Genomic DNA, 113,115 nt, shown 5'->3' with positions numbered 1-113,115 from the left:
GCGCGCCGAGCAGGGTGTGGCTGCGGGCGTAGAGCACCTCGGTGCTCTCGGCCGTGCGCTCGCCGCCGACGTCGGCGATGTAGTCCTCGGCGCCGAAGTAGGCGGCGTCCGGCCCGGCGGCCAGCAGCGGACGCGAGTCGGCGACCCCGAGCGCGGTCTCCAGCCCGACGACGATCACCGCGCCCTCGGGCAGTCGCGCCCGAAGAAGCTCGAGCTGCCCGACCTGCTCGTACTTCGGCAGCACCACGCCGCCCACGCCGCCCTCGGAGAGCGACTGCGCGGCCGCGGCGAGGTCGGCCTCGAACCACTCGGTGTCCATGGCATTGAGGCGCACCACGACGACCCCGGCCGCCCCGGTGAGCTCGGCCACCGCCGCGAGGGCGGGGATGCGGGCCGCGTCCTTCTCCCCCGCCGCGACGGCGTCCTCGAGGTCGACGACCGAGATGTCGGCGCCGGCGCGGGGCAGCTTGGCGATCATGTCCGGGCGCGAGCCCGGCACGAACAGCAGGCTGCGCGGCGGCGCGGCGAGGCTCACGACCCCTCCGGCCGTCGGTGCATCAGGCCGGTGCGCCTGAGGCGGCAGACGAGCTCGTCGCGCTGGTTGAACGCGCGATGCTCGAACACGACCAGCCCGGCATCGGGGCGCGACTTCGACTCCCGCGCCTCGACGACCTCGGTCTCGACCCGGATCGTGTCGCCGGCGAACACCGGCGCCGGGAAGGTGACGTCGGTCAGGCCGAGCTGCGCCACCAGCGTGCCGAGGGTCAGCTCGTAGACCGAGAGCCCGACCACGAGCGCCGCGGTGAACATGCTGTTGACCAGCGGCTTGCCGAACTGCGTGCCGGCCGCGTACTCGGCGTCGAGGTGCAGCGGTGCCGGGTTCATCGTCATCGTCGTGAACAGCACGTTGTCGGTCTCGGTGACCGTCCGCCGCACGGCGTGCTCGACCGTGGTGCCGACCGGCAGCTCCTCGAACCACTTCCCGCCGGTCATGCGGAAATGGCCGCCGGGCCGAGGAGGGCCTTGAGGTCACCCATCAACGCGGCCGACGGCGTGACCCGGAAGCCGTCGCCGAGGCGCAGCACGTGCACCCGCTCGCCGTTGACCAGCGACAGGTGCACCTCGGTCGTGCCGGGGTGCGTGGACAGCACGTCCTTGAGCCGGTCGACCAGCGGCGGCGTGCACCGGGCCGGCGCCATCTTCACCTGCACCGGGCCGCGCTCGGTCTGCGTGGTGTCCAGCATCGACAGGTCGCTGGCGATCAGCTTCACCGTGTCCTCGCGGGAGTCGGTGCGGCCCTTGATCGACACCACGGCGTCCTCGGCGATGTTGAGGGCGACCTGGGCGTAGGTGGCCGGGAAGAACATCACCTCGATCGAGCCCTCGAGGTCCTCGAGCACGGCGTTGGCCCAGGGCGCCCCGGCCTTGGTGACCCGGCGGTTCACCGAGGAGAGGATGCCGGCCAGCGTGAGGCTCTGCGGCTCCCCCGAGCCCTCTGCCTGCACCGACGCGATGGTGGTGTCGGCGGCCGAGGCGAGGATGTGCTCGAGCCCGAACAGCGGGTGGTCGGAGACGTAGAGGCCGAGCATCTCGCGCTCGAACTGCAGCAGCACCTTCTTGTCCCACTCGCCCTCGGGCACCCGCACCGCGAAGACGTCGTCGACCGGATCGGCCGTCTCGTCGCCCATGGTGCCGAAGAGGTCGAACTGGCCGATGGCCTCGGCCCGCTTGGTGTCGAGCACCGCGTCGACGGCGGCCTCGTAGACGTTGATCAGTCCGCGCCGGGTGTGGCCCAGCGAGTCGAACGCGCCGCCCTTGATCAGACCCTCGATGGTGCGCTTGTTGCAGACCACGGCATCGACCTTGCGCAGAAAATCGCCGACGTCGGCGAACGCGCCCTTGACCTTGCGGGTGGCCACCACCGAGCCGACGACGTTGGCGCCGACGTTGCGGATGGCGGTGAGGCCGAAGCGGATGTCGGTGCCGGTCGGGGTGAAGTTCGCATCGGACTCGTTGACGCACGGGGGCAGCACCTTGATGCCCATCCGCCGGCACTCGGCCAGGTAGATGGCCATCTTGTCCTTGTCGTCCTTGACCGACGTCAGCAGCGCGGCCATGTACTCGGCCGGGTAGTTCGCCTTGAGGAACGCCGTCCAGTAGGAGATGACACCGTAGGCGGCCGAGTGCGCCTTGTTGAACGCGTAGTCGGAGAACGGCAGCAGGATGTCCCAGAGGGTCTTGACCGCCGACGCCGAGTAACCGCGCTCCTTCATGCCGGCCTCGAACTGGGCGAACTGGGCGTCCAGCTCGGCCTTCTTCTTCTTGCCCATCGCGCGGCGCAGCAGGTCGGCGGCGCCGAGGGAGTACCCGGCCACCTTCTGCGCGATCGCCATGACCTGTTCCTGGTAGACGATCAGCCCGTAGGTGTCGCCCAGCGTCTCCTCGAGCGCCTCGGCGAGCTCGGGGTGGATCGGCACCACCGGCTTGCGGCCGTTCTTGCGATCGGCGTACTCGTTGTGCGAGTTCGCGCCCATCGGGCCGGGCCGGTAGAGCGCGCCGACGGCCGAGATGTCCTCGAAGTTGTCGGGACGCATCGATCGCAGCAGGGCGCGCATCGGCCCGCCGTCGAGCTGGAACACGCCGAGGGTGTCGCCGCGGGCGAGCAGTTCGAAGGTGTTCTTGTCGGTGAGTTCGAGATCCTCCAGCACCACCGTCTCGCCCCGGTTGGCCTTGATGTTGGCCAGCGCGTCGTCGAGGACCGTCAGGTTGCGCAACCCGAGGAAGTCCATCTTGATCAGGCCGAGCTTCTCGCAGGTCGGGTAGTCGAACTGCGTGATGATCGCGCCGTCCTGTTCCCGCTTCATGATCGGGATGAGGTCGAGCAGCGGGTCGCTGGACATGATCACGCCGGCGGCGTGCACGCCCCACTGCCGCTTGAGGCCCTCGAGCCCCTTGGCCTGGTCGACGACCTTCTTGACCTCGACGTCGGCCTCGTAGAGCGCGCGGAACTCGCCGCCCTCGTTGTAGCGGTCGTGGCTGGTGTCGAAGATCTTGCCGAGCGGGACGTCCTTGCCCATCACCGGCGGCGGCATGACCTTGGTGATGCGGTCGCCCATGGCGAAGGGGTAGCCGAGGACGCGGCCGGCGTCCTTGACCGCCTGCTTGGCCTTGATCGTGCCGTAGGTGACGATCTGCGCGACGCGGTCGCTGCCGTACTTCTCGCTGACGTAACGGATGACCTCGCCGCGCCGGCGCTCGTCGAAGTCGACGTCGAAGTCGGGCATCGAGACGCGGTCGGGGTTGAGGAACCGCTCGAAGATCAGCCCGTGCTCGAGCGGGTTGAGGTCGGTGATGCGCATGGCGTAGGCGACCATCGAGCCGGCGCCCGAACCGCGGCCCGGGCCGACCCGGATGCCGTTGTCCTTGGCCCAGTTGATGAAGTCGGCGACGACGAGGAAGTAGCCCGGGAAGTTCATCTGCTCGATGACCTTCACCTCGAAGTCCGCCTGCTTCTGGACGTCGTCGGGGATGCCGTTCGGGAATCGGCGGGCCAGGCCGGCGGCGACCTCCTTGGCGAACCAGGTGCGCTCGGTCTCACCCTCGGGCACCGGGAACCGGGGCATGTACGTGCCGTTGCCCTCGGTGAAGTTCACCTCGCAGCGCTCGGCGATCAGCAGCGTGTTGTCGCAGGCCTCGCGGAGGTCGTACTTGTCGGCCCAGAGCGAACGCATCTCGGCCGGGCTCTTGAGGTAGAAGTCGCGGGCGTCGAACTTGAACCGGTTCGGGTCGGCCATGGTCTTGCCCGACTGCACGCAGAGCAGGATCTCGTGGGTATCGGCATCGGCGGCGTGCGTGTAGTGCAGGTCGTTGGTGGCGATCATCGGCAGCTCGAGATCGCGGGCGAGCTTCAGCAGGTCGTCCCGGACGCGGGTCTCGATGTCGAGGCCGTGGTCCATGAGCTCGAGGAAGTAGTTCTCCTTGCCGAAGATGTCGCGGAACTCGGCAGCGCTGGCCCGGGCCTTCTCGTAGTCGCCGATGCGCAGCCAGGTCTGGATCTCCCCCGACGGGCAGCCGGTGGTGGCGATCAGCCCTTCGGCGTACTGGGCGAGCAGCTCGCGGTCGGCCCGCGGCTTGTAGAAGAACCCCTCGATGGACGAGCGCGACGACAGCCGGAACAGGTTGTGCATGCCCGTGGTGTTCTCGGCGAGCAGGGTCATGTGGGTGAACGCGCCGGCGCCCGAGACGTCGTCGTCGCCGCCCTTGTTCCACCGCACCCGGGTGCGGTCGGAGCGGTGCGTGTTCGGGGTTACGTAGGCCTCCATGCCGATGATGGGTTTGACCCCGGCGGCGGTGGCCTTGCTGTAGAAGTCGTGCGCGCCGAAGACGTTGCCGTGGTCGGTCATGGCCAGCGCAGGCATGCCCATGCGAGCCGCTTCGGCGAACAGCTCGGTCAGCCGGGCCGCACCGTCGAGCATCGAGTACTCGGTGTGGTTGTGCAGATGCACGAAGCTGTCTGAAGCGCCTAATCCCACGGTGTTCGGTGCCGCCCTTCGCCTGGTGCCTGGCTGGTTCTCGCGGCGCCGGCCCGGGCGCCGGAACGATTCTCACACCCGCCACCGACAGCCGTCGGCGTGTCGTCCAGGCGTGTCCCTCGACCTCCGGTCGAGGGTGAGCCCGCCCACCCGCAACGGTGGCCGTCCGCCGCGAGGCAGGATGGAGGTCGTGGATGTCGCCGCGCTCGTCGCCTCGCTCGCCCCCGTTCTCGACGGGGCGGTGATCGCCACCGACTTCGACGGCACGCTGGCCCCACTCCAGCGCGACCCGCAGGACTCGCGACCGGTCGAGGGGTCGTTGGCGGCCCTGACCGCGCTCGCCGAGCGCGGGGCGCACATCGCGGTCATCACCGGGCGGGACGCCCACACCGTGCTGCGCCTGGGCGGGTTGGCGACCGTCCCGGGCCTCACCGTCGCCGGCCTCTACGGCGCGGAGACGTGGGCCGAGGGCGAGCTGTCCACCCCGGACACCCCGCCGGCGATGGAGTCGCTGCAGGACCAGTTGCCGTCGGTTCTGGCCGACGCCTACCCCGATCCGGACGTCTGGGTCGAGGACAAGCGGCTGTCCCTCGTGGTGCACGTGCGCCGCACCGCGGACCCCGACGGCGCGCTGGCCGCGCTGCACGACCCGGTACGCGGGCTGGCCGAGGACCTCGAGCTCGAGATGCACCCGGGCGCGCACGTGCTCGAGCTGCGGCTGCCGGGTATCGACAAGGCGGGCGCGCTGAGCCGGCTCGTCGACGAGCACGACCCCCGCGGCGTGCTCTACCTCGGCGACGACCTGGGCGACCTGCCGGCGTTCGCCGAGATAGCCCGGCTGCGCGACGCGGGTCGTACCGCGTGGTCGGTGGGCGTGCTGTCGTCGTCGGCCGACGCGGTGCGCGACGCGTGTGACGTCACCGTGCCCGATCCGCGCGCGGTGGTGACGCTGCTGCGCGCGCTGGCGCAGTGATCAGGCGAGCGCGTCGAGCTGGGCCTGGAACCACGCGACCGGCGGCAGGGCGACGGCAGCGGCCCGCATCCGCTTCGCCCGCTCGGCCCGCTCGTCGAGCGGCATCAGCAGGGCCTCGTGCAGGGCGGTCGCGGTGGCGGTCACGTCGAACGGGTTGACCGTCAACGCGTCGTCGCCGAGCACCTCGGCCGCGCCGAGCTCGCGCGAGAGCACGAGCGCGGGGTCGCGTTCGGACAGCACGAGCGCCTCGAGCACGACCAGGTTCATGCCGTCGCGCACCGGGTTGACCAGCACGACGTCGGTGCGTCGCAGCAGGGCGAGCGCGGCCGGGTAGTCGTCGCCGATCTCGAACAGCAGCGGGGTCCACTCGTCCGTGCTGAACTCGTCGTCGATCTCCGCGGCCAGGCGTTCGATCCGCGCGGTGTACTCGCGATAGGCGGGCAGGTCCTCGCGCGAGGGGTTGTTGTAGACGCCGTGGACGACCTTGCCGTGCCACTCGGGACGCGTGCGCAGCAGTTCGCGATACGCGAGCAGGCCGCGGTAGACGTTCTTCGACAGTTCGGTGCGGTCGAGGCGCCCGATGAGCAGGCGGTCGCCGACGACGTCCTGCAGCACCCGCAACGCGCTGTCGACGCTGCGGCGGCCGGCGAGGCGGTGCATCTCGTCGGCGTCGGTGCCGAGCGGGAAGACGCGCACACCCTTCGCCTCGACCCCGGCCACCGCCCGCGCGGTGGCGCTGAACAGGTCGGCCCAGCGCTGGGTGTGGAAGCCGATGACGTCGGCGCCGAGCATGCCGTCGACCAGCGCCAGCTGGACGTCGTCGGGCAGGATCGCGAAGTCGTCGGGCGCGACCCACGGGGTGTGGGCGAACAGGCCGATCCGCACGTCGGGACGCCGGTCGCGCAGCATCTTCGGCACGAGGAACAGGTGGTAGTCCTGCACCATGACCTCGGCGTTCGGGGCGGCGGCATCGGCCAGCGCGTCGGCGAAGGCCTGGTTGAACCGGACGTAGCTCGCCCACTGGCGCCGCCAGTTGGCGTCGAACGAGGGCTGCGTCGGCAGCTCGTAGAGCCGGTGCAGCACGAACCACAGCGTCGAGTTGGCGATGCCGTTGTACGCGTTGCGGAAGGTCTGCGCGTCGATCGGCAGCATGCGGACGTCGAAGTCGCCGTTGAGCGCCTCGGCCACCAGCGGCAGCTCCGAGACGTGCCCACCGGGTGCCTGCCGGGCGAGCGAGCGCTCCCGGTCGTTCATGGCGGCGCTGACCCAGACGGCGTCGGGTGTGGCCGACAGCGCGGCCTGCATCCCGGAGACGAGTCCCCCGCTGCCGCGCCTCACCTCGTCGTCTCCGTCGTCCACTGCGACGACGGTCAGGGGTCCGCGATTGCTGGCGACGAGAAGGGGGGCATGGCCGGTAGAAGTCACGACCTCGTTCCTACCCAGCGCGCCTGGGGCGTACCCGCTACTCGTCGGCGATGGCGTCCAGGGCGTGCTGGAGGTCGGCGGGGTAGGGCGACACGACCCGCAACTCCTCCCCCGTCGAGGGGTGCTCGAAGCCGAGTTCGCGGGCGTGCAGCCACTGCCGGCTCAGCCCCAACCGGGCCGCCAGGGTCGGGTCGGCGCCGTAGGTGAGATCGCCCACGCAGGGGTGTCGCACCGCCGACATGTGCACCCGGATCTGGTGGGTGCGCCCGGTCTCGAGGTGGATGTCGAGCAGCGTCGCCGCGCGGAACGCCTCGACCGTCTCGTAGTGCGTGATGCTCGCGCGGCCGCCGGCGACGACGGCGAACCTGTAGTCCGAGCTCGGGTGCCGGCCGATGGGCGCGTCGATGGTGCCTCGGGTGGGGTCGGGGTGGCCCTGGACGAGCGCGCTGTAGCGCTTGTCGACGGTGCGTTCCTTGAACGCCCGCTTCAGGTGCGTGTACGCCCGGTCGCTCTTGGCCACGACCATCACCCCGGTGGTGCCGGCGTCGAGGCGGTGCACGATGCCCTGCCGCTCGGCCGGGCCGTGGCTCGACAGCCGGTAGCCCATGGCCGCCAGGCCCTGCGTGACCGTCGGACCGGTCCAACCCGGGCTGGGGTGGGCCGCCACGCCGATCGGCTTGTCGACGACCACGACGTCGTCGTCGTCGTGGAGCACGACGAGGCCGTCGACCGCCTCCGGTGGCGCGGGCGGGCCGGTGTCGGGCGAGGGCAGCGTGACCTCGAGCCACGAGCCGGTGCACACCTTGGCGCTGCGCGCGGTCACGACGCCGTCGAGGCTGACGTGCCCCTCGTCGATGAGGTCGGCCGCCGCGGTGCGGGAGAACCCGAAGAGGCGTGAGATCGCGACGTCGAGGCGCAGCCCGTCCAATCCGTCCGGGACGGGCAGCAGGCGGGTGTCACTCATGCCGGGTGTGTTTCGCGCTGGCGCGGCGACCGTCGATTTCGACGCCGATGACGGCCAGCAGCCCGGCCAGGATCGCGCCGCAGACGATGCCGGAGTCGGCGATGTTGAAGATCGGCCACTTGTCGTCGTACTTGCCGAACACGCTGATCCAGTCGACGACGTGCCCGCGGAGGAATCCGGGCGAGCGGAAGATGCGGTCGACGAGGTTGCCGAGCGCCCCACCGAGGATGAGCCCGAGCGCGATCGCCCACCGGGTGCTGTGCATACGAGCCGCGGTGCGCACGATGACGACGACGACCGCGAGTGCGACCACGGTGAGGATGACCGTGAAGCCGGTGCCCAGCGAGAACGCGGCGCCGGAGTTGCGCATCTGGTTGAGATAGAGCGCGCCGCCGAGCAGGCGCACCGGGTCGTGCCCCAGGGGCAGGTTCGCCGCGACGAGGACCTTGGAGAGCAGGTCGAGCCCGAAAACGGCGACGGCCACGACGACGAAGAAGGCAACGCGGCGGGGCTCGGCCGGGGCGGCGGGCTGGTCGTCCGGCGTGGCGCCGACGGGGTCCGGACGGGCGTCGTCCTGGCGGGTCACTGGGGAATCACGAGTTCATTGTCCCGTACCCGGGGCGGGGCCGACGCCGCCCCGGAGCCGACCGGCGTTTCGTCAGCGGCGCTCCTCGCGCTGCTTGCACGCGACGTCGAGGGTGGCGGCCGGGAAAGCCTTGAGGCGCGCCTTGGGGATCGGCTTGCCGCAACGCTCGCAGAAGCCGTAGGTGCCGGAGTCGATGCGCTCGATGGCCCGCTCGATCTGGGTCATCAGGTCGAGGCGGTTGGCCGCGATCGACTGCTCCTGCTCGCGCTCGAAGGTCTTGCTCCCGGCGTCGGCCTGGTCGTCGCCGGCGCCGTCGGTGCTCGAACGCTGCAGGTCGTCGAGGTCGCGCATCGAGATGTCGTAGGCGCTGCGCATCTCGGTCAGCTCGTCGAGCAGCTCGGTCCGCACGGCGGCGAGCTCTTGCTTGGTCCACTCCGAGCCGGCCGGCACGGCCATGTCGTCGGCGGACTTCTTCACGGGTGCTGCCTTGGTCACAGGTGCTGCTTTCTTCGCAGGAGGGGCCGGATCGGCCGGTCCACTAGTGATGACCGGAGCGGCCGCCGGGCTAACAGCTGCGGCCTTCGGAGTGACCTTCTTCGCGGCCTTCTTGGCCGGAGCGGCCTTCTTCGCGGGTGCAGCCTTCTTCGCGGGTGCAGCCTTCTTCGCGGGGGCGGCCTTCTTGGCCGGGGCGGCCTTCTTCGCGGGGGCGGCCTTCTTCGCGGGGGCGGCCTTCTTCGCGGGTGCGGCCTTCTTCGCGGGTGCGGCCTTCTTCGCGGGTGCAGCCTTCTTCGCGGGTGCAGCCTTCTTCGCGGGTGCAGCCTTCTTCGCGGGTGCGGCCTTCTTCGCCGGGGCGGCCTTCTTCGCGGGTGCAGCCTTCTTGGCCGGAGCGACCTTCTTGGCCGGAGCGACCTTCTTGGCCGGAGCGACCTTCTTGGCCGGAGCGACCTTCTTGGCCGGAGCGGCCTTCTTCGCGGGTGCGACCTTCTTGGCCGGAGCCGCCTTCTTCGCCGCCGAGGTGGTGGCCCGCCGAATCGCGCGACCGATACGTCCGACGGCAGCCATGGGTACCTCTTTCGTCATCGGACGCGCATCGGACGGACTGCCCGGGGTCGCGACCCACAAGAGCGGCCAATATATGAGCCAGCCCACCCCGCCGCCACTGTCCACGCCGAATTCGGCGCCTCGAACGGTCCGGAAGTCGGGCCTGACAGCGTTTCAGGCCGGCCCGGTCGGGCGCCGAACGCTTACCCACGGGCGCTGATCCGCCCGGATCGCTACCATCGACCTCGCAGTGACGAGGACGAGTAGTCGCGGAGCCCAACCTCAGCGACCCGGGGACGGTGCGAGCCCGGGGGTACGGACCGCCGGCGAAATCACCTCCGAGCGCCGGAAGAACGGGCCCGAGCCCTACTAGACCCGGAACAGCACAACGAGTGGGCGCGGCGCCGATCCCGGAGCCGGGTCAACGAGGGTGGTACCGCGGTGCGCGAGTCGGTGCATCGTCCCTCGAGTCTTGGCCGTACCTCGGACTCGAAGGAGCACGACCGCATGACCACCGACCCGGCCGCCTACCAGCCGCTGCCCGCCCACGTCGACCTGCCCGAGATGGATCGCGCGGTCATCGAGACCTGGCGCGAGAGCAAGGTCTTCCAGCGGAGTGTCGACGCCACCGTCGGGGGTCCGGCCTGGACGTTCTACGAGGGCCCGCCCACCGCCAACGGGATGCCCGGCACGCACCACGTCGAGGCCCGCGTCTTCAAGGACGTCTTCCCCCGCTACCGCACGATGCGCGGCCAGCACGTCCAGCGGCGCGCCGGCTGGGACTGCCACGGTCTGCCGGTCGAGCTGGCGGTCGAGAAAGAGCTCGGCTTCACCGGCAAGGCCGACATCGAGGCGTACGGGATCGCCGAGTTCAACGCCAAGTGCCGCGAGAACGTCCAGCGCCACGTCGACGCCTTCGAGACCATGAGCGAGCGCATGGGCTACTGGGCCGACTACGAGCACGCGTACTGGACCATGACGCCCGACTACGTCGAGTCGGTGTGGTGGGCCCTGAAGACCATCTTCGACAAGGGCCTGCTCGTCGAGGACTACCGCGTCGCGCCGTACTGCCCGCGCTGCGGCACCACGCTGTCCGACCACGAGGTCGCGCAGGGCTACGAGGACGTCACCGATCCGTCGGTCTTCGTCCGTTTCCCGCTGACCTCGGGCCCGTGGGCCGGGAAGGCCGACCTGCTGGTGTGGACGACGACGCCGTGGACGCTCGTCTCCAACACCGCCGTCGCGGTCAATCCCGACGTCACCTACGTCGTCGCCCGCACCGGCGCTGCCACGCTGGTCGTCGCGGAACCCCTGCTGCAGAAGGCTCTGGGCGAGGATGTCGAGATCCTTGAGCGCATCGCCGCCCGCGACATGGAGCGCTGGACCTACCAGCGCCCGTTCGAGCTGGTCGAACTCGAGGGCGCCAACTTCGTCGTCCTCGCCGACTACGTCACCACCGACGACGGCTCCGGCCTGGTGCACCAGGCGCCGGCCTTCGGCGCCGACGACCTCGCGGTCTGCCGCGCCTACGGGCTGCCGGTGGTCAAGCCGATCACCGCCGACGGCCACTTCGAGGCCGACCTGCCGCTCGTCGGCGGCGCGTTCTTCAAGGACGCCGACGAGGCACTGGTCGCCGACCTGCGCGCCCGCGGCCTGCTGTTCCGGCACGTCCCCTACACGCACAGCTACCCGCACTGCTGGCGGTGCCACACGCCGCTCATGTACTTCGCGCTGCCGTCCTGGTACGTCCGCACGACCGCGATCAAGGACCGGCTGCTCGCCGAGAACGAGGCCACCAACTGGTACCCGGCCACCATCAAGCACGGCCGTTTCGGCGACTGGCTGAACAACAACATCGACTGGGCGCTCTCGCGCGACCGCTACTGGGGCACGCCCCTGCCGGTGTGGCGCAACGACGCCGATCCGTCGCGGATGGTGTGCGTCGGTTCGCTGGCCGAGCTGCGCGAACTGTCCGGCGTCGAGCTCGACGACCCGCACCGCCCGTTCGTCGACGACGTCACCTTCACCCTCGACGGCGAGGACGGAACATACCGTCGGGTACCCCAGGTCATCGACGCCTGGTTCGACTCCGGCTCGATGCCGTTCGCCCAGTTCGGGGCGCCGTACCGCAATGCCGACGAGGCCGCGACGGCCTACCCGGCCGACTTCATCTGCGAGGCGATCGACCAGACGCGCGGCTGGTTCTACTCGCTGATGGCCATCGGCACCCTGGTGTTCGACCAGTCGTCGTACCGCAACGTGGTCTGCCTCGGGCACATCATGGCCGAGGACGGCCGCAAGATGAGCAAGCACCTCGGCAACATCCTCGAGCCGATCCCGCTGATGGACCGCCACGGCGCCGACGCCGTGCGCTGGTTCATGGCCTGCAGCGGTTCGCCCTGGTCGCCGCGCCGCGTCGGGCACAAGGTGCTCGAGGAGATCGCGTCCAAGGTGATCCGCACGTACTGGTCGGTCGCGTCGTTCCAGTCGCTGTACGCCCGCGCGAACTCGTGGACCCCGTCGGCGGGCGCGGCCGGCGAGCGGACCGTGCTCGACCGCTGGGCGCTGTCCGAGGCGCAGCGGTGCGCCCTCGAGGTCGGTGACGCCCTCGAGAACTTCGACACCGCGCGGGCCGGCCGGGCGATCAGCACGTACATCGACGACCTGTCGAACTGGTACGTGCGCCGCTCGCGGCGTCGCTTCTGGGACGGCGACCCGGCCGCCCTCGGCACGCTGCACGAGTGCCTGCACGTCCTCACGCTGGTGATGGCGCCGCTCACGCCGTTCGTGACCGAGCGGGTGTGGTCGGCGCTGTTCGCCGGCCAGGAGGGTCAGCCCGATTCGGTACACCTGGCCGGGTGGCCCACGGTGGACGTCGCCGGTGTCGACGCCGAGCTGGGCGAGCAGGTCGCGCTCGTCCGCCGGCTGGTCGAGCTCGGCCGGGCGGCTCGCGCCGGGTCGAAGGTGAAGACCCGGCAGCCGCTGTCCCGCGCGCTCATCTCGGCGCCGGGTTGGGCCGCGCTGCCGGCCGACCTGCAGGACCAGGTGCGGGACGAGCTGAACGTCGTCGACCTGGCTCGGCTGGGCGACGCCGACGAACTGGTCGAGCTGAGCGTGAAGGCCAACTTCCGCGAGCTCGGCCGCCGCTTCGGCAAGCGCACGCAGACGGTCGCCAACGCGATCGCGGCCACCGATCCGGTCGAGCTGGTGGCGGCCTACCGAGCCGGCACGGCGTCGGTCGTGGTCGACGGCGAGACCCTCCCGATCGGCGGCGACGAGATCGTCGTCAGCGAGACACCGCGCTCCGGCTGGGCCGTGGCCTCCGACGGCGCCGACACCGTCGCGCTCGACCTCGAGCTGACCCACGAGCTGCGGCTGGCCGGACTCGCCCGCGAGATCGTCCGGCTGGTGCAGGACGCCCGCAAGAACGCCGGCTTCGAGGTCACCGACCGCATCGAGCTGTGGTGGCGGGTGGGCGGCTCCCCCGAGCCGGCCGAGGCGATCCGCACGCACGCCGAGCAGCTGACCGGCGAGGTGCTGGCGACCGCGCTGCACGAGGGCGCACCCGACGGCGACGCGTTCAGCGCCGCCGACGAGGAGCTGGGTCTCACCATCTGGCTGCGCCGCCTAACCTGATCACCATGAAGGTGCACGAGCTGTCGCCCCGGGACGCGCGACGCATCGCGGTCCGGGCCCAGCTGCTCGACGCCCAGCGGCCGGGTGACCTGATCGCGACGGCTCGCCACCTGACGCTGTTGCAGCACGACCAGACCGCCGCCGTCGCGCCGAACGCCGAGCTCGTGATGTGGAGCCGGCTCGGCTCGACGTGCCCGCGCGGCGCGGTGAACGACGCCTTCGAGCAACTGGCGCTCATCGACCTGTTCGGCCTGCTGCGCCCGGCCGAGGACCTCGCGCTGTATCGCGCGGAGATGGCCGAGTGGCCCGGCGCCGACGGCGTGCCGTACTGGCTCGAGAGCTCGGCCGAGTGGGTGCGGGCCAACGACGGCTTCCGCCTCGACCTCCTCGACGAGCTGCTGCGCGAGGGGCCGCTGACCTCGCGCGAGCTGCCCGACACGTGCACGGTGCCGTGGCGCTCGTCGGGCTGGAACAACAACCGCAACGTGCCGAAGATGCTGGATCTCCTCACCCAGCGCGGCGAGGTGGCCGTTGCCGGTCGCCGCGGCCGTGACCGCCTGTGGGATCTCGCCGACCGCATCTATCCCGACGACGAGCCGGTTCCGACGGCCGAGGCCCTGCGCGTCCGCAACGAGCGCCGCCTGCGCTCGCTCGGCATCGCACGGGCCAAGGGGCCGGTCAGTCCGAACGAGCCCAACGGCGTCGAGGAGGCGGGCGAGCCCGCGGTCATCGAGGGCGTGAAGGGGCAGTGGCGGGTCGACCCGTCGTATATGGGCGGGACGTTCCGGGGCCGGGCTGCGGTCCTGTCCCCGCTCGACCGGTTGATCTTCGACCGCAAGCGCATGGAGGAGATCTTCGACTTCGACTACCAGCTCGAGATGTACAAGCCCGCCTCCGCCCGCCGCTTCGGCTACTGGGCCATGCCGATCCTGTACGGCGACGAGCTGGTCGGAAAGGTCGATGCCACTACCGACGCGCGGCAGGGCGTGCTCCGCGTCGACGCCGTGCACCAGGACGTCGCGTTCACGAAGGCAATGACCCGCGCGGTCACTGCCGAGCTCACCGACCTGGCCGCCTGGCTCGACGTCGAGCCGCTACTCCCTGGCATATAAGGGCATTCACGCCAATTCGGCGGAGCGATCAGGGGCGAAGGTCCCGATATTCCGAGGCCGCGCGAAGCTGTACTCGGATCGGCTCCCGCCCACCCGATGATGTCACTGACGGGGCACGCCGGCCCCCGCGTCGGCGCCATCGCGCCGCTCGGAACGAGGACACACTTGCCACGGACCAAGCGAGCATCCTCGCAGCATGACCACGACGACGCCGAGCATCGCGCGACGGCGCAGGCCTGGGCCGACGACCTCGTCCGGGCGCTGGACAAGTGCGATCGACTCGACGCCACGATGGTCGGGCTCGTGTATGTCGGCGGCCTGACGCACAGCCTGGTGGCCCAGCGCCTGGCGCTTCCGTTGGATCAGGTGAATACCGGCATTGCTCGCGCTATGCAGTGCATCGGGCAGAGCCTCACGGGCGGGGGGACCGCCCTCGCGCTCCGACCGACGACAGGAACGGTCCTCGAATGACGGTGCTGGTTGCCGTGCTCGCGGCGGCGATCGGCGCCACGCTCGGTGTGTCCCTCGACCGACGGGCCCGAAGGGTCGGCCAGGTCATGCTTGTGACCGAGGTGATGGCCGCTCTCGGTGCGTTGCGTCGCGATATCAACGCACTACCCGACCTCATCGCGGCTCAGTCGTCCAGGCCGATACCGGTACCGACCGGCGCCACGACGCGCCCGGCGTCCCAAGCGCTGACGAACGCGGCCGCGATGCGCCGGTAGCCGCTGTCGCTCGGATGGAAGAAGTCGCCGGCCAGCTCGGTGAGGATCCGGGTACCGGTCGTGTGGAATTCGACCCGGGCGAGGAAAAGGGCGGGGAACTCCGCGACCACGTCGCGCACGATCTGCGAGAGCTGGGCAGCGGCGGCGATGCGCGCACACCACTGGAACTCCGGCACGTCCCCGACGATCGAGCCGGGCGGCAGTTGCCCGCACACCTGCCGCAGGTCGGCCCGGAACGCGTCGGGCTCGGTGCGGCCGGAGTCGTTGGCCCCGATGCAGACCGTGACGATGTCGGCGTCGACCGGCACGGGCAGTTGGGCCGCGATCAGGTCGGCGATCCGCGCTCCGTACACCGCCCGGTTGTCGATACGCACACTGCGTCCGCCTGCGGACGCGACGTGGCTCGCGAACCGGCCGAGCCACGACATGGACGGCCGCGACAAACCGATGCCCTGGGTGAGCGAGTCGCCCAACGCGACGAGGTTCAGCTCGCCGCGTTGCGCGCGTCGATGCCAGTACCGCCGCCGCGGGCCGACCGAGATCCTCACCCGTAGAGCGCGGACGAGCACGAGCAGGGGGAGCCAGGCCAGCCGACGCTTGCGCATACCCACCCGTTCGCTCGCCCGGGCGAGCGCGGATCCGTCGACTCGGTCACGCTCCGGCGCGATCAGCTCCGAACTAGCGACGCTGGCACAGCGAGCACGGCCGGAATCCGTCGGCCTCGGCCTCGTCGCGCGACACCGCCTGGGCCGCCTGCCCCTTGATGATCAGGCAGTCCTGGGCGTGGAAGCGCGGGCGACCGTCCACGACCCAGACCCGATTGCTCGCTGCCGGCGCCTTGGCCGGTGCGGCCGGCGCCGGAACAGGCTCGGGCTCGAGCTCGGCTTCCGGCTCGGGTTCGGCTTCCGGCTCGGGCTCGGGCTCGGGCTCGGCAACAGGCTCAGGCGCAGCAGCCGGCTCGGGCTCGACAACAGGCTCGGCTTCGGGCGCGGGCTCAAGCTCGGCCTCCGGCCCGACAACAGGCTCGGGCTCGGGTGCTGGCTCGGGCTCGGGTTCGGGCTCGGGCTCGGGCTCGGGCTCGGGCTCGGGCTCGGGCTCGGGCTCGGGCTCGGGCTCGGCAACAGGCTCCGGCTCCGGTTCCGGCAACGCGGGCACCGCCTCGGCGGTGTCGGGCCGGCACACGGCGCAGGGCGTGAAGCCGTCCTCGATCGCCTGCTCGAAGGGAACGGTCTCCTCGTCCAGATCGGCGAGGGTCGAGCAGCCGGACCGATGGAAGTCCGGGTAACCGTCGACCACCACGACCTCGCGGCCCGTAGGCGCCTCCGCCACGGTCGCGGCCTCCGGAACCGCAGCGAGCACCGGCTCGGCCGGCCCACCCTCCGGACGGCAGACCGGGCACGCCGTGAAGCCGTCCTCGATCGCCTGGTCGTGCGGCACCGTCATCGTCTCGGTGAAGTCGACGAGGGCGCGGCAGTCCTCGAGGTGGTAGTCGGGGAAGCCGTCGACCACCCACACCTGGCGGCCGGTCGGCTCGTCCGGGCTGCCCGCCACCGCAGCCGCCGCCGGCAACTCGCGCTGCGGCGTCGGTGCGGTCTCGGACTCGGGCGTGCAGACCCGGCACTCGGTGAAGCCGTCCTCGACCGCCTGGTCGTGCGGCACCGCCTCCGAGTCCAGCCCGATCAGCTCGACGCAGTCGGCCCGGTGGTAGTCCGGGAAGCCGTCCACGACCGACACCTCCGGGCCCGCCGCAGCCGCCGCAACCTCGGGCTCGGGTGCCACCGCGTCGGCGGGAGCATCGGCCGCCTCCGGCGTGCACACACCGCACTCGGTGAAGCCGTCCTCGACCGCCTGGTCGTGCGGCACCGCCTCGGAGTCCAGCCCGACGAGGGTCCGGCACTCCTCGCGGTGGTAGTCGGGGAAGCCGTCGGCCACCCAGACGAGCCGGGACGTGTCGACCGGCTCGAGATCGGCGGCACCGGCCGGACCGGCGAGCGCCATGCCCGCGGCGGCGGGCCGCGTGTCTCCTCCGGTCTCGGATCCGGCGGCCTCGGGGCGGCAGACGGCGCACGGGTCGAAACCGTCCTCGACCGCCTGCTTGCGGGGCACCGGCTCACCCAGGCGCCCCTCCAGCTCGGTGCACCCCGCCAGGTGGTACTCGGGCGCCCCGTCGACGACCCAGACGTCGTCCGGTCCACCGGCCGGCGCCACCGCGCCCGCACGGGCGCGGACGGCGTCCGGATTGCACACGACACACGGCTGGAAGCCGTCGTCGACCGCCTGCTCGTAGGCCACCGGCTCGGGTTCCAGCCCGGCGAGCTCGTCGCAGCCCGACACGTGGTACTCGGGGAACCCGTCGGCGACCCACACGACCTCGGCGCCGGACGCGTCCCGCTCGATCGACGGCGGCTTCTGCATCGACACCGCGGCTGCGGCCGGGGCGGTCGGAACCGACGCGGCCGGTACGACAGCGGCCGAGGTGGGAGTGCACACGGTGCAGGCGGTGAAGCCGTCCTCGAGGGCCTGGGCCAGCGGGATCGGCTCGGCGGCGAGCTCGGCCAGGCGGGGGCAATCCTGCCGGTGGAACTGGGGGTGGCCGTCGGCGACCCAGACGTCGTCGCCGCCGGCCTGCGCCACGACGGCCGGCAGGACCGTCGTCTCGGCGGCGGACGGTTCGACCGGAGAGGGGGTGCAGTCGGGGCAGGGGGTGAAGCCGTCCTCGAGGGCCTGGGCCAGCGGGATGGACTCGGCCTCGCCCAGACCGGCGAGCCGCCCGCACGCGGCGGAGTGGTACTCGGGCCGGCCGTCGACCACGACGACCTCCTCGGCAGCGGCCGGTGTCGCAGCAGCAGCCGCCGGCGCCACCGCGGTCGTCGCCGTCGACGACGTGCCCGCGGCCGAGGTACGCGCTGAGGCTGTGCCCGCGGACGCCGCCGCCGCCTCGCCCTTCACCGCCGCCCGGCCCGGACGCGACTTGAGGTACGTCCAGAGCATCAGCCCGGCGGTGAGCACGCTCGCGACGATGGACGCGACGAGCCACGCGACATTGCCCTGCACCACCCCGAGCACCACGAAAATCGCGGCAACCAGCAGCAGCCCGATCAGAACCATCCCGTGACCCTTCACGAACCAGCCGGGACGTGGCAGCGCGGGATCACCCGACGAATCCGGGATGCGCCGTGCGCGCATCCCGACGCAGCCCCGTCAGTGATGTGAGATTCTGCCCTGGACCTAGCCTTGTTGCGCGTCGGCGTAGTCGCTGTTCGGGTTGGCCGGCTCGGCCTTGCCGCTGGCGTCGAGGTCGCGCAGCTGCGACTCGAGGTAGCTCTTGAGCCGCGTGCGGTACTCGCGCTCGAACGTGCGCAGCTCCTCGACGCGCCGCTCGAGTGCCGCCTTGCGCTGCTCGAACTGCGCGGTGATGGTCGCGGCCCGCTGCTCGGCGTCCTGCACCGTCTGCGCGGCGCGCGCCGTGCTCTCCTCGTCGAGCTGCTTGGCCTTCTGCTCGGCCTCGGCGATCTGGCGGGTCGTCTTCTGGTCGACCTCGTTCTGCTTCGCCTCGGCGTTGGCCTGGGCCTCGTTGACGAGTCGCTCGGCCTCGGCCTTGGACTGCGCGAGGTGCTGGTCGGCAGTCTGCTGCGCCAGCGCCAGCATCTGCACGGCCTGCAGGTGGTGGTCGGACGCCGCGGGCGTGGCCGGCTCCTTGGCCAGGTTGGCCGCGGCCGGCGCCTCGGCCTGCGCCTCACGCGCCTGCTGGGCCTCGGTGAGCTGGTGCTGAGCCTGCTCGAGCTGGGCGCGGTTCTGATCCAGCTGCTGCTCGGTCTGGGCGAGACGCTGCTGCAGCTCGACGAGCTGCTGCTGGGCGCCGTCCTTGCCCTGGCTGAGCGTGCGCTCGAGCTCGCCGATGCGCTGCTTGAGGTGGTTGTTCTCGTCGCGCGCCGCAGTGAGCTCGGCCGGGTCCGCCCCCGAGGGCGCGGCCGCGGCGGCCGGAGCCGGCTGGCCCGAGCCCATGCGCGCCCGCAGGTCGTTGTTCTCCTCGATCAGGCGGGAGAGCTCGACCTCGACGATGTCGAGGAACGCGTCGACCTCTTCCTCGTCGTATCCGCGCTTGCCGATGGGCGGCTTCTTGAAAGCGACGTTATGGACTTCTGCTGGGGTCAGCGGCATTCGGTCACCTCGAGGACACTTCGATTAGGGAACTGCGGACGACGGGTCGATCTTAGGGACTGCTAGGCGAACGACAGAGCAACCACGCGCAGGGCGATCAGCACGATCAGCACGATGATGACGCTCAGGTCGAGGCTCACAGTACCCAGCTGAAGCGGAGGGACCAATCGCCGTAGCAGTCGGATGGGCGGATCGGTGGCCGTGTATACGACCTCCATGCCCACCGCGGCCGCGCCGATCGGTCGCCAGCTGCGGGCGAACTGCCGGGTCCAGTCGATGACCACCCGCGCCAGCACCAACAGGATGTAGATCCAGAGGGCGTAACCGACGACGCCCCACAACAGCGTCATCGTCACTCCTCCTGGTTCTCGGTCCGGTCGGGCGGGGCACCGGCTACATCACGACAACGGCCCGGCACCGGTAATGGTGCCAGGCCGCCCCCGGGCCACGCCTAGCTCTGGTTGAAGAAGCCGTTCTCGATCTTCGCCCGCTCCTGCGCGGTGACGCTGACGTTGTGCGGGCTGAGCAGGAACACCTTCGCAGTGACCCGCTCGATGCGGCCGTGCAGACCGAAGGTCAGGCCGGCCGCGAAGTCGACGAGCCGCTTGGCGTCGGCGTCGTCCATCTCGGAGAGGTTCATGATCACCGGCGTGCTCTTGCGGAAGTGCTCGCCGATCGTGCGCGCCTCGTTGTAGGTGCGCGGGTGCAAGGCGGTGATCTGGTAGGTCGGCGGCGCCAACTCGTCGGCGTAGCCGACCGGATTGGCGTCGTCGGGATAGTCCCGGCTGTAGTTGGTCATCTCGCTCCGCGCACTCTCCCGCGGGTAGCGGGCCTCGGCGTAGTCGTCACGACGCGCGGGTGCGCGTTCGGTGGTCGTCTGCCCGTAGCCTTCCGCGTCGGCATAGTCGTCGTCCTCGACGAGACCGAGATAGACGCCCATGCGGTGCATCGCTCCGGGCATTGGCTTCCTCCATGAATTCAAGTGACGGCCGCGTACGACCTGGCTTGGACGCTAGCTGACGATGGGCGGTCTGCGTCCGAGCAACGCCGATCCGACACGCACGTGTGTCGATCCGTGCCGGACGGCCGCCTCGAGGTCGTCGCTCATGCCGGCCGACAGCGCATCGGCCGCGGGATGGTCGTCGCGCACGCCCCGGGCCAGTTCGGCGAGGCGCGTGAACTGCTCGTCGGCGTCGCTGCCGACGGGCGGGACGGCCATCAGGCCCCGCAGTCGCAACTCGGGGCGCTCGGCGACGAGGTCGGCCAGCGCCGGCAGCTCGGCCGGAACGACTCCCCCGCGTTCGGGGTCGCCGTCGAGGCTCACCTGGACGAACACGTCGAGCGGGTGGTCGCGATGCTCCGCCGCGGCGTCGGCCAGGGCCCGGGCCAGCTTGGGCCGGTCGACGGAGTGCACGGCGTGCGCGTAGCCGACGACGCTGCGGGCCTTGTTCGTCTGCAGCCGCCCGATGAGGTGCCATCGCAGGGATACCTGCGGGTACGGCGCCTCGGCCAGCTCGGCGAGCTTGGCGCGGGCCTCCTGGTCGCGGGCCTCGCCGATGTCGAGCACGCCGAGGCGGGCGAGGGTCGCGATGTCGGTCGCCGGGCAGGTCTTCGTCACCGCGACGAGCGTGACCTCCTGCGGGTCACGCCCGACCGCCACGCAGGCGTCGGCGATCCGGGCCCGCACCGCTCCGAGAGCGGTGACGAGCTCGGCCTGCCGACGGTCGTCGCCGACCGGCTCCGTCACGGTGCGTACTCCGGGCGCATCGGACGGCGGCGGGTCACGACTTCAGGAAGTCGGGGACGTCCAGCTCGTCGTCGAGGTTGAGCGGCGAACGCGACCCGTTGGTGACCGGCGCCGAGTACTGCGAGGAGGCGGGCTCGGGCTGGCGCGACTGCGGCTGGGCCGTCGTCTCGCGGGCCGGGGCCCCCGCGGTCGCACCGGCCGGCGAGTACGACGAGGCCGGCGTGGAGGTGGTGTAGCCCGAGCGGTTCTGCGCGGCCGGCTCGCGGCGGATGTCGACCTTCTTGTACGGCAGCTGGCCGCTGTCGAAACCGGCCGCGATGACGGTGACCTTGACCTCATCGCCCAGGGTGTCGTCGATGACGGCACCGAAGATGATGTTGGCCTCGGGGTGGGCCGACTCGGCCACCAGCGTGGCCGCCTCGTTGATCTCGAACAGACCGAGATCGGAGCCGCCGTAGATGGAGAGCAGCACGCCGTGCGCGCCCTCCATGCTCGCCTCGAGGAGCGGGCTCGCGATCGCGATCTCGGCCGCCTGCCGCGCGCGGTTGTCGCCGCGGGCCGAACCGATGCCCATCAGCGCCGAGCCGGCGCCGCTCATGACGCTCTTCACGTCGGCGAAGTCGAGGTTGATCAGACCCGGTGTGGTGATCAGGTCGGTGATGCCCTGGACACCGGAGAGCAGCACCTGGTCGGCGCTGCGGAAGGCGTCCATGACCGACACGTTCCGCTCGGAGATCTGCAGCAGCCGGTCGTTCGGGATGACGATGAGGGTGTCGCACTCCGAGCGCAGCTGCTCGATGCCCTCCTCGGCCTGGGTGGCGCGCTTCTTGCCCTCGAAGCTGAACGGGCGGGTCACGACACCGATCGTCAGCGCACCGAGCTTGCGGGCGATGCTCGCGATGACCGGCGCACCACCGGTGCCGGTGCCACCGCCCTCGCCGGCGGTGACGAAGACCATGTCGGCGCCCTTGAGCACCTCCTCGATCTCGTCGCGGTGGTCCTCGGCGGCCTTGCGGCCGACCTCGGGCTGCGCGCCGGCGCCGAGGCCGCGGGTGAGCTCGCGGCCGACGTCGAGCTTGACGTCGGCGTCGCTCATGAGCAATGCCTGGGCGTCGGTGTTGACGGCGATGAACTCGACGCCCTTGAGGCCGACCTCGATCATCCGGTTCACGGCATTGACGCCGCCGCCGCCGACGCCGACGACCTTGATGACCGCGAGGTAGTTGTGCGGTGCTGTCATGGGTGGGCTCCTACTGTCCGGCTGGTGCCGTGGTCGTTGTGATCGGTACTGGGGCTGGATTGCGGGTCTCCGTTAACCCTCATCCTCAAGTAAACGGTTAATGTTATGTCAACCTGGGATGTTGAGGTCGAAGTTAGAACGCGAAGGAGATGAACCCGCGCAGGCGCGCCGTGCGACACGCCGGTTGCCGAGAACGATCAGCGGGTGAAGGGCTGATCCGGGTCGCTGACGTCGTACTGGGACGCCGTCTGCCGCAGCAGCACCGGCAGCAGCCGCGCCTTGTCGGCGCTGCGGTCGGCACTCCCCCACCGCACCACGCCACCGTCGCGCAGCACGAGCGTGATCGCCGTCGGGTCGAGGGCCTCGATGGACGCGATCCGGGTCCGCAGGGCCGCCGACAACGCGCCGGCGACCGTGGCCACGGCACCGCCGGTCGTGCGGGAGTCCGTACCGGCGGGCACCACGAAGCGGGGCAGCTCGGGCGGCGCGCCCGGCACGGTGCGGTACTGGTCACCGGTGCGGTCGACCAGCATGTCCTTGCCGGCGAGGCGTACGAAGCCGACCGGGGTCCGCTCGTGCACCGTGATCACGACGGTGGTGGGGTACGAGGTGTCGACCTCGGCGCTCGCGACGTCGGCCAGCTTCTCTACCCGTCCGGCCACCGCCGCGGTGTCGAGGCGGGCGAGCGGCGTGCCGGACTCGATCGCAGCCGCGCGTTCGACCTGCGCGCTGGTGAGGGTGCGCACCCCGACGACCCGCACCGAGTGGACCCCGAGCAGCGAGCTGAACGCGACCACCCAGGTGAGCGCCAGCGCCGCGCCCACCACGGCCACGAGCACCAGCGTCACGAGGCGTCGACGGCTCGCCGACGGCGACTCCGGACCGTCGCCGTCGCGGTAGCCGTCGTCGGGTGGTGAGTACGCCGCAGGCCTCGTCATGAACGCTCCTGAGCCGCCCGGGCGCACTCGTCGCGGATGACGTCACAGAGCAGGTAGACGTTGCCGATGCCCATCGTGACCACGAGGTCACCGGGCCGGGCCAGCGCGGCCACGCGCTCGGGAACCGCCTCGTAGCGCGGCTCGTAGACGACCACGCCCGCGGGCAGCTCGATGAGGTCGCTGATGGTCGCGCCGGTGACCCCCGGGATGGGTTCCTCGCGGGCCGGGAAGACATCCATGACGATCGCGATATCGGCGATCTGCATGGCCGTGGCGAACTCCTGGGCGAAGGTCTGCGTACGGCTGTAGGTGCCGGGCTGGAACACCGCGATGAGGCGTCCGGTTCCGGCGAGCGCCTGCTTGGCCGCGGTCAGCGAGGCGACGATCTCGGTCGGGTGGTGCGCGTAGTCGTCGAAGACCCGCACGCCGCCGCCCTCGCCGTGAGACTCGAAGCGCCGGTGCACGCCGGTGAAGCCGGCCCACGACCCGGCGGCGACGTCGGCGTCGAGGCCGAGGTCGGCGGCGAGGACGAGCGCCGCGGTGGCGTTGAGGGCCATGTGGCGGCCGATGAGCGCGCCGACCCGCACACGTCGTTCGCCGAGGCCCTCACCCGCCACGGTGAACTCGACGGCGTCGGAGCGGGTGACGATGTCGTCGACGCGGATGTCGGCGTCCGGCGCCTCGCCGTAGGTGCGTACCCGCCGGCCTTGGGCCCGCGCGTAGTCGGCGATGCGCCGCGCGCCCGGGTCGTCGGCACAGGTGAGCAGCAGGCCTTCGGGGTCGACCCGGTCCACGAACATCTCGAAGGCCCGGAAGATGCCCTCGAGGTCGCCGTGGTTCTCGAGGTGGTCGGCCTCGATGTTGGTGATCACGGCCGCGGCCGGGCGGGTCAGGAGGAACGAGCCGTCGCTCTCGTCGGCCTCGACGACCGCGAACGGCCCGGTGCCGAGGTGGGCGTTCTTGCCGGTCTCGTAGAGGTTGCCGCCGATGGCGAAGGACGGGTCGGCGCCGCACGCCTGTGCGGCCACGACGAGCAGCGATGTCGTCGAGGTCTTGCCGTGCGTTCCGGCGATGGCGATGCAGCGACGGTCCTCGAGCGCCGCGGCGAGAGCGGCGGCGCGGCGCAGCACGTGCTTGTCGCTCGCCCGGGCGGCGGCGAACTCCTCGTGCTTCGGATTGATCGCCGTCGTGTAGACGAACGTGTCGGCGTCGTCGAGGTGCGCCGGCGAGTGACCGATGTGGACGGTCGCGCCGAGGGCGCGCAGCCCGGCCACGGTGAGCGAGTCCCGTGCCTCGCAGCCGCTGACCTCGAGGCCGCGCTCGAGCAGGATGCGGGCGAGCGCGCTCATGCCCGACCCGGCGATGCCCATGATGTGTACCCGGCCGAGGTCGGCCAGCGGCGGGATGACGTCGGTGGCCGCGCTGCGCACCAGTGCCGCGCCCGGTGCGGCCCAGTCCTCCGGCCGGTCGCCCTCGTGGTCACGCGTCGGTCGCGTACTCATCTTTTCCTTCCGGGGAAGCGGCGGTATTCGGCCGCGACGTCGAGTACCCGACGGGCCAGCACGACGTCGGCGTCGCGCGAGCCGGAGAGCTCGGCCGCCCGCGACATGATCGTGAGCGCCGCCGGATCGGTAAGGCGCGGGACGACCTCGCGGAGCACCCAGTCCGGCGTGAGGTCCTGGTCGTCGACCAGCATCCCACCCCCAGCGGCGACGATCGGCATCGCATTGAAGCGTTGCTCGCCGTTGCCCACCGGGTACGGCACGTAGACCGCCGGCAACCCGACGGCGGCGAGCTCGGCGCAGGTCATCGCCCCGCACCGGCACAGCGCCAGGTCGGCCGCGGCGTAGGCGTACTGCATCTCCTCGACGTACGGCACGACGACGTAGGGCGCCGACTCGTCGGAATCGACGACCAGTTCGTTCTTCGGACCGATGACGTGCAGCACCTGCACACCGGAATCACGCAGACCGCCAGCAGCACCGGAGGCAGCGTGGTTGATCGAACGCGCCCCCTGCGAACCACCGAACACCAGCAGCGTCGGGCGGTCCGGTCGCAGCCCGAAACGGGCCCTCGCCTCGTCGCGCAGCGCGGCGCGGTCGAGCTGCGAGATGGCCGGCCGCAGCGGGATGCCGATGACGGTGGCGTGCGGCAGGCGTCCGTCCTGGGTGGCGGTGAAGACGTGCTGGGTCATGCGGGCCGCGCCGCGGTTGGCCAACCCGGGCTTGGCGTTGGCCTCGTGCACGACGATCGGGATGCTGAGCCGCCTCGCCGCGAGATAGGCCGGCACGGCGACGTAGCCGCCGAAGCCGACGACGACCTCGGCCTGCACACGTTCGAGGATCGCCGACGCGGCGACGACCGCCTCGCGCACGCGGCCCGGCGTCGCGAAGAGTGCCCGGTTGATCTTGCGCGGCAGCGGCACCGGCGGCACCAGCTCCAGCGGGTAGCCGCGGGCCGGGATCAGCGTGGTGTCGAGCCCCTTCACCGAACCGAGAGCAGTGATCTCGGCCGTCGGGTCGAGCCGGCGGACGGCGTCGGCGAGGTTCATGGCCGGCTCGATGTGTCCGGCCGTGCCACCGCCCGCGACAACGACGCGAGGTCCCTCGCTCATCGGCCTGCCCGCGGGGCGACCCGGGCACGCCGCTTCGGGGCGACGTAGCCGCTCGGCACCGGGATGCGGGCCCACCGCTCGAGGCGGGTGCGGCGGCCGAGCCTGTCGGCGCGGCGTGAGGCTGTCACCGCCGCGGCCTCGTGGCGCGCGAACGAGGTGAGCAGGCCGAGCACGAAGAAGGTCACGAGCAGGGAGGTGCCGCCGGCCGAGATCAGCGGCAGCGGGATGCCGGTGACCGGCAGCAGCCCGCTGACGTACCCGATGTTGATCACGGCCTGCCCGCAGAGCCAGATGGTGGCGCCGCCGGCGACGAGGCGCACGAACGGGTCGGCGTTGCGTTTGACGATGCGCAACCCGGTGTAGGCCAGCAGCGCGAACAGGGCGAGCACGGCGAGGCAGCCGATCAGGCCGAGCTCCTCGCCGATGATCGCGAAGACGAAGTCGGAGTTCGCATTGGGCACCCAGCCGTACTTCGAGGTGCCCTGGCCCAGACCGACCCCGAAGAAGCCGCCCGAGGCGAGCGCGTATAGCCCCTCGACGGTGTGATAGCCCGCGCCCTTCGCGTCCTTGAACGGATCGGTGAAGCTGGTGAGCCGGGCCAGGCGGTACGGCGCGGTGATCGCCAGCGCGGTGACCGCCGCCGCGACCATCGCCAGCACCAGGCCGAAGTAGCGCAGCGGCATGCCGATCATCCACAGCAGGCCGAGCAGGATCAGCATGAAGCAGCATGTCGTGCCGAGGTCGGGCTCGGCCATCACCAGCAGGCTGACGATCGCGAACCCGGGCAGCAGCGGCACGAACAGGTGCCGGGCCCGCTTCAGGGTGCCGAGCTGCTGCTTGCGGGCGAGCAGGTCCGCGCCCCACAGGAGCATCGCCACCTTGGCGAGCTCCGAGGGCTGCAGCTGCAGCGGCCCGACATCGATCCAGCGGCGAGCGCCGTACACGCCGACGCCGATGCCGGGGATGAGCACCGCGACGAGCGACACGAGGGCGAGACCGAGGGTCGGGTAGGCGAGCAGGCGCAGCCGGCGGGGTGACAGGCGCATCGACGCCCAGAAGATGACGAGACCGAGGCCGATGAACTCGATCTCGCGGATGCCCTGCCCCCAGATCGAGCCGGTGCCGCCGTTGTCGTGGGCGGCGGCGATCGTCGTCGACACGGCCATCAGCACGCCGAAGACGAGCAGCCCGGCGGTGGCGAGCAGCAGCAGCTGCACCGAGGCGTACGGGCGGTCCAGGAACTTGGGCCCGGCGTCCGTCGCGCCGTCGTGCGGGTCACGCTGGATGCCGGGCAGGCGGTCCCGCAGGCCGTAGAGCGCGCCGACCCGCTGCGTGCTCGTCACGACCGTGCCCCGTCGAGCGCGCGGGCGGCGGCGGCGAACGCGTCGCCGCGGGCGCCGTAGCCGCTGAACATGTCGTAGGACGCGGCTGCGGGGGCCAACAGCACCGTGTCCCCGGGACGCGCGAAGTCGGCCGCGGCGTGCACCACCTCGGTCATGACTCCATGGTCGGTGCTGTCCACGACGATGACGGGGACATCGGGCGCGTGTCGTGCAAGTGAAGCGGCGATGATCGCGCGGTCCTGCCCGAGGAGCACGGCGGCCACGAGACGCGGCGCGGTGGCGGCGACGAGATCGTCGATCGCCACCCCCTTGAGCTGGCCGCCGGCGATCCACACGATGCGCCGGTAGGCCCCGAGCGACGCCGCGGCCGCGTGCGGGTTGGTCGCCTTGCTGTCGTCGACCCACTCGATGCCGTCCCGCACGAGCACCGACTGGTTACGGTGCGGGTCGGGGACGAAGTCGTGCAGCCCGGCCGCGACGGCCTCGGCGCCGACGCCGATCGAGCGGGCCAGCGCGGCCGCCGCGAGCGCGTTGGCGACGTTGTGCCGCCCGGCCGGGCGCACGCCGGTCGCGCCGGCCAGGGCCAGCCCGTCGTCGCCGAACGCTCGGGAGACCAGCTGCCCGTCGCGCACGCCGAGCTGCCCGTCGGCCGGCTCGTCGAGCGTGAAGCCGATCGCGCCGGCCGGCATCCGGGCCGCCACGATCGGGTCGTCGGCGTTGCCGATCGCGACCTCGCCGTTCCAGACCTGCAGCTTGGCCTCGACGTAGGCGTCCATCGAGCCGTGCCAGGTCAGGTGGTCGGGCGCCAGGTTGAGCAGCGCACCCGCCGCGGGCGCGAGTGACGGCGCGAAGTGCAGCTGCTGGCTCGAGAGCTCGACGGCCAGCGCGTCGTACGGCGGGTCGGCCAGCACGGCGTCGATCAACGGTTCGCCCACGTTGCCCACGGCCAGGGCCCGGAACCCGCCCGCGCGCAGGATCGACTCGAGCATGCGCACCGTCGTCGTCTTGCCGTTGGTGCCGGTGATCGCCAGCCACGGCGCCGCGCCCGGCCCGCGCAGCTGCCAGGCCAGCTCGACCTCACCCCACACCGGAACCGCGCGCGCGGCCGCGTCGGCGAGCAGCGGATGGGTCGGCGGGTAGCCGGGCGACGCGACCACGAGGTCGACGCCGTCGGGGACGGCCGTCAGCGCGCCGAGCCGGTCGAGTCCGGCGGGCACGTCGACCGGCTCGGTGTCGGTGGTCAGCGCCACTGACGCCCCGCGGTCGAGCAGGGCCCGCGCCGCCGACCGTCCCGCCACGCCGAAGCCGCAGACCAGCACGCGGCGTCCGGCGAGCGAGGCGTCAACCATTGCCGATGAAGTCCGCGTAGAACAGGCCCATGCCGAAGGCGACGGCGAGCCCGGCCATGATCCAGAAGCGCACGATGATCGTGATCTGCTCCCAGCCGGCCAGCTCGAAGTGATGGTGCAGCGGGGCCATCCGGAACACCCGCCTACCGGTGCCGGTGCGGATGCGGGTGATCTTGAACCAGCCGGTCTGGATGATCGAGGAGACCGTGATCGCGGCGTAGAGGCCGCCGAGCGCGACGAGCAGCAACTCCGTGCGGGTCAGGATCGCGAAACCGGCCATCAGGCCGCCGAGCGCGAGCGAGCCGGTGTCGCCCATGAAGATCTGCGCCGGCGACGCGTTCCACCAGAGGAAGCCGAAGCACGCGGCCATGGCCGATGCGGCGACGATGGCGAGGTCGAGCGGGTCGCGCACCGAGTAGCACCCGGCGGCCGGATGGCCCAGGCACTGGTTGCGCGACTGCAGGAACGAGATCAGCGTGAAGGCGCCGAACACCATCGCGGCGGCGCCCGCGGCCAGCCCGTCGAGGCCGTCGGTCAGGTTCACCGCGTTCGACGTCGCCGAGATGATCAGGTAGGCGATGATGACGAACCCGATGACGCCCAGCCCGATCTCGGGGATGTCGCGCACGTAGGAGAGGTGCGTCGAGGCGGGCGTCAGGTCGTAGTGGTTGCGGAAGCGCAGCGCGAGGCCGGCGAACACGACCCCGACGACGAGCTGGCCGAGGAACTTCGCCCGGGCCCGCAGGCCGAGGCTGCGCTGGCGCCGGATCTTGATGTAGTCGTCGAGAAAGCCCACGATGCCGAGCCCGACCATGAGGCCGAGGGCGAGCAGGCCGGACGCCGTGGGGCCGCCCTGGCCGCCGACCGCTCGGATGATGTGTGCGACGACGTAGCCGGCGACGGTCGAGCCGATGATGGCGACGCCGCCCATGGTCGGCGTGCCGCGCTTCACGAGGTGGGTCTGCGGTCCGTCCGTGCGGATCTCCTGCCCGAAGCCGCGGCGGCGGAAGTAGACCACGACGAGCGGCGTGCACAGGATGGACACGAGCAGGGAGAAGATGGCGGCGACCAGGATCGTCTTCACGCGCTGCTGCCTCCGTCCTCGGCGGTCGAGCTGTCGCCGTCGGTCACCGTATCCCCCGCGAGCGCGAGCGCGACCCGTTCCAGGGCCGCCGCGCGAGACGCCTTGACCAGCACGACATCCGGCGCCCGCAGTTCGGCCCGCAGCAGCGCGAGCGCCGCATCGGCGTCGGGCACCCAACCGGCCGTCCCGCTCCAGGACCCTTCCAGAGCGGTGCCGCGCCCGATCGCGCGGGCCACCTCACCGACCGCGACCACCCGGCTGATATCGAGCGCCGCGGCCCGCTGCCCGAGCGCGACGTGCTCGGCGTCGGTCGCGTCCCCCAGCTCGGCCATCGAACCGAGCACCGCGAAGGTCCGGCCGCCGGCCCCGCTGCGCGCGCGACCGACGGCGGCGAGCGCGTCGAGCGCCGCCCGCATCGACTCGGGGTTCGCGTTGTAGGCGTCGTTGATGACGAGCACGCCGTCGGCCCGCTCGGTGATCTCCATGCGCCAGCGGCTCGTCGGGGTGGCGTCGCCCAGCGCGGCCGCGACGTCGCCGAGCGCCATCCCGCACTCGAGGGCGACGGCAGCGGCGGCGAGCGCGTTGCTCACGTGATGCGCGCCGACGAGGCGCAGCGCGACCCCGGCCCGCTCGCCGCGGGCGACGAGCGTGAAGCGGCCGCGCATCAGCTCGTCGAAGGTGACGCCCTCGGCCCGCACGTCCGCGGTGGGATCGACGCCGTAGGTCACCACGCGGGCGGCAGTACGCGGCGCCATGCCGGCCACGAGCGGGTCGTCGGCGTTGAGGATCGCGACCCCCTCGGCGGGCAGCGCCTCGACGAGTTCGCCCTTGGCCTGCGCGATCGCCTCGCGGCTGCCGAACTCGCCGAGGTGCGCGCTGCCGACGTTGAGGACGACGCCGATGCGCGGCTGCGCGATGCCGGTCAGGTACCGGATGTGGCCGATGCCGCGGGCGCTGGTCTCGAGTACGAGGAAGCGGGTGTCGGGCGTGGCGCGGAGCACCGTGTAGGGGTGGCCGAGCTCGTTGTTGAACGACCCGGGAGGGGCGACGGTCCGGCCGGCGCGGGCCAGCACCTGGGCCAGCAGGTCCTTCGTCGACGTCTTGCCCGACGACCCGGTGATCCCGATGACGACCGTGTCGGGCAGGCGGCGCGCGACCGCGCCGGCGAGGGCGGCGAGGGCGGCGAAGCCGTCGGCCACCTCGATCGACGGCGCGTCGACCGGGCGGGTGACCAGGCTGGCCACCGCGCCGGCGGCGGTCACCGCGGCGACGTAGTCGTGCCCGTCGACCCGCTCGCCGGGCAGGGCGAGGAACAGGCCGCCCGGCGTCACCTGGCGCGAGTCGAACTCGACGGTGCCGGTGACGACGGTGTGCGGATCGGCGTGGCGCAGCGTGCCACCGACGATGTCGGCGACCTCGCCCAGGGTCAGCCTGATCATCGGCTCTCCAGCGCGGCCCGCAGCACGTCGCGGTCGTCGAAGGGATGGACGATGCCGGCGATCTCCTGACCGGTCTCGTGCCCCTTGCCGGCGACGAGCACGGTGTCCCCCGGCCGGGCGTCGGCCACGGCCCGGGCGATCGCCTCGGTGCGGTCGCCGATCTCGATCACCTCGCCCCGTTCGGCGGCCGGCACGGCGAGGGCGCCGTCGAGCATGGCCTGCCGGATGGCGGCCGGGTCTTCCGAGCGCGGGTTGTCGTCGGTGACGATCAAGCTGTCGGCGCCGCGGGCGGCGATGTCGCCCATGTGCGGCCGCTTGCCGCGGTCGCGGTCGCCGCCGCAGCCGAGCACGATCACGAGCCGCCCCGGGGTCAGCGGCCGCAGCGCCCGCAACGCGCCGTCGACCGCGGCCGGCTTGTGGCTGTAGTCGACGACGGCGAGGAAGCCCTGACCGAGGTCGAGGCGCTCCATGCGTCCGGGCACCGAGGCGGCGGAGACGGCCGGCGCGGAGACCGGGGCCGGGATGCCGGCCTCGTGCAGGACCGCCAGCGCCAGCAGCACGTTGGCCACGTTGTAGCGGCCGGGGATCGCGCACCCCGCCGTCAGGTCGAGCCCGTCCGGCCCGTGCACCCGGAACGAGGTCGTGCCGTCGGGCCGCTCGCTGATGTCCGAGGCCTTCCAGGTCGCCGGGGCGCCGCCGGTCGACACGGTGATGCGCGCCGGATCGCCGGCCGCGGCGCGCCGCCCCCACTCGTCGTCGACGACGACGACGCCGCGCGCGCTCAGCTCGTCGAGCAGGCGCAGCTTGGCCGCGAAGTAGTCCTCCATGTCGGTGTGGAAGTCGAGGTGGTCCTCGGAGAGGTTGGTGAAGCCGCCGACGTCGTAGCGCACCCCGCCGACCCGGCCCATCGCGAGCGCGTGGCTGGAGACCTCCATCGCGACGTCGGTGACCCCCCGCTCGCGCATGACCGCGAGCAGCGCCTGCAGGTCTGGGGCCTCGGGCGTGGTGAAGCCGGTCTTGATCTCGTCGTCGCCGATCATCGTGGCCACGGTGCCGATGAGCCCGGGTACCCGCCCGGCCGCACGCAGCCCGGCCCGCATCAGGAAAGTCGTCGTGGTCTTGCCGCTCGTGCCGGTGACGCCGAGCATCGCCAGCCCGGTCGACGGCCGCCCGTACACGTCGGCGGCGACCTCGCCCAGCACGCTGCGGACATCGGGCACGACGAGCACCGGAACACCGGCCGGCACGTGCGCGCACCCGGCCTCGTCGGTCAGCACGGCCACCGCGCCGAGCGCGATCGCCGCCGGGGCGAACGTCGCCCCGTGCGCGGTGCGGCCCGGGATGGCCGCGAACAGGTCGCCGCCGTGCACGCGATCGCTCGACGCCGTGATGCCACTGACCCCGACGTCGGGGCCGTGCACCTCGCCCCGGCCGGAGGCCAGCGCGCTGATCCGGACCGGGACCCCTCCCGTCGGGCGCGGGATCCCGCCGGGTGGCGTCACTGCAGTCGGCACGTCAGCAAACGTTAGCGGGCAGGAAGCGACGGTCCTGACCGGCGCAGTCCTGGAGTGGCACATGCCTCGACAGCGAACCCGTCGGCGGGATGGCCGCGTGCTGCAGCTCGTAGCTCGCGATCTGGTTGAACAGCGGAGCGGCGACGTCGCCGCCCTCGACCCCGTGCGCCGGGTTGTCGACCATGATCGCCACGACGAACTGCGGGTCGTCGGCCGGCACCATCCCGGCGAACGTGTCCCAGTTCATGTAGCTCGAGTACGCGCCGCCGTGGGCCGGGTCGGGCTGCTGCGCCGTGCCGGTCTTGCCGGCGACGCGGTACCCCGGGATGGCCGCCTTCTTCCCGGTACCACCGGGCAGTGTCACCGACTCGAGCATCGTGCGCACGGTCCTGGCCGTCGCCGCGTCGATCACGCGCACGCCGGCGGGCTGCTGCGTCGCCGACACCGAACCGTCGGCCTTGGTGACCGAGGAGACGATGCGCGGCGGGACGCGCACGCCGTTGTTGGCGAAGGTCTGGTAGATCGACGCGAGCTGCAGGACGGTCATGCTCTCGCCCTGGCCGAACGGCAGGTTCGCGAAGGTCGACGCCGACCACTGCGACAGCGGCGGGAGGTAGCCGCCACTCTCCCCCGGCAGTTCGATGCCGGTCTTCGTCCCGACCCCGAAGCGCTTCTCGTAGCCGAACCACGTGGTCGGCCCGAGCAGGTTCGCGATCTTCAGCGTGCCGACGTTGGACGACTCGGCGAGCACCCCGGTGGCGGTGAACCGCTCGGTCTTGTGCGCCCACGCGTCGCGGACGGTGACGCCGCCCGTGTCGATCGAGTCGGGCACGCTCAGCGTCGTCTGCGGCGTGATCTTCTTCTCCTGCACGGCGGCGGCGAAGGTGATCGCCTTCTGCACCGAACCCGGCTCGAAGGCCGACATCACCGGCGGGTTCATCGAGGTGTTGGAGTCGATCACGGGATCGGAGGAGTCGTAGGTGCCGGACGACGCGAGGGCGAGCACCTGGCCGGTGTGCGCGTCGAGCACGGCCATCTCGGCCCCGCGCGCCCCCGACTCGGGCACGGCGACGTCGAGTGCCCGCTGCGCGGTGTACTGCAGGCTCTGGTCGATCGTGAGCCGCACGTCGGCGCCGTTGCGCGCCGGCTTCGTGCTCGTGCGGCTGCTCGGGTTCACGTTGCCGAGGTTGTCGACCCAGTAGGTCTGGCTGCCGTCCTGACCGGCGAGCACGTCGTTGTAGGTCTGCTCGATGCCGGCCGCGCCGGTGCCGTTGCCGTGCACGAAGCCGACGACGTTCGCGCCGGTCGTGCGGGCCGGGTACTGCCGCTGGGTGGTGGCCTGGGTGTAGATGCCGGCCAGCTTCAGATCGGTGACCTTCTGAGCCGCGGCCGGAGACAGTCCCTGGCCCAGCATCGCGTACTGGCTCTTGCCCGACAGCAGCGTGACGAGCTGGGCGGCCGGGACTCCGAGCAGCGGCGACAACTTGTTCGCGTAGTCCAGGCGCTCGTCGAATCTCACCTGCTGCGGGTCCGCGGTGATGTCCTGGGCGTCGGAGGTGTACGCGAGCGGCACGCCGTTGCGGTCGAGGATCTGGCCCCGCAGCGCGTGCAGCGCGAGCGTGTCGACCCGCTGGGCCATCGCGGCACCGGCGTAGCCGCCGTGGTCGAGACCCTGCAGCTGGACGAGACGCCCGCCGATCACGAGCAGCAGCGTGCAGACCGCGGCGAAGCCGTAACGCAGCCGGCCGTCGAGCGCGCCGAGACGCAGGCTGCGGCGCCGACGACGCTGCACCGGACGGCGGGTCGGACGCTGCTGCACCGGCGGACGGGACGGCGCGACCCGACCCGGGCGGGTGGGGCGGCCCTGAACCGGGCGGCCCGACTGAACCGGACGGCCCGGCTGAGCCGGACGGCCCGGGTGAGCCGGACGGCCCTGCGTCGCGCGGGGCGCGTGCGTGGGCGGCGGCCCGAAGCGCCGAGCGGCCGGCGGGGCCTGCCTCGGCGCGCCCGCGCGCGGGGCCTGCCTCGGCGCGCCCGCGCGCGGTGGAACGGCGGAACGGGGTGGCGGTTGCCGGCGGTCGGTCATCGGGCTCCTCCCGGCAGCGTGACGACAGGGGTGGGGGTCGGCGTCGGCGGGGCGGGCAGAGCCGCGGCCGAGCGCTTCGCGGTCGTCCGCGATGCCCTCGAATTCGGCGCGGCCGACTTCGAGGCGGCCGGCTTCGTGGGCGACGCACCCGGCGTGGACGTGGAGGTCGGGCTCGGCGCGGCCGCCTTCTTCGGCTTCTTCGGATGGTGCGGCGCGGGCGGGATCGGCACCGGCGCGGCCGAGACCGCCTTCGGCCGGCCCATCAGGCGCACCGTGCCGTCGGCCCCGATCACCAGGAAGGCCGGGTGACCGGCCGGCACCATGCCGAGCTGGGTGGCCACCGCGGCCAGGTTGCCCGGCGCGGCGCTGGCCGCGACGTCGATCTGCAGCTGCTGCACCTGCGCCGACACCGCGGCGTCCTGGGTGGCGAGGTCGTGGCGGCGCAGCTCGTTGGCGGCCGAGGCGGTGTTGAGCGCCAGCAGCAGCGCGAGTCCCCCGACGACGAGACCGGTGACGAGCAGCGCGAACGGCACGCGGGGCGCCCGCTTCGGCGCCGCGCTCCGCCCGGTCATACGGCGGCCCGGATGCGCTCGGCGGCCCGCAGCTTCACCGAGGCGGCCCGCGCGTTCGCGTCGATCTCGGCCGCGCTGGCCGGTTCGGCCCCGCGGTTGAGCAGCTTCAGCTGCGGCCCGCTGCCCGGCAGCGTCACCGGGAGGCCGGGGGGCGTGGTGTCGGTGGCGAGGGCGGCGAAGGCGTGCTTGACGATGCGGTCCTCCAGGGAGTGATAGGCGAGCGAGACGATGCGTCCGCCGACGGTGAGCGCGTCGAGGGCGGCGGGTACGGCGCCCCGCACGGCGTCCAGCTCGCCGTTGACCTCGATGCGGAGGGCCTGGAAGGTGCGCTTGGCCGGGTGGCCGCCGCGGCGCCGGGTCGCGGCCGGGATGGCCTCGCGCACCAGTTCGGCGAGCTGCGCGGTCGAGCGCAACGGGGCCCGGCGGCGCTCGCGCTCGATGGCCTGGGCGATGCGCAGCGCGAACCGCTCCTCGCCGTACTCGCGCAGGATTCGGGCGAGCTGCGGCACGGGGTACTCGTTCACGACGTCCTCGGCGGTGATGCCCGACGACTGGTCCATCCGCATGTCCAGCGGGGCGTCCTGCGCGTAGGCGAACCCGCGGGCGGCGACGTCCAGTTGCATCGACGACACCCCGAGGTCGAACAGCACACCGTCGACACCGCCGATGCCGAGTTCGTCCAGCACCTCCGGCATCCGGTCGTAGACGGCGTGGACGAGGTGGATGCGGCCCGCGTACGGCGCGAGGCGGTCGCGCGAGCGGGCAAGGGCGGCCTGGTCACGATCGAGGCCGACGAGGGTGAGCTGCGGGTGCGCCGCGAGCAGCGCCTCGGCGTGCCCGCCCAGCCCCAGCGTCGCGTCGACGGCGACGGCCGGCCGATCCGCGAGCGCCGGGGCGAGCAGCGCGAGGACGCGGTCGAGCAGGACCGGGACGTGCTCGGCCGACGCGGTGTCGGCCGCGGCGGGGGCGTCGTCCGGGTGGTCCATCAGCACTGCTCTCTCGCGTGGGGGGTGGTCGGGTGGTGCGTCCGCTGGTGGGGAGCGGTGGGGGGAATCCGGTGGGTGGACGTTGCTTCGGGTCCCCGCCCGTCCCGCCTGGCGCCGGGGAAGTGACGTCAGGAGGCGGACGGGAGGAGGCCGGACGCAACGTTCGGCACGACGAAGGGACACAGCGATCGGGCTAGAGGACGCCGGGCAGGACCTCCTCGGCGATGTCGGCGAAGGCGGGCTCCGCGGTATCCAGGTACTCCTGCCAGGCGGCGGCGTCCCAGACCTCGATGCGGGTGTTCGCGCCGATGACGACGCAGTCCTTGGCGAGCCCGGCGTACTGGCGCAGCGTGGGCGGGACGGTGATCCGGCCCTGGCCGTCGGGGGTCTCGTTCGAGGCGCTGGCGAACAGCACCCGGCTGTAGTCGCGCACCTTCCGGTCGGTGACCGGGGCGGTGCGGAGGGCGTCGGTGACGCGGCCGAACTCGGTGACCGGGAAGACGTAGAGGCAGCGGTCCTGGCCCTTGCAGATCACGAGCCCTCCCTCCAGCTCCGGTCGGAACCGCGCCGGCAACGCCAGGCGGCCCTTGTCGTCGAGGCGCGGCGTGTGGGTGCCGAGGAACACCGGCACTCACCTCCGCGCCACTCGTTGGGTCCGATCGGCGCCGATTGGCACCTACTCTCCCCACCGGTCCCCACTCTAACCCACATGGCGCCCCGGTCAATGCACATTTCACGCGCGCCACACCGGATGTCGTGATCATTTTGTTCCTACGCGCGGTCGGACGTCCGTGATCTGATCTGGATGCCGTCGCCGCTTCGGGTCGGCATACTCGATGTGTTGCGCAACACCCTGCGCGCCGAACTGCGAAGGACGCATACGTGGATGACCTCCATGACGACCTCCACCCCGTGGCCCGTCACGCCGGCGCCGACCAGCCGCCCCGGGTAGCGGAGTTGTCCGCCGTCCGCGAGGCCGGCGCCCGCATCGCGGCGAACATCGAGCAGGTGATCGAGGGCAAGCACACCGCTGTCCTGCTCGGCCTGGCCGTCCTGCTCGCCGAGGGGCACCTGCTCATCGAGGACGTCCCGGGCGTCGGCAAGACGAAGTACGCGAAGGCGCTCGCCCGCTCGATCGACTGCTCGGTGCGCCGCGTGCAGTTCACGCCCGACCTGCTGCCCAGCGACATCACCGGCGTCAGCGTCTACAACTCCGAGGAGCGCGACTTCGAGTTCAAGCCCGGTCCGGTGTTCGCGAACATCGTGGTCGGCGACGAGATCAACCGGGCCTCGCCCAAGACCCAGGCCGCCCTGCTCGAGTGCATGGAGGAGCGCCAGGTCACCGTCGACGGCGTCACCTACACCCTCGAGGCGCCCTTCATGGTGCTGGCCACGCAGAACCCGATCGACATGGAGGGCACCTACCCGCTGCCCGAGGCCCAGCGCGACCGCTTCACCGCGCGCATCTCGATGGGCTACCCCGACCGCGGCGCCGAGATCGCGATGCTCAGCGAGCACGCCGCCCTCGACCCGCTCGAGGGCCTGCGCCCGGTCTCCGACGCCACCGAGATCCGGTCCCTGATCGGCGCGGTCCGGCAGGTGTTCGTGTCCGACGCGATCAAGGCCTACGCCGTCGATCTCGCCGAAGCGACCCGGCGGGCCAGCGAGGTCCGCCTCGGTGCGTCGCCGCGCGCGACCCTCCAGCTGCTGCGCGCGGCCAAGGCCTGGGCCGCCCTCACCGGCCGCGAGTACGTGATCCCGGACGACCTGCAGTACCTGCTCTCCCCCGTCCTCGGCCACCGGCTGCTGCTCACCGCCGAGGCGCACGTGTCCGGTCGCACCACGGCCGACCTGCTCGGCCGCATCGCCCACGCGACGCCGATCCCGTCGGCTGCCGGTCACGGAAGCCGCTGAGCCGTGGCGAAGCGGCGGATCGGGTTCACCACTCGCGCCAGCTGCCTGCTCGCGGCCGGCGTCACCGCCGTGCTGTGCGGGGTGCTGCTCGGCGAGACCGATCTCGTGCGGGCCGGCGTACTGGCGGCGGCGATCCCGCTCGCCGCCGCCGTCGTCGTTCATCGCTCGCGGGTACGGGTGGCGAACCGCCGCAGCGTCGAGCCGGTGCAGGCCGTGGCGGGCCAGTCGGTCACGGTCCACCTCACGATCACCAACCGGTCGGTGCTGCCGACCGGCGCGCTCATGCTCGAGGACCAGCTCCCCGAACGGCTCTCCGGTCGGGCCCGTTTCGTCCTCGACTCGCTGAGCAGTCACGAGGTCCGCACCGTGTCCTACCGGCTGCCCACGCTGGGACGCGGCCGTTACCGGGCCGGGCCGCTGCGCATCCGGCTGAGCGATCCGTTCCGCATGATCGACCTCACCCGGTCCTTCACCGCCACCAGCGAGTTCGTGGTGGCGCCGGTGGTCGACCTGCTGCCGCCGGTCGACCCGCCCCGCTCCGACGATCTCGGCGACAGCGGCGGCAGCCACTCCATCGGCACGCACGGCGCCGACGACGCCTCCACCCGCGAGTACCGCACCGGCGACGACCTGCGCAAGATCCACTGGCGGTCCTCGGCCCGCACCGGCGCGCTCATGGTGCGCCAGGAGGAACGTCCCTGGCGGGCGCAGACCACCGTGCTGCTCGACCTGCGGGCGATCGCGCACACGGCGGCCGCGGACCCGGAGCGGAACGGCCCCGACCCGCGCCAGTCCAGCAGCCTGGAATGGGCGGTGAGTGCCGCCGCCAGCATCGGGGTGCGCGCGATCCGCAGCGGGCGCGACGTCGGTCTCATCGCCGACCCGTCCCGTGCGGAGCGGATGCGGTTCGGCGACCCGACCCACCTGGCCGCTCACCTCGCGACGGTCCGCGAGGGCGCGAACAACGACCTGACCCCGCTCGCGCCGGTGATCCGCTCGGCGGCGCGCGACTCCGCGCTGTTCGCGGTGCTCGGCAAGCTGCACGCGCCGGCGCTGCGCCTGCTGGCCGACTCCCACCCCCGGGGCCGGTCGTCGCCGGCGTTCGCCCTGCTGCTCGACACGCCGACCTGGGCCGGCGGCCACGACCGGAACGGCACCGGACGCGACGAATCGACGGCCGAGGCGTCGGCGGCCGTCCTGCGCAACGCCGGCTGGCGGGTGGCTGTCGTGCACCAGGGCATGTCCACCGCCGATGCCTGGCAGCTGCTGCTCGCCGGCTTTGCCCCCACCACCGTCCTGGGGGCGGTGCGCCGATGACCGCCACCGCAGCTCGCCCGGTCCCGCACCTCGACTCGCGCCGCACGGTCCTGGCCCTCACCGCCGGGGCCATCGGCATGGTGCCGTTGAAGGCGCTGTTCCGCGACAACGGCTGGCTGCTCGATGCCTGGGTCAGCATGGCCATCGTCATCGGGCCCGCCCTGCTGCTGCGCCTGCGCCGCTCCCCCACGGCGCTCGACGTGTGGCCCGGCATCGTGCTGCTCGTCCCGTGGCTGACCGTCCGCTTCGTGCCGACGCACGCCTGGTTCGGGATGGTCCCGAACCGCGCCACCTGGCACGACGTCACGCTGCTGCTGACCGATCTGCACCACACCACCCGCAGCGAGATCGCCCCCATCCACACCACCGTGGCCGTGCGCCTGGTCGTGTGCGCCCTGCTCGGCCTGCTCGCCGCACTCATCGACCTCGTCGCGGTCGTCGGCCGGCGCGGCGCGCTGGCCGGCGTCCCGCTGCTCGTCGTCTACACGGTGGCCGGCGCGGTGCCGCGCAAGCCGGTCCACTGGGTCTGGTTCGCCTTCGCGGCCGCGGGCTACCTGATCCTGCTATCCCTCGACGCCGCCGGCGACCTCGAGCGCTGGGGCCGCCGGCTGCGGGCCCCGGGCGGCCCGCGCGCGGGTCGCGCCATCGTGGTCTCGACCCAGCGCATCGGCGCGGTCGCGATCGTGGCCGCGATCGTGCTGCCCCTGCTCGTGCCGGGGCAGCCACGCAACTTCATCGCGAACGCGTTCCACGGCGGCGGCGGGGGCATCGGGGGCTTCGGCGGCAGTGGCGGCGGCTCGATCAGCCCGTTCGCCGCGCTGAAGGGCCAGCTCGACCGCAGCCAGAGGATCAACCTGGTCGACGTCCATGTCGACCGGCCCGCCGGTTCGACCCAGCCGTTCTACCTGCGCGTGAACGTGCTGTCGAAGTACGACTCGTCGGGCTGGTCGGCCGAGTCCCACGGCGCCACCGAGCCCGTCGACCAGACCGCGTTCGAAACCGAGCCGGCCGACGAGGGCACCGATTCGGTGCGCATGCTGGCGCGGATCACGATCCGTGGCATGACCGGCAACGCGCCGGTCTTCGCAGTGCCGCGAGCGCTCAACAACGTCAGCGAGGGCACGACCTGGAACCCGAAGGACCAGCTGCTGCTCGGCACCACCGTGTCGCGGGGCCAGCAGATCTCCGAGCAGTTCGACCAGCCGGCCCCGAGCCTCGACGCCCTGCAGGCTGCGCCCGACATCGTCGACCGCACGATCAGCGACCAGCTCGCCGTGCCCTCCAACTTCCCGGCCGGCGCGCGGCAACTCGTGCAGAGCATCGTGAAGGGCATCGACAGCCCCTACGGCCGGGCCCGGGCGATCAGCGACTTCTTCGCCGACCCCAGCAACAACTTCACCTACGATCTGACGACCAAGGCCGGCGACTCGGGCAGCGACCTCGTCGACTTCCTGCAGAACCGGCGAGGGTACTGCCAGCAGTACGCCGCCGCCATGGCCATCATGCTGCGGGCGGCCGGCGTGCCGGCGCGGGTCGTGCTCGGCTACATGCACCCCGTGCCCGACTCCAACGGCAACTTCACCATCACCACCGCCGACGCGCACTCCTGGGTCGAGGCGCACTTCTCCGGCATCGGCTGGATCCCCTTCGACCCCACCCCGATCGTCGGCATCACCGGTGGTCTGCGGAACGACCTGCCGCAGGCGCCGCACGTGTCACCCTCGGCCTCCGCCGCCGTGCCGAGTACGCGCTCGTCGAGCGGGGGCGCTGTCCCGAGCCGAAACATCCAGACCCGCGAGACCGACAACGCCACGGGGGCACCGAAGGCCCTGACCTCGCCCGATCAGGGCCTGAACGCCGGTTGGATCGTCGTGCCCCTGCTGGTGCTCGTCCTGCTCGCCGCGATGCCGGCGTCGATCCGCTGGCGGCGTCGACAGCACCGCTATGCCCTCGCCCGGCGCGACGGCGACACGGACGCGCTGTGGGCCGAGCTCTCCGACACGGCCACCGACCTCGGCTACGTGTGGTCGCCCGCCCGCTCGCCCCGGCAGGTGGCATCCTGGCTGGCCCGTGACCTGCCCGAATCCGCCGGACGGCTCCGGGAGCTCGCATCCGCGGTCGAGCACGCCCGCTTCGCCCCGGCCGGCACGACGACGACGACGGCTGATCTCACCGTGGGCCTGCGCGGGGTCACCGGCGAGCTCCGGGCGATGCGGAGCGGGCGCGATCGACTTCGGGCGATGCTCTGGCCGGCCTCGCTGGGCTGGACCCGCTCGCGGATCCGTGGGGTCGGCCGGCGCCGCCGCTGAGCCGAGGTACGGGCGCGAGGTCAGGCGCCGCAACGAAGAAAGGGCCGGACGATGTCTCGTCCGGCCCTCACGGCAGTGTTGCTGGTCAGTTCTCGTCGAAGCGACGGCGGAGGCGATCCTCCATGCGGGTGCGCAACCCAGCCGGACGCGGGTGGCGGGCAGCGCTGGCGGCCGCCGGCGTGACGTCGGTGCGATCGCGACCGCGCAGAACCTGGGCGGCGTAGCCGCAGGCCCCGACGACGAGCACGAAGCCGACCACGCTGAGCGCGATCACCTGGGCAACCAGGCCGACGAGGACGAGTGCGAGACCGACGATGACACCGAGCGCGCAGACGGTGACCGACCGGCGCGTGCGCGAGCGGGTACGCGCCGAGCGCACCGACGCGGCGAACTTGGGATCCTCCGCGTACAGAGCCTGCTCGATCTCGTCGAGGAGTTTCTGCTCGTGTTCGGAGAGCGGCACCGGGCCCTCCTTCGTCGCGACGACCGATCGGTCGTCTGCGTCATCGTGTGGTTGCTGACAGCGTAACCAACCAACCTGTCGGCTACACCGTCGAGCATACGAGCCGTTTCGCCGGATCGAAAGTTACGAGCCCGGTCAATCCCGGGGGTGGGTGAGAAATTTGGGGCCAATCCGTCAACGCTCGCGCTGGGCCGGGCCCGGGGCCGGCCGATCGGCTCGCGGGGCCGGTGACCGCAGCAGCGAACCGGGCGTCACGGCGGCTGCGCCGAAGCGGGCCCGCGCGGCATCGATGGCTTGATCCGCGGCCGGTCGTGGCGGCGACGACGGCGGCCGCTCGACCGATTCGCGCCGGCCGGGCCGGTCGGCGCTCCCTCGCGATTCATCGCTGTTGCTCAGATCGAGGGCGAGCTGTTCGGCGACCTCGCCGGCCTCGCGCAGGCCCTCGCACTTGACCCCGACGAGGCGGATCCGCGGCTGGTCGAGATCAAGGCTGCGATAGAGCTCGACCGCGGTCTCGAAGATCTCCGGCGTGGAGTCGGTCCAGTGCGGCAGCGTGCGCACCCGGGTGACCGTCCGGAAGTCGGCGTAGCGGATCTTGATGCCGATGGTGCGGGCGGCGAAGCGGCGACTGCGGACCCGCGACCCCACGTCCTCGGCCGCCCGCAGCAACTCGCGCCGCACGTCGGTCTCGTGGGTGAGATCGGTGTCGAGAGTGCGGTCGGAGCTGATGGACTTCTCGACCTCGTGCGGCTGCACCCGACGCGGATCCAGACCGTTCGCCAGCGCCGACAGGTGCTCGGCGCCGGCGGAGCCCACCGCCCGCCGCAGGGTGTCGATGGGCGTGGCGGCGAGATCGCCGACGCTGCGCACGCCGAGCCGGTGCAGCGGCTCGGCGGTGCGGGCGCCGACGCCCCACAGCGCGGTGACCGGCAGCGGGTGCAGGAACTCGAGCACCCGGGCCGCCGGCACGACCAGCATGCCGTCGGGCTTGCAGCGCGCGGAGGCGAGCTTGGCGACGAACTTGGTCGGGGCGACGCCGACCGAGCAGGTGAGCTGCAACCGCTCGCTGACCGTCGCCCGGATCGTCGCGGCGATCGCACCGGGCCGGCCGTGCAGGCGCACCGCGCCGGCGACATCGAGGAATGCCTCGTCGAGGGACAGCGGTTCGACCAGCGGCGTGACATCGCGCAGGATCGCCATCACCTGGGCCGAGGCCTCCTGGTAGGCGGCGCGGTCGGGCGGCAGCACGATCGCGCGCGGGCAGAGCCGCAGCGCGTGACTCATCGACATCGCGCTGCGCACGCCGTAGCGGCGGGCCTCGTACGAGGCCGCGGCCACCACGCCCCGGTGCCCGCCGCCGACGACGACGGGGCGGCCCCGCAGGTCGGGATACTTCTTCGTCTCGACGCTGGCGAAGAACGCGTCCATGTCGACGTGCAGCATCGTGCAGCCGGTGTCGTCGCCGTCCCACCGGCCCGCAGTCCGCGGCAGATCGGCGCTACGCCCCACGGTGGCCCTCGGGGGTCAGCTCGCTGGCCGGCGCACGAGCAGGTGGATGCGGCCGGCGAGGTCGGCGAAGGGGGGACGGTCGGCGGCCTCGGTGTCGAGCCGGGCGAGCGCCTCGCGGGCACCGGGGGCGTCGAGGGACGCGCCCGGCACGAGGTCGGAGAAGACGCCGATGCCGTGCCGCGACTCGACGGTGAGCCCGGCTGCGCGGCACAGCCGGTCGACGGTGTCCGGGCCGATGCCGGGGCCGACCCCGGCGTCGAGATCGCGCAGTTCCTGCAGGGCGAGGGCCGGTTCGCCGGCCAGCGCCCGAGCCATGACGGAGGCGAACGGGTTGGCGACCAGGACGCTGATCAGCCCGCCGGGTCGCACCGCACCGGCCATGGCGGCGAACGTCTCCTCGACGGCGTCGACGGCATCGAGGATGCCGTGCGCCAGGACGAGGTCGAACTGGTCGGAGATGTGGTCGGCGAGACGCTCGACGTCGCCGTTGACGGCGTGGACCGACGCGGAGACGCCGGTCTCATCGGCCCGGCGGCGCAGGGTGGCGAGCGCGTCGGCGCTGATGTCGACCACGGTGACGTCGGCGCCGGACGCGGCCAGCGGCACGGCATACGCCCCGCTGCCGCCGCCGCAGTCGAGGACTGTCGGCGCCCGACCGGGGGTGGACACCGAGGCCAATGCCCCGGTGAGCAGGCGCGCCATGAGCGCCAACCGACCGGTGCCGGAGCGCTCACGGCCGAGTTCGGTCTGCACGGATCTCACCCTAGTCGGGCGGGCCGACACCGTTCGGCGCCGAGCCGAGCGGCTCGGCCACGCCGGCCGTTCGTGGTGCGGACCCGTCCCCCAGACGGATCCGCACCACCCCACGGCACTCGCCGACCGATTGCCCCCGCAGGGTCGGCGAGCACGACTGTGCTGACCATTCGCCGCGCACGCGTCGCTCAGGCGGCCAGTAGCCCGAGCGAGCCTTCGACGATGGACAGGAATTCGACGGCGGCGCGGAGCTGGTCATCAGCGGTGCGGGCCGATACGGCCGACACGGCGCCGGCCTCGACGGCCGAGCGGATCGGCGCACCGGCCGCGAAGTACTGCGCCCACTCGGCGTACTCGGGAGCGACCCGTTCGAGGAGTACCCAGACGCTCATCAGGCGGCGGCGCACGCTGGCCGGACGGCCGCGGTCGGCCGACACCGCGGCAGCGGTGCGCAGCGCCGAGATGTGGGCGAGGCAGAACCGCTCGCCCGGGTCGGTGGTGCGCGATGCCTCGAGCAGGACGGTGCGCGCGTGCGACAGCAGAGCCAGCGCCGAGCCGCGTGACGGCGTCTGCGTCATGGTGGTCATCGATCCCCCTGATCCCATCGGTTGGGTCACACATCGGTTGCGTCGGACTCGGTTTCGAACTCTCGTTCGATATTAGCACAGGTGGGCGAATGCACCAGCGCCGTTCCGCCCGACCTGATCAGGACCCTGCCCGAGGGGTCTGACAGTTTCCGCGGGAATCATGCGGGACCAGCTGTGAGATCGCGGGCCGGCCGGACACTACGAGGTGCGATCACCGTCCGAGTGCCGTCAGGAGTTCTCGACCGCGTTCGACCAGCTCTCCCCCCGCGTGTTCGCCTACGCCCGGCGACAGTGCTCGGCCACCGACGCGCAGGACGTCGTGGCCGACACCTTCCTGGTGGCCTGGCGACGCTGGTCGGAGGTGCCGGCCGAGCCGCTGCCGTGGTTGCTCGTCGTTGCGCGCAACACCATCGCCAATCTGCGCCGGCACGAGCGACGGACCGATGCGCTCGTCGACGTCGCGGCCACTCTGGCCCGGATCGCCGGGCCGGCCGACGGGGCCGATCACACGGTCATCGAGCGGGATCTCCTCATCACCGCCGTCGCCGCGCTGAGCGACCTCGAGCGAGAGGCCGTCCTCCTCGTCGCGTGGGACGCGCTGTCCAACCGCGACGCCGCCACCGTCGCCGGCTGCTCCAAGCGGGCCTTCGAGGTGCGCCTCTCCCGCGCCCGGCAGCGTCTGGCCCGCGCGCTCGACGACACCCCACCCACCTCGTCCACCCCGACCCGCACCGGCGCCGAACGCGTCGGCGGCCGGAAGGAGAGCTGACATGCACCACGACCTCGACGTGCACGACGCCGCCGACCCGATCGGCCGCCTCGCCGCCTACCGCCCGACGCCGACCTCGGTGCTGGACGAGTGGGATGCCCGCGCCCGCGACGAGGCGCGGTCCCGGGTCCTCGCAGCGCCGGTCGCCCGGATGCACTTCCGCCCGGCCCGGCGGACCCGCACGCTGATCGCCCCGCTCGCGGCCGTCGCCGCGGTGGTGGCCCTGATCGGCGGCATCGTCTACGCAACGACGGGCTCCGGCGACGACCACGCCCAGCCCGCCGGACCCGTCTACCAGGCACCGTCGTACCGCGACACCCCGCTCGTCGGTCCGGGCCGGTACTCGCATCGGACCGTCACCTCGTACAAGCTCACGCCCGGGCACGACCCGCTGGTCACGGGGACGAGCCAGGACTGGATCGCCCCGACCGGCCAGGTGTGGAGCAGGCGGACTACCCCCGGTGCAGCAGACAAGTGCTATCACTTCCCGTTCAGCGCACCGGCCACGTTCGACTCGCCGAGCCAGGCCTTCGTCGCGGCCCTGCCGACGGACCCGTCCGCGCTGCTCGGCTACTTCCGCACGCACGTCAGCGGCTCGTCGTCGCGCGACGAGGCCGTCTTCCTCGCGGTCGGCGACATGCTCCGCGCCGCCGACGGGCTGGCGACCTCGCAGCTGCGCGCCGCCCTGGCCGGCATGCTCAGCCACAGCGCCCGCGTGACGGTCCATCCCGACGTGGTCGACTTCCGCGGCCGCGCCGCCGTCCGGGCCGATTTCGTCGAGGGCAAGGATCGGCCGGGCGAGCTGGACTCGCTGTACTTCGACGCCTCGACCTACCAGCTGCTCGAGGAGCGCACCGGCTCGACGCCCGGACCCGTCCCGCCGTACGCATCGACGGGGTACGACGCCAGCGTCGCGCCGACGCCGACCGCGACCGACCTGACCGGCAACGCGACGATCACCGTGATGGATTCCGAGACCGTCGTCGACTCCCTCCCGGCCGACGTGGCCGGCTGCAGGTCGGGCTGAGCGATCAGCTCAGCACGCCGACGACCTCACCGATCACGACCACCGCGGGGGCGCCCACGCCGGCGCGGCGGGCCGCGTCGGCGATGTCGGCCAGCGTCGCCCGTACGACCCGCTGCTCCGGCGTCGTGGCGCGATGCACCACGGCGGCCGGGGTGTCACCAGCGCGGCCGTGCTCGATGAGCGCGGCGCTGATCAGGTCGAGGCGGTCCATCGCCATCAGCAGCACGAGGGTGCCGGCGTGCGTGGCGAGGCCGGGCCAGTCGATGCCCTGATCGGCCGCACGGCCGGGGTCCAGGTGGCCGGAGACGACGGTGAAGTCGGCCGCGACGCCGCGGTGGGTGAGCGGGATGCCGGCGAGCGCCGGCCCGGCCAGGGCCGAGCTGATTCCCGGGACGACGGTGACGGCGACCCCGGCCGCGGTGCAGGCGAGCAACTCCTCCCCGCCGCGGCCGAAGATGAACGGGTCGCCGCCCTTGAGCCGCACCACCCGCTTGCCGGCCCGGGCCCGCTCGACCAGCACCTCGTTGATCTCGGCCTGGGACAGGTTGTGCCGGTGGGCCGATTTCCCGCAGTCGATGATCTCGACGTCGTCGCCCAGCCCCTCGAGCAGGCCGCGTGGGGCGAGCCGGTCGACCACGACGACGTCCGCCTGCGCGACGAGGCGGCGGCCCTGCACGGTGATCAGCCCCGGGTCGCCCGGCCCGCCGCCGACCAGCGCGACCGAGCCTGCGGACCCGGTCGGCCGGACCCGCCGCGTCGGCAGGTCCCCGGTGTCGAGCCCGGCCGCGATCGCGTCGCGCAGGGCGGTCGCGCGGCGCGGATCGTCGCCGCCGTTCACCGCGACGGTGATCCCGTCGTGGCGGGCGACGGCCGGGGTGCGGGCCGAGCCTTCGCGGGCGGCGTCGGCGCGCACGCAGAAGATCCGCCGCTCGAGGGCGGCGACGGCGACCGCCTCGTTGACGGCCGGGTCGTCGGTGCAGGCCAGGGCCAGCCAGGCGCCGTCGAGATCGGACGCGGAGAAGGGGCGCCGCTGGACCCGGACCGGCGCCGTCCGCAGCTCGTCGCTGACTTCCGGCGCGACGACCAGCACGTCGGCTCCCGCCGCGACAAGGGCGCGCACGCGCCGGGTCGCCACCGCTCCCCCGCCGACGACGACGGCACGGCGGCCGGACAGGTCGAGCAGCAGGGGGAAGCCGGTGTCGGTCACGGGCCCATTGTCCCGGCTCGACCGGCGACATCCGGGGCGCGGCGTGACATCGACCGCGTGGCGTGCGGCACCGTGCGCGGATGTGGGACCATCGCGTCATGGCGCCCGAAGCGATGATGCTCACCTCGCGCCGCCACATCGACCTCCTGCGAGTGGTTACCGCGGCCTGTTGAGCCGTCGACGGCCTCGCCGTCTCCTGCCGCTCACACCGCCGATCGAAGGGACTCGCGCATGTCTGCGCGACCGACTCAGCCGCCCCGCCCCCGCCGTGCCCCCAAAGGCCAGGGCCAGTGGGCTCTCGGCTACCGCGAACCGCTCAACCCCAACGAGCGCAGCAAGCGCGACGACGACCCGCTCAACGTCCGCGCCCGCATCGAGAACATCTACGCCCACACCGGGTTCGCCGGCATCGACCCGGGTGACCTCCGCGGACGCTTCCGGTGGTTCGGCCTCTACACCCAGCGGCGCCAGGGCATCCCCGGCGGCCAGACCGCGACGCTGGAGCCGGAGGAGCTCGAGGACGAGTACTTCATGCTCCGCGTCCGCATCGACGGCGGCACGCTGTCGAGCGAGCAGCTGCGGGTCATCGCCGACATCGCCACCGAGTTCGGGCGCGACGTCGCCGACGTCAGCGACCGGCAGAACGTGCAGCTGCACTGGATCCGGGTCGAGGACGTCCCGGAGATCTGGCGGCGGCTCGAGGCCGTCGGCCTGTCGACCACCGAGGCCTGCGGCGACTGCCCCCGCGTGATGCTCGGGTGCCCGCTCGAAGGTGTCGCCCACGACGCCGTCCTCGACGCCGGCCCGGCGCTGCGCGAGACCGTCGACAAGTACCTGGGCGACCCGGCCTTCTCGAACCTGCCCCGCAAGTTCAAGACCGCCATCTCGGGCTGCGCGCGGCACTGCACGAACCACGAGATCAACGACGTGTCCTTCGTCGGCGTCATCGGCGCGGACGGCACGCCCGGCTTCGACGTCTGGGTCGGCGGCGGGCTGTCGACCAACCCGATGTTCGCCCAGCGCCTCGGGGTGTTCGTCCGCCCCGACGAGGTCAGTGACGTGTGGGTCGGCGTCGTCTCGATCTTCCGCGACTACGGCTACCGCCGCTCGCGCAACCACGCCCGGCTGAAGTTCCTCGTCGCCGACTGGGGCACCGAGAAGTTCCGCGAGGTCCTCGAGCAGGAGTACCTGAAGCGGGCCCTGCCCGACGGCCCGGCGCCGGAGACGTCGCCGACCCACCGCGACCACATCGGGGTCGAGGAGCAGGTCGACGGCCTCGTCGCCATCGGCGCCACGACCAAGGCCGGCCGTACCTCGGGCACGGCACTGCGCGAGCTCGCCGCCGTCGCCGACAAGCACGGCAAGCACGCCGACGGCGGCCGCGTGCGGCTGACCGCCCAGCAGGGCATCGTCGTGCTGGACGTCGCCCCGGCCGATACCGAAGCCGCCGTCGCCGAGATCGACGCGCTCGGCTTCTCGGTGCGTCCCTCGGCGTTCCGGCGCGGCACCATCGCCTGCACCGGCATCGAGTTCTGCAAGCTCGCCCTGATCGAGACCAAGGGTCGGGCCGAGACGATCCGCGCGGAGCTGGAGCGACGCTTTCCCGACTTCGACACGCCGCTGACGATCAACGTCAATGGCTGCCCCAACTCGTGCGCCCGTTTCCAGGTCGCCGACATCGGCTTCAAGGGGATGGTCGTGAAGGATGGCGACGGCTCCTACCAGGAATCCTTCCAGGTCCACCTCGGCGGGCAGATGGGCACCGAGGCGGAATTCGGTCGCAAGTTCCGGGGTTTGAAGGTGGCAGCAGACGAAGCGCCCGACTACATCGAGCGGGTGCTGCGCGGTTACCTCGAACGTCGTGAAGGAGGCGAGCCGTTCGCGGCCTACGTGTCGCGTGCGGACGAAGCATGGTTGCTCTGAGCACGCGGGAAGAATTGCGCGACCTCGCCGAGCGGGCGGGGCGCGACCTCGAGGGCGCGTCGGCGCTGGAGATCCTCGGCTGGGCCGACGGGCAGTTCGGCTCGTCGTGGGCGGTCGCGTCGTCCATGGCCGACGCGGTGCTGCCGAGCCTCGCCGCGAAGGTGCGGCCCGGGGTCGACATCCTCTTCCTCGACACCGGGTATCACTTCGCCGAGACGATCGGCACGCGCGACGCCGTCGCCGCGACCCTGCCGGTCACCATCAAGACGATCGAGCCGCGGCAGACCGTCGCCGAGCAGGACGCCTCGTTCGGCGCCCGCCTCTACGAACGCAACCCCGACCAGTGCTGCGCGCTGCGCAAGGTCATGCCGCTGCGCAAGGCGCTGAGGGACTACACCGCCTGGGCCTCCGGGCTGCGACGCGACGAGGCGTCCACCCGCAAGGACGTGAAGGTCGTCGAGTGGGACGACCAGCGGTCGATGGTGAAGCTCAACCCGATCGCGGCCTGGAACCAGGACGACGTCGACATCTACATGAGCGAGAACGGCATCCTGGTGAACCCGTTGCTGTTCGACGGCTACGGCTCGGTCGGCTGCGCGCCATGCACGCGCCGCATCGCCCCGGGCGAGGACGCGCGGGCCGGGCGCTGGTCGGGCAGCAACAAGGTCGAGTGCGGCCTGCACTGATGGCGACGGTCCGCTGATGGCAACTCGGGGTTTCGTCGGCAAGCGCCGGCCGCCGGACGGCGTGAAGCTGCCACCGGGTCAGTACGACGTCGGACGCGACTTCCCGGTACTCACCGCGGAGGCGACGCCGCGGCTCGACCCCGATCTCTGGACGCTCACGATCGACGGGCTCGTCGAGCACGAGCACACCTGGACGTGGGCCGACCTGCACGCGCTGCCGCAGTCGGAGTACCGCGGCGACATCCACTGCGTGACGACGTGGTCGAAGTTCGACACCAGCTTCGGCGGCGTCTCCCTCGACCTGCTGCTCGACGCCGTGCAACCGCAGAGCGAGGCGACGCACGTCTTCGTCACGTCCACGACGGGCTACACGACCAACCTGCCGCTCGAGGAGCTCCGTGACGGCCGGGCCTGGATCGTCTGGTCGCACGAGGGCAAGCCGCTCAGCCGTGAGCACGGCGGACCGGTTCGGCTGCTCGTCCCGCGCCTGTACTTCTGGAAGAGCGCGAAGTGGGTCACCCGCATCTCGCTACGCGATCACGACGAGCAGGGGTTCTGGGAGCGCAACGGCTACCACGACCTCGGGGACCCGTGGCTCGAGCAGCGCTACCAAGGCGACTGACCGAGGTGACTGACACCGACATCCGGCGCGGCACCCGCAAGGCGCCGTCGGGCGGGTGGCGCCGCGCTGTCGTACGCGAGATCAGCCGTCCGCCGAACGCGGTGATCCTGCGCCTCGAGGTACCCGACCGCGTCGACCACTGGCCGGGACAGCACTACGTCATCAAGCTGACCGCCGAGGACGGCTACACCGCCCAGCGGTCCTACTCGGTCGCGTCCTCCCCCGACGACCCGCTGCTCGAGTTCTGGATCGAACGCCTCGACGACGGCGAGGTGTCGAGCTTCCTGGCCGATGTGGTCGAGGTCGGCGACGAGTTGGAGATCCGCGGCCCGCTCGGCGGCTGGTTCGTCTGGACGGCCGGGGCACCGATGCTCGGCGTGGCCGGCGGATCGGGCGTCGTCCCGATCGTGTCGATGCTGCGCCACGGCATCCACGTCGGGCGCACCGATCTCCTGTCGCTCGCCGTCTCGGCCCGCACCCGCGCCGAGTTGCCCTACGCCGACGAGCTGGCCGCCGGCGGAGCCCGCATCGTGCTGACCCGCGAGGACGCGCCCGACGGTCGGGTCGCCGCGCGCATCGCCGCCACCGACCTCGCCCCCCTGGTCGGCGAGGACGGCACGTGCTTCGTGTGCGGCTCGACCGGGTTCACCGGCGCAGCCACCGAACTGCTCGCCGGCCTCGGCGTCGACGTCCGCCGCATCCGGATCGAGAGCTTCGGCCCGAGCGGGTGAACCCTTCCCTACGGCCGGGCGCGATAGGTTGCGTCCCGTGCACCCCAACTGTCTCGCCGTGGACGCGGTGCTCGCCGCCGCCGGGGTGAGCGGGCGCGTCCGCATCCTCGAGACGGCGGCCCCGACCGCGGCGGCCGCCGCCGAACTCGTCGGCTGCGAGGTCGGCGCCATCGCCAACTCGCTCGTCTTCGCCACCGCCGAGGACGAGCCGCTGCTCGTGATGACCAGTGGCGCCCACCGCGTCGACACCGCCAAGGTGGCCGCGCTGGTCGGTACGGCGAAGCTCTCCCGCGCGACGCCCGAGTTCGTGTACGCCGCGACGGGTCAGCGCATCGGCGGCGTCGCGCCGGTCGCGCACCCCACCCCGCTGCGTACCGTCGTCGACACCGCCCTCGCCGACTACCCGCAGGTGTGGGCCGCCGGCGGCATCCCCCACGCGGTCTTCCCCACCACCTACGACGAGCTGCTCCGGCTGACCGGTGGTCGACCGGCGGACGTCGCGTGAGCCTGCGCTTCGTGGACCGGCCGCCATGCGGCACCATCAGGTCATGCGCTCACTGGGTCGGCGGCCGATGACCGGTACGCGCATCGAGTCGTGGACCGGGCGCCAGTTCGGCGGCCACCTCGACGACGCGATGGCGATCTACGTGCAGGCGATGAAGTACCCCGAGCACACCGGGGCGCAGCGGGCGGTCAGCGCGCGGAAGCACACCTCGCTCGACGGTTTCGCCTGCCGGGTCGCGATCGACGAGGACGGCACGCTGGTCGGATTCGGCTACGGCTACACGACGCGGCCCGGCCAGTGGTGGCACGACCTCGTGCGCCGCGCGCTCATCCGCGAGGAGGCCGTCGAGTGGATGACCGACGCCTTCGAGCTCTCCGAACTGCACGTGCTGCCGACCCATCAGGGCATCGGCATCGGCCGCCGGTTGCTCACCTCGCTGGCCGGTGGCATCCCCCACGCGGCCATGCTGCTGTCGACGCCCGACACCGACACCCGCGCCTTCCGGCTCTACCGCGACACCGGCTTCGTCGACCTCGCCCGCAACTACCTCTTTCCCGGCGACGCGCGCCCGTTCGCCGTGCTCGGGGCCCGGCTGCCGCTGCGCGATGGCCACTGAGCTGACCCTGCGCCGAACCCTCCCGATCCCGGCCGCGCTCGCCGTCGCCGTCGTCGCGCTGCAGATCGCCTACCCGCTCACCGCCGGCGTGACCCGTGACCGGCTGACCGTCGTCACCGTGCTCGTGTTCGCCGCCACCGCGGTCGCGCACGCCGCGGTGACCCGCGGCGGGGCGACCGCCGTCCGACTCCTGCTCGTCACCGCGGTACCCGGCTTCGCCGTCGAGGTGCTCGGCGTGCGTACCGGCTTCCCGTTCGGCGACTACGCGTACTCGCACCGGCTCGGCCCGATGCTGTTGGACACCCCGGTCGTCGTGGCCTTCGCCTGGACGATGCTGGCGTGGCCGGCCGCGCTCGCGGCGCACCGGCTCGCACGCGGCGTCGTGGCCCGCGTGCTGATCGGCGCCTGGGCGCTCGCGGCGTGCGACCTGTTCCTCGACCCGCAACTGGTGGCCGCCGGCGGCTGGCGGTGGGCGCACCCGTCGCCGCACCTGCCCGGGGTGCCCGACGTCCCGCTCACCAACTACGCCGGCTGGCTCGCCGTCGCGCTCGTGATGTCGTCCCTCGTCCAGCGGGTGGCGGGCGCGACCGACGCCGACGACCGCGTGCCGGTCGCGCTCTACCTCTGGCTCTTCGCCGGCTGGGTCCTCGCGCTGGGCGCGTTCCTCGACCTGCGCGGCGCGGCGGCGTGGGGCGCCGTCGGCATGGGCGCCGTCGCGGTCCCCCTCGCCCGCCGACTCGTCCGATGACCGGGCGGCTCACGACGGTCGGCTCCCTGCTCGCCGTCGCCGGCGCGGTGCACGCCGCGGTCAACGCGCGCCGGCTGCGGCGGCCCGGCGCACCGGCCACCGGCGTCGCGATCTCGGTGCTGGTCCCTGCCCGCGACGAGGCGCTCGTCATCGACGAGTGCGTCCGTCACCTGATCGGTCAGGACGGTGTCGCCGAGGTGATCGTGTGCGACGACGGCTCGGGCGATGCCACCGCAGCCGTCGCCGCCGCGGCGGGCGCCCGGGTGATCGGCGGTTCGCCGCCGCCGGCCGGATGGCTCGGCAAGCCGTGGGCCTGCGCGCAGCTCGTCGCGGCTGCGGACGCGGGGAGCGAGATCCTCGTGTTCGTCGACGCCGACGTGCACCTCAGGCCCGGGGCGGTGCGGGCCGCGGCCGGCCTGCTGCAGCACACCGGTCTCGATCTCGTCTCGCCGTTTCCCCGCCAGGTGACCGTGACGCCGGCCGAGCGGCTCGTCCAGCCGCTGCTCGCGTGGTCGTGGCTCACCCTGCTGCCGCTGCGGGTGGCCGAGCGGTCGTCGCGGCCGTCGCTCGGCGCGGCCACCGGCCAGTTCCTGGCGGTGCGCCGATCGGTGCTGGAGCGGGCCGGCGGGTTCGGCGCAGTACGGGACGAGGTGCTCGACGACCTCGCGCTGCTGCGGGCGATCAAGGCGGCCGGCGGTCATGGCGGCGTGGTCGACGGCACCGAGCTCGCGGCCTGCCGCATGTACGACGGCTGGCCCGCGGTGCGCGACGGCTACTCGAAATCGCTCTGGGCCGCGTTCGGCTCGCCGGTCGGCGCCGGTGCCGTCGTGGCGACGATGACGCTGGCCTACGTGGTGCCACCCCTGGCCGCCCTGCGCGGATCGCGGATCGGTGCGCTCGGCTACGCCGCCGGGGTGGCCTCGCGCGTTGTCGCCGCGAGACGCACGCGGGGCCGGGCGTTCCCCGACGCGCTCGCCCACCCGGTCTCGATCGTCGCCTTCGGCGCCCTGACCCTCCGGTCGCTGCGCGAGCACGCGCGCGGCACACTGCGATGGAAGGGACGGCCGGTCACGCCGGCCCGCTGATTCGAGGAGTGAGTGCGTGCGCGACCCGTGGGGCCTGAACGAGCGGATGTTCGCGAAGTGGTACCCGAAGGTGGTCGGGCTCTCCGAGGACGCGGGCCAACGCGAGACCCGGGCCGAACTGATCGGGCAGGCCCGGGGACGCACGCTCGAACTCGGCGCCGGCAACGGCTACAACCTGCCGCACTACCCCGCTGCCGTCACCGAACTCGTCGTCACCGAGCCGAGCCCGCACATGCTCGCCCACCTGCGCGCGGCGTTGCAGGCCGATCCGCCGCCGGTCGGCTCGTGGGAACTCGTCCGGACCGGCGCCGAGGAACTGCCGTTCGACGACGACAGCTTCGACACCGTGACGGCGGCCTTCGTGCACTGCACGATCCCCCGGCCGCGGCTCGCGTTGCGCGAGATCGCCCGGGTGCTCCGGCCGGGCGGGCGCTACCTGTTCCTCGAGCACGTGCGCTCCCCCGACAACCGGCTGCTCGCCGCGTTCCAGGACGCCATCGCGATCCCGCACACCTACATCGCGGCCGGATGCCACCCGAACCGGCGCATCGAGGCCCTGATCGCCGATTCGCCGCTCGATCTCGTGGGTGTGACGCACGGTCACATGCCGCGCTCGTTCCCCAGCGTGCGTCCGACGATCCGCGGCGTGGCCGTCGCGGGCTAGCCTCACGGGATGGAGCCCGTCCAGGTCGAACAGTCCCGCGCGATCCCGGTGTCCGTCGAGGAGGCCTTCCGGCGCACCCTGCCGATGCCGCTGACCGACCTGTTCCGCCGCTGGCACGGGCCCATCCCGCCCATCAAGGCAGTGCGCGACCAGGTCGGTGAATGGGCCACGGTCGGGCAGACGCGCACGATCGCGCTCAGGGGCGGCGGCACCATGCGTGAGGAGCTCACGCGCGTCGACCCGCCGGCCTCGTTCGCCTACCGCATCACCGACGTGACCGGCGCCCTCGGCCCGCTCGTCGACCACGTCGACGGCGAGTGGGCCTTCGGCCCGGCCGGCACCGGCACCGAGGTCACCTGGCGCTGGACGCTGCACCCGAAGTCGAAGGCGACGCGTCCCGGTGTCGTCGCTCTCGGCCGGCTCTGGCCCGGCTACGCCCGCAAGGCGCTCGCCGAGCTCTCGGAGCAGCTGCTGCGCGGCTGACCGGCCCGGCCGCCGGTGTCGTTCGGCCGCATCCATCACGCCCGCACCCTGCCGAGCTCGACGAGCTGATCGCCGGACTCGGGCCGAGCACCGCGACCCTGGTGGCGGCCGGATCGCAGCGACCCGTGGCGTCAGGTCAGGTGCCGGGCGAAGAACCGGTTCCCGGCGTCCCCCTCGAACTGCGGCACGCCGGTGTGTCCACCCATGTTGGCGTGCAGCGTCTTCTCCTCGGAACCGAAGGCGTCGAAGAGATCGAGGGCCAGTTGCCGGTCGTTGCCCTCGTCGTCCCACTGCAGCAGGACCAGCAGCGGGACGGTGATCTTGCGGGCCTCCTCGAACATGGCCCGAGGGACGTAGCTGCCGGCGAACAGAACGGCGGCCCTGATGCGCGGCTCGACCACCGCCAGCCTCACGCCGATGGCGATCACGCCTCCCGCGTACCCGACCGGGCCGCCGATCTCGGGCAGCGAGAGGGCGGCGTCGAGGACGGCCCGCCATTCCGGGACGGCCTCGTCGACCAGGGGCAGGACGAGCCGGGAGACGATCTCGTCGTCGACCGGCTCGCCCGCGGCGAGTGACCGGCGCAGGTCGGCGCGCGCCTCGTCGGCGACGGCCGAACGGGGCCGGTCGCCACTTCCGGGGAGCTCGAGGGTGACCGCGGCGTAGCCCTGCTCCGCGGCGTGCCGGGCCCGCGCCGCGAGACGCGGGTACATGCGGGCCAACCCGCCGGGGTGGCCGAGCAGGATCAGCGGCGCCGGTGCGGCTGCCGGCGTCCACAGGATGCCGGGGATCCCGTGGAGCGTGAATGCGCGTTCGAGGACGCCGTCGTCGAGGTGCTGTTCGGAGGTGAAGCGCATGGTCGTGCCTTTCGGGAGTGCTCGTGAACGGCGCTCCCGGACGACCTATCGCCCGACCGTGACCCCGGAGGGGAGCACCCCTGTCGACAACGCGTTCACGGGTACCACCTCCTCCTTCGCCGGCCCGGCGTCCGGAACCTAGCAGCCCTCGCCGCCACGGGCGCGCCCTTTTCAGTCCGGCCGGTCGGCGAGCTCGTCGCGCCAGGAGTGCGCGGGTGCGTACCCGAGGATGCGGCGCGCCTTGTCGATCGAGAGCAGGGTCTCGTGCGGACCGACCGGGCGGCGCTGCGGGACGTCCGGGAACACCTCGGCGAGGAGCGACTCGTTGTCGCGAGACATGACGGTGTCGGCGTTGGCGATGATGAACACGTCCGCTCCGGCAGCGGTGTGCTCCATGGCGCGGCGTACCGCCTGCGCCCCGTCGCGGGCGTCGATGTAACCCCAGAGGTTCCAGCTCCGCGATCGCGGGTCGGCGTCGTAGGACGGGAACTGCGCGTAGTCCGCCACGTCCATCACGTTGCTGAAACGCAGGCCGGTCATCGACAGGTCGGGGTGCCACCGGCACAGCTGGCGGGCGAGCTCCTCCTCCAGCACCTTGACCAGCGAGTAGGTGCTGTTGGGGCGGGGCGGGTACTCCTCGTCGACCGGCACGTACGGCGGCGGCTCGGTGAACGGCAGCCCGAGCACGGTCTCGCTGGACGCCCACACGATCTTCCGGACGCCGGCGCGAATGGCCGCGCTGTAGGTGTTGTACGACGCCGTGACGTTGTTGGCGAAGGTCGTCGCGTTGCTCCGCAGCCCGGGCGCCGGGATGGCCGCCAGGTGCACCAGCGCGTCGACACCGTCGTGCCGGTCGTCGATCCCGGCTAACGCCTCGACCGCGTCGCCGAAGTCGGTCAGGTCCACGACGGACGACGTGACGTCCGCCCGCGGCGAGGCAACCCGGTCCAGCGCAACGACGTCGAAGCCGTGCTCCACGAGGTCGTCGACCACGGCCCGGCCCAACTTGCCGCTGCTCCCGGTCACCGCTACGCGCACGGTCGGCCTTCCTCTCTGTCGCGGTCTGCTCCGTCCATCCTGCCCGAGTCGGCCGACGAGACGTTCTGACGGGCGGATCGGCCGCGCCCGGACCGGTACCAACCGTCCACTTGCCGGATATCGTCCGATTCAAGTAAAGTCTTCGTTAGGCCGGGGGGTCACTGCTTAGAGGGAGTGCCTTGTCCACCGCCTTGCGCACCGCGGGTAGTCGCCGGTCCAGCGCCGCCCGTCCTGCCGTCGCGGTCGCCCCGGGCGGCTCGGTGTAGCCATGCGCGCCGCTGTGTTCCAGACTCCGACCGCCCGCACGGCGCTGCTCAGCGTCGGGCTGCTGGCCGGTGCCGCGACCATGGCGGCAGCGTCTGCCGCCCGCACGCCCGCTCCCCTGCTGCAACGCCCGTTGCTCGCGGCCGCGCTCGCGGTCGCGTTCTTCCTGGGCGAGCTTTACCTGCTCAACTTCGAGTTCCGCCGGCAGGCGCACTCGACGACCTTCGCCGGCGTCCCGCTCGTGATCGGCGTCCTCGCCCTGCCGGTGCACGAGTTGGTCGCGGTCCGGCTCGTCGGCGCGCTGGTCGCCCTGGCCTGGCAGCGTATGGCGCCGGAGAAGATGGCCTACAACCTGGCCACGTACACCTTCGAGGCCGCGCTCGGTGGCACGCTCGTCCACCTGGTCGACGCGAACCTCACTGGTGGCACCCTCACCCTGGCCACCATGGGCCTCGTCGTCGGGTGCATGGCAGTGGTCGATCAGCTGACGTCGATCCTCGTCCTCATCGTGATCCGGATGCACGGCGGTCACGTGGACGGGCACGAGACAGTCGGCATCCAGGCGACCGTCTTCGTCCTCTCGGCAGCCGCGACCGTCTTCGGCTGCGCCATGGCCCTGTTGCTGGAGGCCGGGACGGGCGGCGGTGTGCTGGTCGTGCTGCTCGTCGGGATCGCGACCGCCGGTTACGCCGGCTACACCGCCACCAGCAAGCGGCACCATTCCCTGACGACCGTCCACGAGTTCGTGGCGGTCGGCCAGCAGGGCCACGAGACGGTCGAGGAGCTGCTGTCCGGCACGCTCGCCCGGATCCGTGCCATCCTGCGCGCCGCCGAGGTGGAGGTGCTGCTCACCGACGTCGGACGACCGGGCGGCGCGGACCGGCCCGCGGATTCCGCATATGCGGTGACGGCCGACGAGAACGACGACGTCAGGATCGAGCCGGCCGGGCCGACGCCGACCGACTTCTTCCGTCGCGCCGCGCTCGACTCGGGCGTGACGACCCTGGTCCCTCGCACGGCGAAGGACGCCGCGACGCGGGCCTGGCTCGCGCAGCGCGGGACCCGCGACGCGATCGTGACGCCGTTAATCGCCGACGGGTCCGCCTTCGGTGTGCTCACGGTCAGCGACCGCCTCGGCGAGACCTCGACGTTCACCTCCAGTGACGCCGACATGCTGCAGACGCTGGCGACGCACCTGTCGGTCGCGCTGCGCGGGGCGACCCTGCTCGAGCGCCTGGCCCACGACGCGATGCACGACCCGCTCACCGGCCTGCCGAACCGGACGCTGCTGGTCGAGCGCATCGCCGACGAGCAGTTCGGCGGCGCGGGCGGCACCGCGGTGCTGCTGCTCGACTTGAACAAGTTCAAGGAGGTCAACGACGTGCTCGGCCACGCCGTCGGCGACCGGCTGCTGACCGTCGTCGCGTCCCGCCTCGCGGCCTGCGTCCCGGAGCACGCCGTCGTCGCCCGCCTCGGCGGCGACGAATTCGCCGTCCTGGTGACCGACGACGTGGACGCCGGGCCGGCCGCACACGCGGTGGCCGAGCAGATCCGCGTCGACCTCGTCCGCCCCGTCCATCTCGACGAGGCGACGCTGACGCCGGACGCGAGTATCGGGATCGCCGTGCACCACGGCCCGCCGGCGGCCCGGGCGTACGACGACCTGATGCGTCGCGCGGACATCGCGATGTACGAGGCGAAGGCCAGCAAGGACGGCATCGCCGAGTACCACCCGGACATGGACGAGGGGCGGGCGCGCAACCTCGCACTGATCGCCGATCTGCGCATCGCGCTGGACGAGCGTCCGGAGGAGTTCGCGCTCGTCTACCAACCGAAGCTGGACCTCGCGACGGGCTCGATCGTCGGGGCCGAGGCCCTCGTGCGGTGGCTGCACCCGAGCCTCGGCGTGCTGAGCCCGGACCGGTTCATCCCCCTGGCCGAGACCACGGGGCTCATCGGCCGCCTGACCACGCACGTCGTGAACGCGGCGCTGCGCGACTGCGCCCGCTGGGTCGCCAACGGCCACGACCTCGGGGTGGCGGTGAACCTGTCGGCCAACGACGTGACCGACGCGGATCTCGTGACGCTCGTGCGCGACGGGCTGACGGCCGCCGGCCTGGCCGCGCACCGGCTGACGCTGGAGATCACCGAGAGCAGCGTGATGCGCGAACCCGAGCGGGCCGTCGCGGTGTGCGAGCGGCTGGCGGCGCTCGGCATCGGCATCTCGCTGGACGACTTCGGGACGGGGTACTCGAGCCTCGCCTACCTGCAGCGGCTGCCGGTGAGCGAGCTGAAGATCGACCGCTCGTTCGTGGTCGGCCTGGGCAGCGAGGACTCCGCCTACGCGCGCGCGTTGATCGGCAGCGTGATCGCGCTGGGCAAGAACCTCGGGCTGCATGTGGTGGCCGAGGGGATCGAGACCGAGGAGCAGCGCGACGAGCTCGCGGCCTCGGGGTGCGATGTCGCGCAGGGCTACCTGATCAGCCGCCCGATCGCATCGCGCGACTTCGTGGTGTGGCTCGAGGACTGGCGTCGGACCCGCCTACGTCTCGTCTCCTGACACCTGACGAGGACGGGCGGTCGGTGCGGGCACTGCGGCACTTCACGTCGCACGGTGCCGACCACCGAGCCCCCTGGGTGGTGGACGGCACCGCACTGACGGTTCACGACTAGCTCCAACGCGGGCCTTCCACCATGCTGGCCACCCCCTTCCCCCGCTCAGTCGGGTCCTGCTGCCCGCTCACCCGCATCATGCGAGCGCCGTGACCGGCTCGGCCGCCACAACGACAGGAACGTGAGATTCGCCGGCCAGCAGCCGCCGCCAGCGAAGTGCGGCCACCCCCGCGAGAGCGGAGGCCGAAGCCCCCGCCACCGCAACCGCGAGGGCGGCGTCGGTCTGCGCGGCGAGCACGCCGCCGAGCAGGATGCCGATCCCCTGGACCGCCATCAGTCCCGAGGCCGCGATCCCGATCGCCTGCCCCCGGCGGGCGATCGGCGCGGCCCGGACGTACTGCGGCATGAGCTGCGTGAGGTACGCGCCGGCCGCGCCGCTCAGGGCCCACAGCACCACGGACACCGCGAGCGTCGGGTGCACCACGCACGCCGCCAGCGGGAGTCCGGCCACGGTCGCCAGAACGCCGATCGCGCGGGTGCGCTGCTCGTCGGACATCAGCTTCACGTAGAGCAACGACCCGATGGCGGTGCCCGCCGGTCCGGCCGCCAGCAACAGGCCGACGCCCACGGTCGACGCGTGCAGTGTCGCGGCATACGGAACCGCGAGACCCTCGGGGATCACCAACAGCCCCATCAACCAGGCGAGCCCGAGCAGGACCCGTAGCCGCGGGGTGATCCGGATGGCTTGCACCCCCTCGGCGATCGAGCGCAGGTACGGCTCGGCGTCGTCGTGGATCCGCGCCGCGGGCCGGAGCCGGACGGCGCTGCGCACGACAACGGCGGCGATCACGAACGTGACCGCGTCGGCGACCAGGCCGACCCGCGGGGTCAGGGTCGTCAGGGCCAGGCCACCGACCGCGAAGCCCAGCACCTGGGCGAGCTGGTGGGTGATGGTGCGAACCGAGGACGCGATCTCGTACTGCTCGCCCTCGAAGATGACGGCGAGCATCGCCGAGTTCGCCGAGTCGAACGGAGCGGCCGCGGCGGTCGAGAGGAACACGAGCGCGACGAGGACGGCGATCGGCATCCCGGTGAACGCCATCGACGCGACCAATGCCGCCCGCGCGAGGTTGCAGACGACCAGGACGGTGCGATGCGGGAAGCGGTCTGCCACCCCGCCGAGCAGCACCCCGCCGAGCAGCGCCGGCAGGAAGGTGACCGCGTACACCAGCGCCGTCAGCAGGGCCGATCCGGATCGGTTGTACACGAGCACCGACAGCGCCACGCGCGAGAGTTGATCACCCAGAGAGGACTGCCCGTCGGCCAGCCACAGCGCGCGGAACTCCCGGTTGGCGAAGACGGACCGGTAGCCGACGCCGCCGACCTTCGTCGCGGTCACCAGCGAGCGCCCGCAGTCTCGGTGCGGACCGGCACGACGATCCGCGCCGGGACAGCGGGGCGGAGGACGGCCTCACGACAGGCGTCGGTCAGGCGGGTGCGGACCTGATCACGCCGGGCCCGCATTGCCGAACCGAGGAGCTCGACCCGGATGCGCGGCTCGTGGGCCGCGACGTCTCGCCAGACCATGGACATGAATTCCCCCGTACGTACGTGCGAAGTGATGCAGTGCTGGGTCGCCGTCAGCGCACCGGCGGCGATGAGGCAGGTCGAAACAACGAAGCGGCGAGTAGTCAGCCGTCAGCGCTGGGTAATCGAGGGCATTCGGGTTCGGCCGGACTCCGGCACGGCGAACGAGTGCTCTTCCGGCGACGCGTCGTGATTGCGACCGCGAGCAAGTGGCGCGTCTATCGACAGACGCAGACAGTTCGGCATTCTCGAATCCCCCGATTCGTCGCGCCCCGCGCGCGATGTCCGGAAGTATGCCCCGAGTTAAGTGACCTTGGGAAGAGGCTCGCTGAACCCCACCGAAATCGGATGCCGGAATCGGTCCACGAGCAGCGCGGTGGCGGAGACCGGTGCGATCAGCTGAGGATCACGTGCGATTCCCACGGCTGCAGCACCGGGCCGGCGCCGAGCTCGTGCGTGCTCAGCAGCACCTCGCCGGCGAGGAGATCCTCGTCCGCGCCGAGATCGACCGGCGCGGGGTCGCCGCTGAGATTCGCCAGCACGAGCAGCCTGGTGTCGCCGAGAGTCCGGACGTAGGCGAAGACCCGCTCGTCGTCGGGCAGCAGCAGCCGGTAGTCACCGTCGACCACGACGGGGTTCTCGTGGCGCAGCGCGATGAGGCGGCGGTAGTGGTTGAACACCGAGTGCGGGTCGTCGAGCTGGTCCGCCGCGTTGATCTCGACGTGGTTCGGGTTGACCGGCAGCCAGGGCGTGCCGGTGGTGAACCCGGCCTGGGGGGTGGCGTCCCACTGCACCGGGGTGCGGGCGTTGTCGCGCGACTTCACCGAGAGCGCGTGCAGGATCTCGGCCTCCGGCACGCCGCGGGAAAGGTCGGCGGCGGCGTGGTTGAGCGACTCGACGTCCCGGTACTGCGCGAGGTCGGTGAAATGTGCGTTCGTCATGCCGAGCTCTTCGCCCTGGTAGACGTACGGCGTGCCGCGGAGCAGGTGCAGCACGGTCGCCCACGACTTCGCCGAGGGGACGCGCAGCTCGCCGTCGTCGCCCCAGCGCGACACGATGCGGGGCTGGTCGTGGTTGTCCCAGTACAGCGAGTTCCAGCCGTCGGCGAGACCGAGCTGCCACTCGCTGAGGTTCGCCTTGAGCGCGGGAAGGCGCAGCGGAGCGAGCGCCCACTTGCCGCCGCCGGGCATCGTGTCGAGGTTCATGTGCTCGAAGGTGAACACCATGTCGACCTCGTGCCGGTCGGTGCCGGTGTACCGCACGGCGTCGGCGAGCGACGCCCCGGGCGTCTCGCCGACCGAGAGCAGGTTCTGCCCGGCCAGCACCTCGCGGTGCATCTCCTGCAGGAACTCGTGGATGCGCGGCCCGTTGGCCACGATGGCCAGGGCGTCGGCCAGGGTCTCGCCCGGTTGCACCACGCCGTCGGTCAGCGCGCCGTCCGGCCCGACGGCCTTGGAGATCAGGTTGATCACGTCCATGCGGAAGCCGTCGACGCCGCGGTCGACCCACCAGCGCATCATCGCCCAGACGGCCTGCCGCACTTCCGGGTTCTCCCAGTTCAGGTCCGGCAGCTCGGCGGCGAACAGGTGCAGGTAGTACTCCCCCGTCACCTCGTCGAAGGTCCAGGCCGGGGTCGAGAACGCCCCGCGCCAGTTCGTCGGCGCGGCGCCGGGGGTGCCACCGACGTGACCAGGTCGCGGCGGAGCCCACCAGTACCAGTCGCGCTTCGGGTTGTCGCGGCTCGAGCGCGACTCGACGAACCAGGCGTGCTCGTTCGACGTGTGGTTGACGACGAGATCCATGAGCAGCTTGATGCCGCGCTCGTGCAGTCCGGCGATGAGCTCGTCGAGATCGGCCAGCGTGCCGAACACCGGGTCGACGTCCTGGTAGTCGCTGATGTCATAACCCATGTCGGCCTGCGGCGACCGGTACAGCGGTGAGAGCCAGACGACGTCGACGCCGAGACGGGCCAGGTGATCTAGGCGGCCGATGATGCCGCGCAGGTCGCCGATGCCGTCACCGTCGGAGTCGGCGAACGAGCGGGGGTAGATCTGGTAGACGACGGCGGACTTCCACCAGTCCTTCGTGCGAGCGTTCACGCGTCGGGGTCCTCGTCGGTCTCGGTGCGTCGGGACAGGTACTGCTCGAACTCGGCGCCGAGCTCGTCGGCCGTGGGCAGGCGCACCCCGCCGGCGAGCATGCCGCCGCGACCGACCTCGGTGTCGTCGTACTGCGCCTCGAGCCGGCGCACGACGGCGCTGATCTCCTCCGACGCCTCGACCTGCTTGTCGACGTTGACCTTGACGACCTCGGCCGCCCGTTCGAGTGCGTCGGTCGGCAGCGACAGCTCGCCGGTCGACGAGACGCAGGTCAGCAGCGTCCGCGACGCGTCGGGGTGCTCGAGGTTGGCCATGTAGTAAGGCACCGCGACGGCGAACCCGCACGCGGGCACCCCGGCCGCGCCGAGGCGGAACTCGAGCAGGTTGCCGACGCTCGCCGGCACCTGCACCGTGGGCAGCCACTTGGTGTAGTCGGCGACGAGTTCGGGCGGGGCGCCGTGCGCGACCACGGTCGGCGGACGGGTGTGCGGCACCGCCATCGGGATCGCGTTCAGCCCGACCACCATCCGCACGTCGAGATCCTCGATCAGCAGTCCGACGGCGGCGATGAACCGCTCCCACTGGTAGTCCGGTTCGGGCCCGTCGAGCAACAGGAACGGGACGCCCTCGAGATCACGCACGACCCGGATCACCAGCTCGGGCTGGTCGTAACCGGACCAGTGGTCCTCGCTGAACGTCATCTCCGGACGCCGCGAGCGGTAGTCGACGAGCTGGTCGACGTCGAAGGTGACGAGCACCTCGGACTCGAGGGTGTCGAGCAGGTGCTCGCGGGCCAGACGGCGGCTCGCGCCGGCATCGACGAAGCCGTCCAGCGCCTGCACGAGGATCGGACGTTCGAGCGCGGGTCGCTCACCCGTCGTGAACAGTGCTCTCGGATCCTGCACGCCGCACCCCTTCAGTTGCTCTCAGTCTTCCACCAGCACCTGCGCAACACCGATGAGCCCGAGAACGATCCAGACGGCGGCGCAGACGAGCACCGGCCAGCGGGCCTCGGTGACGGTCGCCGAGGCGCCGGCGAGCACGGTGCAGGCGGTCCACGACGGCCGCTCGGCGACGGTGATGCGCGCCGGGACACGACGCACCCGGCGCAGCAGGTCGACCGCCCAGGCGAGCGCGGCGGCCCCGGCGGCGAGCGGCCACGGTGCGCCGCAACGCCAGATCACCGCGGCGAAGGCGGCGTCGGCGATGCGGTCGGCGATCGCGTCGGCCGCCGCCCCGTGACCGGTGGTGCGGTCGGAGACGACGGCGACCGCGCCGTCCAGCGCGTCGCACAGCACCGAGGCGAGCACGGCCAGGGCGGCCGCCCAGGGCCACGATCCCGCCAGCAGCACCGCGTCGACCGCCAGCAGCACGCCCAGGGCGGTGATGGCGGTCGGCGGCACCCGCCATGCGGCGAGCGGGCGGGCCAGCCGCCACATGAGGGCGAGCCAGCCCGAGAGCAGCGGGACATCGCCGGGATCGATGCCGTGGTGGCGGGCCGACCAGCGCTGCGCCGGCGTCGTCACGGCTACAGCCGGGCGCCCAGGGCGAGGTTGGCCCACACCTCACGCGTCGCCTTGGAGCGATTCAGCGTGTAGAAGTGGATGCCCGGTACGCCCTCTTCGAGCAGCCGCTCGGCCAGCTTGGACGTCTCGTAGATGCCCATCGCGCGCACCGACTTCGGGTCGTGCGCGACGGCGGCGAAACGGGCGCCGAGCTTGGCCGGGAACGGCGCGCCGGTGAGCTGTTCCGACCGTCGGATCATGCCGAGGTTGGTGATCGGCATCAGCCCGGCGACGACCGGTGCGTCGCAGCCGGACGCCGCGAGCCGGTCGCGCATCCGCAGGTAGTCGTCGGCGACGAAGAACATGTTGGTGATCGCGTAGTCCGCTCCGGCGCGGAACTTGGCGACCAGTTGCTCGGTGTCGCTGTCGAGCGAGGGCGAGCGCGGGTGACCGTTCGGGAACGCCGCGACGCCGACGCAGAAGTCGCCGTGCGCGCGCATAAGCGAGACCAGGTCGGCCGCGTAGGCGAGCCCCTCGGGGTGCTGGACCCACTCGGCCTCGGGATCGCCCGGCGGGTCGCCCCGCAGGGCGAGCACGTTGTTCACCCCGGCGTCGGCGAGCCGGCCGGCGATGCTGCGCAGGTCGGCCACCGAGTGCCCGACGGCGGTCAGGTGGGCGACCGGCGTGAGCGTGGTGTCCGAGGCGATCTTCTCGGTGATCTCGATCGTGTACGCCCGGGTCGAGCCGCCCGCGCCGTAGGTGACCGACACGAAGGACGGGCGCAGCGGCTCGAGCTCGCGGATCGCCCGCCACAGCAGGCGATCCTCGTCGGCCGACTTGGGCGGGAAGAACTCGAACGAGAACGAGGGCCCGGCCTCGGCCAAACAGTCCCGCACCGTGCGCGTCATGGCGCTCAGCGTAATGTCCGGACGCGTGACGGCTGACGTGCCCGGGCTGGTGGAGCGTGTCGACGCCGAACTCGCCCGCTTCCTCGACGGCCGCGCAGAGTCGTTCAGCGTGCTGGGCGACGACCTGGTACCGGTCACCGACATCGCGAAGGCGTTCGTCCTCGTCGGCGGCAAGCGGCTCCGCCCGCGCTTCGCGTACTGGGGCTGGCGCACCGTGCACGACGACGCGGAGCCGGACGCCGGGCTGATCACCGCGGCCGCGAGCCTCGAACTGCTGCACGCCTGCGCCCTCGTCCACGACGACGTCATGGACGCCTCCGACACCCGCCGCGGCAACCCGGCCGCCCACACGGCGTTCGCGACCCTGCACCGCGACTCCGGCTGGTCGGGCGACCCGAAGGTGTTCGGCACGGCCGCGGCGATCCTGCTCGGTGACCTGTTGCTGTCCTGGGCCGACGCCATGTTCGCGTCGGCCGAGATCGACCCGGCGAACCGGTCCGAGGCGCGCCGGGTGTTCGACCAGATGCGCCAGCTCGTGATGGCCGGGCAATACCTGGACGTGCTCGTCCAGGCCAGGGCCGAGTTCTCGGCCGACGAGGCGCTGCGGGTCATCGAGTTCAAGACGAGCAAGTACACGGTCGAGGGGCCGCTGCACTTCGGTGCCGCGATCGCCGGCGCCGGGCCCGAGGTGATGGCGGCGCTGAGCCGCTACGGCCTGCCGCTGGGCGAGGCGTTCCAGCTGCGCGACGACGTGCTGGGGGTCTTCGGCGATCCGGACGTGACCGGCAAACCGGCCGGGGACGACCTGCGCGAGGGCAAGCAGACGCTGCTGACCGCGCTCGCGATGCGCGCGGCCGACGAGGTGCGGGCCGAGCAGTTGCGCCGCGACCTCGGTGACCGCTCGCTCGACGCCGACCAGATCACCGGCGTGCGCAACATCATCGTGGCCACCGGCGCGCTCGCCCAGGTCGAGCAGCGCATCAGCGAGCGGGCCGCCCAGGCCCGCACCGCGCTGGACGATCCGGCGCTGAGCGACGCGAGCCGCAGCGCGCTGGCCGAGCTCGTGAGTGCCGCGACGAGGCGGAGAACGTGAGCGACGCTCGCGGAGCGAACAGCGACGGCAGAAGTCCGTCGGTGGCCGGAGCGAGCGCAGCGACGGTAGGCCCATGAGCGACGAGGGCTATCTGCTCGACAATCGCGTGCCCGCGGCGGGTGACCGGTTCACCGCGCTGGGCGAGCTCCTCGATCCGGTGACGTTCCGGCACGTCGACGCGCTCGGCATCGGTGCGGGTGCGCGGGTCTGGGAGGTCGGCGCCGGCGGCTCGTCGGTGCCCGCGGGGCTGGCCGAGCGGGTCGGTCCGAGCGGTCACGTGCTCGCCACCGACATCGACACGTCCTGGCTGCCGGGGGACGCGCCCTACGAGACCCGGGTGCACGACGTCGGCACCGAGCCGCCGCCCGAGGGCCCGTTCGATCTGATCCACGCGCGGCTGGTGCTGGTGCACGTGCCGCGGCGGGCCGAGGCCCTGCGCTCGATGCTGTCGGTGCTGCGTCCGGGTGGCTGGCTGCTGCTGGAGGACGCCGACCCGGCCCTGCAGCCGCGTCTGTGCCCGGACGAGTCCGGCCCGGCCGAGGTGCTGGCCAACCGCCTGCGCGACGGGTTCCGCACCCTGATGGCCGCCCGCGGCGCCGACCTCGCGTTCGGCCGCACGCTGCCCCGGCTGCTGCGCGAGTCCGGCCTGCGCGACGTCGCCGCCGATGCCTACTTCCCCATCACCTCACCGGCCTGCGCGGTGCTCGAAGCCGCGACGGTCGCGCACATCCGGGGCGGTCTCGTCGCCGCCGGGCAGGCCAGCGACGCCGAGATCGACGAGCACCTGGCCAACGTCGCGTCCGGCACCCTCGACCTCGCCACCGCGCCCCTCATCTCCGCCTGGGGCCGCGCGCCGCGCTGACCCCCACCCGGTTGAGTGGCGAGTTGTCCCGTTGAGTGACGAGACGTAACTCGCCACTCAACGGTGCAACTCGCCACTCACCGGGGTGGGAGGGGACGGGGACGCGGGCGGCGCCACGTACCGTCGCGGGCATGCGCACCGTGAGCGGTCCCGGCGACACCGTCGTCGTGGTCGGCGCCGGTCTGGGCGGGCTGTCGGCCGCGATGCACCTGGCCGGGGCCGGACGCCGCGTCACCGTGGTCGAGCGCGAGGCCGGTCCGGGCGGGCGGTGCGGCCTGATCCACGACCACGGCTACCGCTTCGACACCGGCCCGACCGTGCTGACGATGCCCGACCTGCTGGCCCAGCCGTTCGCCGCGCTCGGCGAGGAGCTCACCGACTGGCTGACGCTGCACCGCCTCGACCCGGCCTACCGCGCCCGCTTCACCGACGGCAGCTCGATCGACGTGCGGGCCGACGTCGACGAGATGACCGACGAGATCGCCCGCACCTGCGGCGGCAAGGACGCCGACGGCTACCGGCGCTACGTCGAGTTCCTGCGCGAGCTCTACCGCATCGAGATGCCGCACTTCATCGACCGCAACCTCGACTCGCCGCTGCAGATGGTCGGCCTGCCGCTCGCCCGGCTCGTGCGCATGGGCGGCTTCAACCGCCTCGGCCGCAAGGTCGCGCAGTACGTCGACGACCCGCGCCTGCAGCGGCTGTTCTCCTTCCAAGCGATGTACGCCGGGCTCGCTCCTGCCCAGGCGCTCGCGATCTACGCGGTCATCACCTACATGGACTGCGTGCAGGGCGTGTACTTCCCCGAGGGCGGCATGCACGCGGTGCCCCGGGCCATGGCCGCGGCCGCCGCCACGCACGGCGTGGAGTTCCGCTACCGCACCACCGTCGCCAAGGTCGATGTCGCGGGCGGGCGCGCCTGCGGCGTGGTCACGACCGACGGGGAGCGCATCCCGGCCGACGTCGTGGTCGTCAACGCCGACCTGCCCGTCGCGTACGAGGAGCTGCTGCCCCCGGGCTCGGCACCGCGCCGGCTGCGGTCGCTGCGCTACTCCCCCTCGGCCGTCGTGCTGCACGCCGGCTCGAGCGCGAGCTTCCCGCAGGCCACCCACCACACCATCGACTTCGGGACGGCGTGGGACTCGACCTTCGACGAGATCATCGACCAGGGCCGGGTGATGAGCGATCCGTCGTTCCTGCTCACCACCCCGACCCTCACCGATCCGTCGCTGGCGCCGGCCGACCGGCACACGCACTACGCGCTGTTCCCGGCCCCGAACCTCGGCGGCGGTGTCGACTGGTCGGCGCAGCGGCAGCCCTACCGCGACCACATGGTCGAGACGATCGAGAAGCGGGGCTACACCGGTTTCGGCGCCGGCATCGAGACCGAGCACCTGGTCACCCCGGCCGACTGGCGGGCGAGCGGGCTGGCCAAGGGGGCCCCGTTCGCCGCCGCGCACACGTTCCGGCAGACCGGGCCGTTCCGCGCTCCGACGCTCGACCGGCGCATCGGCAACCTCGTCTTCTGCGGTTCGAACACCCAACCCGGCGTCGGCGTGCCGATGGTGCTCGTGTCGGGACGCCTGGCTGCCGAGCGGATCACCGGCACGCTGGCAGGATCACGGGCACGATGATCGGCACGCGCGAGCTCGACGCGGCGGGCGCCACCGGGGCCGCGCTGCGGGCCAGCTACGCCCGCTGCCGGGCGATCAACGCCGAGCACGGCAAGACCTACTTCCTCGCCACCCTGCTGCTGCCGCCGGCGAAGCGTCCCTACGTCCATGCCCTCTACGGCTTCGCCCGCCATGTCGACGACATCGTCGACGACCTCTCGCCCGACCTGACCGCCGAGCAGCGCGCCGACTCGTTCACCGACTGGAGCGCGGACTTCCTCAGCGACCTCGACTGGGGCGCGAGCAGCGATCCGGTGAGCCGCGCGGTGATCGACACGATCGCGCGCTGGCAGATCCCGGTCAGCTACTTCGCCGACTTCCTCGACGCGATGCGCCTGGACCTCACCGTCACCTCCTACGCCACCTACGACGACCTGGCGAGGTACATGTGGGGCTCGGCCGCCGTCATCGGCCTGCAGATGCTGCCGATCCTCGGACGCCGCGACGACGACGTACGGTGGGACGTGCTGGAGTCGCACGCCATCGAGCTCGGCACCGCGTTCCAGCTGACCAACTTCATCCGCGACATCGCCGAGGACCTCCGGCGGGGACGCGTCTACCTGCCCCAGGAGTCACTCGACATGTTCGGCGTCGACCGCGACCGGCTGGCTCGCGGCCGGGTGGACGAACCGATCCGCAACCTGCTGGCCTGGGAGATCGAGCGGGCCCGGCGCAGCTACACGGCGGCCGCGCCCGGCCTCGACCTCGTGCACCCGACCTCGCGCGACTGCCTGCGCACCGCGACCACGCTGTACGCCGAGATCCTGGACGAGATCGAACGCGTCGATTACGACGTGTTCAGCCGGCGCGTGCACGTGCCCGGCCGGCGCCGGCTCGCCGTCGGCGCGAGCGGCCTGCGCGGGGCCTGGACGGCGCGACGAGGGGGACGGCATGGCTGAGCGCGGGAACGACCGCACCACGATCTGGCAGCGCCGGCTGGAGGACGACGGGCTCGTCGAGTTCCCGGTCAGCCGGGCCCGACTGGTCACGGTTGTCGCCGCCGTCGCCGTGTTCGCCGCCGGCGGCGCGGCCATGATGACGACCGGGCGCACGTCGGTCGTCGTCTTCGGCCTGCTGCTCGTTCTCGTGTGCGCGGCGATCGTCACGATGGTGGTGCGCCAGGCGATGCGCGGCGAGCTGCACGTGCGCGTCGACCGCGACGGCGTCGGGGTGGGCACCCGCCGGCTCAACTGGGACGAGATCACCCGCGTGCGCCTGGCCAACACCGGGCGCACGAAGGTCGTCGCCGTCGAGATGACCACCGAGGCCCTGCAGCGCGAGCGTCCGGGAGCGGCGCACCGGGGTGACCGGCCGCGCCGCCGCGGCGGCCCGCCGCCGTTCTACCTGCCGACCGTCAACGGGTACCGGGCCGACGAGCTGGCCCCGTGGCTCGACGAGCTGGCCCGGACCCACGGCGGGCGTCTCGACGGCCCACCCACACCCACAGCGTGAGCGTCGCGGTCACCATCGCGAAGCCGAACAGCAGGTCCTCGACCGGCGCGAAGACGATGCGCGGGCCGAGGATCTGGTCGGGGTCGTAGCGCACGATCTCGAGGCCGGTCAGCAGCCCGTTCACGATCAGCTGGAAGAACAGCACGATGGCGTACGCGGCCCAGAAAGCCTTGCGCCGCAGGAGATCCGTGCCGAGCAGCCGGTCGAGCAGGATCGCGCCGAGCACCCCGACAATGGCCGCGGTCGTATAGGTCATCGGCCTGCCCTCACTGCGCTCGGTTCGGCCGCCACCAGCCTTCCGGGCCCACTACTCGCTTCGCAAGCGTCGCTCATGGCTCGTCGCCGATCAGCCAGTCGGGGCGGCGTACCCGCACCGCCTCGAGGGTCAGGATCGCGCAGGTCGGGATGACCACGAAGAACAGCAGTTCCTCGAGCGGCAGGCGCCCCGGCAGCGTGACCCCGACGACCTGCGCCGGGTCGTAGCGCCACGCTCCGGCCCGGATCTCGAGCACGTCCCAGGCGCCGAACCCGACGACGACCGGGACGAGCGCGGTCAGCAGCCGGCGCCAGCGCGCGTAGACCCGGGTGTGCAGCACCAGTTCGAGCGGCAGGGTGCCGATGATGCAGCCGGCGAGGATCAGCAGGTAGGTGAGGTGCACGGGCTAGTAGCCCGCGACCTGCGCGCGGCGCTTTACCTCTGAACCGCGATTGGCCCGCAGCGCCGCGATCGGCGAGCCCGGCAACGAGTCGTCCTCCCGGAAGAGCCAGTCGACGATCTCGTCGTCGCCGAAGCGGGCGTCACGCAGCTGGGTGATGACCGACGGCAGCGACTTCACGACGTCGCCGTCGTCGATCATCAGGGCCGGGACGCCGCGGCTGCCGTTGGCGTCGCGGACCGCGATCAGGTGGCCGTCGCGGACGTACTGGTGCACGCGGGTCACCGGGATGTGCAGGGCCTCCGCCACCGCCGGGAACGTCAGCAGATCCATGCCCCTCAGGGTGCCAGACTCATCCCGACGGTGCGGCGGCCAGCACCAGGTTGGTCGTGTACCGCGCGGTGACGGCCCCGCCGGCCCGGTCGACGACTCCGCCGATCGCGGCGAGCAGGGCGTCGCGCCGCTCGTCCGGAAGCAGCGCGTGGTTGCTGTAGGTCGCCACCAGGTCGAGCCACTCGTCACGCCGGTAGATCCGCTGCCACGAGTAGTCGCGCACGGCGACGTCACCGAAGCCGGCCCGCTGCAGGCCGCCGACGTACTTCTCGACGTGCGCCCCGCTGTGGTGCCGCTCTCCGGCGGGCAGGTCGGGGGCGTGCTCGGCGTAGGTCGCGTCCAGCGCCGACCGCACCGCCGGGTCGAGCTCGTGCAGGTTCCAGAACAGGGCGAGCGCGCCGCCCGGGCGCAGCAGCCGTCGGGCCTTGGCCGCGCCCGCCTCGGGATCGATCCAGTGCCAGGCCTGGCCGCACGTGATGAGGTCGAAGCGGCGCCCGGCGTCGTCCCACGACTCGAAGCCGGTGACCTCGACGTCGATGCCGTGCTCGCGGGCGACGGCGGCCATGCCCCGGTCGATCTCGACGCCCAGCACGCGCAGCCCGCGGGCGGCGAGCAGGCGGGCGGCCTTCCCGGTGCCGCAACCGACGTCGAGCACGTCCCGCGGGCCCCGCATCGCGAGGTCGAGGATCAAGGCCTCGGGGTACGCCGGACGGGCCCGGTCGTAGGCCCGGGCCACCGCGCCGAACGACTCGGCCCGGGCGCGGTCCTGATGCATCGGTCGCTCAATCACCGACCCGCCACATCTCGTCCGGCGGCTGCGGTGAGCGCAGCGGGTCGGCGTCGCTGAGCGGCTTCGCGCCACCGATCCAGGACCACAGCCGGTCCCCGGCGTGGATCGTGCGCGGGAACGGGGCGCGGGCCGAGGCCCGCCACATGAGATCGAGCGGCAGCGGCTCGCGTGACGCGGCGAGCACGACATTGCCGAAGCGGCGTCCCTTGATGACCGTCGACTCGGCCACGAGGGCGACCGACGGCAGCGCCTCGCGGACCGTCGCGGCCAGGCGTCGGGTGTAGGTGACCGGCGGGCCGTCGGCGATGTTGGCCAGGAACACCCCGCCCGGACGCAGCACCCGCGCGACGTCGGCGACGAACTCGCGCGTCGTCAGCGCCGGCGGCACCCGGCCGCCGGCGAACGCGTCGAGCACCACGACATCGGCACTCGCATCGGCGAGCGCGGCCACGCCGGGGCGCCCGTCCACCGGCCGGATGCGCACCCGGCTGCCCCGGGGCAGCGGCAGCCGGGCCCGCACGAGCGCGGTCAGGGCGACGTCGGGTTCGAGGACGATCTGGGGCGAGCCGGGACGCGTGGCGTGCACGTAGCGGGCCAGCGTGCAGGCCCCGCCACCGATGTGCGTCACCGCCAGCGGGCCCGCGGGCAGGGCGTCCAGGACGTCGGAGAACGCCTGAACGTATTCGAAGTCGAGATAGGTCGGGTCGTCCAGATCGACGTAGGACTGACGGATGCGGTCGACCAGAAGCAGCCAGCCGCCGGGCCGATCGGCGTCGGCGAGCAGCTCCGCCGCTCCCAGCGACGGCGCGGGCGCGCGGTCGGTCGACTCGGCGGTGCTGTCCCCGGAACGCGTCACACCGCCCACGGTACGGGGGCCCCGGCCGGCCGAAGGTTCCGCCGGTGCGGTGCGGCGGCCGGAGATCGCGCGCCGCGACCGTAGAATCACGGGCGTGCAGACGGCGGCCACGGATTCACTGGTCGGCCGCAAACTCGAGGGCCGCTACCGGATCCTGGACCGTATCGCGCGAGGCGGTATGTCCACCGTGTACGCCGCTGTCGACGAGCGGCTGGACCGGCTCGTTGCTGTCAAGGTCATGTCCCCGGCCCTGTCGGCCGATCCGGCGTTCAGCGACCGGTTCGCCCGCGAGGCCCGCGCCGCCGCCCGGCTGACGCACCTCAACACCGTCTCGGTCTACGACCAGGGCCACGAGATAGGCCCCGACGGCCACCACGTCTTCCTGGTGATGGAGCTCGTCGAGGGCCGCACGCTGCGCGAGCTCATGCGCGAGCGCGGCAAGCTCGGCGCGGCCGAGGCCGTCTCGATCATGGAGCCCGTGCTGAGCGCGCTCGCCGCTGCGCATCGCGCCGGGCTGGTGCACCGCGACGTCAAGCCCGAGAACATCCTGCTGTCCGACGAGGGCGTGGTGAAGGTCGCCGACTTCGGCCTGGCCCGGGCCGTCGAGTCCGACGCCGCCTCGACCCGCACCGGCCTGATGATGGGCACGATCGCCTACTGCGCGCCCGAGCAGATCAGCAAGGGCAACGCCGACCCGCGTTCGGACGTCTACGCCGCCGGGGTCGTGCTGTTCGAACTGCTCACCGGGCAGACGCCGTACAAGGGCGATTCGGCGATGAACATCGCCTACCAGCACGTGCACAGCCGGGTGCCGGCTCCGTCGTCGCGCGTCCGCGGGCTGCCCTCCGAGCTCGACGAGGTCGTCGTCGCCGCCACCGACAGCGACCCGTCGGGCCGCCCGACCGACGCCGCGGCGTTCCTGGCCGAGCTGGCCGACGTCCGCTCCGAACTGGGCCTGCCGGTCGTCCCGATCCCGCCGCGCGTCCGCCCGCGGCGCTCGGACCGCTCGGAGACTTCTCGCAACGACACCGTCCGCACCGCCGGCCAGCAGGGCACGACCGATCTGCTGAGCCGGGCCGGGTCGCACGACACGACGGTCGTGGCGCGCCGCAGCGTCGCGCCGAACGGGGCGACCCGCACCGGACGCATCCCCCCGCGCGACGACAACGCTCCCCCGCCGCCGGTCGTCATCCCGCCGCCGAAGCCCCGCAAGCAGGTGTCGTCGCGCACCCGCGGCCGCCGGCGCGCGTTGATCGCCACCCTGATCGTGCTGCTGCTCGGCGCCGGCTCGTTCCTCGGCGCCAAGGCCGTCATCGAGTGGCGGTTCGCGCACGTGCCGAACGTCGACGGCGCCGTGCCGTCGGTCGCCCTGGCCAAGCTGAAGGACGCCGGCTACACCGCCCGTTCGCAGCCCGGCCCCGAGTTCAGCGACACCGTGCCGGCCGGTCACGTCATCCGCACCGACCCGCGTGGGGGCACCCGGCTGGCCACCGGCAAGACCGTGACGATCACCGTCTCGGCCGGACCGCAGCTGTACCAGATCCCGAACGTCCAGGGTTCGGATCCGGAGGCGGCCCGCGCCGAACTGCTCGGGCTGGGACCGCTGACGGTCACCCAGCAGGTCCAGAAGGAGTACAGCGACACCGTCAAGGCCAACACGGTGACGCGCACCGTGCCGGCGGCCGGGCAGAAGATCTCGCACGGGCAGGCGATCACGATCTACGTGTCCCTGGGCCCGCCGATCATCGACGTCCCCAAGATCGCCCAGGGCACCCCTGTCGACGACGCGACCAAGACCCTGAAGAGCGCCGACTTCAAGGTGACGACGCTCGAGCAGTTCGACGACACCGTGCAGAAGGGCACCGTGATCTCGGTCGACCCGAGCGACCGGGCGACGAAGTTCAGCACGATCACGCTGACCGTCTCCAAGGGCCCGGACATCGTGAACGTCCCGGCCATCGCGCCCGGCACCCCGGCCGACCAGGCCGCCCAGGCCGTCCGCGACGCCGGCCTCGAACCCAAGTTCTCGGTCTTCGGCGGCACCGACCCGGGCACCGTGATCGCGATCGTCCCCGGCGCCGGCACGCCCGTGCACACCGGCACCACGGTCACGATCTACACGCTCGCGAAGTAGAGGCTCAGCTCGCCGAGGCCTCGGCCACCACGACGGCAGGCGCGGGCTTGCGCACCATTGCCTTGACGAGCTCGCCCGACGAGCGCCAGATCACCGCGTCGATCAGATAGTGGTGCAGGTTCAAGAAGACGAAGAACGCGGCCGCGAACAGCAGCGTCCCACCGCCCGTCCCGAGGTGCGCATCGAGCATCTGCGGCAGCCACCGGCTGAGCAACAGCCCGCCACACGCGGCGCCGACGAAGACGTTGAGCCACCAGGCCACCCCGTGCGTCCCCGGCCGATCGGCCGCGACGGCGAGCTCGGCCCGGTGCCCGACGGCGAGGTACTGCAGCGCGTGGAACGGGGCGAGCAGCAAGAAGGTCCACACCGGGTTCGGGGCGAGACCGAGCCAGAGGAAGGCGGCGACGTAGGGGGCGACGAGCACCGACGGCAGGCGCATCCCGGTGCGCCGGCGCAGCTGCGCGAAGACGATCGCGGTCGGCACCGCCGCCGCCACGGCCATGATGCGCAGGGCGTCGATAGCGTGCGCCGGCAGCAGCGAGAACCCGACCCGGAAGCCGGCGAAGCGATACCCGGAACCCTGCACCAGCACCTGGGCCGCGCCGAGCGCCCACAGCGGGTAGAGGCCGAAGCGCAGCACCCGTACCGCTGCGGGGCCGAGCGACACGCCACCGAACGCGGCGCCGACCCGGCCGACGCCGTACACCTGCTTGATGTAGTGCCACGTGGTCATCAGGTAGACCGACGTGATCAGCGCGCTCGTGACCCGCGCGACCGAGGACGCGCCTTCGGCGAGCGAGACGGCGACGAGGACGACCAGCGTCAAGGCGAGCAAAGCCGGGCCGACCGCGAGAGCGAAGGGGCGCTTGCGCAGCGCGGGCGCGCCCTCGCTGTAGGCCAGGTGGTAGGACAGCCCGAAGTGCGCCGCGGTGATGATCGCGCCCGTCCAGTAGACGGTGGTGGTCAGGTTCGGGCCGAGCGTCAGGCCGGCCCGATCGGCAACGACCCCACCAATCCAGACAATCACCGCAAGCCATCCGACGAGCCAGCTGTCGAGCCCGCGCGCCACCAGGACTCGGGGGTTCCCGGGCCGCGACATTGCGCTAGCGTACGCAGCCAGCGCACCTGGTCAAAGGTGTCGCACGGGGTTGAGGCGAGGGCAGATGAAGCAGCGTTTCGGGGCCATCCTGTGCATGCTCCTCGGCGGTGTGATGATCGCCGGCGGGCTGGGCGGCACGTCCGACGCGACCGCCGGGTCGGTCGCCCCGACGTGCGGGCAGATCCTCCAGATCGGCACGCCGGCGGCCACCTGCCCGACCGGCACCATCACCTTCTCCGAGACCACGGTCGGCACGACCTCCCACGGGCCGTGGTCGGTGAAGATCACCTCGTCGTGCCTCGACCCGAACACGAACAGCGCAGTGGACATGACGGTCACCGTGCCCGACGGCGGCAGCAAGGCGAGCGGTCTGCTCTACATCTACCCCGATCAGAGCGGCGCGACGACCTGCTCCTACGCCTACACCGAGGCCCCGGCGCCGCTGTACGACACGACCTATGCGCCGACGTCGCCGCAGAGCATCACCTTCCAGGCCGAGGGTCCGAGCAACCTCGACGTCTCCATCACCAACACGTTCGTGCCGCCGACGAGCGTCACCCGGGCGCCGTCGTCCCCGGCGAGCTCGAGCCTCGCCGCGACCAGCGAGGCGCGCACAACCGCACCGGCGTCCAGTGCCGGTGCCAGCGCGATCCAGCTGTCCAACACGGGCCCGCGCAGCCAGGTCGGCGCCACGCTGTGGGTCGGTGTCGCCGTGTTCCTCTTCGGCGCTGTGCTGCTGTTCGTGGGACGCCGGCCACAGGGCGCCCGCGCCCGGAAGTAGTCGCCGACCGGGTCCGTAGCATCGGGCCCCGTGCCTCCCCGACCGATCGCCCCGATCGGCGCCCACGTCTCGGTGGCGGGCGGGCTGGTCAAGGCGCTGCCCCGCGCCGCCGCGATCGGCGCCGAGGTGCTGCAGGTCTTCGTCGCCAACCCGCGCGGCTGGGCACCGCCCGCGCCGGACGCCGACGGTGACGCCGCCTTCGCGGTCGGCTGCACCGCACCCGTCTTCGTCCACGCGCCGTACCTGATCAACTTCGGCTCGCCGTCGCCGGAGACACTGGCCCGCTCGGCCGACGCGTTGCGCTTCTCGCTCACCCGCGGCGCCGCGATCGGCGCCGGCGGCGTGGTGGTGCACGCCGGATCGGCCGTGCTCGGCAACCGCTGGGACGACGCGATGCACCAGGTGCGCGAGCACGTGCTGCCGGTGCTCGACTCGGTTCCGGGCGGGCCGGCGCTGCTGATCGAGCCGACCGCCGGTGGGGGCGGCGCGCTCGCCTCCGACGCCTCCTCGCTCGCGGCGTACCTCGACGGGCTCGACCGCGACGAGCGCGTCGGCGTCTGCCTGGACACCTGTCACATGCACGCGGCGGGACACGACCTGTCGACCGTCCGCGGGTTCACCGCGGCGCTGCGCGAGTTCGGGAGGGCGGCCGGGCGCGGGCGCATCGGGCTCGTCCACGTCAACGACAGCCGCGATCCGGCCGGCTCGAAGCGCGACCGTCACGAGGCCATCGGCCGCGGCACCATCGGCGCGGCACCCTTCGCCGCCCTGTTCGCCTCGCCGGCCACGCGTCGCGTGCCGATGGTGGTCGAGACGGCCGACACCGACCATGCCGCCGACATCGTCACGCTCGTCGCGCACCGCGACGCCGCCACCGTGGGTGCAGGATGAGCGCATGCACGCGAAGAGGATCACGGCCAATCTGCGGGTAGCCGACCTGGACGCCGCGAAGGACTTCTACACCGGCTTCCTCGGCCTCGAGACCGAGGAGTTCAACCTCGGCTGGGTGGCGCGTTACACCGCGATGGACAGCGGCGCCCACGTGCAACTCGTGACGGGTGACGCGACGTCGCCCGAGCCCTCGGTGATCTCCGTCCACGCCGACGACGTCGACGCCGCCTACGCCGAGGCCCGGGCGGCCGGCTACGAGATCGTCCACCCGTTGACGACGGAGGGGTGGGGCGTGCGCCGCTTCCTCGTCCGCGCGCCGGACGGCAACGTGATCAACGTCGTGCAGCACCGGGAGCGGTGAGCGGATGCGCACGAAGGACGTCACGCGCATCGATCTCGGCACGTTCGTCCGGCCCCCCGAGGAGACCGGCACGGGTGCGTCTCGCGTCGAGGTGGTCTACGGCTACCTCGCCCGCACGCCCGCCGGGCTGATGCTGCTCGACACCGGTCTCGGCGCGGCCGACGAGGAGACCGACGCGTGGTACCGGCCGCGGCGCATCGACATCGCCGACGCCCTGCACCGCGTCGGCGTCGCCGTCGACGACATCGCGCTCGTGGTCAACTGCCATCTGCACTTCGACCACATCGGCGGCAACCCCCGCTTCGCCGGCCGGCCGATCCACTGCCAGCGGCGCGAGCTGCACACCGCGCAGACCGAGGAGTACACGTTCCTGGACCTCGTCGACTTCGCCGGCGCGCAGTACGAAGTGCTCGACGGCGAGGCCGAGCTCGCGCCGGGCGTGCACGTCATCCCCACGCCCGGTCACGTCGCCGGGCACCAGTCGGTCGTTCTCGAGTGCGAGGACGGCACGCTCGTCTGGGCCGGTCAGGCGCTCGACACCGCGTCGGCGTGGTCGGCCGACGTCCTCGCCGCCCGGGCCCGCGAACTCGGCCACGTCGACCCGCTGCCGGCGCCCGGCCCCTGGCTCGCCCGCATCCTCGAGTTCGACCCGAAGCGGGTCGTGTTCGCCCACGACTCCGCCGTCTGGGTTCCGTAGAGCCCGTCGATAGGCTGGCGGCATGGTCATCGTGATGGCACCGGGTGCCACCGACTCCGACGTCGACAACGTCGTCACCCACATCGAGGCGCACAACGGGCAGGCGTTCGTCAGCCGCGGCGTGATGCGCACGATCATCGGTGTCGTCGGCACCGAGGACGTGCTCGAGACGCTCGACGCCGACGGGCTGCCCGGTGTGGCCGAGACGATGCGCATCACCGCCCCCTACAAGCTCGTGTCGGCGCAGAACCACGCGAAGCGCACGACGATCCGGGTGGGCGGTGTGCCCATCGGGCCCGACACGTTCACCCTCATCGCCGGACCGTGCGCGGTCGAGACGGCCGAGCAGACGCTCGAATCGGCCTGGATGGCCAAGCAGGCGGGCGCGACGCTGCTGCGGGGCGGGGCGTACAAGCCGCGCACCTCGCCCTACGCCTTCCAGGGGCTCGGGGTCGAGGGCCTGCGCATCCTCGCCGACGTTCGGGACCAGGTCGGGCTGCCGATCGTCACCGAGGTCGTCGACGCCGCCGATGTCGACATCGTTGCCGAGCACGTCGACATGCTGCAGATCGGCACCCGGAACATGCAGAACTTCGGACTGCTGCAGGCGGTCGGCGCGGCCGGGAAGCCGGTCATGCTCAAGCGCGGCCTGACCGCCACCTACGAGGAATGGCTGATGGCCGCGGAGTACATCGCGCAGCGCGGCAACCTCGACATCGTGCTGTGCGAGCGCGGCGTGCGCTCCTTCGAGCCGGCGATCCGCAACATGCTCGACGTGTCGGCCGTGCCGATGGTGCAGCGGCTCTCGCACCTGCCGGTGATCGTCGACCCGTCGCACGCGGCGGGGCGGCGTGACCTCGTCGTGCCGCTGGCCCGGGCCGGTATCGCGGCCGGCGCCGACGGCGTGATGGTCGACGTGCACCCCCGGCCGGAATCGGCGCTGTGCGACGGCGCCCAGGCGCTGCTCGGGGAGAGTCTCGACGACCTCGCCCGCGCCGTCGCCACCCTGCCGCCGCTGCTCGGACGCACGTCGGCGGCCCACCTCGCCGGCTGAGGCACGAAGACCTCAGCCGGCAACGGTGGAGTGCCTACCGCTGGGGTGGCGGCGCCCAACCCTGGTTCGGCGGCTGCGGCCCCGGCGGCGGGAAGTTCGGCGGCTGACCGCCGTACTGGCCCGGCTGGGGGCCGTACTGGCCCGGCTGGGTGCCGTACTGGCCCGGCTGTCCCCCGCCGTACTGGCCCGGGTACCCGCCGCCGTAGGCCCCGGAGGCGATCTCCTTCTTGTGCCGGCCGCGCTTCACGAGCCCGACGATGAGCAGCACGATCGCGGCGATGATCAGCAGCACCCCGGGTACGAGCAGGCCCGCGCCGAGCGCGGTGCCACCGGCGATGGACTCGCCGAACGCGAGGTCGGCGCCGGCCTTCTCCTGGCCCGAGGGCTGCACCTCGACCTGATAGGTCCCGGCCTGGGTGATCTTGAGCTGATAGATCGCGACGCCCTTGTGACCGTTGTTGTCGTAGGTGAGCCGGTTCTTGATCCGGCCGCTCTCCCGGCTGGCGCCGCCGTAGAGCGTGTCGAGGATGGTCTTCGTGCCGTCGGGTGCGGTGATGCGGATCGCCGGCACCGGGACGGTGTCGATGCCCGAACTGACGTCCGAGGCCTCGTAGTAGACGAGCTGGTTACCACTCTTGAGCTGGACCGTCCCACCGGTCGCGACCGGCACGCGGGCGAAGCCGTCGACCTTGTTCAGCGACTTGGTGGCGATGATGATGCTGCCCACGACCACCAGCGCGATGCCGAGCACGCCGAAGATCAGCGCGAGACGCAGCGGGGTCCGTCCCCGCAGCCGGGTCGGCCGGCCGGAGGCGCCGGACGGCGGCGGAGCGGACGGGTAGGGCGACTGACCGGGAGGTGGCGAATAGCTCATGGTCCAGAGTGTCCCGCGATCAGGCCCCGGATGCTGAGAACTGCATGAAGTTCAGCGCGTCGTGACGAGCGGGCCCAGGACGGCGATCGCGCGGTCGAGCGCGTCGTCGTCGATGTCGAGGTGCGTGACGAAGCGCAGGAACGTGGGTCCGAGCGCCGAGACCAGCACCCCCGCCCCGGCCGCCCCCTTCGCGACCGCGGCGGCGTCGGGAACCTGGAGCACGACGATGTTCGTGTCGACGGTGGCCGGATCGGCCCCGAGCGCCTCGGCGAGGCGCCGGGCCCGGGTGTGGTCGTCGGCGAGGCGGGCGAGGTGGTGCTCGATCGCGTACAGCCCGCCCGCGGCGAGGATGCCGGCCTGGCGCATGCCGCCGCCGAGCCGCTTGCGCCACACGCGGGCCTCGGCGATGCGGGCCGCGGACGACACGAGCACCGAACCGACCGGCGCGCCGAGTCCCTTGGACAGGCAGACCGAGACGGTGTCGAAGCCGCCGGCCAATTCGTCCAGCGGCGTGCCGGTGGCGACGTGCGCGTTCCACAGCCGCGCGCCGTCGAGGTGCAGGCCCAGGCCGGTCTCGCGGGCCAGCGCCTGCACCGCGGCGACCCGCTCGGCCGGCTGCACCGTCCCGCCGCCGAAGTTGTGCGTGTTCTCGACCTCGATGGCGGCGCTCGACACCAGGTAGGGGCCGGCGTTCGGCGTGATCATGCCGGCGATCGCGTCGACGTCGACGATGCCCCGCACCGCGGCGTAGGTGCGGAACGTGATGCCGCTGAGCACCGCCGCGGCCCCGAGCTCGGCCCGGGCGATGTGGGCGAGCGAGTCGCAGACCAGCTCCTGGCCCGGGGCGACGAGCAGCCGCAGGCCCAGCTGGTTGCCCATCGAGCCGGACGGCACGAACAGGCCGGCCTCGTGCCCGAGCAGGGCGGCGACCCGCTGCTCGAGCTCGATGATCGACGGGTCCTCGCCGTACACGTCGTCGCCCACCGGCGCGGCAGCCATCGCCGCGCGCATCTCCGGGGTCGGCTGGGTGACGGTGTCCGAGCGCAGGTCGACGTTCATTCGGCGGCGCGTGAGCGGAAGTCGGACACCAGGCGCTCGGCCACCCGGAACGCGAGCTCGAGCGACTGCTCGATGTTGAGCCGTGGGTCGCACGCCGTCTCGTAGCGCCGCCCGAGGTCGGCCGCGGTCAGCTCGGCCGTGCCGCCGATGCACTCGGTGACGTCGTCGCCGGTGAGCTCGACGTGCAGCCCGCCCGGGTGCGTGCCCAGGGAGGCGTGTACGTCGAAGAACCCGTCCACCTCGTCGATGATCCGGTCGAGGTGGCGCGTCTTCACGCCGTCGGCGGTCTCCTCGGTGTTGCCGTGCATCGGGTCGCAGTGCCAGACGACGAGGTGCCCCGTGGCCGTGACCCGCTCGACGATCGCCGGCAGCACGTCGCGCACCCTCGCGTTCGACATGCGGCTGATGAGGGTGAGCCGGCCGGGCGAATTGTCCGGGTCGAGGCGCTCGACGAGCTCGGCCGCGAACTCCGGCGTCGTCGTCGGCCCGAGCTTCACGCCGATCGGGTTGGCGATGCGGGAGACGAAGTCGAGGTGCGCGCCGTCCATCTGGCGGGTGCGCTCCCCCACCCAGACGAAGTGGCCCGAGAGGTCGTAGGCCCGACCGGAGTCGACCCGGGTCAGCGCCCGCTCGTACTCGAGGATCAACGCCTCGTGCGACGAGTACAGCTCGACGCCCTCGAGCGCGGAGTCGTGCACGCCGCAGGCCCGCATGAAGCGGACGGCCCGGTCGATCTCCGAGGCCAGCTTCTCGTAGCGCGTGCCGGTGTCGGTGGTGCGGGCGAAGGCGGTGTTCCAGGCGTGCACCCGGTCGAGCGAGGCCAGACCGCCGCCGGCGTAGGCCCGCAGCAGGTTCAGCGTCGACGCGGCCGTCGAGTACGCCCGCAGGATGCGCTGCGGGTCGGGCCTGCGCTCGCCGACAAGCTCGTTGACCATGTCACCGCGGTAGGAGAGCTGACCGGTGGAGTCGATGTCGGACGAGCGCGGCTTCGCGTACTGCCCGGCGATGCGGCCCAGCTTCACCACCGGCATCGACGCGCCGTAGGTGAGCACGACCGACATCTGCAGCAGCACCCGCACCTTGCCGGCGATGTCGGCCTGCGAGCTGGTCGCGAACGTCTCGGCGCAGTCGCCGCCCTGCAGCAGGAACGCCTCGCCGCGCGCCACGGCGGCCAGCCGCTCGCGCAGCTGGTCGACCTCGGACGCGACCACGAGCGGCGGCAGGCCGGCCAGGGTGGCCGCGGCGGTCCGCAGCGCGGCGTCGTCGGGCCAGTTCGGCTGCTGGGCCGCGGGGAGCGCGCGCCAGGCGTCCAGACCGAGATCGGTCGGGTCGGGGTCGACCCCGGTCACGGGATCGGCCGAGCTGGACGGCAGGTGGGGCGCAACGGTCACCCGAACAGCGTATTCGGCACGGGAAACGCGACGGCGTGGCCGGGTCGCGTGAGGGGCGCCCGGCGGCATCGGGCGTCAGCCGAAGAAGACCTCGGCCTCGCCGTAGAGCTCGGGGGTGACGACCTTGAGCTGCGTCGTGGCGTCGGCCAGCGGCACCCGGACGATGTCGGTGCCGCGCAGGGCGACCATCTTGCCCCAGTCGTGATCGGTCGCGGCGTCGACGGCGTGCAGCCCGAAGCGGGTGGCCAGCATACGGTCGAACGCCGTCGGCGTGCCGCCGCGCTGGATGTGCCCGAGCACGGTCGTGCGGGCCTCCTTGCCGGTGCGCTTCTCGATCTCGCCGGCCAGCCATTCGCCGATGCCACCGAGCCGGACGTGGCCGAAGGCGTCCAGCCCTTTGTCCACGGTGGCGTTCTCACCGCCGTCGGGGGTGGCGCCCTCGGCGACGACGATGATCGGCGCATAGTGCGCCTGGAAGCGGCTCTCGACGTACGCGCAGACCCGCTCGAGGGAGAACGGGAACTCGGGCAGCAGGATCACGTTGGCCCCGCCGGCCATCCCCGCGTGCAGGGCGATCCAGCCGGCGTGGCGACCCATGACCTCGACGATCAGCGCGCGGTGGTGCGACTCGGCGGTGGTGTGCAGCCGGTCGATGGCCTCCATGGCGATGTTCACCGCCGTGTCGAAGCCGAAGGTGTAGTCGGTGGCGTTGAGGTCGTTGTCGATCGTCTTCGGCACGCCGATGACGTTGACCCCGCGCTCGTGCAGCTTCGTCGCCACGCCGAGGGTGTCCTCGCCACCGATGGCGATCAGGGCGTCGATGCCGAGCGTGTGCAGGTTGTCGACGACCTTCTGCACCCCGCCCTCGACCCCGAACGGGTTGGTGCGCGACGAGCCGAGAATCGTGCCGCCGCGCGGCAGGATGCCGCGCACCTCGGCGATGCCGAGCGGCATCGTGATCGACTCGAGGGGCCCGCGCCAGCCGTCACGGAACCCGACGAACTCGTGGCCGTGCATGCCGGCGCCCTTGCGCACGACCGCCCGGATGACCGCATTGAGCCCGGGGCAGTCGCCACCGCCCGTGAGCACTCCGATACGCATGATCGGACCCTAACCGAGTCGGGACGCCACCGCGTCGAGAACCTGCCAGCGGGCCACATTGTGCCGGGCGTCGGCCAGGGCGTCGTGCTGGTCGGGCGGCGCGGCCGGCAGCGGCGGGCAACCGGCGTCCTCCCAGCGCTGCCGCAGCTCGTGGGTGAAGCGCGGGATGGCGCGCGGCAGCGCCCGCATGTCACCCCAGAGCTGGCAGAGCACGACGTGGTCGTAGGCCGACATCCAGGCCCACAGCTCGATCGGCTCGTTCGGCTCGGTCAGGAAGGCGAGCAGGTCGGCGCGGATCCGTTCCGGCGAGCGCCACGCGGGGTCCGACGGGCTGGGCAGCTTGTCCAGCACGTTGCGCCGCACCCAGTCGATCGCCCGCGACGGGTCGAACGCGGTCGAGATGGCGTAGAACTCGCGGCCCGTCTCGTCGACCACGCCGATCGAGACCAGCTCGATCGTGTTGCCGTCCTCGATGAACTCGCAGTCGTAGAAGAAGCGCACCGGTCAGGACGCCCGGGTGCGCGGGGCGCGGTCGCCGAGCTCGCGGACCTCGGCGGCGGAGCGGGCGCCGAAGGCGTTGTCCTGGCCCGACGCCTTCTTGACCTTGGCCGCGTACTGGTCGACGTACTCCTGCCCGGACAGCTGCATGAGCTCGTACATGATCTCGTCGGTCATCGAGCGCTCGACGAAGCGGTCGCCGGCCATGCCCTCGTAACGGGAGAAGTCGAGCGGCTTGCCGAAACGCACGCCGGGGCGCGGCCGCAGCTTCGGGATGACCCGGCCCTGGGGCTGGATGATCTCGGTGTTGACCATGGCGCACGGGATGACGACCGCGCCGGACTCGAGGGCGAGGCGGGCGACGCCGGTCTTGCCGCGGTAGAGGCGGCCGTCGGGCGAGCGGGTGCCCTCGGGGTAGATGCCGAGCAGTGTGCCCTCGCTGAGCACCCGGACGCCCGTGGTGAGCGCGGCGCGGGCGGCGTCGGCGTCGTCGCGGTCGATCGGCACCATGCCGACCATGTTCATGAAGGCGCGGCTGATGCGGCCCTTGAGCCCGGCCGTCGTGAAGTACTCGGCCTTGGCCAGGAAGGTCACCTTGCGCCGGACGACGATCGGCATGAAGAACGAATCGCAGAACGACAGGTGGTTGCTGGCGATGATCGCCGGACGGTCGTCGGGGATGTTCTCCCGGCCCTCGGTCCACGGGCGCCAGATCAACCGCAGCAGCGGGCCCAGGAACACGAACTTGGCGAGCCAGTACCCCACTGTCTCTCCCGCCGATACTGATCGAATGCGTGCCTGATGTTGGGGAGAACCCTAATGCCGCGCGGCCCGTGTCACCAACCGCCGGGCGCGTCGCGGACGCGGCGCTCGTGCCGGTCGCCGTCGGTGGCATCCGCGAGGCATGATGAGGGCCGACATCCACGACCCTTACGGAGGCAGCGTGCAGCCGGTCAGTGGCGGGGCTCCGGGCGCAATTCCGGACGAACAGCCGTTCTCGGCCGACGGCGGCCCCATCGGCGTCGTGGTCAGCCACGGCTTCACCGGCACGCCCGCGAGCGTGCGCGACTGGGCGATCGCCCTGGCCGACGCCGGGCACTCGGTGCGGCTGCCGCTGCTACCGGGGCACGGCGGCACCTGGCAGGACACCAACCGCACCCGCTGGCCCGAGTGGTACGGCGCGATCGAGGCGGCCTACCTCGAACTCGCCGAGCGCTGCGAGACCGTCTTCGCCGTCGGCCTGTCGATGGGCGGCACGCTCGTCACCCGCCTGGCGCAGCACTACCCCGACAAGATCGCCGGGCTCGTGCTCGTCAACCCGGCCTACGGCACCCAGCGGATCGACGCCAAGCTGGCGCCCTACATCGCCTGGGCCGTCCGCTCGCGTCCGTCCATCGGCGGCGACATCAAGAAGCCGGGCGTCAGCGAGCCGGCCGGCGACCGCACCCCGGTCGTCGCGTTCGCGTCGCTGTACAAGCTGTGGAAGCTCACGGTGGCCGACCTCGACAAGGTCCGCGCGCCGATCCTGATGTACCGCTCCCGCGAGGACCACGTCGTCGACCCGCTCTCGGCGAGGCTGCTGAAGGCGGGGGCGGTGAACACGACCGTCCACGAGGTGATGCTCGAGGACAGCTACCACGTCGCCACGATGGACAACGACGCGCCGACGATCTTCCGCGGCAGCGTCGAGTTCATCGCCTCGCACGCCCCGGCGGCCCCGGCGGGCGACCAGGTCGGTGACTCCAGCGGCGACCCGGTCCGGCCGTGACCGCGCCCGAGCCCGCCGCCCCTGAGCCCGGCCGGCTCGACAACGGGCTGCGCGCGCCGACCTACGTGCCGCTCACCGACGTCGACCCGGCGGTCGGACGCCACCTGCTCACCGCCCTGGGCCGGGCCCGGATCGCCGCCTACCTGGGGGCGTCCCCCGTCGAGGCGAGCGACGGAGGGCAGCGCCGACTGTTCGTCGCCTCCGAGGAGCGGGTCGACGCCCGCACGATCGTCGCCGCAGCCGTGCGCGCGCTGGGGCGGGACGACGACCCCGTGCCGGAACCTCCGGCCGATCCGCTCGCCGACGTCGACACCGACGCGGTCTTCCAGGCGCTCGTCGCCGACTGGCACGTCGACACGCACGCCGCGATCCGCAACGCCGAACGCGATCTCAGCCAGGAGGACGCCGACTGGCGGGCCCGGCTGGCCAAGCCGGCGGCCGAGGACCCGATCTGGCTCGATGACGACCACTACATCCCGCCGCCCCCGCCACCACTTCCCCGCCTCGCCGCGCCGACGATCTTCGCGATGACCGTCCTGGCCTTCTCGATCCTGATCCTCGGCATGGGCGGTCAGTTCGGCCTGGCCGGCAACCTGACCCTGGTGCTGGGTGTGGTCGGCCTGCTCCTCGGGGTCGGCATCCTGTTCAGCCGCATCCACGAGCACCACCGCGACGAGGACGACGACGGCGCCGCGATCTGACGCGGTTACTCGACCGGCGCCGCGGCCGGGAGGTCGAGCTCGACCCGCACCCGGCCGCCCGGTTGGGCCACCCCGCCGACCTCGATGCGGGTGTCGACGAACACCCCGCCCCCGACGGCCGTGCGCCCGGCGGCGAGGCGGTCCCACGCGGGCGTGCCCGGCTCGACGCCGTCGACGCTCAGCAGCGCCGGCGGGCGGCCCGGGTGCATCCCGGCGAGCGCGGTCTCGAGCTCCTCGGCCTGGGCCAGCCGGTCGGCGGCGCTGCCGCCGAGGCGGGCCCCGGCGGCCACGAACTCGCTGCCCCGTAGGGCCAGCACGGCGAGCGTCGCGCCGGGCGGGCGGAGGCCCGAGGTGCCGGTGAACGCGAGGTCGCGCAGGCCGGTGACGTCGACGCCGAGGGTGGAGAGCAGCAGGTTCCCGCCGCCGGTGCGGCCGCCGCCGACCACGACGAGGTTGGCCTGCCGGGCCAGCGCGGCCGAGATCGAGCGCCACCGCAGCAGGCTGGGCGAGCCGTGCACGCAGGCGAGGTCGACCCCGGCCTGCTCGATCAGCGCGGCGAGGGCGGCGCGGTCGCCGGCGATGTCATGGGCGCGGACGGAGAGCAGACGCAGCGGGGGCACGCCCCCATCATTTCCTACCGGCGCGGGGCGGCCTGCAACCGGGCGAGGTCGGCCGCCCCGACCAGTCCGGCGTCCGGGCCGAGCGCGGCGAGCGTTACCCGGGCGGCGGGCCGGAAGCCGCGGCCGGTCAGGCTGTGCTCGAACTCCTCCCGGGCCGGCCCGACGAGCAGTTCGCCCGCCGCGGATACCCCGCCACCGATCACGAAGACCGACGGATCGATGACCGCCGCCAGGTTGGCGAGCCCGTGGCCGAGCGCGCGGCCCATCGCGGTGCAGATCGAGCGCGCGGCCGGGTCGCCGGCCAGCGCGGCCGCGGTGACGACCGGGCCGGTGATGTCCTCGACCGAACCCGCGAGCTCGACCATCCGCGCCGCCGCCATCGGCGACTCCTGGGCCAGCTCCCTTGCGTCGCGGGCCAGCGCCCGGCCCGAGGCGTACATCTCCCAGCAGCCGCGATTGCCGCAGGCGCAGCGCCGCCCCTCGGGCACGAGCGTCATGTGCCCGTACTCGCAGGCGATGCCGAAGGCGCCGCGATAGACCTGGCCGGCGGCGACCAGGCCGCCGCCGATGCCGGTGCCGAGCGTGACGCACACGACGACGGCCTCATCCTGCGCCGCCCCGAAGCGGTACTCGGCCCAGGCCGCGGCGTTGGCGTCGTTCTCCACGAGCAGCGGCAGCTCGATGTGTTCGGCCAGTTCGGCCAGCAGCGGTTCGTCGCGCCAGGCGAGGTGCGGTGAGAAGAGCACGGTCGCGCGGTCGTTCGCGATCCAGCCGGCGGCCCCTACGCCGACGGCGTCGACGTCGTTGCGCGCGGCCAGGGCGTGCACGACGTCGACGATGATCGCCTCGATGTCGGCGACGTCGTTGCCCGGTGTGTCGCGCCGTTCCCGGTCGAGGATGTTCCCCTCGTCGTCGACCACCCCGGCCGCCACCTTGGTGCCGCCGATGTCGACCCCGATCGTGAGCCCCACGGCGGCTCAGCCGTTGTCGCCGGTGTCGTCACCGGAGACGTCGTCGATGCCGGGGGCGGCTGCCGGCGGTTCGGCCGGCGCCTCGTCGTCGAACCGGATGTGCTGCACGCGCGGGGACGGCTTGGGCCGGTTCGGACCGCGCTGGTGCGCGGTCTCCGCCGGCGGCGCGGCGCGCGCCGCGGTGTCGAGCAGGGCGCGGAAGGCGCCGGTGATCGCGGTGCCGGCCTCGACGACCCGCTCGGTGACCTCGGGGTGCTCGCCCCGCAGGATGCTCGCGAACTGGCACAACGGGCACCACTGGCACTCGGGGCCGCCGTGGCCCGACGGCGGCTCCGGCATCGTGCGCTGCGCCCACTGCTGGACGACCGCGAACAGCTTGCGGGCCTCGTCGGCGAAGGGCCCGACGCCGTCGGCCGCGCCGCCGGCCTCGTTCGCGTCGTCGTCGATCGGATGCTCAGGCATCGTCGTCCCCTGCTCCTTCGGGCCGTCCTCGCGGACCGGGTCTCGGTCGGGGCCGCGGGGTCACGCCGGCGGGCCACAGGTCGGGATCGGGCCGGAAGCGCACCCGCAACTCGCGGCCGTCGAACTCGCCGCCGTCGACGATGCAGCGGCGCAGCACGCTGGGCAGGCTGAGCACCCGGCGGTTGGCCCCGACGCTCACGACGAGATCGTCACCGGCGCGCGCCGCGTCGACCGAGGCCCGCTCGGCCAGCGGCAACGCCATGCGCAGGACGAAGTTCGGTCCGTCGGCGTCGACGCTGAGCAGGGCCGGTCCGGCACCGACCGGGGCCGGGTCGGCACCGGGCAGCTCGCCGTAGAGCGAGGCGGCGACCTCGCGCAGCGCCGCCGCGCCGATCGGCTCGGCGGCACGGTAGGGCAGTTCGGTTACCGGCAGGCCGGCGAACGACTCGCGGATCGCCGCGAGCTGCGTCTGCTGGGCCCTGGCCCAGCCCTGGCGCCACTCGTCGTCGCCGGCCGGGAAGACGCGGTTGGCGACGACGAGGTCGACCGAGTAGCCGTAGAGCGCGAGAGCGGTGAAGGTGCGCCGCGCCTCGGCGGCGACCACGGCCTCCGGGGTCAGCACGAGCCGCACCGAAGTGACCGTCGGGTCGCCCAGCAGCTCGCGCACCGCCGCCAGCTCGTTGTTGAGGCGCAGCAGCGCGTCGAACAGGCTGTCCGGCGGGATCGCGTCGCCGCGCCCGAGCAGTGAGGCGATCGGCCGCATGCCCTTGGCAATGCGGCGCTGGGCCGGGAACACGCGCTGCAGGTACCAGGTGAGCGCCTCGGGCAGCGCGAGCAGTCGCAGCGTCTCGGCCGTCGGCGCGCAGTCGACGACGAGGGCGTCCCAGTTGCCGGTCACGGCGAGGTCGCGCACGGCGAGCAGCGCCAGCACCTCGTCCACGCCCGGCAGCACGGTCAGCTCGTCGGCGGTGATCGGGTCGACCCCGCCGCGGGCGAGCATGTCGACGAGGAAGGCCTGCACGTCGCGCCAGGCCGCCTCGAAGCGTCCCTGCGTGTCGATCTGCACCGCCCACAGGCTCGGCGCGATCTCGGTCGGCTCGTCGGAGAGCGTGACATCGAGCGCGTCGGCCAGCGAGTGCGCGACATCGGTCGACAGCAGCAGGGTCTTCAGCCCGCGGTCGGCCAGGCGCAGCGCGGTGGCCGAGGCGGTCGTCGTCTTGCCGACGCCGCCCTTCCCGGTGAACAGGACTATGCGCATGCGCTCAGACCTGGCGGCTCTCGACGCGCTTCTTCAGCTCCTTGAGCGCGGTGTCCATCACCACGCGCTCGGCCTTGCGCTTGAGCAGGCCGAGCATCGGGATGATGAGGTCGACCGAGAGCGAGTAGGTCACGTACGTGCGCCCGGCGCCGTCGGAGCGCAGGTCGTAGCACCCGTGCTGCGCCCGCATCATCTGACCTTCGGTGAGGTTCCACTCGACCCGGTTGTCGCCGCTCCAGTCGTAGACGAGCTCGTACTGGTCGCGCACGATCCCGGCGTCCAGGACGAACGCGACGCGGCGGGCTCGACCGTCGGGGCCGTCCTCCACGACCTCGGCCTTCTTCACCGAACCGGCCCACTTCGGATAGTTCGGGAAATCGGAGATGACGCCCATGATGTCCGCGGGATCCGCGTCGATGGTGATCGACTGGGTCGACTCGTCGGGCATGGGTCCAGAGGCTACCCGCCACGCGGTGCCCGCTCGTGCCGGACGACGCCGCTCCGCCCGCGCCACGGGCGGGGCCGCTGTCAGGGCGTGCGTCAGGTCACCGAGGCGTGCGACGCCGACGTGTGCCGGTCGATGCGACCGGGGTCGAGCTGATCACCCAGCGCCCAGAACGCGCGTTTCGTGTGCAGCCGGTACTCGCGGGTGACCCGGTCGCGCAGCCGGTCCTCCAGCGTGTGCCCCTCCGCCGGGTCGAGGCGGAGGAAGAAGTGCGCCACGACGCCCTCGCCCATCGGTTCGAGCCAGACCTCGGCGCTGCCGGCCAGGCCGACCGCCGCGCCCGACTGCACCGCGCCCACATGCCAGCGCACGCCCTTCTCGGCCCGCCACTCGTCGATCGTGAGCTCGAGCCCCGGCCACCAGCGGCGCCAGTTCGCCGGCTCGGCCACCACCGCAGCCACGGTGACGGGCCGGGCCGAGATCCAGGTCGAATCGACGATGTCGACGGCGGGCACGATGGCCAGGATGCCACGGGTCGAAGGGCCGGTCGCGTCGTACCGGGCGACGGGCTAACGTGGGCCCGCGCCGGCAATGCCGCCGCGCGGTCACGCCCCGGTCGCCGGAACGTCAACAGTTGTCCCCAGAAAGGACGCCGGACGAGTGCACGAGCTGCATGTCGCCAGCAAGATCACCACGCTGAGCCAGAACAACACGGCCGATTTCGTCTTCGACAACGCCGCGTCGCGCCCCGATCACGTCGCGCTGCGACGCCGCGTCGGGGGCTCCTGGCAGGACGTGAGCGCCAAGACGTTCGCCGACGAGGTGACCGCCGTGGCCAAGGGGCTGATGGCGTCGGGCATCGCGCCCGGCGACCGCGTGGCGGTCATGAGCAAGACCCGCTACGAGTGGACCGTCGCCGACTTCGCGCTGTTCACCGCCGGCGCCGTCGTCGTCCCGATCTACGAGACCTCCAGTGCCGAGCAGGTCGACTGGATCCTGTCCGACTCCGGCGCGGTCGGCGTCTTCGTCGAAACGGCCGAGCACGCCGGCGTCGTCGACTCGATCCGCCCGTCTGTGCCCGATCTGAAGCACGTGTGGGGCTTCGACGACGGGGCGATCGACGCGCTCGTCGCGGCCGGGGCCGACATCGCCGATGCCGATGTCGACGCGCGGCGGGCCTCCGTGTCGCTCGACGACACCGCGTCGATCATCTACACCTCGGGCACCACCGGCCGGCCGAAGGGCTGCGAGCTCACCCACCGTTGCTTCGTCGTCGAGGCGGTGGAACTGCTCGACCTGCTCTCGGACTTCTTCAACGCCGACACCTCGACCCTGCTGTTCCTGCCGATCGCGCACGTCTTCGGCCGGGCCATCGAGATCGGCGCGCTCGCCGCGGGCTGCACGCTCGGCCACACCGCCGACGTCAAGAACCTCATCGAGGACCTCGGCGGCTTCCGGCCCACCTTCGTCCTCGCCGTCCCCCGCGTGTTCGAGAAGGTCTACAACACGGCCAAGCAGAAGGCCCACGGCGACGGCAAGGGCAAGATCTTCGACCGGGCCGAGTCGGTGGCGATCCGGTTCTCCGAGGCCACCGAGAAGGGCTCGCCGTCGCTGCTGCTCAAGCTCGAGCACGCCCTGTTCGACAAGCTCGTCTACGGCAAGCTGCGGGCCGCCCTGGGCGGCAACTGCGTCGCCGCGGTGTCGGGCGGCGCCCCGCTGGGCGCGCGGCTCGGCCACTTCTTCCGCGGCATCGGCGTCACGATCTACGAGGGCTACGGCCTGACCGAGACCACCGCCGGCGTCACCGTCAACCGTCCCAATGCCATCAAGGTCGGCACGGTCGGCCGACCGATCGGCGGCACGACCGTCCGGGTCGCCGAGGACGGCGAGCTGCTGTTCAAGGCGCCGCACATCTTCCGCGGCTACTGGAGGAACCCCGACGCGTCGGCCGAGGCGCTGTCCGCGGACGGGTGGTTCCACACCGGCGACATCGGCGAGATCGACGACGACGGGTTCGTGCGCATCACCGGCCGCAAGAAGGAACTCATCGTGACCGCCGGCGGCAAGAACGTCGCCCCGGCCGTGCTCGAGGACCGCGTCCGGGCGCACTGGCTGATCAGCCAGTGCCTCGTCGTCGGCGACCAGAAGCCGTTCATCGCCGCGCTCATCACCGTCGACGTCGAGTCGCTGCCGCAGTGGCTCGAGCAGGCCGGCAAGCCGGCCGACACCCCGGTGCACCAGCTCGTCGACGACTCCGCGCTGCTGGCCGAGATCCAGACCGCGATCGATGACGCGAACAAGGCGGTCAGCAAGGCCGAGTCGATCCGCAAGTTCGCGGTGCTGGCCTCGGACTGGACCGAGGCCGGCGGTCAGATCACGCCTTCGCTCAAGCTCAAGCGCAGCGTCGTGCACAAGGAGAACGCCGACGAGATCGCCGCGCTGTACGCGGGCGCGAAGGGCGACTGACCGGGCTCAGGCCTGCAGCAGGTCGGTGAGGCGCTGGGAGAGCAGCTCCCAGCGCCACTGCTCCAGCACCCAGGCCCGCCCGGCCGCGCCGAGGCGGGCCCGCAGCTCGGCGTCGTCGAGCAGTTCGGTCAGGCGGCGCGTCAGGGTCGCGGTGTCGCGACCGCCGACGACGTAGCCGGTCTCGCCGTCACGCACGGCGTCGGGCGCGCCACCGGAGTCGCCGGCGACGACGGGCAGTCCGGTGGCCGAGGCCTCGAGGTAGACGATGCCGAGACCCTCGACGTCCATGCCGCCGCGGCGGGTGCGGCACGGCATCGCGAACACCTCGCCGGCCGCGAAGTGCGCCGGCAGCTCGCGATGCGGGACCCCGCCCGCGAACACGACGTGTTCGGCGACGCCGAGCTCGCCGGCAAGCTTCTCCAGCTCGCCGCGGTAGCGGCCCGCGCCGACGAGCAGCAGCCGCACGTCAGGGTGGTGGCGGCGCAGTGCGGGCAGCGCGCGCAGCAGCGTGTCCTGCCCCTTGCGCGGCACGAGGCGCGAGACGCAGACGATGACGGGCTGCTCGCCCAGCCCGTACCGGGCCCGGATCGCCGCCCCGTCGACTTCGGGGCGGAAGGTCTCGACGTCGACTCCAGGTGTGAGCTGCACAAGCTCGGCCCGACCGGCGAAGGCGCCCGCCATCTTGCCCTTCGTGTACTCGCCCAGATAGGTGATCACGTCGCACTCGGCCCCGATGCGGCGCAGCAGCTGCCGGGCCCCGGGCAGCATCGCCCACCCGGCCTCGTGGCCGTGCGTGGTCGCGACGATGCGCTCCGCGCCGGCGGCGCGCAGGGCCGGGGCGAGCAGGCCCAGCGGTGCCGCGGCGCCGAACCAGACCGCGGTGCAGCCGAACTCCCGCAGCGCCGCGACGGTCCGGCGCCGGGCCCCCGGCGTCGGCACGAGCAGTCCGGTCGGGTGCCGCACCACCGGGAACGGCTGGGCGGCGTCGAACGCGGCGCTGCCCTCGTGGTCGGAGGCGTAGACGGCGACCGAGCCCTCGGGCTGGCGGATCGCGAGCTCGTGGACGAAGGACTGGATGCCGCCCTGGCGGGGCGGGAAGTCGTTCGTGACGATCAGGGTTCGCCGGCTCATGCCAGTTGCGCCCTCAGATAGGTGCGCCACTGGGCGACGAACGCGGCGACGCCGACGTGCAGGACGGCGCGCAGCGCGTCGGCCACGGCTCCGTCCGGGGCCTCCGGCGAGGCGCCGACCATCCGGTAGAACCGCACCAGCCCGGCGGCCCCGGCGCGGGCCGCGATCAGGCGACAGGCCAGCCAGGACGCCTCGTAGGACTGCGCCGCGGTGGCCGGGATGTCGAACGCGGCGTCCTTCGGCAGCGCGGTCGGCAACCGGCCGCGGCGTACGTCGGCCCGCAGTTCGGTCGCGGCCACGGTGACCGGTTGGCCCGAGTGCAGGTTCCCGACGTAGTCGGCAAAGCCCTCGGCGATCCAGCGGGGCGTGGCGTCGGTGGTCGCGTTCCCGTCGGCGATGTGGGTCACCTCGTGGGTGACGACGATCCGTCGGCCGACGTCGCTGAGGCGGGTCAGCGCAGCGGTCTCGACGACCAGGCGTGCGCCGAGGACGGATCCGGTCACCGGATCCAGCCCGTCGTTCTCGGCCACCGCGGCGATGTCGGTGGAGACGGCCGAGGTCGCGCCGAGCGCGACCCGCAGCTCGGCCTTCGACGCGGGCACGAACACGGCGACGTCCTGGGACCACTTCGGACCCCACACCGCGGTGACGTCGGGGACCGCCGCATCGACGAGGGCGGCGACACCGGCCAGCACGTCGGCGTTGTCGATGTGCCCGAGCACCAGGCTGTGCGCGCCGCGCTGGACGACGAGGTCGCCGAAGTCCCACGGCCCCTTCCAGCTGACCCCGCCGGCGTCGGCCAGATCGCTGTCGCTCGCCACGCGCACGTGGCCGCCGACCCGCACGAACGTCCACCACACGTCGTGCTTGGTCGGCACCGGATCGACCGCGCGCAGGGCGTAGGCGAGGGTGACCTGCATGATCACCGCGGACGGGCCGTACCTCTTCCGCGCCGCGGCCTGGGCGTCGGCCGCGTCGACCCGCGAGTTGAGCGTCCAGGACCACGACGTCAGCGGCAGGGTGACCAGGTTGTCGAACGACGCCGCCTGGGCCGACCGGAACCCGGCGGCCCTGCGGTCCGGATCCAGGTCGGTCAGGAACGTCGACCGGTCATGGCCGAGGACGGCCTTCCCGTGGCGCGCGAGCAGGGAGTCGATCTCGGACGTCGCCGGTGCCGCCGTCGACGGAGCCGACGCCGAGCACCCGGTCACCAGACCCGTGAGCAGCAACGTCACCGCGGCCAGAGCCGTCCGGTGGCGCCGCCGCGCGGGAAACAGGATGGCGCTCAGCCGAGATGCGTGGCGCCGGCGTAGTCACTGTTGAACGCGCTGAGCGGCACCACCGAGACGTTCTCGCCCTCGGTCGGCGCCGACACCATCATCCCGTCGCCGATGTAGATCGTGACGTGCTCGATCGGCTGGTAGAAGAAGACCAGGTCACCGGGCCGGAGCTGGTCGCGCGAGACGTGCGTGCCGTAGTTGTACTGGTCGGCCGCCGAGTGCGGCAGGCTCACGCCGCCCTGCTGCCAGGCCATCATGGTCAAACCGGAGCAGTCGAAGCTGTCCGGCCCGGCCGAGCCGAAGACGTAGGGCTTGCCGACCTGGTCGAGCGCGTACTGCACCGCACGGCGGGCCGCGGCCGACAGCGGCCCGAGGTTCGCCTTGATAGTGCTCACGGCCGAGGCCGCGAGCGCGGGATTGTTGGCCCGCTGGAAGGCGTACTGCTGGGCCGAGCTGAGGGTGCTGAGCAGCTGCTTGTACTTCGCGATCTGGGTGGTGACGGCGTCACGCTTCGCGGCCAGGCCGTCGCGCTCGGCCTTCGCGGCCGCGAGCAGGGACGCGGCCTGCTTCGAGCGCGAGTCCGCGGTGTCCTTGGCCCGCGAGACCGCCGAGATGACGTCGGTCTCGTGGTTGGAGATGAGCTGCATGGTGTCGAGCCGGTCGGCGTAGTCGCCCCGGGTGGACGTCTCGAGCAGCGCGCCGGCGGCCCCCAGCGAACCGGACTCGTACTGGGCCTGCACCATCTGGGTGAACGCGACGTTCGCCTGGCGGTACTCGAGGTTCGCGGCGGTCGCGGCCCTGCGGGCCACCCCGGCGGCGCGATCGCGCACCTGGACGAGCACCCGCGCCTGGTTGAACTGCTCCACCAGCTGGGAGTTGCGCAGGGCGAGCTCACCGAGCTGCTTCTGCACGGTCGTCACCGACGGCTGCTGCCGCGGGCCGGGGCTGGCCGAGGCGAGGGTGGGCGCCAGCACGGCGGCCGCACCCAGGGCGGTGATGACGACTAAGGGCTTGCAACGACGCGCGAGACTGAACGCCACGGTCGGCGGTTCTCCTTCTTCCTCGACCGCCTACCGGGTTAGCTGACGGGTTCGGGCCAGGAAGTAGCCCTACGGCGCGGGACAGCAGTGCTGATCGAGCACGCTGCACCGAGCCGATTCACCCCGGGATCACGGTGGGTCCCCGGTTCGCTGCTCGCGACACGACAACTCGTCCCGGATCTGGGTGAGGTGGGGGTCACGAACGGTGTTGCAATTCGGCGGAACCGCATCGGCGACGGCCTGGGGGGCCGCCGTGGAACCGACTTGGTCTCGGAAAGGTTACGACGGCGTTCAGGGCAGGGCAACGCGACCCCCCACCCGTGACAACAAGTCCTCAGATTTCAGGCACTCCATCTACTCCTACCCGGCGAATCGGACATCAGTCGCAGGGGTGGGACGAGCCCGGCCCCGGCCAGGCTGTCCAGGGCGTCCTGCTCGGTGGCATCGAGTTCCACCGGTCCACCAGCGGCAGGGGGCCGGCTACCGAGCAGGACGGTGATGACGCAGTCGCCGCAGGCACGATCACGCGCCACGCAGGTCGAGCAGTCGATGAGCATCGCAAGAACCCTTCGCTCCGTCAGGCGCCGGGATTCCGGCGTCGGGGCGAGGCTAGGAAGAGCCACCGACAATTTCGTCGCGGGTCAGGCCAGGCGGGTGAGAAAGACCACCGACGGCACCGACCAGGCGCCGTCGCGGGCGGTGTCACGGACGACCTGCTGATCGCTCGTCACCACGACGACGGGACGCCCGGCGGGCTCGCCGGCCACGAGCCGCCGGATCAGGTCGTCGGCGATCTCGTCGGCCGCGCTGAACAGGACGCGGATACCCCGCGGCGCGGACGGCTGCACCGGGGGCTTGTTCCCGCCGTCGAAGACGACCGTGATCTCGGCGCCGGACTGCGCGGCGATCGGGGCCACCGACCCGACCAGCCGGGTGCGCTGGTCGGCGAGGGACAGCTCGCCGTAGCCGGTCTTGGTCACGTTGTAGCCGTCGATCACCACGTGGACGTTGGGAAGCGCCAGCAGGCGGTCGAGCGCCGCCGGATCGTTGGCTCGGCGCCCGCCGCCGTCGACCCCGGCCGAGGCGACCGCATCGGCCGGCCGGGCCGTCGGGGCCGGCAGCGACAGCTCGCGCCGCACCCCGTTGGCCGCCTGGACGAGGGTGTCGACGAGCAGCCACAGCCGCGAGTCGTCGACATCGCGCTCGACCCGCGCACCCCGCCGGGCCGCCTCGGCCAGCCGTTCGGTCTCGGCGATGCGCCCGCGCAGGCGCCGGAGTTCGGCCTCGTGCGCCGTCCGCTCCTTCGCGAGCCCGGCCTCGAGGTCGGCCCCGGCCGCCCGGGCGGCGTCGCGCTCGCGCTCGGCGGCCCGCAGCTCGCGGGTGCGGTCGCGCAGCCCCTGACGCAGCGTGGCGAGCTCGGCCTGCGTCTCCTCCCCCGCCCGGGCGACGGCGTCGCGCAGGCGGGCCTTCTCCCCCCGGCCCTGGGCCCGCAGTTCGACGAGTTCCGCCCGCAGCCGCGCGGTCTCGTCCCCGGCGGCGGCCGTCGCGCCGCGGTCGGCGTTCCAGCGCGCGTTGGCCTGGGCCACGGCGTCCGCCCAGCCGTCGGGACGGGTGAGGTAGGCGACGACGGCGATGTCCACCGGGTCGGCCGCCGGGGTCGTGCGGCCCTCGCGCACTGCGGCCACCAGCTCCTGCGACGTCTGCTCGACCGCCTCGGCGACCTTGCCGCGAAAGCCGTCGTCGGCGTCGAGCACCGCGGCGAGCACGGCGGCGCCCAGCCGGCGGCGCTTGGCCGGCGCGAACCGGGCGAACGGGCGCAGGCTGACCGGCACGTCCTCGGCCGGGAGGCGGCCGAGGAGATCGGACGCCAGCGCGATGACCTGCTGGCGCGCGGGCTCCACGAGGGCGATGTCGCCCGGGCGGGCAGCTGCTTCGGAGGTCACGACCGCAGGGTACGGCCGCAGGATTTGGCGCGTCTGCGCGATTTCGTCAGACCCCCCGCCTACCTTGCGAGCCATGACGTCGGCAGCGCACCAGCAAGCCCGCCTCGGCCAGCAGTTGAGCCTGGACGAGCTGGGCGAGCCGCTGCACGCGATCACGTTCGTCGTCGTCGACCTCGAGACCACCGGCGGTGCGGCCAACGGCGATGCGATCACCGAGATCGGGGCGGTCAAGGTCCGCGGCGGCGAGGTGCTCGGCGAGTTCCAGACCCTCGTCAACCCGCTGATGGCGATCACCCCGTTCGTCAGCGTCCTGACGGGCATCACCGACTCGATGGTCGGCACCGCCCCCACCATCTCCGCCGCCGTGCCGGCGTTCCTCGAGTTCGCCCGCGGCAGCGTCCTCGTCGCGCACAACGCCCCGTTCGACATCGGGTTCCTCAAGGCGGCGTGCGCCCAGCTGTCGCTCCCCTGGCCCGCCTTCGCCGTCGTCGACACGGCGGTGCTGGCCCGTCGGGTGCTCACCCGCGACGAGGTGCCCAACTGCAAGCTGGCCACGCTCGCGCCGTTCTTCCGCGCCGCCACCACGCCCACCCACCGCGCGCTCGACGACGCGCGGGCCACCGTCGACGTCCTGCACGGGCTCATCGCGCGGCTCGGCAGCGTCGGGGTGCACTCGCTCACCGAGCTGCGCGAGTTCACCGCGCAGGTCACCGACGCCCAGCGCCGCAAGCGGCACCTGGCCGACGGCCTGCCTCCGCGCCCGGGCGTCTACATCTTCCGCGACGCGCAGGGCCGCCCCCTGTACGTCGGAACGAGCCGCAACCTGCGCTCGCGGGTGCGCCAGTACTTCGTCGCGAGCGAGACCCGCAGCCGCATGGGCGAGATGGTCGGGCTGGCCGAGCGGGTCGACCCCATCGAGTGCGCGCACACCCTCGAGGCCCAGGTGCGCGAGCTACGGCTGATCGCGGCCCACAAGCCGCGCTACAACAAGCGCTCGAAGTTCCCCGAGCGCTCGGTCTGGCTCAAGCTCACCGTCGAGCCCTACCCCCGCCTGTCGATCGTGCGCGACCGGCGCGACGACGGCGCGTCCTACCTCGGCCCGCTGCGCACCCAGCGCCAGGCCGAGGCGGTGCGCGACGCCATCCACGACGCCGTGCCCCTGCGCCAGTGCAGCGACCGCCTCTCGCTGCGCCGGGTCGTGCGGGCCGCGTGCGTGCTGGCCGGCATCGGCCGCTGCGGCGCGCCGTGCGAAGGGAACATGAGCCCGCAGCAGTACGCCGCGCTCGTCGGGCTGGTGGCCTCGGCCTGGGTGGGCGATGTCCGACCCCTGGTCGAGCCGCTCGAGCGCAAGATCGCCGCGCTGGCCGAGACGCAGCGCTACGAGCAGGCCGGGGTCCTCCGCGACCGCATCTCCACCGTGGTGCAGGCGTGTGCCCGCATGCAGCGCCTCGCGTCGTTGCGGGCGGTGGCCGAGCTCGTCGGGGCCCGGCCCGACGGCGACGGCGGGTGGGAGATCTCGATCGTCCGCGCGGGACGCCTCGCCGCGGCCGGCCACGCGCCCCGCGGCGTGCCGCCCTGGCCGGTCATCGAGGCGCTGCGCCAGACGGCCGACGTCGTCGACCCGAGTCATGAGCCGCTCGCCGAGGAGACGGAATGCATCCTGCGCTGGCTCGAGGAACCCGGCACACGCTTGGCCGACGCCAGCGGCGGCTGGATGATGCCGGCGTTCGGCGCCGGACGGATGAGCAGCTACCTCGCCGGTGGCGCCCGGCAGGCGGCCGATCCGTTCGCCGATCGCCGTCGTCTCCCGGTCGTCAGCCGGCCGACCAGAGCTTCCGCCTGAGCGCGGGCTGCCGCGCTAGGGTCGTCGCGTGAGCATCAGCAGCGAGGTCCGGCCGTGATCACCGCGATCGTGATGATCGCCGTCGAGGCCGACAAGATTCCCGAGGTCGCCCAGGAGATCGCCGGGTTGGACGGCGTGAGCGAGGTCTACTCCGTCGCCGGTGACGTCGACCTGATCGCCGTCGTCCGGGTGCGCGAGTTCGAGGCCATCGCCGACGTCATCGCCGGCCGGCTGTCGAAGGTCGCCGGGGTGGTGCACACCGACACGCACATCGCGTTCCGGGCCTACTCGCGCCACGACCTCGAGTCGACGTTCTCCATCGGCGTCGAGTGAGCGACGCGCGGCTCCGGGCGCAGACGGCCTTCGGGAGCCGACCCCGACCGCAGCGAGTAGGTCGCTACCGGCCGCGGGCGTCCAGCTTGGCCAGCCACTGGTTGTAGGCCGCGCGGGCGGCGTCGTCGTCGGCGTCGATCGCGGCCGGCCCGGCTCCGTCGTCCGACCCGGTGTGGGCGTTGAACGCCGTCACCCGCGCCTGCTCGAGCCAGCCCTGCTCGGCCGAGGCGAAGTCGGCCGTGCGCAGCCAGCCGACGACGAGCCCGACCATGATCAGCGCCATGATCGCGTCCCCGCCGAACCACATGATCGCGCCGCCGGTGCGGGTGTCGGACAGCGCGTCGACGTGCAGCGCCGAGGGCAGCAGCGCGATCGCGTGCGTCCCCTGCATGAGGACGATGCCGGTGAAGGTGTCGACGGCCATGGCGATGGCCAGCAGCACCCAGCGGGTCGGCGAGGCCAGCCGCCAGCGCAGCGGCTCGTCCCCGACGACGAGGGCGAAGAACTGGCACCCGACCAGCACGTAGACGAGGTGCTCGACCTGCCCGGCCCAGCCGTTGCGCATGATGGTGTCCATCAGCCCGGTCAGGTGGCTGCCGACGATCACGGCAGCGTACGAGGCGAGCGCCACCGGCGGGGCGCTCAGGACCGACACCACGGGGCCCCGCAGCCGGCGCTCCCAGCGCGCGCGGCGTTCCTCGGGGGAAGCGGCCAGCGCCAGCCCGATCGGACGCCCCCACATCAGCAGCGCCGGCGCGACCATGACGAGAGCGAGGTGCCCGGCCATGTGCGCGGTGAACAGCACCTGGTCGTAAACGGCGATGCTGCCGTTGGTGGCGAAGGCACCCACCGCCAGACCGCCGAAGAACGCGAGGGTGCGGCGCACCGGCCAGACCACGCCGGGCGAGCGAAGCGGCACGAGCGCCACGCCGGTCAGGTAGGCCGCACCGGCCAAAACCAGCACGGCCACGGCGACGGCATCGAGTTGCCACGCGGACAGCAGGGCCGAGGTCAGCGGCCGGGTGGGATTGGTGGCACCGGCGCGGGTCAGGGCGTGCATCGCGGGCATGTCGCGGCTGTCCGGTGCGGCCGCGAGGAAGTGCCACACCGCCGCGACCAGCGCGGCGACCAGGACGGCCGCCAGCGACCAGGCGGCGAGGGCGAGCCGCGGCAACCGGGACGACATCACGGCCCCAGTATCCGCGCTGCGGGCTAGGCGCCGGCGGCCGCCCGACTCGATGTGATCCAGCGGTCGAGCAGGTCGAGCGCGGCCCCGCTGTCGATCGCCTCGGCGGCGGCGCGCACGCCGTCGGCGAGCGCGTCGGACAGGTTGTCGATCGTGTAACCGTCGTAGGCGACGATGCCTGCGGCGGCGTTGAGCAGGACGGCATCGCGCGCGGGCACCGCGACCCCGCCGAGCACCTCGCGCACGACGGCCGCGTTGAACACCGCGTCGCCGCCGCGCAGGGCCTCGGGCGCCACCGCGGTGATTCCGAACACGGCCGGGTCGAGTGAGGTCTCGGTCACCGCGCCGTCGGTCGCGGCCCACACGCTCGAGGTCGTCGTGGTGGTCAGCTCGTCGAGCCCGTCGTCGCCGCGGAAGACGAGGGCGGAGTCGCCCCGCCCGGCGAGGACGGCGGCCATGACCGGCGCCATGCGGCGGTCGGCGCAACCTATCGCGGCGGCGGTGGCGCGGCCCGGGTTCGTCAGCGGGCCGAGGAAGTTGAAGACGGTCGGCACCCCGAGCTCGGCCCGGACCGGGCCCGCGTGGCGCATGCCCGGGTGGAACACGCGGGCGAAGCAGAACCCGATGCCGACCTCGGCGACGGTGCGGGCGACGCCGTCCGGGGTCAGGTCGATGGCGACGCCGAGCTCCTCGAGGACGTCCGCCGACCCGCACGCCGAGCTTGCGGCGCGGTTGCCGTGCTTGACGACGCGGCGCCCGGAGCCGGCGACGACCAGTGCGGCCATCGTGGAGATGTTGACGGTGTTGGCCCGGTCGGCCCCGGTGCCGACGACGTCGACCGCCCGCCCGTCGACGGTCAGCGGCGTGGCGCGGTCGAGCATCGTCCGCACGAAGCCGGAGAGTTCGGCCGGCGACTCGCCCTTGGCCCGCAGCAGTACGGCGAAAGCCGCGAGCTGCGACGGCGCGGCATTGCCGGCCATGATCTCGTCCATCGCCCACGCGGTGTCGTCGGCGTCGAGCTCCTCGCCGCGCACCAATGGGGCGAGGACGGCCGGCCAGCTGCGGTGGGCGGCGCGCGCTGTCACGGGATTACCGGACGACCGGGATGCCGGTGTCCCGGCGACGCAACTGCTCGGCGATGACGGTGGCGCTCTCGACCGGGTCGATCGGGGTGTTGATGACGGCGTCGGCGAGCGACCAGCTGGCCAGCCAGCCGTCCTGGCGGCGCGCGATCAGCACCACGATCGACGGGCAGTCGTCGATCTCGTACTTGAACTGGCGGGCGAGCCCCATGCCACCGGTGGGCTGGGCCTCACCGTCGAGGATGGCGACGTCGATGCCGCCCTGGTCCAGCTCGCGCTGCACCTCGGCCTGCGCGGCGCACTCGACCCACTCGATGCGTCCGGTGTCCGGGGCCGGGCGGCGGCCGACGGCGGTGCGCACCTGGGCCCGGACCTCGGGGCGGTTGCTGTAGACGAGCACGGTCACCCTGGAGTCACGGTCCGGTACGGCCGCCATCGCAATCCCTCGTTTCTGCTCGATATTCGCGTCGAGTTCGCTGATCGTATCTACGCGGCAACACGGGCCACCCCAGTGCCTTCCGTCCCGCCGTCGAGGGCCATAATGCCAAGGTGACCTCGACCGCCACCGTGCCCAGCTTCGAGTCCAGCAAGGTGCACTCGCTGACCCGCCCGAATCTCGTCAGTGTCGGCACCATCGTCTGGCTCTCCAGCGAGCTGATGTTCTTCGCCGGCCTGTTCGCGATGTACTTCACGATCCGGGCCGTGCACGCCACCGACTGGCCCATGCACCTCGCCGACGGCGCACCCATCAAGCTCAGCGTCGCCTACGCAGTGCCCTTCACGGTCATCCTCGTGGCGTCCAGCTTCACGTGTCAGTGGGGAGTGTTCGCCGCGGAGAAGGGCGACGTCTTCAAGCTGCGCCGCTGGTTCGTGCTGACGTTCTTCATGGGCCTGATCTTCGTGCTCGGCCAGGCGAACGAGTACCGCATGCAGGTCAATGACGGGAACACCATCTCGGCCACCGGTTACGGGTCGGTCTTCTACCTGACCACCGGCTTCCATGGCCTGCACGTCATCGGCGGCCTCATCGCCTTCATCTTCTTCCTCATCCGCACCGCGTTGGGCAAGTTCACGCCCGCCCAAGCGACCGCGGCCATCGTCGTGTCGTACTACTGGCACTTCGTCGACGTCGTCTGGATCGGCCTGTTCGCGGTCATCTATCTCATCCGATGACGTCCGCTGCCGCCGCGCCATCGACAATGCAGCGCCTGACCAGGGAGGAATCGTCGTGACCGACGACATCGAGCCGAACGACCTCGATCCCATCGCCGACGAGCTCTACTTCGAGCCGGCCGTCCCGGCCACCGGTTCCACGCCCCGCGTGACCCGCCCGTCGCGCCCGAGCCGCTTCGCCCGCTCCGACAAGCGCGGCCCGCGCTCGTCGAAGCGGCCCGGCCTGCGCCGCCGCATCGGCGCCGGCATCGTGCTGCTGGGCGCGCTCGGCACCATGGGCTCGGCCTACGCCGCGTTCGCCACGTCGTCGGGCGCCGCGAGCACCGGCATGAGCGCGAGCGACATCTCGGCCGGCCACCAGCTCTACCAGGTCAGCTGCATCACCTGCCACGGCGCGAACCTCGAGGGCATCAAGGGCCAGGGCCCGTCGCTCGTCGGCGTCGGCGAGGCCGCGGTGTACTTCCAGGTCATCACCGGTCGCATGCCGGCCGCGGGCCAGGGGGCGTACGAGCCGCGCAAGGAAGCCAAGTTCGACGAGAAGCAGACCGAGCAGCTGGCCGCGTTCGTCGAGTCGCTCGGCGGCGGTCCGAGCGTGCCGCAGGGCAACCTGCGCGGCACCGACGCCCAGATCGCCGACGGCGGCGCCCTGTTCCGGTTGAACTGCGCGTCGTGCCACGGCACGACGTTCAAGGGCGCGCCGCTGTCCGCGGGCAAGATCGCGCCCTCGCTGAACGAGTCGACCGACAAGGTCATGTACGCGGCCATGCTGTCCGGCCCCGAGAACATGCCGGTGTTCAGCGACAACCAGCTGACCCCGACGGAGAAGAAGTCGATCATCGCCTACGTCCAGACCCTGAAGGCCTCCCGTGACCCGGGTGGCGCGGGCGTCGACCGCATCGGACCGGTGTCCGAGGCGCTCGTCATCTGGGTGGCCGGTGTCGGCGTGATCATGGTGGCCATCCTGTGGATCGGAGCGCGGGCCCGATGACCGAGTTGAAGCACGGCGAGCACGGCGAGACCGAGCCGCTCACCGCCGACGAGATCCGCCAACTGTCGCCGGAAGAGGCGATGCTGGCCGGATCGGAGGCCGACGGCGTCCACATCGTCCACCGGCGCGACCGCTTCCCGGTCCGCGGCACCAAGGCCGAGAAGCGGGCCGAGCGCGGTGTCGCGGCCTGCTTCGCGATCTCCGCCCTCGCGGGCTTCGGCTTCATCGTGGCGTTCATCGCCCTGCCGTACAAATGGCACCTGCCGGGCACGCCGCAGAACTTCCGGTTCTACACGCCGGCGCTCGGTGGCCTGCTCGCAGTGATGCTGCTGTTCATCGGTATCGGCATGGTGCTGTGGGCCAAGTGGCTCATGCCCGAGGAGGAGGCGGTCCAGGACCGTCACGACGAGCCCTCGACCGAGGAGGACAAGCTGCTGACCGAGGCGACGCTGCTCGTCGGCCTCGAGGACACCGGCCTCCCCCGCCGCTCGCTGATCCTGCGCACGCTCGGCCTGGCCGGTGGCGCGCTCGCCACGGTGCCGCTGGTGGCCATCGTCGGCGCGATGATCAAGAAGCCCGGCACGCAGCTGCTGCACACGATGTTCGAGCCGAACAAGACGCTCTTCCCGCCGAACGGCCACGTGCCGCTCGTGTTCGAGAACTTCCGCCGCGTCGGCCCCGACGACATCGAGCCCGGCGGACTGGTCACCGTCTTCCCCGGCGTCCGCGAGAAGGTCAACGGCTACGACGGCGTCACCAGCGCCTCGTCCCCGACGCTGCTCATCCGGCTGCGTCCGGGCCAGAAGGTCAAGGCCCGCAAGGGCCAGGCCGGCTTCGGCTACCCGTCGGACAACCCGGAGTTCCTCGCGTTCTCCAAGATCTGCACGCACGCGGGCTGCCCGGCGTCGCTGTACGAGCAGCAGACGAGCCGCCTGCTGTGCCCGTGTCACCAGTCACAGTTCGAGGTGCTCTCCGACGCGAAGCCCGTATTCGGGCCCGCCTCGCGCAGCCTGCCGAAGCTGCCGCTCGGCGTCGAGGTCGGCGAAGATGGTAGACAGTACTTCGTAGCTTTGAGTGACTATAAAGAAGCAATCGGTCCGGCCTTCTGGGAGCGTCCATGACCAGCACGCAGACCCGCAGGACGAATGAGCCCCGCACGCCCCAGGGCAAGGTGGGCGCATTCATGGACGAGCGCCTCAAGCTCGCCGGCCCGATGCGCAAGCAGCTGAACAAGGTCTTCCCCGACCACTGGTCGTTCATGATGGGCGAGATCGCGCTCTACTCGTTCGTCATCCTGCTGCTCACCGGCACGTACCTGACGTTCTTCTTCGACCCGTCGATGACCGAGACGGTCTATCACGGTCGTTACGTGCCGATGCAGGGCATCACGATGTCCAAGGCCTACTCCTCGACGCTCGACATCAGCTTCGACGTCCGCGGCGGCCTGATCATCCGCCAGATCCACCACTGGTCGGCCCTGCTGTTCATGGCCGCGATGCTCGTGCACATGTTCCGGGTGTTCTTCACCGGTGCGTTCCGCAAGCCGCGTGAGCTCAACTGGCTGATCGGCCTCGGCCTCATCACGCTCGGCCTGGTCGAGGGCTTCGCCGGCTACTCGCTCCCCGACGACCTGCTCTCGGGCACCGGCCTGCGCATCGCCGACGCGATCATGCTGTCCATCCCGGTCATCGGCACTTGGGTCTCCTTCCTCGTCTTCGGTGGGGCGTTCCCCGGCGAGGTGATCATCGGACGGCTCTACATCGCCCACGTGCTGCTGGTGCCGGCCCTGCTGGCCGGCCTGATCGGCGCCCACCTGGCCCTGGTGGTGCGGCAGAAGCACACCCAGTTCCCCGGGCACGGACGCACCGAGGACACCGTCAGCGGCGAGCGCGTCTTCCCGGTCTACGCCGCGAAGGCCGGCGGGTTCTTCTTCATCGTGTTCGGCGTCTGCGCCGCCCTCGGCGGCCTGGCCCAGATCAACCCCGTGTGGCTGTTCGGCCCGTACATGCCCTCGCAGGTGTCCTCGGGCTCGCAGCCCGACTGGTACATCATGTTCCTCGACGGCTCGACCCGTCTGTTCCCGGCCTGGGAGATACGGGTCTTCCACCACACGATCCCAGCCCTGTTCTGGCCGACGGTCGTGTTGCCGGGAATCCTGTTCACGCTGGCCGGCGCGTACCCGTTCATCGAAGCGAAGATGACGAAGGACCGCGCCTCGCACCACCTGCTCCAGCGCCCGCGTGACGTCCCGGTCCGCACCTCGCTCGGCACCATGGCGATCACGTTCTACGTCGTGCTGCTGCTCTCGGGCGGCAACGACATCATCGCCAAGGCGTTCGACATCTCGCTGAACGCGATGACGTGGGCCGGCCGCATCGCGCTGCTGATCCTGCCGCCCATCGCCTACCTGGCCACGTACCGCATCTGCCTCGGGCTGCAGCGGCACGACCGCGAGGTTCTCGAGCACGGCGTCGAGACCGGCATCATCAAGGTGCTGCCGACCGGCGAGTTCATCGAGGTCCACCAGCCGATCGGCCCGGTCGACGAGCACGGCCACGGCCAGCTCGCCTACTCCGGCTCCCCGGTGCCGAAGCGGATGAACCAGCTCGGCGCCTCCACCCCCCTCCGCCACATCCGCGGGTTCTTCTACCCCGTCAAGGAGAAGCCGGAGATCCAGGCCGCGCTCGACGAGCTGGAGGCCAAGGCCCTCGAGCCCGGGCACGACGCCGAGGCCGCCGAGTCGCGCAAGCAGCTCACCGACTGACGCACCACCACGGCTGACCGAGGGCCGCGACCGCACCGCCGGTCGCGGCCCTCGTCGTTTCTGCCCAGCCCCTGACGTGCGGGCTGTTCCGCTGCAACGGCGTCCGAGCGCGGCTGAGCCGCGACGATCGTGCGGCGACGCTGCGGGGTGCGACACGCCGCGCGGACGCAGGCCCCGTCGCCACGCACCGGCCGACCGGTGCGCGATGGGCGCCCCGGTGGCACGCCGGCGGGCGTGGTCGACACGCTGGCGCCGGGCGAACGGCTGGCCGAGATCGAGCACGGCACGGTGTACCGCAACGGGCGGCGCTACCTCGAGTTCGTCATCGACGGCGAGCCGCTGAGCCGGCTCCTGGCCGGCCGACGGGCGTCACCGGCGACCTACCCCGCGCTGGGCCTCGACTGGCCCGCCTCCAGCCGTCACGGGGTCGTCGACGAACTGCTCGGCGTCGCCCCACCCGCCGGGGCTGCGCGGGCGCACGATGCCGTACGTGTGCCCCGAGGGCGGCGACGCCGGCTGCGGCGCAGTGACGGCACTCGCCACCGCCGACGAGACAACGGGCGTGTGGCGCGATCCCGGTTTCCAGGCCGACCACGACCCGCTCGACGGCCACGAACTGTTCCGCGGCATCGGCCCGTTCGTCTTCGACCGCGCCGCGTACACCGCGACCATCGAGCGCTTCCGCCCACCGAGGTCCACGAACGACGACGGCCGCGCGGATCCCCAGGATCCACGCGGCCGGTGAGGCGCGGCGCGTCAGCCGATCGGCCGGTTGTTCCCGCCGATGTAGTACTCGAAGAGGAGACCGCCGACGGAGAACATCAGCAGGGCCACGCCGACCAGCACGAGCCACACCTGCACGAAGGCCAGGCCGATGCCCACCACCGTGGCGCAGCCGGCGAGGCCGACGGGCCAGTAGCTGCCGGGGCTGAAGAAGCCCAGGTCGCCGGCCATCTCGGCGATCTCGGCGTCGTTACGGTCCTCGGGGCGCGGGTCGATGCGCCGCGACACGAACAGGAAGAACGAGCCGGGGATGCCGAGCAGTCCGCCGGAGAGGATCAGCGCGGCGACTCCGACCGGCTCGACGCTGCCGGTGTCGATGTTCGTCCAGATGCCGTATCCGATGGCCGCGACCCACAGGAAGACGGCGACGCCGAGGAACAGCCGGGCTTCGACCTTCATGTCAGTTGCTGCCCTTCTGCGACGCGGCCCGCGCGGCACGGTCGGGGTTGAACGGGTACGTGGTGGTGGCAAGCGCCGGCATGCCGGCCTGGGCCAGCGCGAGCCGCTGCCGGGACGGGTTGTCCGGGCCGATGGCCTTCAGCGCCGCCAGGTACTTCTCGAAGGTGCCCGTCGGGACGACGCGGACCTCGAAGTTCATCTGCGAGTGATACGTGCCGCAGAGCTCGGCGCAGCGGCCGACGAAGCGACCCGTCGACGTGGCCGTGAACTCGAACCGGTTGTCGCGGCTGGTGTCGGTCGAGCCGAACGGGATGACGTCGCGCTTGAACAGGAATTCCGGGACCCAGAACGAGTGCAGGACGTCGTAGGAGTGCTCGTCGACCTGCACCGACTTGCCCACCGGGACGACGAGGACGGGGATCTCGTCCTGCGAACCGACCGTGGACAGGTAGTAGGGCTTGGTGGTGTCGGTGGGGTCCTTCAGACCGGCGTACGCCTCGGTCTGCGCGGCCCCGCCGTTGGCCCGGTACGTGTGGTACTCGAACTGCCAGTTCCACTTGAACGCGTCGACCTGCACGGCGACGTCGGGGTTCTTGCTCAGGTGGTTGACGTAGTTCTCGACGATCACCGTGCGGTAGAAGAGCCCGGCGATGACGATGAACGGGAAGGTGAAGCAGACGGCCTCGACGGCGAAGTTGTACTTCGTCTGGCGCGGCAGCTCGTCGTTGCGCTTGCGGTACTTGATGCAGGCCCAGAAGATCAGGCCCCACACGATGGCGCCGAGGAACAGCGCGGTGACGCCGGACCAGGTGTAGAGCACCCGCATGCGGGTGGCCTGCTTCGTGACGCCCGTGGGCCACCCGAAGCGGAGATTGCGCTCCCAGTCACTCGCCGAGCAGCCCGAGAGCAGCAGGGTCAGGAAGCCCAGGAGGGCCGCCATGCGACCACCCCGTGCCCATCGACTACGAAGCACCTGCCAACCGCCTCTCGGACACGCTTTTTTCGACGTCGTGAGCCTACTGGACCCGACCCCGGCCGCCCTGCGCGGGTCGGGCGATTCGCGGCTACCGTCGTGTCGTGGCGACCTACCTCGATGCCGCCGCGGGCGCGCCGCTGCATCCGGTCGCGCGCACGGCGCTGCTCGCCGCGCTCGACGACGGGTGGGCCGATCCGGCCCGCCTGTACGGCGCGGCCCGCCGGGCCCGGCTGCTGCTCGACGCCGCCCGGGAGTCCGTCGCGGCCGATCTGGGCGCCCGCCCCGACGAGATCAGCTTCGCCGCCAACGCGACCCAGGCCCGGCACGCCGCCGTTCTGGGCGCGCTTGCCGGCAACCGCCGCTCCCCCGGCCTGGTGCACAGCGCGGTCGAGCACTCGGCCGTGTTGCACGCAGCGGCCCGGCACGTCGAGCAGGGCGGGCACGCCACCGCAATCCCGGTCGACCGCTTCGCCCGGGTCGACGTCGAGGCCTTCGTCGCCACGGCGACCGCGCCGGGCGTGGCCGCGGCCGCCCTGCAGGCGGCCAACCACGAGGTCGGCACCACGCAGCCGGTGAGTGACGTCGCAGCGGCGCTCGGGCGCGTCCCGCTCGTCGTCGACGCCACCCAGACCGTCGGGCACGCCGACCTTCCCGCCGGCTGGTCGGTGCTGGCCGCCGACGCCCGCACCTGGGGCGGCCCGACCCTCGGCGTGCTCGGCGTGCGCACCGGCACCCGCTGGCGCTCGCCCTACCCCGAGGACGAGGGCGAATCCGGCCGGATCCCGGGCACACCCGACCTGCCGGCGATCGTCGCCGCCGCCGCGTCGCTGCGCGCGGTCGAGGTCACCCGCGCGGCCGACGCCGCCCGGCACCACACCCTGATCGACCGCATCCGCGCCGCCGTCGCGACGATCCCCGACGTCGAGGTGCTCGGCGATCCCGACGACCGACTGCCGCACCTCGTCACGTTCTCCTGCCTCTACGTCGACGGT

At 72.3% G+C, this 113,115-nt stretch carries 109 protein-coding genes and 1 riboswitch (2 of these 110 only partly in view); of the genes, 43 read left to right on the top strand and 66 right to left on the bottom strand.

Annotation, left to right across the window (positions count from 1 at the left end):
- The 3 genes in view from VGN18_RS07435 to dnaE are tightly spaced (each overlapping or abutting the next) and all read right to left on the bottom strand, a layout consistent with a single transcriptional unit that may run on beyond the window.
- Nucleotides 1-535, bottom strand: partial view of a CoA ester lyase gene (locus VGN18_RS07435; RefSeq protein ID WP_327539027.1) — the 5' portion only. Its footprint begins 302 nt before the window's first position; 535 of the gene's 837 nt are visible here — the first part of the coding sequence; its start codon is at nucleotides 533-535; its stop codon lies off the left edge, out of view.
- On the bottom strand, nucleotides 532-993 hold the full coding sequence (locus VGN18_RS07430; RefSeq protein WP_327539026.1) for a MaoC family dehydratase: 462 nt from the start codon (nucleotides 991-993) through the stop codon (nucleotides 532-534). Before VGN18_RS07430 ends, VGN18_RS07435 begins: the two co-directional genes overlap by 4 nt.
- On the bottom strand, nucleotides 990-4,475 hold the full coding sequence (dnaE, locus tag VGN18_RS07425; RefSeq protein WP_414655023.1) for a DNA polymerase III subunit alpha: 3,486 nt from the start codon (nucleotides 4,473-4,475) through the stop codon (nucleotides 990-992). The genes VGN18_RS07430 and dnaE overlap by 4 nt, the downstream gene beginning before the upstream one ends.
- Nucleotides 4,476-4,722: 247 nt before the next feature.
- Here dnaE and otsB point away from each other — a divergent pair, with 247 nt between their 5' ends.
- Nucleotides 4,723-5,505: a trehalose-phosphatase gene (gene otsB, locus VGN18_RS07420; RefSeq protein ID WP_327539024.1), complete on the top strand. Its 783-nt coding sequence runs from the start codon at nucleotides 4,723-4,725 to the stop codon at nucleotides 5,503-5,505.
- Here otsB and VGN18_RS07415 read toward each other — a convergent pair whose 3' ends face one another.
- From VGN18_RS07415 to VGN18_RS07400, 4 genes are all read right to left on the bottom strand, one after another.
- The gene (locus tag VGN18_RS07415) at nucleotides 5,506-6,930 is read right to left on the bottom strand and encodes a trehalose-6-phosphate synthase (protein WP_327539023.1); all 1,425 of its coding nucleotides are present in this window, start codon (nucleotides 6,928-6,930) and stop codon (nucleotides 5,506-5,508) included.
- A 37-nt stretch (nucleotides 6,931-6,967) separates the two neighbouring features.
- Nucleotides 6,968-7,894 carry an RluA family pseudouridine synthase gene (locus tag VGN18_RS07410; RefSeq protein WP_327539022.1) on the bottom strand — a complete coding sequence of 309 codons (927 nt, stop codon included), beginning with the start codon at nucleotides 7,892-7,894 and terminating at the stop codon, nucleotides 6,968-6,970.
- Nucleotides 7,887-8,480, bottom strand: a complete 594-nt coding sequence (gene lspA, locus VGN18_RS07405; protein ID WP_327539021.1) for a signal peptidase II — start codon at nucleotides 8,478-8,480, stop codon at nucleotides 7,887-7,889. The genes VGN18_RS07410 and lspA overlap by 8 nt, the downstream gene beginning before the upstream one ends.
- 72 nt (nucleotides 8,481-8,552) lie before the next feature.
- A complete protein-coding gene (locus tag VGN18_RS07400; protein WP_327539020.1) occupies nucleotides 8,553-9,542 on the bottom strand; it encodes a TraR/DksA family transcriptional regulator in 990 nt (329 codons plus the stop codon).
- A 486-nt stretch (nucleotides 9,543-10,028) separates the two neighbouring features.
- Here VGN18_RS07400 and ileS point away from each other — a divergent pair, with 486 nt between their 5' ends.
- From ileS to VGN18_RS07385, 3 genes are all read left to right on the top strand, one after another.
- Nucleotides 10,029-13,157, top strand: coding sequence for an isoleucine--tRNA ligase (gene ileS / locus VGN18_RS07395; protein WP_327539019.1), 3,129 nt, complete (start codon nucleotides 10,029-10,031; stop codon nucleotides 13,155-13,157).
- A 5-nt stretch (nucleotides 13,158-13,162) separates the two neighbouring features.
- Nucleotides 13,163-14,269 carry a DNA glycosylase AlkZ-like family protein gene (locus VGN18_RS07390; RefSeq protein WP_327539018.1) on the top strand — a complete coding sequence of 369 codons (1,107 nt, stop codon included), beginning with the start codon at nucleotides 13,163-13,165 and terminating at the stop codon, nucleotides 14,267-14,269.
- A 165-nt stretch (nucleotides 14,270-14,434) separates the two neighbouring features.
- On the top strand, nucleotides 14,435-14,740 hold the full coding sequence (locus tag VGN18_RS07385) for a hypothetical protein (RefSeq protein WP_327539017.1): 306 nt from the start codon (nucleotides 14,435-14,437) through the stop codon (nucleotides 14,738-14,740).
- Nucleotides 14,741-14,903: 163 nt separating this feature from the next.
- Here the strand turns inward: VGN18_RS07385 and VGN18_RS07380 are convergent, their stop codons facing one another.
- From VGN18_RS07380 to mraZ, 19 genes are all read right to left on the bottom strand, one after another.
- Complete coding sequence (locus VGN18_RS07380; protein WP_327539016.1) at nucleotides 14,904-15,599, bottom strand: SGNH/GDSL hydrolase family protein; 696 nt, start codon at nucleotides 15,597-15,599, stop codon at nucleotides 14,904-14,906.
- Between the two features lie 73 nt (nucleotides 15,600-15,672).
- On the bottom strand, nucleotides 15,673-18,102 hold the full coding sequence (locus VGN18_RS07375) for a hypothetical protein (RefSeq protein ID WP_327539015.1): 2,430 nt from the start codon (nucleotides 18,100-18,102) through the stop codon (nucleotides 15,673-15,675).
- Nucleotides 18,103-18,222: 120 nt separating this feature from the next.
- Complete coding sequence (locus VGN18_RS07370; protein ID WP_327539014.1) at nucleotides 18,223-19,155, bottom strand: DivIVA domain-containing protein; 933 nt, start codon at nucleotides 19,153-19,155, stop codon at nucleotides 18,223-18,225.
- 62 nt (nucleotides 19,156-19,217) lie between these two features.
- Nucleotides 19,218-19,505, bottom strand: coding sequence for a YggT family protein (locus VGN18_RS07365; RefSeq protein WP_327539013.1), 288 nt, complete (start codon nucleotides 19,503-19,505; stop codon nucleotides 19,218-19,220).
- A gap of 101 nt (nucleotides 19,506-19,606) precedes the next feature.
- Complete coding sequence (locus VGN18_RS21085) at nucleotides 19,607-20,116, bottom strand: cell division protein SepF (RefSeq protein WP_349259847.1); 510 nt, start codon at nucleotides 20,114-20,116, stop codon at nucleotides 19,607-19,609.
- A gap of 51 nt (nucleotides 20,117-20,167) precedes the next feature.
- Nucleotides 20,168-20,902: a YggS family pyridoxal phosphate-dependent enzyme gene (locus VGN18_RS07355; RefSeq protein WP_327539012.1), complete on the bottom strand. Its 735-nt coding sequence runs from the start codon at nucleotides 20,900-20,902 to the stop codon at nucleotides 20,168-20,170.
- 34 nt (nucleotides 20,903-20,936) lie between these two features.
- Nucleotides 20,937-22,142 carry a cell division protein FtsZ gene (gene ftsZ, locus VGN18_RS07350; RefSeq protein ID WP_327539011.1) on the bottom strand — a complete coding sequence of 402 codons (1,206 nt, stop codon included), beginning with the start codon at nucleotides 22,140-22,142 and terminating at the stop codon, nucleotides 20,937-20,939.
- Between the two features lie 197 nt (nucleotides 22,143-22,339).
- On the bottom strand, nucleotides 22,340-23,080 hold the full coding sequence (locus VGN18_RS07345; RefSeq protein WP_327539010.1) for a cell division protein FtsQ/DivIB: 741 nt from the start codon (nucleotides 23,078-23,080) through the stop codon (nucleotides 22,340-22,342).
- Nucleotides 23,077-24,582, bottom strand: coding sequence for a UDP-N-acetylmuramate--L-alanine ligase (gene murC / locus VGN18_RS07340; protein WP_327539009.1), 1,506 nt, complete (start codon nucleotides 24,580-24,582; stop codon nucleotides 23,077-23,079). Before murC ends, VGN18_RS07345 begins: the two co-directional genes overlap by 4 nt.
- Nucleotides 24,579-25,694, bottom strand: a complete 1,116-nt coding sequence (murG, locus tag VGN18_RS07335; RefSeq protein WP_327539008.1) for an undecaprenyldiphospho-muramoylpentapeptide beta-N-acetylglucosaminyltransferase — start codon at nucleotides 25,692-25,694, stop codon at nucleotides 24,579-24,581. The genes murC and murG overlap by 4 nt, the downstream gene beginning before the upstream one ends.
- On the bottom strand, nucleotides 25,691-27,037 hold the full coding sequence (ftsW, locus tag VGN18_RS07330) for a putative lipid II flippase FtsW (RefSeq protein WP_327539007.1): 1,347 nt from the start codon (nucleotides 27,035-27,037) through the stop codon (nucleotides 25,691-25,693). The genes murG and ftsW overlap by 4 nt, the downstream gene beginning before the upstream one ends.
- Nucleotides 27,034-28,386 carry a UDP-N-acetylmuramoyl-L-alanine--D-glutamate ligase gene (murD, locus tag VGN18_RS07325; protein ID WP_327539006.1) on the bottom strand — a complete coding sequence of 451 codons (1,353 nt, stop codon included), beginning with the start codon at nucleotides 28,384-28,386 and terminating at the stop codon, nucleotides 27,034-27,036. Before murD ends, ftsW begins: the two co-directional genes overlap by 4 nt.
- Nucleotides 28,379-29,470 (bottom strand): phospho-N-acetylmuramoyl-pentapeptide-transferase, encoded by a 1,092-nt coding sequence (mraY, locus tag VGN18_RS07320; protein ID WP_327539005.1) that lies wholly within the window; start codon nucleotides 29,468-29,470, stop codon nucleotides 28,379-28,381. The genes murD and mraY overlap by 8 nt, the downstream gene beginning before the upstream one ends.
- Nucleotides 29,467-30,909, bottom strand: coding sequence for a UDP-N-acetylmuramoyl-tripeptide--D-alanyl-D-alanine ligase (locus VGN18_RS07315; protein WP_327539004.1), 1,443 nt, complete (start codon nucleotides 30,907-30,909; stop codon nucleotides 29,467-29,469). The genes mraY and VGN18_RS07315 overlap by 4 nt, the downstream gene beginning before the upstream one ends.
- Nucleotides 30,906-32,486 (bottom strand): UDP-N-acetylmuramoyl-L-alanyl-D-glutamate--2,6-diaminopimelate ligase, encoded by a 1,581-nt coding sequence (locus VGN18_RS07310; RefSeq protein WP_414655021.1) that lies wholly within the window; start codon nucleotides 32,484-32,486, stop codon nucleotides 30,906-30,908. The genes VGN18_RS07315 and VGN18_RS07310 overlap by 4 nt, the downstream gene beginning before the upstream one ends.
- Nucleotides 32,425-34,242 (bottom strand): penicillin-binding protein 2, encoded by a 1,818-nt coding sequence (locus tag VGN18_RS07305; protein ID WP_327539002.1) that lies wholly within the window; start codon nucleotides 34,240-34,242, stop codon nucleotides 32,425-32,427. The genes VGN18_RS07310 and VGN18_RS07305 overlap by 62 nt, the downstream gene beginning before the upstream one ends.
- A 263-nt stretch (nucleotides 34,243-34,505) precedes the next feature.
- Nucleotides 34,506-35,081, bottom strand: a complete 576-nt coding sequence (locus VGN18_RS07300; RefSeq protein ID WP_327539001.1) for a hypothetical protein — start codon at nucleotides 35,079-35,081, stop codon at nucleotides 34,506-34,508.
- Nucleotides 35,078-36,067, bottom strand: coding sequence for a 16S rRNA (cytosine(1402)-N(4))-methyltransferase RsmH (gene rsmH, locus VGN18_RS07295; protein ID WP_327539000.1), 990 nt, complete (start codon nucleotides 36,065-36,067; stop codon nucleotides 35,078-35,080). Before rsmH ends, VGN18_RS07300 begins: the two co-directional genes overlap by 4 nt.
- A 193-nt stretch (nucleotides 36,068-36,260) precedes the next feature.
- Nucleotides 36,261-36,692 carry a division/cell wall cluster transcriptional repressor MraZ gene (mraZ, locus tag VGN18_RS07290; protein WP_327538999.1) on the bottom strand — a complete coding sequence of 144 codons (432 nt, stop codon included), beginning with the start codon at nucleotides 36,690-36,692 and terminating at the stop codon, nucleotides 36,261-36,263.
- Between the two features lie 332 nt (nucleotides 36,693-37,024).
- Between mraZ and VGN18_RS07285 the strand changes: the two genes are divergently transcribed.
- From VGN18_RS07285 to VGN18_RS07275, 3 genes are read left to right on the top strand one after another with little or no spacing between them, the layout of a single operon-like run.
- Entirely contained in the window at nucleotides 37,025-37,981 is a 957-nt protein-coding gene (locus VGN18_RS07285; protein ID WP_349259851.1) for an AAA family ATPase, read from the top strand.
- Nucleotides 37,982-37,984: 3 nt separating this feature from the next.
- Complete coding sequence (locus tag VGN18_RS07280) at nucleotides 37,985-39,298, top strand: DUF58 domain-containing protein (RefSeq protein ID WP_327538997.1); 1,314 nt, start codon at nucleotides 37,985-37,987, stop codon at nucleotides 39,296-39,298.
- On the top strand, nucleotides 39,295-41,607 hold the full coding sequence (locus VGN18_RS07275) for a DUF3488 and transglutaminase-like domain-containing protein (RefSeq protein WP_327538996.1): 2,313 nt from the start codon (nucleotides 39,295-39,297) through the stop codon (nucleotides 41,605-41,607). The genes VGN18_RS07280 and VGN18_RS07275 overlap by 4 nt, the downstream gene beginning before the upstream one ends.
- A gap of 85 nt (nucleotides 41,608-41,692) precedes the next feature.
- Here the strand turns inward: VGN18_RS07275 and VGN18_RS07270 are convergent, their stop codons facing one another.
- The 4 genes from VGN18_RS07270 to VGN18_RS07255 form a co-directional block, all read right to left on the bottom strand.
- Complete coding sequence (locus VGN18_RS07270; RefSeq protein ID WP_327538995.1) at nucleotides 41,693-42,070, bottom strand: DUF3040 domain-containing protein; 378 nt, start codon at nucleotides 42,068-42,070, stop codon at nucleotides 41,693-41,695.
- 174 nt (nucleotides 42,071-42,244) lie between these two features.
- Nucleotides 42,245-43,579, bottom strand: coding sequence for a DNA polymerase IV (dinB, locus tag VGN18_RS07265; protein WP_327538994.1), 1,335 nt, complete (start codon nucleotides 43,577-43,579; stop codon nucleotides 42,245-42,247).
- Nucleotides 43,580-43,594: 15 nt separating this feature from the next.
- A complete protein-coding gene (locus tag VGN18_RS07260) occupies nucleotides 43,595-44,332 on the bottom strand; it encodes a methyltransferase domain-containing protein (protein WP_327538993.1) in 738 nt (245 codons plus the stop codon).
- A 188-nt stretch (nucleotides 44,333-44,520) separates the two neighbouring features.
- Nucleotides 44,521-44,919, bottom strand: coding sequence for an SAV_6107 family HEPN domain-containing protein (locus VGN18_RS07255; protein ID WP_327538992.1), 399 nt, complete (start codon nucleotides 44,917-44,919; stop codon nucleotides 44,521-44,523).
- 205 nt (nucleotides 44,920-45,124) lie between these two features.
- On the opposite strand from VGN18_RS07255, the gene VGN18_RS07250 reads away from it, so the two are divergent.
- Nucleotides 45,125-45,688 carry an RNA polymerase sigma factor gene (locus VGN18_RS07250; RefSeq protein ID WP_327538991.1) on the top strand — a complete coding sequence of 188 codons (564 nt, stop codon included), beginning with the start codon at nucleotides 45,125-45,127 and terminating at the stop codon, nucleotides 45,686-45,688.
- Nucleotide 45,689: 1 nt separating this feature from the next.
- Complete coding sequence (locus VGN18_RS07245; protein ID WP_327538990.1) at nucleotides 45,690-46,715, top strand: hypothetical protein; 1,026 nt, start codon at nucleotides 45,690-45,692, stop codon at nucleotides 46,713-46,715.
- A gap of 4 nt (nucleotides 46,716-46,719) precedes the next feature.
- Here the strand turns inward: VGN18_RS07245 and cobA are convergent, their stop codons facing one another.
- Entirely contained in the window at nucleotides 46,720-47,922 is a 1,203-nt protein-coding gene (gene cobA, locus VGN18_RS07240) for a uroporphyrinogen-III C-methyltransferase (protein WP_327538989.1), read from the bottom strand.
- Between the two features lie 80 nt (nucleotides 47,923-48,002).
- Between cobA and VGN18_RS21190 the strand changes: the two genes are divergently transcribed.
- From VGN18_RS21190 to VGN18_RS07190, 11 genes are read left to right on the top strand one after another with little or no spacing between them, the layout of a single operon-like run.
- Nucleotides 48,003-48,095 carry a putative leader peptide gene (locus tag VGN18_RS21190; protein ID WP_414655020.1) on the top strand — a complete coding sequence of 31 codons (93 nt, stop codon included), beginning with the start codon at nucleotides 48,003-48,005 and terminating at the stop codon, nucleotides 48,093-48,095.
- Between the two features lie 58 nt (nucleotides 48,096-48,153).
- Nucleotides 48,154-49,845: a nitrite/sulfite reductase gene (locus tag VGN18_RS07235; RefSeq protein ID WP_327538988.1), complete on the top strand. Its 1,692-nt coding sequence runs from the start codon at nucleotides 48,154-48,156 to the stop codon at nucleotides 49,843-49,845.
- Complete coding sequence (locus VGN18_RS07230; protein WP_327538987.1) at nucleotides 49,833-50,531, top strand: phosphoadenylyl-sulfate reductase; 699 nt, start codon at nucleotides 49,833-49,835, stop codon at nucleotides 50,529-50,531. Before VGN18_RS07235 ends, VGN18_RS07230 begins: the two co-directional genes overlap by 13 nt.
- A gap of 16 nt (nucleotides 50,532-50,547) precedes the next feature.
- Nucleotides 50,548-51,153, top strand: a complete 606-nt coding sequence (locus VGN18_RS07225; RefSeq protein WP_327538986.1) for a sulfite oxidase-like oxidoreductase — start codon at nucleotides 50,548-50,550, stop codon at nucleotides 51,151-51,153.
- A gap of 5 nt (nucleotides 51,154-51,158) precedes the next feature.
- Entirely contained in the window at nucleotides 51,159-51,884 is a 726-nt protein-coding gene (locus tag VGN18_RS07220) for an FAD-binding oxidoreductase (protein WP_327538985.1), read from the top strand.
- Between the two features lie 37 nt (nucleotides 51,885-51,921).
- The gene (locus VGN18_RS07215) at nucleotides 51,922-52,389 is read left to right on the top strand and encodes a YbaK/EbsC family protein (RefSeq protein WP_327538984.1); all 468 of its coding nucleotides are present in this window, start codon (nucleotides 51,922-51,924) and stop codon (nucleotides 52,387-52,389) included.
- Nucleotides 52,390-52,432: 43 nt separating this feature from the next.
- Nucleotides 52,433-53,005 carry a GNAT family N-acetyltransferase gene (locus tag VGN18_RS07210; RefSeq protein WP_327538983.1) on the top strand — a complete coding sequence of 191 codons (573 nt, stop codon included), beginning with the start codon at nucleotides 52,433-52,435 and terminating at the stop codon, nucleotides 53,003-53,005.
- Nucleotides 52,995-53,753: a carotenoid biosynthesis protein gene (locus VGN18_RS07205; RefSeq protein ID WP_327538982.1), complete on the top strand. Its 759-nt coding sequence runs from the start codon at nucleotides 52,995-52,997 to the stop codon at nucleotides 53,751-53,753. Before VGN18_RS07210 ends, VGN18_RS07205 begins: the two co-directional genes overlap by 11 nt.
- Nucleotides 53,750-54,838: a glycosyltransferase gene (locus tag VGN18_RS07200; RefSeq protein WP_327538981.1), complete on the top strand. Its 1,089-nt coding sequence runs from the start codon at nucleotides 53,750-53,752 to the stop codon at nucleotides 54,836-54,838. The genes VGN18_RS07205 and VGN18_RS07200 overlap by 4 nt, the downstream gene beginning before the upstream one ends.
- A gap of 16 nt (nucleotides 54,839-54,854) precedes the next feature.
- A complete protein-coding gene (locus tag VGN18_RS07195; RefSeq protein WP_327538980.1) occupies nucleotides 54,855-55,502 on the top strand; it encodes a class I SAM-dependent methyltransferase in 648 nt (215 codons plus the stop codon).
- Between the two features lie 9 nt (nucleotides 55,503-55,511).
- Nucleotides 55,512-55,985: an SRPBCC family protein gene (locus VGN18_RS07190; RefSeq protein WP_327538979.1), complete on the top strand. Its 474-nt coding sequence runs from the start codon at nucleotides 55,512-55,514 to the stop codon at nucleotides 55,983-55,985.
- Nucleotides 55,986-56,116: 131 nt separating this feature from the next.
- On the opposite strand, the gene VGN18_RS07185 is transcribed toward VGN18_RS07190, so the two are convergent.
- Both VGN18_RS07185 and VGN18_RS07180 read right to left on the bottom strand, forming a co-directional pair.
- Nucleotides 56,117-56,842: a hypothetical protein gene (locus VGN18_RS07185; protein ID WP_327538978.1), complete on the bottom strand. Its 726-nt coding sequence runs from the start codon at nucleotides 56,840-56,842 to the stop codon at nucleotides 56,117-56,119.
- Between the two features lie 171 nt (nucleotides 56,843-57,013).
- A complete protein-coding gene (locus VGN18_RS07180; protein WP_327538977.1) occupies nucleotides 57,014-57,880 on the bottom strand; it encodes an NAD(P)-dependent oxidoreductase in 867 nt (288 codons plus the stop codon).
- A 268-nt stretch (nucleotides 57,881-58,148) separates the two neighbouring features.
- On the opposite strand from VGN18_RS07180, the gene VGN18_RS07175 reads away from it, so the two are divergent.
- Entirely contained in the window at nucleotides 58,149-60,704 is a 2,556-nt protein-coding gene (locus VGN18_RS07175; protein WP_327538976.1) for a sensor domain-containing phosphodiesterase, read from the top strand.
- A 189-nt stretch (nucleotides 60,705-60,893) separates the two neighbouring features.
- Here VGN18_RS07175 and VGN18_RS07170 read toward each other — a convergent pair whose 3' ends face one another.
- The 6 genes from VGN18_RS07170 to metF form a co-directional block, all read right to left on the bottom strand.
- Nucleotides 60,894-62,156 carry an MFS transporter gene (locus tag VGN18_RS07170; protein ID WP_327538975.1) on the bottom strand — a complete coding sequence of 421 codons (1,263 nt, stop codon included), beginning with the start codon at nucleotides 62,154-62,156 and terminating at the stop codon, nucleotides 60,894-60,896.
- Nucleotides 62,153-62,350, bottom strand: a complete 198-nt coding sequence (locus tag VGN18_RS07165; protein WP_327538974.1) for a hypothetical protein — start codon at nucleotides 62,348-62,350, stop codon at nucleotides 62,153-62,155. The genes VGN18_RS07170 and VGN18_RS07165 overlap by 4 nt, the downstream gene beginning before the upstream one ends.
- Before the next feature lie 389 nt (nucleotides 62,351-62,739).
- Nucleotides 62,740-64,443 (bottom strand): alpha-glucosidase, encoded by a 1,704-nt coding sequence (locus tag VGN18_RS07160; protein WP_327538973.1) that lies wholly within the window; start codon nucleotides 64,441-64,443, stop codon nucleotides 62,740-62,742.
- Nucleotides 64,440-65,348: a PAC2 family protein gene (locus VGN18_RS07155; RefSeq protein ID WP_327538972.1), complete on the bottom strand. Its 909-nt coding sequence runs from the start codon at nucleotides 65,346-65,348 to the stop codon at nucleotides 64,440-64,442. The genes VGN18_RS07160 and VGN18_RS07155 overlap by 4 nt, the downstream gene beginning before the upstream one ends.
- 21 nt (nucleotides 65,349-65,369) lie before the next feature.
- Nucleotides 65,370-65,969 carry a CDP-alcohol phosphatidyltransferase family protein gene (locus tag VGN18_RS07150; protein WP_327538971.1) on the bottom strand — a complete coding sequence of 200 codons (600 nt, stop codon included), beginning with the start codon at nucleotides 65,967-65,969 and terminating at the stop codon, nucleotides 65,370-65,372.
- Between the two features lie 2 nt (nucleotides 65,970-65,971).
- Nucleotides 65,972-66,856, bottom strand: a complete 885-nt coding sequence (gene metF / locus VGN18_RS07145; RefSeq protein ID WP_327538970.1) for a methylenetetrahydrofolate reductase [NAD(P)H] — start codon at nucleotides 66,854-66,856, stop codon at nucleotides 65,972-65,974.
- On the opposite strand from metF, the gene VGN18_RS07140 reads away from it, so the two are divergent.
- The 5 genes from VGN18_RS07140 to VGN18_RS07120 all read left to right on the top strand — a co-directional run bounded on the left by VGN18_RS07140 (nucleotide 66,855) and on the right by VGN18_RS07120 (nucleotide 71,936).
- Nucleotides 66,855-67,949, top strand: coding sequence for a polyprenyl synthetase family protein (locus tag VGN18_RS07140; RefSeq protein WP_327538969.1), 1,095 nt, complete (start codon nucleotides 66,855-66,857; stop codon nucleotides 67,947-67,949). The two genes, metF and VGN18_RS07140, sit on opposite strands and share 2 nt — an antisense overlap.
- Nucleotides 67,950-68,022: 73 nt before the next feature.
- Nucleotides 68,023-68,811, top strand: a complete 789-nt coding sequence (locus VGN18_RS07135) for a methyltransferase domain-containing protein (RefSeq protein WP_327538968.1) — start codon at nucleotides 68,023-68,025, stop codon at nucleotides 68,809-68,811.
- Nucleotides 68,812-68,942: 131 nt separating this feature from the next.
- A complete protein-coding gene (gene crtI, locus VGN18_RS07130; protein WP_327538967.1) occupies nucleotides 68,943-70,445 on the top strand; it encodes a phytoene desaturase family protein in 1,503 nt (500 codons plus the stop codon).
- Complete coding sequence (locus VGN18_RS07125) at nucleotides 70,442-71,383, top strand: phytoene/squalene synthase family protein (protein WP_327538966.1); 942 nt, start codon at nucleotides 70,442-70,444, stop codon at nucleotides 71,381-71,383. The genes crtI and VGN18_RS07125 overlap by 4 nt, the downstream gene beginning before the upstream one ends.
- The gene (locus VGN18_RS07120) at nucleotides 71,376-71,936 is read left to right on the top strand and encodes a hypothetical protein (RefSeq protein WP_327538965.1); all 561 of its coding nucleotides are present in this window, start codon (nucleotides 71,376-71,378) and stop codon (nucleotides 71,934-71,936) included. The genes VGN18_RS07125 and VGN18_RS07120 overlap by 8 nt, the downstream gene beginning before the upstream one ends.
- On the opposite strand, the gene VGN18_RS07115 is transcribed toward VGN18_RS07120, so the two are convergent.
- The 5 genes from VGN18_RS07115 to VGN18_RS07095 all read right to left on the bottom strand — a co-directional run bounded on the left by VGN18_RS07115 (nucleotide 71,839) and on the right by VGN18_RS07095 (nucleotide 74,571).
- Nucleotides 71,839-72,192 (bottom strand): lycopene cyclase domain-containing protein, encoded by a 354-nt coding sequence (locus tag VGN18_RS07115; protein WP_327538964.1) that lies wholly within the window; start codon nucleotides 72,190-72,192, stop codon nucleotides 71,839-71,841. The genes VGN18_RS07120 and VGN18_RS07115 overlap by 98 nt on opposite strands.
- A gap of 73 nt (nucleotides 72,193-72,265) precedes the next feature.
- A complete protein-coding gene (locus VGN18_RS07110; protein ID WP_327538963.1) occupies nucleotides 72,266-72,595 on the bottom strand; it encodes a lycopene cyclase domain-containing protein in 330 nt (109 codons plus the stop codon).
- A gap of 3 nt (nucleotides 72,596-72,598) precedes the next feature.
- Entirely contained in the window at nucleotides 72,599-72,925 is a 327-nt protein-coding gene (locus VGN18_RS07105; protein WP_327538962.1) for an Rv2175c family DNA-binding protein, read from the bottom strand.
- A 19-nt stretch (nucleotides 72,926-72,944) separates the two neighbouring features.
- Entirely contained in the window at nucleotides 72,945-73,700 is a 756-nt protein-coding gene (locus tag VGN18_RS07100) for a methyltransferase domain-containing protein (RefSeq protein WP_327538961.1), read from the bottom strand.
- A gap of 7 nt (nucleotides 73,701-73,707) precedes the next feature.
- Nucleotides 73,708-74,571, bottom strand: coding sequence for a fused MFS/spermidine synthase (locus VGN18_RS07095; protein ID WP_327538960.1), 864 nt, complete (start codon nucleotides 74,569-74,571; stop codon nucleotides 73,708-73,710).
- Nucleotides 74,572-74,665: 94 nt separating this feature from the next.
- Between VGN18_RS07095 and pknB the strand changes: the two genes are divergently transcribed.
- The gene (gene pknB / locus VGN18_RS07090; protein ID WP_327538959.1) at nucleotides 74,666-76,705 is read left to right on the top strand and encodes a Stk1 family PASTA domain-containing Ser/Thr kinase; all 2,040 of its coding nucleotides are present in this window, start codon (nucleotides 74,666-74,668) and stop codon (nucleotides 76,703-76,705) included.
- Nucleotides 76,706-76,709: 4 nt separating this feature from the next.
- On the opposite strand, the gene VGN18_RS07085 is transcribed toward pknB, so the two are convergent.
- Nucleotides 76,710-77,732: a hypothetical protein gene (locus VGN18_RS07085; RefSeq protein WP_327538958.1), complete on the bottom strand. Its 1,023-nt coding sequence runs from the start codon at nucleotides 77,730-77,732 to the stop codon at nucleotides 76,710-76,712.
- A gap of 136 nt (nucleotides 77,733-77,868) precedes the next feature.
- On the opposite strand from VGN18_RS07085, the gene VGN18_RS07080 reads away from it, so the two are divergent.
- From VGN18_RS07080 to aroF, 5 genes are read left to right on the top strand one after another with little or no spacing between them, the layout of a single operon-like run.
- Nucleotides 77,869-78,585: a hypothetical protein gene (locus VGN18_RS07080; protein ID WP_327538957.1), complete on the top strand. Its 717-nt coding sequence runs from the start codon at nucleotides 77,869-77,871 to the stop codon at nucleotides 78,583-78,585.
- Between the two features lie 30 nt (nucleotides 78,586-78,615).
- Complete coding sequence (locus VGN18_RS07075) at nucleotides 78,616-79,476, top strand: deoxyribonuclease IV (protein WP_327538956.1); 861 nt, start codon at nucleotides 78,616-78,618, stop codon at nucleotides 79,474-79,476.
- A gap of 4 nt (nucleotides 79,477-79,480) precedes the next feature.
- Nucleotides 79,481-79,837 (top strand): VOC family protein, encoded by a 357-nt coding sequence (locus VGN18_RS07070; RefSeq protein ID WP_327538955.1) that lies wholly within the window; start codon nucleotides 79,481-79,483, stop codon nucleotides 79,835-79,837.
- A gap of 4 nt (nucleotides 79,838-79,841) precedes the next feature.
- On the top strand, nucleotides 79,842-80,534 hold the full coding sequence (locus VGN18_RS07065; protein WP_327538954.1) for an N-acyl homoserine lactonase family protein: 693 nt from the start codon (nucleotides 79,842-79,844) through the stop codon (nucleotides 80,532-80,534).
- A gap of 22 nt (nucleotides 80,535-80,556) precedes the next feature.
- Nucleotides 80,557-81,588 carry a 3-deoxy-7-phosphoheptulonate synthase gene (aroF, locus tag VGN18_RS07060; RefSeq protein ID WP_327538953.1) on the top strand — a complete coding sequence of 344 codons (1,032 nt, stop codon included), beginning with the start codon at nucleotides 80,557-80,559 and terminating at the stop codon, nucleotides 81,586-81,588.
- A 34-nt stretch (nucleotides 81,589-81,622) separates the two neighbouring features.
- On the opposite strand, the gene VGN18_RS07055 is transcribed toward aroF, so the two are convergent.
- The 6 genes from VGN18_RS07055 to VGN18_RS07030 form a co-directional block, all read right to left on the bottom strand.
- Nucleotides 81,623-82,462, bottom strand: a complete 840-nt coding sequence (locus tag VGN18_RS07055; RefSeq protein WP_327538952.1) for a hypothetical protein — start codon at nucleotides 82,460-82,462, stop codon at nucleotides 81,623-81,625.
- 51 nt (nucleotides 82,463-82,513) lie between these two features.
- The gene (locus VGN18_RS07050) at nucleotides 82,514-83,521 is read right to left on the bottom strand and encodes a GntG family PLP-dependent aldolase (protein WP_327538951.1); all 1,008 of its coding nucleotides are present in this window, start codon (nucleotides 83,519-83,521) and stop codon (nucleotides 82,514-82,516) included.
- Nucleotides 83,518-84,912 (bottom strand): class II 3-deoxy-7-phosphoheptulonate synthase, encoded by a 1,395-nt coding sequence (locus VGN18_RS07045; RefSeq protein ID WP_327538950.1) that lies wholly within the window; start codon nucleotides 84,910-84,912, stop codon nucleotides 83,518-83,520. Before VGN18_RS07045 ends, VGN18_RS07050 begins: the two co-directional genes overlap by 4 nt.
- A gap of 75 nt (nucleotides 84,913-84,987) precedes the next feature.
- A complete protein-coding gene (locus tag VGN18_RS07040; RefSeq protein ID WP_327538949.1) occupies nucleotides 84,988-86,013 on the bottom strand; it encodes a 6-phosphofructokinase in 1,026 nt (341 codons plus the stop codon).
- Nucleotides 86,014-86,022: 9 nt separating this feature from the next.
- Nucleotides 86,023-86,514 (bottom strand): polyadenylate-specific 3'-exoribonuclease AS, encoded by a 492-nt coding sequence (locus VGN18_RS07035; protein WP_327538948.1) that lies wholly within the window; start codon nucleotides 86,512-86,514, stop codon nucleotides 86,023-86,025.
- 3 nt (nucleotides 86,515-86,517) lie between these two features.
- The gene (locus tag VGN18_RS07030; protein WP_327538947.1) at nucleotides 86,518-87,276 is read right to left on the bottom strand and encodes a lysophospholipid acyltransferase family protein; all 759 of its coding nucleotides are present in this window, start codon (nucleotides 87,274-87,276) and stop codon (nucleotides 86,518-86,520) included.
- A 142-nt stretch (nucleotides 87,277-87,418) separates the two neighbouring features.
- On the opposite strand from VGN18_RS07030, the gene VGN18_RS07025 reads away from it, so the two are divergent.
- Both VGN18_RS07025 and VGN18_RS07020 read left to right on the top strand, forming a co-directional pair.
- Complete coding sequence (locus tag VGN18_RS07025) at nucleotides 87,419-88,279, top strand: alpha/beta hydrolase (RefSeq protein WP_414655022.1); 861 nt, start codon at nucleotides 87,419-87,421, stop codon at nucleotides 88,277-88,279.
- Nucleotides 88,276-88,980 (top strand): hypothetical protein, encoded by a 705-nt coding sequence (locus VGN18_RS07020; RefSeq protein ID WP_327538945.1) that lies wholly within the window; start codon nucleotides 88,276-88,278, stop codon nucleotides 88,978-88,980. Before VGN18_RS07025 ends, VGN18_RS07020 begins: the two co-directional genes overlap by 4 nt.
- Nucleotides 88,981-88,985: 5 nt before the next feature.
- Here VGN18_RS07020 and VGN18_RS07015 read toward each other — a convergent pair whose 3' ends face one another.
- The 6 genes from VGN18_RS07015 to VGN18_RS06990 all read right to left on the bottom strand — a co-directional run bounded on the left by VGN18_RS07015 (nucleotide 88,986) and on the right by VGN18_RS06990 (nucleotide 93,251).
- On the bottom strand, nucleotides 88,986-89,600 hold the full coding sequence (locus VGN18_RS07015; RefSeq protein WP_327538944.1) for a hypothetical protein: 615 nt from the start codon (nucleotides 89,598-89,600) through the stop codon (nucleotides 88,986-88,988).
- 14 nt (nucleotides 89,601-89,614) lie between these two features.
- On the bottom strand, nucleotides 89,615-90,571 hold the full coding sequence (locus VGN18_RS07010; protein ID WP_327538943.1) for an ROK family glucokinase: 957 nt from the start codon (nucleotides 90,569-90,571) through the stop codon (nucleotides 89,615-89,617).
- A 6-nt stretch (nucleotides 90,572-90,577) separates the two neighbouring features.
- On the bottom strand, nucleotides 90,578-91,033 hold the full coding sequence (locus VGN18_RS07005) for a hypothetical protein (RefSeq protein WP_327538942.1): 456 nt from the start codon (nucleotides 91,031-91,033) through the stop codon (nucleotides 90,578-90,580).
- Entirely contained in the window at nucleotides 91,026-92,291 is a 1,266-nt protein-coding gene (locus tag VGN18_RS07000; RefSeq protein WP_327538941.1) for an ArsA family ATPase, read from the bottom strand. Before VGN18_RS07000 ends, VGN18_RS07005 begins: the two co-directional genes overlap by 8 nt.
- Nucleotides 92,292-92,295: 4 nt before the next feature.
- Entirely contained in the window at nucleotides 92,296-92,739 is a 444-nt protein-coding gene (locus tag VGN18_RS06995) for an SRPBCC family protein (protein WP_327538940.1), read from the bottom strand.
- Between the two features lie 92 nt (nucleotides 92,740-92,831).
- A complete protein-coding gene (locus tag VGN18_RS06990; RefSeq protein ID WP_327538939.1) occupies nucleotides 92,832-93,251 on the bottom strand; it encodes a hypothetical protein in 420 nt (139 codons plus the stop codon).
- A gap of 145 nt (nucleotides 93,252-93,396) precedes the next feature.
- Here VGN18_RS06990 and VGN18_RS06985 point away from each other — a divergent pair, with 145 nt between their 5' ends.
- A complete protein-coding gene (locus tag VGN18_RS06985; RefSeq protein ID WP_327538938.1) occupies nucleotides 93,397-95,202 on the top strand; it encodes an AMP-dependent synthetase/ligase in 1,806 nt (601 codons plus the stop codon).
- Nucleotides 95,203-95,208: 6 nt separating this feature from the next.
- Here VGN18_RS06985 and VGN18_RS06980 read toward each other — a convergent pair whose 3' ends face one another.
- The 4 genes from VGN18_RS06980 to VGN18_RS06965 all read right to left on the bottom strand — a co-directional run bounded on the left by VGN18_RS06980 (nucleotide 95,209) and on the right by VGN18_RS06965 (nucleotide 100,596).
- The gene (locus VGN18_RS06980) at nucleotides 95,209-96,333 is read right to left on the bottom strand and encodes a glycosyltransferase family 4 protein (protein WP_327538937.1); all 1,125 of its coding nucleotides are present in this window, start codon (nucleotides 96,331-96,333) and stop codon (nucleotides 95,209-95,211) included.
- On the bottom strand, nucleotides 96,330-97,568 hold the full coding sequence (locus VGN18_RS06975) for a hypothetical protein (protein WP_327538936.1): 1,239 nt from the start codon (nucleotides 97,566-97,568) through the stop codon (nucleotides 96,330-96,332). The genes VGN18_RS06980 and VGN18_RS06975 overlap by 4 nt, the downstream gene beginning before the upstream one ends.
- 50 nt (nucleotides 97,569-97,618) lie before the next feature.
- The gene (locus tag VGN18_RS06970; protein WP_327538935.1) at nucleotides 97,619-98,653 is read right to left on the bottom strand and encodes a C40 family peptidase; all 1,035 of its coding nucleotides are present in this window, start codon (nucleotides 98,651-98,653) and stop codon (nucleotides 97,619-97,621) included.
- Between the two features lie 12 nt (nucleotides 98,654-98,665).
- Nucleotides 98,666-98,830, bottom strand: a riboswitch (cyclic di-AMP (ydaO/yuaA leader).
- A gap of 464 nt (nucleotides 98,831-99,294) precedes the next feature.
- Complete coding sequence (locus VGN18_RS06965; protein WP_327538934.1) at nucleotides 99,295-100,596, bottom strand: NYN domain-containing protein; 1,302 nt, start codon at nucleotides 100,594-100,596, stop codon at nucleotides 99,295-99,297.
- Nucleotides 100,597-100,669: 73 nt separating this feature from the next.
- Here VGN18_RS06965 and VGN18_RS06960 point away from each other — a divergent pair, with 73 nt between their 5' ends.
- Together VGN18_RS06960 and VGN18_RS06955 are read left to right on the top strand one after the other, a co-directional pair.
- Nucleotides 100,670-102,439, top strand: a complete 1,770-nt coding sequence (locus VGN18_RS06960) for a DEDD exonuclease domain-containing protein (protein ID WP_327538933.1) — start codon at nucleotides 100,670-100,672, stop codon at nucleotides 102,437-102,439.
- A 54-nt stretch (nucleotides 102,440-102,493) separates the two neighbouring features.
- Nucleotides 102,494-102,772 carry an Lrp/AsnC ligand binding domain-containing protein gene (locus VGN18_RS06955; protein WP_327538932.1) on the top strand — a complete coding sequence of 93 codons (279 nt, stop codon included), beginning with the start codon at nucleotides 102,494-102,496 and terminating at the stop codon, nucleotides 102,770-102,772.
- Between the two features lie 64 nt (nucleotides 102,773-102,836).
- Here VGN18_RS06955 and VGN18_RS06950 read toward each other — a convergent pair whose 3' ends face one another.
- The 3 genes from VGN18_RS06950 to VGN18_RS06940 are packed head-to-tail and all read right to left on the bottom strand — an operon-like array spanning nucleotide 102,837 to nucleotide 105,476.
- Nucleotides 102,837-103,958 carry a cytochrome c oxidase assembly protein gene (locus VGN18_RS06950; RefSeq protein ID WP_327539065.1) on the bottom strand — a complete coding sequence of 374 codons (1,122 nt, stop codon included), beginning with the start codon at nucleotides 103,956-103,958 and terminating at the stop codon, nucleotides 102,837-102,839.
- 26 nt (nucleotides 103,959-103,984) lie between these two features.
- A complete protein-coding gene (gene trpD, locus VGN18_RS06945; protein ID WP_327538931.1) occupies nucleotides 103,985-105,043 on the bottom strand; it encodes an anthranilate phosphoribosyltransferase in 1,059 nt (352 codons plus the stop codon).
- A 4-nt stretch (nucleotides 105,044-105,047) separates the two neighbouring features.
- The gene (locus VGN18_RS06940; RefSeq protein WP_327538930.1) at nucleotides 105,048-105,476 is read right to left on the bottom strand and encodes a hypothetical protein; all 429 of its coding nucleotides are present in this window, start codon (nucleotides 105,474-105,476) and stop codon (nucleotides 105,048-105,050) included.
- Nucleotides 105,477-105,589: 113 nt separating this feature from the next.
- Between VGN18_RS06940 and VGN18_RS06935 the strand changes: the two genes are divergently transcribed.
- The 5 genes from VGN18_RS06935 (at nucleotide 105,590) to VGN18_RS06915 (ending at nucleotide 110,710) form a co-directional block, all read left to right on the top strand.
- Nucleotides 105,590-106,213 (top strand): heme-copper oxidase subunit III, encoded by a 624-nt coding sequence (locus VGN18_RS06935; RefSeq protein WP_327538929.1) that lies wholly within the window; start codon nucleotides 105,590-105,592, stop codon nucleotides 106,211-106,213.
- Between the two features lie 55 nt (nucleotides 106,214-106,268).
- Nucleotides 106,269-107,201 carry a cytochrome c gene (locus VGN18_RS06930; protein ID WP_327538928.1) on the top strand — a complete coding sequence of 311 codons (933 nt, stop codon included), beginning with the start codon at nucleotides 106,269-106,271 and terminating at the stop codon, nucleotides 107,199-107,201.
- Nucleotides 107,198-108,322, top strand: a complete 1,125-nt coding sequence (locus VGN18_RS06925) for a ubiquinol-cytochrome c reductase iron-sulfur subunit (RefSeq protein WP_327538927.1) — start codon at nucleotides 107,198-107,200, stop codon at nucleotides 108,320-108,322. The genes VGN18_RS06930 and VGN18_RS06925 overlap by 4 nt, the downstream gene beginning before the upstream one ends.
- Nucleotides 108,319-109,965, top strand: a complete 1,647-nt coding sequence (locus tag VGN18_RS06920) for a cytochrome b (protein ID WP_327538926.1) — start codon at nucleotides 108,319-108,321, stop codon at nucleotides 109,963-109,965. Before VGN18_RS06925 ends, VGN18_RS06920 begins: the two co-directional genes overlap by 4 nt.
- 490 nt (nucleotides 109,966-110,455) lie before the next feature.
- Complete coding sequence (locus tag VGN18_RS06915; RefSeq protein ID WP_327538925.1) at nucleotides 110,456-110,710, top strand: hypothetical protein; 255 nt, start codon at nucleotides 110,456-110,458, stop codon at nucleotides 110,708-110,710.
- An 11-nt stretch (nucleotides 110,711-110,721) separates the two neighbouring features.
- Here the strand turns inward: VGN18_RS06915 and VGN18_RS06910 are convergent, their stop codons facing one another.
- Both VGN18_RS06910 and VGN18_RS06905 read right to left on the bottom strand, forming a co-directional pair.
- Entirely contained in the window at nucleotides 110,722-111,147 is a 426-nt protein-coding gene (locus VGN18_RS06910) for a cytochrome c oxidase subunit 4 (RefSeq protein WP_327538924.1), read from the bottom strand.
- A 1-nt stretch (nucleotide 111,148) separates the two neighbouring features.
- The gene (locus VGN18_RS06905; protein ID WP_327538923.1) at nucleotides 111,149-112,087 is read right to left on the bottom strand and encodes a cytochrome c oxidase subunit II; all 939 of its coding nucleotides are present in this window, start codon (nucleotides 112,085-112,087) and stop codon (nucleotides 111,149-111,151) included.
- A gap of 137 nt (nucleotides 112,088-112,224) precedes the next feature.
- Here VGN18_RS06905 and VGN18_RS06900 point away from each other — a divergent pair, with 137 nt between their 5' ends.
- Nucleotides 112,225-113,115, top strand: partial view of a cysteine desulfurase family protein gene (locus tag VGN18_RS06900; protein ID WP_327538922.1) — the 5' portion only. Its footprint extends 237 nt past the window's final position; 891 of the gene's 1,128 nt are visible here — the first part of the coding sequence; its start codon is at nucleotides 112,225-112,227; the stop codon falls past the right edge of the window.

Origin of the sequence: Jatrophihabitans sp. (genome assembly GCF_036000465.1) — a bacterium.
Lineage (GTDB): Bacteria > Actinomycetota > Actinomycetes > Mycobacteriales > Jatrophihabitantaceae > Jatrophihabitans.
The sequence above is the reverse complement of the archived record's forward strand: the minus strand, read 5'-3'. Positions and strand labels throughout refer to the sequence as shown.

Excerpts from the sequence above, each read along its gene's own strand:
- VGN18_RS07370 (WP_327539014.1), bottom strand. The coding sequence starts at position 19,155 with ATGCCGCTGACCCCAGCAGAAGTCCATAACGTCGCTTTCAAGAAGCCG.
- VGN18_RS07275 (WP_327538996.1), top strand. The coding sequence starts at position 39,295 with ATGACCGCCACCGCAGCTCGCCCGGTCCCGCACCTCGACTCGCGCCGC.
- VGN18_RS07410 (WP_327539022.1), bottom strand. The coding sequence starts at position 7,894 with ATGAGTGACACCCGCCTGCTGCCCGTCCCGGACGGATTGGACGGGCTG.
- VGN18_RS07040 (WP_327538949.1), bottom strand. The coding sequence starts at position 86,013 with ATGCGTATCGGAGTGCTCACGGGCGGTGGCGACTGCCCCGGGCTCAAT.
- VGN18_RS06925 (WP_327538927.1), top strand. The coding sequence starts at position 107,198 with ATGACCGAGTTGAAGCACGGCGAGCACGGCGAGACCGAGCCGCTCACC.
- VGN18_RS07115 (WP_327538964.1), bottom strand. The coding sequence starts at position 72,192 with ATGACCTATACGACCGCGGCCATTGTCGGGGTGCTCGGCGCGATCCTG.
- VGN18_RS07235 (WP_327538988.1), top strand. The coding sequence starts at position 48,154 with ATGTCTGCGCGACCGACTCAGCCGCCCCGCCCCCGCCGTGCCCCCAAA.
- VGN18_RS07065 (WP_327538954.1), top strand. The coding sequence starts at position 79,842 with ATGCGCACGAAGGACGTCACGCGCATCGATCTCGGCACGTTCGTCCGG.
- VGN18_RS07400 (WP_327539020.1), bottom strand. The coding sequence starts at position 9,542 with ATGGCTGCCGTCGGACGTATCGGTCGCGCGATTCGGCGGGCCACCACC.
- VGN18_RS07025 (WP_414655022.1), top strand. The coding sequence starts at position 87,419 with ATGAGGGCCGACATCCACGACCCTTACGGAGGCAGCGTGCAGCCGGTC.
- VGN18_RS07105 (WP_327538962.1), bottom strand. The coding sequence starts at position 72,925 with ATGGATCTGCTGACGTTCCCGGCGGTGGCGGAGGCCCTGCACATCCCG.
- VGN18_RS21085 (WP_349259847.1), bottom strand. The coding sequence starts at position 20,116 with ATGCCCGGAGCGATGCACCGCATGGGCGTCTATCTCGGTCTCGTCGAG.
- VGN18_RS07225 (WP_327538986.1), top strand. The coding sequence starts at position 50,548 with ATGGCAACTCGGGGTTTCGTCGGCAAGCGCCGGCCGCCGGACGGCGTG.
- murG (WP_327539008.1), bottom strand. The coding sequence starts at position 25,694 with ATGAGCGAGGGACCTCGCGTCGTTGTCGCGGGCGGTGGCACGGCCGGA.
- VGN18_RS07390 (WP_327539018.1), top strand. The coding sequence starts at position 13,163 with ATGAAGGTGCACGAGCTGTCGCCCCGGGACGCGCGACGCATCGCGGTC.
- ftsZ (WP_327539011.1), bottom strand. The coding sequence starts at position 22,142 with ATGACAGCACCGCACAACTACCTCGCGGTCATCAAGGTCGTCGGCGTC.
- VGN18_RS07205 (WP_327538982.1), top strand. The coding sequence starts at position 52,995 with ATGGCCACTGAGCTGACCCTGCGCCGAACCCTCCCGATCCCGGCCGCG.
- VGN18_RS07070 (WP_327538955.1), top strand. The coding sequence starts at position 79,481 with ATGCACGCGAAGAGGATCACGGCCAATCTGCGGGTAGCCGACCTGGAC.
- VGN18_RS07100 (WP_327538961.1), bottom strand. The coding sequence starts at position 73,700 with ATGCATCAGGACCGCGCCCGGGCCGAGTCGTTCGGCGCGGTGGCCCGG.
- VGN18_RS07135 (WP_327538968.1), top strand. The coding sequence starts at position 68,023 with ATGAGCGACGAGGGCTATCTGCTCGACAATCGCGTGCCCGCGGCGGGT.
- VGN18_RS06980 (WP_327538937.1), bottom strand. The coding sequence starts at position 96,333 with ATGAGCCGGCGAACCCTGATCGTCACGAACGACTTCCCGCCCCGCCAG.
- rsmH (WP_327539000.1), bottom strand. The coding sequence starts at position 36,067 with ATGGACCACCCGGACGACGCCCCCGCCGCGGCCGACACCGCGTCGGCC.
- VGN18_RS06950 (WP_327539065.1), bottom strand. The coding sequence starts at position 103,958 with ATGTCGTCCCGGTTGCCGCGGCTCGCCCTCGCCGCCTGGTCGCTGGCG.
- metF (WP_327538970.1), bottom strand. The coding sequence starts at position 66,856 with ATGACGCGCACGGTGCGGGACTGTTTGGCCGAGGCCGGGCCCTCGTTC.
- VGN18_RS07125 (WP_327538966.1), top strand. The coding sequence starts at position 70,442 with ATGATCGGCACGCGCGAGCTCGACGCGGCGGGCGCCACCGGGGCCGCG.
- VGN18_RS07365 (WP_327539013.1), bottom strand. The coding sequence starts at position 19,505 with ATGACGCTGTTGTGGGGCGTCGTCGGTTACGCCCTCTGGATCTACATC.
- VGN18_RS07310 (WP_414655021.1), bottom strand. The coding sequence starts at position 32,486 with ATGTGCCACTCCAGGACTGCGCCGGTCAGGACCGTCGCTTCCTGCCCG.
- VGN18_RS06920 (WP_327538926.1), top strand. The coding sequence starts at position 108,319 with ATGACCAGCACGCAGACCCGCAGGACGAATGAGCCCCGCACGCCCCAG.
- VGN18_RS07315 (WP_327539004.1), bottom strand. The coding sequence starts at position 30,909 with ATGATCAGGCTGACCCTGGGCGAGGTCGCCGACATCGTCGGTGGCACG.
- VGN18_RS07210 (WP_327538983.1), top strand. The coding sequence starts at position 52,433 with ATGCGCTCACTGGGTCGGCGGCCGATGACCGGTACGCGCATCGAGTCG.
- murC (WP_327539009.1), bottom strand. The coding sequence starts at position 24,582 with ATGAGTACGCGACCGACGCGTGACCACGAGGGCGACCGGCCGGAGGAC.
- VGN18_RS21190 (WP_414655020.1), top strand. The coding sequence starts at position 48,003 with ATGTGGGACCATCGCGTCATGGCGCCCGAAGCGATGATGCTCACCTCG.
- VGN18_RS07380 (WP_327539016.1), bottom strand. The coding sequence starts at position 15,599 with ATGCGCAAGCGTCGGCTGGCCTGGCTCCCCCTGCTCGTGCTCGTCCGC.
- VGN18_RS07430 (WP_327539026.1), bottom strand. The coding sequence starts at position 993 with ATGACCGGCGGGAAGTGGTTCGAGGAGCTGCCGGTCGGCACCACGGTC.
- VGN18_RS07200 (WP_327538981.1), top strand. The coding sequence starts at position 53,750 with ATGACCGGGCGGCTCACGACGGTCGGCTCCCTGCTCGCCGTCGCCGGC.
- VGN18_RS07230 (WP_327538987.1), top strand. The coding sequence starts at position 49,833 with ATGGTTGCTCTGAGCACGCGGGAAGAATTGCGCGACCTCGCCGAGCGG.
- crtI (WP_327538967.1), top strand. The coding sequence starts at position 68,943 with ATGCGCACCGTGAGCGGTCCCGGCGACACCGTCGTCGTGGTCGGCGCC.
- ileS (WP_327539019.1), top strand. The coding sequence starts at position 10,029 with ATGACCACCGACCCGGCCGCCTACCAGCCGCTGCCCGCCCACGTCGAC.
- VGN18_RS06910 (WP_327538924.1), bottom strand. The coding sequence starts at position 111,147 with ATGAAGGTCGAAGCCCGGCTGTTCCTCGGCGTCGCCGTCTTCCTGTGG.
- VGN18_RS07375 (WP_327539015.1), bottom strand. The coding sequence starts at position 18,102 with ATGGTTCTGATCGGGCTGCTGCTGGTTGCCGCGATTTTCGTGGTGCTC.
- VGN18_RS07245 (WP_327538990.1), top strand. The coding sequence starts at position 45,690 with ATGCACCACGACCTCGACGTGCACGACGCCGCCGACCCGATCGGCCGC.
- VGN18_RS06995 (WP_327538940.1), bottom strand. The coding sequence starts at position 92,739 with ATGCCCGACGAGTCGACCCAGTCGATCACCATCGACGCGGATCCCGCG.
- aroF (WP_327538953.1), top strand. The coding sequence starts at position 80,557 with ATGGTCATCGTGATGGCACCGGGTGCCACCGACTCCGACGTCGACAAC.
- VGN18_RS07165 (WP_327538974.1), bottom strand. The coding sequence starts at position 62,350 with ATGTCCATGGTCTGGCGAGACGTCGCGGCCCACGAGCCGCGCATCCGG.
- VGN18_RS07120 (WP_327538965.1), top strand. The coding sequence starts at position 71,376 with ATGGCTGAGCGCGGGAACGACCGCACCACGATCTGGCAGCGCCGGCTG.
- VGN18_RS07005 (WP_327538942.1), bottom strand. The coding sequence starts at position 91,033 with ATGCCTGAGCATCCGATCGACGACGACGCGAACGAGGCCGGCGGCGCG.
- dnaE (WP_414655023.1), bottom strand. The coding sequence starts at position 4,475 with ATGCTCGACGGTGCGGCCCGGCTGACCGAGCTGTTCGCCGAAGCGGCT.
- VGN18_RS07175 (WP_327538976.1), top strand. The coding sequence starts at position 58,149 with ATGCGCGCCGCTGTGTTCCAGACTCCGACCGCCCGCACGGCGCTGCTC.
- VGN18_RS07140 (WP_327538969.1), top strand. The coding sequence starts at position 66,855 with ATGGCGCTCAGCGTAATGTCCGGACGCGTGACGGCTGACGTGCCCGGG.
- VGN18_RS07000 (WP_327538941.1), bottom strand. The coding sequence starts at position 92,291 with ATGCGCATAGTCCTGTTCACCGGGAAGGGCGGCGTCGGCAAGACGACG.
- VGN18_RS06960 (WP_327538933.1), top strand. The coding sequence starts at position 100,670 with ATGACGTCGGCAGCGCACCAGCAAGCCCGCCTCGGCCAGCAGTTGAGC.
- VGN18_RS07300 (WP_327539001.1), bottom strand. The coding sequence starts at position 35,081 with ATGACCGGGCGGAGCGCGGCGCCGAAGCGGGCGCCCCGCGTGCCGTTC.
- VGN18_RS07080 (WP_327538957.1), top strand. The coding sequence starts at position 77,869 with ATGAAGCAGCGTTTCGGGGCCATCCTGTGCATGCTCCTCGGCGGTGTG.
- murD (WP_327539006.1), bottom strand. The coding sequence starts at position 28,386 with ATGGTTGACGCCTCGCTCGCCGGACGCCGCGTGCTGGTCTGCGGCTTC.
- VGN18_RS07055 (WP_327538952.1), bottom strand. The coding sequence starts at position 82,462 with ATGAGCTATTCGCCACCTCCCGGTCAGTCGCCCTACCCGTCCGCTCCG.
- VGN18_RS07190 (WP_327538979.1), top strand. The coding sequence starts at position 55,512 with ATGGAGCCCGTCCAGGTCGAACAGTCCCGCGCGATCCCGGTGTCCGTC.
- VGN18_RS07345 (WP_327539010.1), bottom strand. The coding sequence starts at position 23,080 with ATGACGAGGCCTGCGGCGTACTCACCACCCGACGACGGCTACCGCGAC.
- VGN18_RS07255 (WP_327538992.1), bottom strand. The coding sequence starts at position 44,919 with ATGACCACCATGACGCAGACGCCGTCACGCGGCTCGGCGCTGGCTCTG.
- VGN18_RS06905 (WP_327538923.1), bottom strand. The coding sequence starts at position 112,087 with ATGGCGGCCCTCCTGGGCTTCCTGACCCTGCTGCTCTCGGGCTGCTCG.
- VGN18_RS07185 (WP_327538978.1), bottom strand. The coding sequence starts at position 56,842 with ATGCGCTTCACCTCCGAACAGCACCTCGACGACGGCGTCCTCGAACGC.
- VGN18_RS07050 (WP_327538951.1), bottom strand. The coding sequence starts at position 83,521 with ATGAACGTCGACCTGCGCTCGGACACCGTCACCCAGCCGACCCCGGAG.
- VGN18_RS06940 (WP_327538930.1), bottom strand. The coding sequence starts at position 105,476 with ATGGCGGCCGTACCGGACCGTGACTCCAGGGTGACCGTGCTCGTCTAC.